The organism is Pseudomonas sp. 273, assembly GCF_029201425.1.
GTDB classification, from domain to species: Bacteria; Pseudomonadota; Gammaproteobacteria; order Pseudomonadales; family Pseudomonadaceae; genus Pseudomonas; species Pseudomonas delhiensis.
Map to the genome: position 1 here is coordinate 1,504,726 of NZ_CP116775.1, position 114,477 is coordinate 1,619,202.

Sequence of the window (114,477 nt, forward strand, 5' to 3'; positions counted from 1 at the left end):
GGTGGATTCGTCGGTCAGCCGCACCTCGCCGCTGACCACCGTGGCCTGCTCGTTGAACGGGTAGGTCATGCGGAACTTGCCGCCGGTGGTGCCGAAGTAGGCCGCGCTGACCGGGTCGGTGGGGGCGCCGGCGGTCATCTTGCCGAAGGCGCGGACCTCGCCCTCGAGGATTTCCGAGCCGAGGTCGGCCACCGTGCCCCAGGCGTCCAGTTGGTCGAGGGTGATGCCTTGCTTGATGGGGTGAGTGCCATGTGCTTGCTCCTGTGCAAGTGAAGGGAAAAGAGGCTTCAGCGCCGCCCGGTCCAGTAGCCGGACACCTGGTGCCAGGTCTTGCCGGCGCTGAGCAGCAGCGGGCGGACCTGGTCCTTGCCGTGGACGCGGATGCGCTTCACCGAGCTGATCAGGTCGTAGCGCGCCGAGCCTTCGCTCATGCCCTCGGCCAGCACCTTGCAGATGATGTGGCTGGGGGTGACGCCAAAGCCGGAGTAGCCCTGCACGAAGAAGGCGTTGGGGCGGCCGGGCAGGGCGCCGATCTGCGGGAACAGGTTGGGGCTGCAGGCCATGGGGCCGCCCCAGGCGAGGTCGATCTTCACGTTCTCGAGGTAGGGGAAGATCTTCAGCATCAGCTTGCGGTTCCAGGCCTTGAGGTCGCGCGGGATGTGCTCGATGAAGGGCGTGGCGGCGCCGAACAGCAGGCGGTTCTCGTTGGTCACGCGGTAGTAGTCGATGACCGGGCGGATGTCGCTGTAGGCGCCGCGGATCGGGCTGATGCGCTGGATGAGTTCGTCCGGCAGCGGCTCGGTCATCATCTGGAAGGCGTAGGTGTTGATGGTGCTCTTGTGCAGTTCCGGCTCCAGCTTGTTGAGGAAGCTGTCGCAGGCCCAGAGCAGCTTGCTGGCCTTCACCGAGCCCTTGGCGGTGCGCACGGTGATGCGCTCGCCGTAGGTCACGTCCAGCGCCGGGCTGTACTCGAAGATCTTCACCCCGTGGCCGGCCAGGGCCTTGGCCTCGCCGAGCAGCAGGTTGAGCGAGTGCACGTGGCCGCCGCCCATGTGCAGCAGGGCGCTGGAGTAGGCGTCGGAGCCGATGATCTGGCGCACCTCGGAGCCGTCCAGGTAGCGGATCTCGTGGCGCGAGTCGAGCGACTTGAACTCGCGCTCCCAGGCCCGCAGGGTCTTCGCCTGGCGGGCGTTGAAGCCCATGTAGCCGTAGCCGTGGCAGAAATCGGCGTCGATGTCGTACTTGCGGATGCGCTCCTTGATGATGTCGGCGCCCATGTCGCTGATCTCGAAGATCTGCCGCAGGCCGTCCTCGCCGACGTCCTTGCGGATCTTCTCCAGGTCGTGGCCGATGCCGGCCATGATCTGCCCGCCGTTGCGCCCGGTGCCGCCGAAGCCGAGGTAGCGCGCCTCCAGCACGACGATGTCGGTTATGCCCTTCTCGGCCAGCTCCAGCGCGGTGTTGATGCCGGAGAAGCCGCCGCCGATCACGACCACGTCGGCCTCCAGGTCCGCCTCCAGGGAGGGGAAGGCGAGGTCGTACTTCTTGGTCGCGGTGTAGTAGGTGGGGGTCTCGATGTTGATCATGACTGCAGCCTGGAACCGGAGGGAAAGGGGTGCGACTGGCGTCGCGCGGATGGCCTATTAGGGCCCGCGCGACGCTGTTTGTCTTGATCCAGGCTGCCCGGCTTCTTGTCCGGGGCTGACAGGCCGGCGTCAGCCCTGCAGCAGGCTGCGCACGTGCTCGACGGCGGCGCGGGCGCAGCTGCAGTCCAGTTCCTCGGCGGCGCCGGACACGCCGATGGCGCCAATCACCTCGCCGGACAGGCGCAAGGGCTCGCCGCCGCCGTACAGGGCCAGCCCCGGTTGCAGCGGCAGGCCCTGGCGCACCGCGTCCGAGCAACGCTCCAGGCGCGCCTGCCAGTCGCGGGTGGGCAGGTTGAAGGCGGCGGCGGTGCGCGCCTTGCTCAGGGCGATGTCGCGGGACGGCGCGGGCGCCGCGTCCATGTGCGCGCTGTGCACCGGCAGGCCGCTGGCGTCGACCACGACGATGCTGACCCGCGCCTGCAGCTCTTCGGCGCGGTTCAGCGCGGCCTGCAGGGCCTGCATGGCGAGGGTCAGGGTAAGGCTGGTCTGCTGGCGAAGGAAGTGGGACATCGGCGGTTCTCCAGGGAGGGGCGGTCGTGCGAATGATAGTTAATATATTAACTTATGCCCGCGCCAGGAATCGGGCCGTCGCCGGCGGCCCGCGTCGCTTCCCATGGCCGATAACGAAAGGCCCCACGGCGGACTGCCCGTCCGCCGTGGAGCCTGGTAGGACTTTCCGTACGGCCGCTCAGGCGACCTCTCGGTGGGGCGGGGCTCAATACACCGAAGGGGCGGAGGGGGCCGGTGCCTGGGCGCCGCCCTTGAACCGGCCGGCCAGCTCGCGCAGCGAGCGCATCAGCAGGCTGGTGTCCACGCCCACGGCAACGAACTTCGCGCCCAGCTCCAGGTAGCGCCGGGCCAGCTTCTCGTCGGCGCTGAGGATGCCGGCGGCCTTGCCGGCGCGCTGAATGCGGACGATGGCGTCCTCGATGGCGGCCTGCACGTCCGGGTGCCCCGGGTTGCCGCGGTGGCCCATGGCCGCGCTGAGGTCGGCCGGGCCGATGAACACGCCGTCGACGCCGTCCACCGCGGCGATGGCGTCGAGGTTGGCCAGGCCTTCGAGGTTCTCCACCTGCACCAGCAGGCACATCTGCGCGTCCGCCTCGTCGAGGTAGCCGGGGATGCTGTTCCAGCGCGAGGCGCGGGCCAGGGCGCTGCCCACGCCGCGCACGCCGAACGGCGGGTAGCGCATGGCGCGGACCAGCTCGGCGGCCTGTCCGGCGGTGTCCACCATGGGCACTAGCAGGGTCTGTGCGCCTATGTCGAGCAACTGCTTGATCAGCGCCGTGTCGCCGACCACCGGGCGGATGATCGGCTGCGCCGGGTAGGGCGCCACCGCCTGCAGCTGGCCGAGCAGGCTGCGCAGGTCGTTGGGCGCGTGCTCGCCGTCGAGCAGCAGCCAGTCGAAGCCGGCATTGGCCGCCAGCTCCGCGCAATACGGGTCGGCCAGGCCGAGCCAGAGGCCGATCTGCGCGTCGCCGGATTGCAGGCGTTGTTTGAACGTATTGAGGGGGATGTGCATGGAAAGCTCCTGGAAGGGCTGCAGGCCGCAGGCTCCAGGCTTCAGGCCAGAGCGCTCTTCGCCTGCAGCCTATGGCCTGCCGCCTGCAGCCATCACCTCATACAAACCGGCAAGAGATGCTACCGAGCTGGTCGTAGTCGACGTGGAAGGTGTCGCCGGGGGCTGCGGCCACCGGGCGGGTGAAGGAGCCGCCGAGGATCACCTGGCCGGGCTCCAGGGTGACGTCGTAGGGGGCCAGCTTGTTGGCCAGCCAGGCCACGCCCTTGGCCGGGTGGTTGAGCACCGCGGCGGAGACCCCGGATTCCTCGATCACGCCGTTGCGGTAGAGGATCGCCGGCACGCGGCGCAGGTCGATGTCGCCGGGCCGCACGGCGCGGCCGCCCATGACCACGCCGGCGTTGGCGGCGTTGTCGGAGATGGTGTCGAAGACCTTGCGGGTGGCCTTGGTCTGCGGGTCCACCTGCTGGATGCGCGCGTCGATGATCTCCAGCGCCGGGATCACCCACTCGGTGGCCTCCAGCACGTCGAACAGGGTGACGTTCGGGCCTTTCAGCGGCTTGCCGAGGATGAACGCCAGCTCCACTTCCACCCGCGGCACGATGAAGCGTTCGAAGGGGATGTCGCTGCCCTCGTCGAAGAACATGTCGTCCAGTAGCGCGCCGTAGTCCGGCTCGGTGATGTTCGACGAGACCTGCATGGCGCGCGAGGTCAGGCCGATCTTGTGGCCCTTGAGCACGCGGCCGTTGGCTATCTTCCGAGCCACCCAGGCGCGCTGGATGGCGTAGGCGTCCTCGATGGCGATGTCCGGGTAGTCGAGGGAGAACTGCCGCACCTGCTGGCGCGAACGCTCGGCGGCGTCGAGGCGGGCGGCGGCTTCCTGGATGAGGGTGGAGTCGAGCATGGCAATGTCTCTCTAGCGGGGGTTGACCACGGCGGCCGGGGTGCGCAGGACCAGGGCGGCGCCGAGGGCGATGAGGATGGCCAGCAGGTACAGGGCCAGGCTGGAGCTGTGGGTGGTGTCGCGCATCCAGCCGATGAAGTAGGGCGCGGCGAAGGCGGCGATGCTGCCGAAGGAGCTGATCAGGGCGATGCCGGCGGCCTGGGCGCGGTTGCCGAGGAAGGCCGGCGGCAACTGCCAGAACATCGGCAGGGCGGCGCTGGCGCCCATGCCGGCGAGCACCAGCCCGGCCAGCACCAGCGGCGCGCTGGTGGGCGCCAGGCCCGTCAGGGCCAGGCCGGCGGCGGCCAGCAGCAGCGGCACGGCGAGGTGCCAGCGGCGCTCGCGGCGGCGGTCGGAGGAGCGCCCCAGGGCGATCATGAACACGCAGCCGGCCAGGTACGGCAGGGCGCTGAGCAGGCCGACGCGGCCGTCGGAGCCGATGCCGGCGCCGTGGATCAGGCTGGGCATCCAGAACGCCAGGGTGTTCACCGCCAGCATCACCGCGAAGTAGATGGCCACCAGCAGCCAGACGTGGCTGTCGCGCAGGATGCCGGCGAAGGAGGTGATCTGCTTGCGCTGCTCCTCGCCCTGCATCTCCTCGCGCAGGCCGGCCTTCTGCGCCTCGCTCAGCCAGGCCACGCGCTCGAAGCTCTCCGGCAGGCAGCGCCAGACCAGCAGGCCCAGCAGCACCACCGGCAGGCCCTCGATGAGGAACATCCACTGCCAGCCGCGCAGCCCGAGGAAGTCGTGGAAGCCCTCGAGGATGCCGCCGGACAGCGGCCCGCCGACCACCCCGGCCATGGGCACGGCGATGGCGAACAGCGCGGTGACGCCGGCGCGGCGGCGCGCCGGGAACCAGCGGTTGAGGTACACCAGGATGCCGGGGAAGAAGCCGGCTTCGGCCACCCCCAGCAGCAGGCGCAGGGTGTAGAAGCCGGCGGCGTTCTGCACCAGCAGCATGGCGGTGGACAGCAGGCCCCAGGTGACCATCAGGAAGGCGATCCAGCGGCGCGGGCCGACGCGTTCCAGCATCAGGTTGCTGGGCACGCCGAACAGCGCGTAGGCGACGAAGAACAACCCGGCGCCCAGGCCGTAGACGGTGTCGCTGAAGTGCAGGTCGGCGCTCATCTGCAGCTTGGCGAAGCCGATGTTGATGCGGTCCAGGTGGGCGAATACGTAGCACACCAGCAGCAGCGGCATCAGGCGCCAGACCACGCGGGCGTGGGTGGCGTCGCTGGCGGCGGGCAGGGCGGCGGGGATAGGGTGGCGGTGCTCATGGTCTTGTCTTTGTTCTGCGAGTGGCCGGGAGGGTGGCGGACTTCAGAGCGCCTGGCCCTTGAGGAAGGCGTGGACGTTGTTCTGCTTGTAGTTGAGCTCGGCGTTCAGCTCGCTCATCTCGAAGGACAGCGCCAGCAGGCGGCGCGCCTGGAGTTCGGCGAAGTGCGCCTTGATCACCTCGAAGAGCGCGTCGGCCACCTGCCGGCGGGTTTCCAGGTCGCGCCCGGCGCCCACCTTCAGGCTCATGTGGACGAAGGCGTAGTCGTGCTGGCCGTCGGCCATGCGCCAGGTATCCAGGCGCACGGCGCGGCTGCGGATGCCGCCCAGCGGGAACACCCCGCTGTCGCCGAGGCAGGCGTGGACCTTCTCGAACAGGCCGGGCAGGTCGGCCTCGGCCTCGATGTTGTGGGTGTACTCGGCGATGAAGTGCGGCATGGCTGTGTCCTCAGAGGCGGCTGCCGGACGGGTTGCCGGCGGGGTTGGAGGCCTGGGCGGCGGGGATCGCCGAGCCGTCCTGCGGGGTCACCGGGAACACCACGTTGATCTGCCCGGTGCCGGAGGAGCCGAAGTAGGGCGTGACTACCTCGCCCCGGCCGTCGTAGTCCGACCAGCCGAGCGCGCCCAGGAGCATGGCGGTGTCGTGCATGAAGCCTTCGCCGTGGCCCTTGGCCGCGTATTCCGGGAGCATGCCGCAGAAGGTCTGCCAGTCGCCGCGCTGCCACATCCGCACCACCTCGTGGTCGAGGGTTTCCAGGAAGGGGCTCCAGACCTTGTCCGCGAATTCCGGGGCCTGGCCGTTCTGGGCGAAGCGGTGGGTCAGCGAGCCGCTGGCGAGGAAGGCCACGGTGCCGTCGTAGTGCTCTTCCACCGCCTTGCGCATGGCCCAGCCCAGGCGCGCGCTGTCGTTGAGGTAGTGCACGGTGCACAGCGCCGAGACCGAGATGACCTTGAAGTGCTGGTCCTGGTTCATGTAGCGCATCGGCACCAGGGTGCCGTACTCCGGGCCGAGGGTGGTGGCGTCGTGGGCCAGCACGTCCACGCCCATGGCGTTGCAGCCTTCGGCGAGGATGCGCCCCAGTTCCGGGTTGCCGGGGAACTCGTACTCCATGTTGGCGATGAAGTGCGGCAGCTCGTTGCTGGTGTACAGGCCCTGGAAGTGCGGCGCGCAGTTGACGTGGTAGCCGGCGTTGACCAGCCAGTGGGTGTCGAACACCACTATGGTGTCCACCCCCAGCTCGCGGCAGCGCCGGCCGATCTCGCGGTGCCCGTCGATGGCGGCCTGGCGGCTGCCCTGGCGCGGGCCGGGCAGTTCGGAGAGGTACAGCGAGGGAACGTGGGTGATCTTGGCAGCCAGAGCGAGTTTGCCCATGGTGGTTCTCCTGGTGCGGGGCGCCGCCGCTGGGGCGCCCGGATTCTTGTGATTGTTGGCTGCACGCCGGCGATGCAGGCGGCCTTGGCGGCCGCTCTCATCGGGCCGCCTTTCTACACGCCCCAGCGGGGAATGTGGTGGCTGCCCATGGAAATGCACACGTTCTTGATCTCGGCGAAGACCTCGAAGCTGTACTCGCCGCCCTCGCGGCCGGTGCCCGAGCCCTTCACGCCGCCGAACGGCTGGCGCAGGTCGCGGACGTTCTGGCTGTTGATGAATACCATGCCGGCCTCGATGCCGCGCGCCAGGCGATGGGCCTTGCCGATGTCCTGGGTCCAGATGTAGGAGGCCAGGCCGTATTCGGTGTCGTTGGCCAGGCGCAGGGCCTCGGCCTCGTCCTTGAACTTGAGCAGGCAGACCACCGGGCCGAAGATCTCTTCCTGGGCGATGCGCATGCGGTTGTCCACGTCGGCGAACACCGTGGGCTGCACGAACTGCCCGCGGGCCAGGTGCGCCGGCAGGTTGGCCGGGCGCTCCAGGCCGCCGGCGACCAGGCGCGCGCCTTCTTCCATGCCGATGCGGATGTAGCCGGTGACCTTGTCGTAGTGGGCCTGGGTGATCATCGAGCCGACCTGGGTCTTCGGGTCCTGCGGGTCGCCGACGATCAGGCGTTTGGCGCGGGCGGCGAACTCCTCGACGAAGCGGTCGTAGACCGTTTCCTGGATGAAGATACGGCTACCGGCGGTGCAGCGCTCGCCGTTCAGCGAGAAGATGGTGAACAGCGCGGCGTCCAGGGCTCGGTCCAGGTCGGCGTCGTCGAAGATCAGCACCGGCGACTTGCCGCCCAGCTCCATGGAGTATTTCTTCAGGCCGGCGGTCTGCATGATCTTGCGCCCGGTGGCGGTGCCGCCGGTGAAGGAGATGGCGCGCACGTCCGGGTGGCGCACCAGGGCGTCGCCGGCGGTGGCGCCGTAGCCCTGCACCACGTTGAGCACGCCCGGCGGGATGCCGGCCTCCAGGGCCAGGCGGCCCAGCTCGTTGGCGGTCAGCGGCGAGAGTTCGCTCATCTTCAGCACCGCGGTGTTGCCCAGGGCCAGGCAGGGAGCGGTCTTCCAGGTTGCGGTCATGAACGGCACGTTCCACGGCGAGACCAGCCCGCATACCCCCACCGGCTGGTACAGGGTGTAGTTGAGCATCTGGTCGTCCACCGGGTAGCTGTGGCCGTCCATGCGCGTGCAGACCTCGGCGAAGAACTCGAAGTTGTGCGAGGCGCGCGGGATCAGCACGTTGCGCGTCTGGTGGATCGGCAGGCCGGTGTCGAGGGTTTCCAGCTCGGCCAGGTTGGGCACGTTGGCGTCGATCAGCTCGCCCAGCTTGCGCATCAGCTTCGCGCGCTCCTTGGCCGGGGTGTTGGCCCATTTCGGGAAGGCTTCCTTGGCCGCGGCCACGGCCAGGGCGATTTCCTCGGCGCCGCCGCTGGCGACCTCGGCGATCACCTCGGTGGTGGCCGGGTTGATGGTCTGGAAGACTTCTTTGCTCTCGACCTCGCGGCCGTTGATCCAGTGCTTGATCATGCTTGTATCTCTGTCTCGATTAGGTACGGGCGCGGTTCGCGAAGAACTCGGCCTCGCTGACGATGCGGTTGACCAGGCGGCCGACGCCTTCCACTTCCACCACCACTTCATCGCCCGGCACCACGTCGGCCAGGCCTTCCGGCGTGCCGGTGGCGATCATGTCGCCCGGCTGCAGGGTCATGAAGCTGGAGAAGTATTCGATCAGGTAGGGGATGTCGAAGATCATGTCCGCGGTGGTGCCTTCCTGCTTCAGCTCGCCGTTGACCCAGGTGCGCAGCTTCAGCCGCGACGGGTCGGGCACGTCGGCGGCGTCGACTATCCAGGGGCCGACCGGGGTGGTGGCGTCGCGGTTCTTCACCCGCAGGTTGGGCCGGTAGTAGTTCTCCAGGTAGTCGCGGATGGCGTAGTCGTTGCAGACGGTGTAGCCGTCCAGGTAGGCGAGGGCGTCCTCGCGCCTGACGTTGCGCGCCGGCTTGCCGATCACCGCCACCAGCTCGCACTCGTAGTGCATGTAGGCGACGCCGTCGGGGCGCCAGGTCACCTGGTTGTGGCCGGTGTAGGTGCCCTTGGACTTGATGAACGCCAGCGGCTCGGTGGGCGCCTTGAAGGCCAGTTCGGCGGCGTGGTCGGCGTAGTTCAGGCCGAGGGCGAACATGGTCCCGCTGGCCGGCGGCAGCCATTGCACCTCGTGCTCGCCGAGCAGCCGGCCATCGGCCAGGCGCACGGCGTTGTCGGCTTCCACCGTGACCGCGTGGACTTCGCCCTGGTAGCGGATGCGTGCGTGTTTCATCTCAGGCTTCCTCCGCCACCACGTGATTGACCAGGCGGCCGAGACCTTCGATCTCCACCACCACCTCGTCGCCCGGCCGCACATCGACGCGGCCCTCGGGGGTGCCGGTGATGAGCACGTCGCCGGCGTGCAGGGTCATGAATTCGCTGATCTCGGCGATCAGCTGCGGGATGCTGCGCACCAGGTTGGCGGTACTGTTCTGCTGGCGCACTTCGCCGTTGACCAGCAGGCGGACCGGCAGGGCGTGCGGGTCGGCGATCTCGTCGCGGCCGACGACTTCGCTGCCCAGGGGGCAGAAGCCGTCGCGGCACTTGGCCTTGACCGCGGGGCGGTAGTAGCTGTCTTCCGGCAGGCTGAACTCGTTGACGATGACGTAGCCGGCGACGTAGGCCATGGCTTCGTCCACGCCCACGCGGCTGGCGTCGCGGCCGAGCACCACGCCCAGGGCCGGGCCCGGCTGCAGGCGCTCGACGCCGGCCGGGAAGACCACGGGCGCACCGTCGCCATTGCGGGTGTTCGGCGTCTTGATGAACAGCACCGGCTTGACCGGCGGCTTCTGATAAGGCGGTTGCTGGAATTCCTCCAGCCGGCTCTGCAACAGGCCCCGGTAGTTCAGCGCGACGCCGAACAGGGTGCCCGTTGCGGCTTCGCTGACAGCGCGACGCATGGCTTGGTTCTCCTGTTTCGCCCGGCCGCCTGCAGGCGGCCGGTTATCGTTAACATGTTAGCGTTATAGTTAATATGTTAACTATGGTCAAGCCTCTTCCATCGGGGCCTGATCCCGCTGCGAACATTGGAGCAGGCACGCACATGTTGGGATTGTCCGGCGCTGCCATGGCCTTGACCGACGCTGCCAGGAAGCCGGGCGGGCTTTCGCCGGGTTTGCCTGGGGAGGGGCTATGCTGGTTAAAATCTTTCCTACTTTCAGTCGAGTAGCCTCTTTCCATGTCCACGCCGCGTCCGTCCCTGACCCTCACCCTGCTACAGGCCCGCGAGGCCGCCATGGCCTTCTTCCGCCCCTCGCTCAACCAGCACGACCTGACCGAGCAGCAGTGGCGCATCGTGCGCATCCTCCGCCAGCAGGGCGAGATGGAGATCTACCAACTGGCGCAGCAGGCCTGCATCCTCAAGCCGAGCATGACCGGCGTGCTGGCGCGCATGGAGCGCGACGGCCTGGTGCGCCGCTGGAAGTCCGAGCACGACCAGCGCCGCGTGCTGGTGTGCCTGAGCGAGCAGGGCCAGCAGTGCTTCGTGGCCATGAGCGGCGATATGGAGAACAACTACCGGCGCATCCTCGAGCAGTTCGGCGAGGACAAGCTGCAGCAGCTGCTGGGGTTGCTCGACGAGCTGAAGAAGATCAAGCCCTGAGGCGCTTCGCAGGAGCGAGCAAGAACCAGGCGTCCCCCTCGCTCCTGCAGGTAGGTAACACCATGGCCCGCGCACCCATCCCCAACATCGACATCGGCCAGGTCTACGACCTGCGCTACAGCGATTCCGAGGTGCACTACGAGGAACTGGGCAAGCTGGCCGACTTCTTCGGCCGCAACATGCCGGTGCACCGCCACGACCGCTTCTTCCAGGTGCACTACGTGAAGAGCGGCTCGGTGCGCGTCTACCTCGACGAGCAGCTCTACCACCGGCAGGGCCCGCTGTTCTTCCTCACCCCGCCGACCATCCCCCACGCCTTCGTCACCGAGAACGACGCCGACGGCCACGTGCTGACGGTGCGCCAGCAACTGCTCTGGCCGCTGCTGGCGCCGGAGCAGGGCCTGGCCGCCGGACCGGACATAGGCCCGGTGTGCGTGGCCTTCGACCAGCTGGACGAGACCTCCGCCGGCGAGGTGGCGCGCCTGGACGACCTGTTCGACCTGCTGCGCGAGGAGTTCCGCGGCGAGCGCCCGGGCCGCGAACTCGCCCTGGCCGACCTGGTGCGGCTGATCTTCGTCAGCCTGCTGCGCCTCTCGGCCCGCTCGCTCAAGGCGCAGCCCATGCGCCGCGAGGACCTGCGCCTGTTCCAGCGCTTCAACCAGCTGATCGAGCAGCACTACCCCGAGCACTGGCCGCTGGCGGCCTACGCCGAGCGCATCGGCGTCACCGAGGCGCGCCTCAACGACATCTGCCGGCGCGTCGCCGGGTTGCCCTCCAAGCGCCTGGTCCACGAGCGGCTGATGCAGGAGGCGCGGCGCCTGCTGCTGTTCAGCGGCAGCTCGGTGAACGAAATCTGCTACCAGCTCGGCTTCAAGGACCCGGCCTACTTCAGCCGCTTCTTCGCCCGCAACGCCGGGATGGCGCCGGGGGAGTACCGGCAGCGTAGGGCGGGTGACAAGGAAGAGGCCTGGCGTTAGGGCTTTGGCTTTTCGTAGGATCGAGGGGGACGCCTAGTTCTTGCTCGCGAATGGGGTTTCCCGGTGGCCGTGGTGCTTTCGGTGGGCTCCGTACCCTCTCCCCAGCCCTCTCCCTGAAGGGAGAGGGGGCTTGTCCGTGCCCGCGGATAAACATGGTTTCAACCTGATATCGCCGAGGTTGCCGGCTAACACCATGACATCCAACTCTGCCCAACGGTCCCCTCTCCCTTCAGGGAGAGGGTTAGGGAGAGGGAGCGGAGTCAATCCGAAACACCACGGCCACCGGGAAACTCCATTCGCTTGGGTTTCGGATTATTGGTTAACTTGTTAACGTTATCCACACCCCATGCCCGGAGTCCCCCATGCCCATCCCCGACCGCCCCCAGCGCCTGATCCTGCCCCTGGCCGCGCTGGTCGCCTTCGCGCCCCTGTCCATCGACACCTACCTGCCCAGCCTGCCGTTGATCGCCGGCGACCTGGGGGCCGGCGCCGGCGAGGTGCAGCTGACCATCAGCCTGTTCCTCGCCGGATTGTGCCTGGGCATGCTGTTCTACGGGCCGCTGTCGGACCGTTTCGGCCGTCGCCGCCTGCTGCTGGGCGGCATCTGCCTGTACCTGCTGGCCACCCTCGGCTGCCTGTTCGCCGGCAGCGCCTCGGCGCTGATCGCCTGGCGCTTCTTCCAGGCCCTGGGCGGGGCGGCGGCCTCGGTGCTGGCGCGGGCCATAGTGCGCGACCTGTTCCCCCTGCAGCAGTCGGCGCGGGTGCTTTCGCTGATGCACCTGGTGACCATGCTCGCCACCCTGGTGGCGCCGCTGCTGGGCAGCCTGCTGGCCCAGGCCGCCGGCTGGCGTTCGGTGTTCGCCGTGCTCTTCGCCTTCGCCGCGGCGTGCCTGCTGACCGTGCTCCGGCGGATACCCGAGAGCCTGCCGGCGGAGCACCGCGGGCAGTCGGTGGCGCAGGTGTTCCGCGCCTATGGGCGCATCCTGCTGCAGCCCAGGGCGCTGGGCTACATGCTGTGCATGGGCCTGTCGTTCGGCGGCATGTTCGCCTTCATCACCGCCTCGCCCTTCGTCTACATCGAGTATTTCGGCGTTTCGCCTCAGGCCTATGCCTGGCTGTTCAGCCTGAACATCGCCGGCATCATCCTGGCCACCAGCCTCAATGCGCGGCTGGTGGGGCGGCTCGGGCCGCAGCGGATGCTCGCCTTCGGCGCTGCCCTGGCCGCGCTGTCGGGGGCGCTCCTGCTGGGCTGCGGCTTCGCTGGCTGGGGCGGGCTGCCGGCGCTGGTGCCGGGCGTGCTGCTCTACGTCAGCGTCACCGGCCTGCTCGGCGCCAACTGCGTGGCCAGCCTGCTGGCGCTGTTCCCCCGCGAGGCCGGTGCCGCCGCCGGGCTTGCGGTCACCGGGCAGTTCGCCCTGGGGGCGGCCTGCAGCGCCCTGGTCGGCGCGCTTTCCGACGGCAGCCCCTGGCCGATGTGCCTGGTGGTCGGTTGTGCCGGCCTCGGCTGCCTGCTGGCCTTCCTCCTGGCCCGCCGGCACGCCCCGCAGCCGTCGCCGGAAGCCGCCTGACCTAGGCCGGCTGTTCCTCCGCCCGCGCCGCCCGGCGCAGGCCCTGCCAGGCGCAGTAGGCCAGCAGCAGGGCGCCGGCCACCGCCATCGCCCAGGGGCCGCCGTAGCGCGCGGCCAGCAGCCCGGCGAGCAGGCCGCCGATGGCGTCGAAGCCGAAGCGCGTGGCGGTGTAGATCGACACCACGCGGCCGCGCAGTGCCTCCGGCGCGCTGCTCTGGATGACGATGTTGGTGCCGACGTTGTTCACCGTGACGCCGAAGCCCAGCACCGCCATGGCCGCCAGCGACAGCGGCAGGTTGCGGCTGAGGGCGAACGCCAGCAGGGCGCCGGCGCTGGCCAGGGCGGAAAGCAGGATGATCCGCGGCAGCCGCGCCGGGTCCTGGTGCTGCGCCAGGAACAGGCTCGACAGCAGCGAGCCGAAGCCGGCCGCGCCCCACAGCCAGCCGAGGGTGCGCGCGTCGCCGGCGAAGACGTCGCGGGCGAACACCGGCAGCAGCGCGGCGTAGCTGGAAGCGGTGAGGTTGACCAGCAGCACGCCGAGCATCAGCTGGCGCACGCTCGGCGTGCGCAGGGCGTAGTCCAGGCCCTCGCGGAACACGCTGCCCATGCTGCCGCTGGCGCGCACCCCGGGCGCCAGGCGCACCCGCAACAGGCCGCCCACCAGCGCCAGGTAGGACAGGGCGTTGAGGGCGAAGCACAGGCTCTCGCTGGTCAGCCCCAGCAGCAGCCCGGCCAGCGGCGGGCCGACGAAGCGCGAGCAGGTGAACAGCGAGGCGTTCAGCGCCAGGGCGTTGGGCAGGTCGGCGCGGTCGTCGACGAAGCGGCTGAGCAGCGACTGCCGCAGCGGCGTGTCGAAGGCGCTGAGCACCCCGAGCAGCGCCGACATGCCGACGATCAGCGCCGGGGTGATCAGCCCGCTGGCGGTCAGCCCGGCCAGCGCCGCGGCCTGCAGCGCCATCAGGCTCTGGCTGGCGAGCAGCAGGCGGCGCTTGTCGTGGCGGTCGATCCAGGCGCCGGCCAGGGGGCCGATGAACAGCTGCGGCAGCAGCGCCACGCAACTGGTGATGCCCAGCAGCGCCGCCGAGCCGGTCAGCCGGTAGACCAGCCAGGCCAGCGCCACCTGCTGGACCCAGGTGCCCAGGGTGGAGATCGCGTGGCCGGCGAAGTACAGGCGGAAGTTGCGGTGGCGCAGCGCGCGCAGGCTGTTCGGCCAGGAACGGGAAGCGGACATCGGCGGCTCGCTCGGGCGAAGGATGAAGGAGGGGAGGCGGCCATCATAGCGGAAATTTTCCGTCAGAACGTTTAGATGTTAACGAAAGCCGCGCGGCGCCTGGCCTGGCGCCGATTTCAGCGCTTCCGGGCGCCGGGAAATCCCATGAAAAGTGCAATCGAGTCCGCGGAAGTTGCATTCAAGGCGCCGCCGCACGGCTCCCATAATCGGTCCTGCCACTCTCGCCACGAGAGCCCTGCCGCCCATCGCCAGGCACCATCGCGACGGCGGTGCGCCTCCAATAACAATCAAGGGCCGCCAAGATGAAAAAGCCAAACCCCCTGCTCGAAGACCTGAAATCCGTCCTGCCCGCCATCGCCGCCAATGCCGCCAAGGCCGAACAGGCGCGCACCGCACCCGCCGAGAACATCGCCCTGCTCAAGGGCATCGGTATGCACCGTGCCTTCCAGCCGAAGTGCTACGGCGGCATGGAAATCTCCCTGCCCGAGTTCGCCGACTGCGTGGTCGCCCTGGCCGGCGCCTGCGCCAGCACCGCCTGGGCCTTCAGCCTGCTGTGCACCCACAGCCACCAGCTGGCGATGTTCTCCAAGCAGCTGCAGGACGAGGTCTGGGCCGAGAACCCCGACGCCACCGCCAGCAGCAGCATCGCCCCGTTCGGGCGCATCCAGGAGGTCGAGGGCGGCATCCTGTTCAACGGCGAGATGGGCTGGAGCAGCGGCAGCGACCACGCCGAATGGGCCATCCTCGGCTGCCGCCGGCAGAACGCCGAGGGCGAGCAGGTGTACTGCTTCGCCGTGCTGCCGCGCAGCGACTACGAGATCCGCGACGACTGGTACGCCGCCGGCATGAAGGGCAGCGGCACCAAGACCCTGGTGGTGAAGGACGCCTTCGTGCCCAACCACCGCATCCAGGCGGCCAAGGACATGATGGAGGGCCGCTCCGCCGGTTTCGGCCTGTACCCCTACAGCAAGATCTTCTACACCCCGTACCGCCCGTACTTCGCCAGCGGCTTCGCCTCCATCGGCCTGGGCATCGCCGAGCGCATGCTGGAAGCCTTCAAGGAAAAGACGCGCAACCGCGTGCGCGCCTACACCGGCGCCAGCGTCGGCACCGCCACCCCGGCGCTGATGCGCCTGGCCGAGTCCACCCACCAGGTGGCCGCCGCCCGCGCCTTCCTCGAGAAGACCTGGCAGGACCACGCCGAGCATGGCGAGCGCCATGAATACCCCAGCCGCGAGACCCTGGCCTTCTGGCGCACCAACCAGGCCTACGCGGTGAAGATGTGCATCCAGGCGGTGGACCGCCTGTTCGAGGCCGCCGGCGGCACCGCCTGGTTCGAGAGCAACGAGATGCAGCGGCTGTTCCGCGACTCGCACATGACCGGCGCCCACGCCTACACCGACTACGACGTCTGCGCGCAGATCCTCGGCCGCGAGCTGATGGGCCTGGAGCCTGATCCGAGCATGGTCTGAGCCACCACGCCCAGCCTGTTCTTCGTAGGAGCGAGGGGGACGCCTAGTTCTTGCTCGCGAACCGACCCCGCTGCGGAATCCGTTCGCGAGCAAGCTCGCTCCTACAAAAGCGCTGCCCGCAGCTGAATCTTCTCAATCCCGCCGGCCCCTGCGCCGGCGCGGAGGAACCGCCATGAACCAGAACAACGAAGCGGGCCTGGACCCGCGTGCCTTCCGCCGTGCCCTGGGCAACTTCGCCACCGGCGTCACCGTGATGACCGCCGCCGCCGACGGCGAGCGCGTCGGCATGACCGCCAACAGCTTCAACTCGGTGTCCCTCGACCCGCCCCTGGTGCTCTGGAGCATCGACAAGCGCGCCACCAGCCTGGCAGTGTTCGACAAGGCCAGCCACTACGCGGTGAACGTGCTGGCCGCCGACCAGATCGACCTGTCCAACCAGTTCGCCCGGCCCAGCGCCGACAAGTTCGCCGGCGTGGCCTGCGAGGAGGGCGCCGGCGGCGCGCCGCTGCTGCCGGACTGTGCCGCGCGTTTCCAGTGCGAGATGCAGCAGAAGCTGGACGGCGGCGACCACTGGATCCTCATCGGCCGCGTGCTGGCCTTCGACGACCTCGGCCGCGCGCCGCTGCTCTACCACCAGGGCGTGTACTCCAGCGTGTTGCCGCACCCGCGCCTGCGCGAGGCCCAGGCCGGGGTGCCGCGCACCGCCTTCCAGGGCCGCCTGAACCACAACCTCTACTACCTGATGACCCAGGCGGTGCGCTGCTACCAGGCCGACTACCAGCCGCGGCAGGTGGCCAGCGGCCTGCGCACCAGCGAGGCGCGCATGCTGATGGTGATGGAGAAGGACGCCAGCCTGGACACCACGGCGCTGCAGCAACTGGTGGCCATGCCGCTGCGGGAGATCGAGGAGGCGCGCGCCAACCTCGAACGCAAGGGCCTGCTGCAGGTGGGCGAGGGCGGTTGCGCGCTGACCGCCGCCGGCATCGACCAGGCCGAGACGCTGTGGGGCATCGCCGAGGAGCAGCAGGCCAAGGTCTTCGCGCGCTTCAGCGCCGAGCAGATCGAGGCCTTCAAGACGGTGCTGCGCGGCCTGGCCCAGCCGCTCTGAGGCTCAGAAGCGCTCGCTGGGCAGCAGGTAGCGCCACTGCCCCGGTTCCATCTTGCCCATGGACACGCCGCCCAGGCGCAGGCGGCGGATGGCCATGACGGCCAGGCCGACCTGGCGGCACATGTCGGCGATCTGCCCGGGGCGGAAGCCCTTGCCGGCGAAGCGCAGGCGCGTCTCGTTCTGCCAGCTGACCTTCAGCGCCGGCAGCGGCCGGCCCTGGTACAGCAGGCCGTGGCGCAGGCGCGCCAGGCCGGCGTCGTCGAGGCTGCCGCTGACTTCCACCAGGTATTCGTGCTCGATGGTCGCCGCATCGTCCTGCAGGCGGTGCAGCACGCCGTAGTTCTGGGTGAACACCAGCAACCCGCTGGCCGCGTCGTCCAGCGGGGTGACGCTCTGCTGGCGGGCGAAGTGCTTGCGCAGCGGTTGCTGGTCGGAACTGTCGGCCTCCCAGCGGTGGGCGCTGTCGAGCAGCGCCAGGGCCTGCTCGGCGGTGCAGCCGGCCGGCTTGTACAGCAGCAGGGTGGCCGGCGGGATGGGCGCCGGGATGGCACCGGGCAGCAGCTCGATGCGCTGCTCGGCCACGCGGAAATGCGGTTCCTCGACGCGCTCGCCATCCACCGTCACCCAGCCCCCCTCGATGTACAGCTCGGCCTCGCGGCGGGAGCAGGGCAGCAGTTCGGCGAGGCGCTTGGACAGGCGGATGGTTTCGGTCATGACGGGGAATCGGCGGCGGGAAGGGCCGCCATTGTACTCCTTGCTCAGCCCGGCAGGCGGATGACGTGGCCCTCGTCGGCAGACACCCTGCCGTGCAGCAGGTCGGCGACCACCCGCTGCGCCGCCTCCAGCCCCTCGGACTCCACCACCCGCAACAGCGGCTGCGGGCCGCGGCTGACGCGCCGGTAGAAGTCCAGCAGGCCCTCGCCGATGTACTGGCTGACCTTTTCCGGGCCCCAGTCGGCGTTGCGCTTGCGAATCTGGACGGGCGCGAAGAACAGCTGTGGCCCGGGCCCCTGCAGGGCGCTCAGGTCGGCCGGCGCGGCCACCTGGGCGGAGCCGGCCATGCAGCTGTAGCGCAGGCTGTCGGCGAAGTGCCGGTGTACGCGCTCGCGCAGCGGCAGGTCGCCGGCGAAGTCGACGTAGAGCGTCGGCCGGCTGGCGTCCAGCTGCTCCAGGTCGGCATAGGATCGCACCTGCTGGTAGCAGCCCAGCCCGGCGACGAAGTCGAGGTTGCGCGGCGAGGTCAGGCCGATGCGCTCCACCGGCGCGCCTTCCAGGCACACGGCGGTGCCGTAGGCGGTCTTGCTGGAGGCACTGGAGAACACCAGGCGCTCGGCGCCGAAGTAGTCGTTGTCGGCGAGGAAGTCGGCGAGCATGGCCGAGGTCAGGAACAGCGGCTTGAGGAGGATCTGCAGGTTCTCCTGGTCCTCGCGGTAGTAGGCGTCCCAACTGCAGCGGGTGTACTGGTTGTAGGCCGAGACCAGCGCCTGGCGATGCTCGGCGCCGTCGTAGAAGCCGCGTTCGCTGACGCGCTGCGGGCGCACCAGCAGGTGGCTGGCCAGGGGGAAGTAGCCGTAGAAGCGCTCGCCGACCGCCACGTCGGGCACCGTCGAGGCCAGCACCCGGGCGAAGCCCCAGGCCGGGATCTGCCCCCAGGCCTCCTCGCCGCTGGGGAAGAACTGCCAGTACTGCATGGAATCGCCGAAGGCAGCGTAGGTGATGTTGTTGGTGGTCAGTGCGCAGCGCTCGATCACCAGCAGCGCCTCGCCATCCTGCAGCGGCAGGGGCTGCTCGTGGTGCTCCAGGCGGCCCTGGTCCAGGGCGTTCTTGTGGTTCAGCAGGCGTGTTACCGTGACGCTTCCTTCCATTTTCCGGCTCCTTCTCGACAGGGGATTGGGCTGCCTACAGGCTAGCGAAGCGCGATGCACGACGGGTTCGGAAAACGCCACAAGCCGGCCAGCACGGCGCCGGGGCCGCGGGCCAAGCCGCTGAAGCGGCCGACCCAGGCCCGCGCGCGCTTCACCGTGGAAGCCATCTACGAGGCCTTCGTTCGGATTTGCCGGCGCGACGGCTGGGCCGGCGTCAGCACCCGCGCCGTGGCCCTGGAGGCCGGGGTGGCGGTGGGCACCCTGTACGACTACTTCCCGAGCAAGGAGGCACTGCTCTCCGGCTACGTGCGGCATTGTCTGGAGGCCCTGGCGGCGCGCATCGACAGTGAGGTGATAGCGCCGCCGCTGGACTGGCGCGAGCGCGTGCGCCGCCTGCTGGCCCTGGGCGCAGGCCTGGGCATGCCGCTGGCCGACGGCGAGCTGCTGCAGCTGGAACAGCGGATCGCCGAAGCCAAGCACCACCAGCGCGTCTTCGAGGAACTCGCCGGCAAGTGGCGCGAAGCGCTGCAGGCCTGCACCGACCTACCGCGGCCGGTCGACGCGGCCACCGCCCAGGCGTTGTTCATCGCCACCTGGGGCGGCTGGCGCTACGCCCTGCTGCTGGGCCTGGACGAGGCGCAGCGGCAGCACTGGCAGGCCGGGCTGGAACAGTTGTACCTGGCGCGCCTCGGGCCCTGAGCGTTCAGGGCGAAACGTCCCCCGGCTCCGGCGGCCGGGCGCCCTCGCGGACCCAGGTCATGAACAGCTGGAAGCCCAGGGCCAGCACCACCGGGCCGATGAACAGGCCGATGATGCCGCCGGTGAGCATGCCGCCCAGGGCGCCGAGGAGGATCACCGGCATCGGCACGGCCACGCCGCGGCCGAGCATCAGCGGCTTGAGCACGTTGTCGGAGAGCCCGGCCAGCACCGTCCAGATGGTGAAGACCACCGCGCTGACGGTGCCGTAGTCGCCGCTCCAGAACACGTAGACGATGGCCGGCAGCGAGATCACCGCGGTGGGCAGCTGGACGATGCCCAGCAGCAGCACGCCGAGGGACAGCAGCCCGGCGGCGGGGATGCCCATGACGATGAAGCCCAGGCCCAGCAGCAAGGTCTGGATGAAGGCCACGCCGACCACGCCCTGGGCCACCGCGCGGATGGTCGAGGTGCTCAGCCGCGCCAGCTCCGGGCCGCGCTCGGGGCCGGAGATGCGCACCGCGATGTCCTCGGCGGTGCGCGCGCCCAGCGGGCCGTAGGCCATGATCACGCAGGCCACCAGGAAGGCGCCGAGGAACTGCAGCAGCTCCATGCCCACGCCGGCTGCCTTGGCCAGCACCGTGCGGGCCACGCCCTGCAGGTGCGGCGCGGCCTGCTGGGCGGCGCCGAGGAAGTCCTCGGCCAGGCGCAGCCAGGCGTTGTAGATGTAGGGGCCCACCAGCGGCCAGCTCGCCACCGCCTCGGGCGGCGCCGGCACGCGCAGGCCGCCGGCCTGGAAGCGGTGCACCAGGTCGGCCACCGAGTCGGCGATGGAGAAGCCGATCAGCACCACCGGCACCAGCAGCAGGGCCAGGCCGAACAGCGCCAGCAGCGTCGCCGCCAGGGCCGGCCGCTCGCCCAGGCCGCGTTGCAGCATGCCCTGCAGCGGGTAGAGGGTGACAGCGAGGATCAGCGCCCAGAGCATCAGGTCGAGGAAGGGGTGGAAGATGCGGAAGCAGAACACCGCCAGGAACAGGATGAGCCCGGCGCGTATCAGCACGTCCAGCAGGTTGCGCGACAGTATCCGGTCCGCCGATGGCAGCATGGCATCTCTCCTTGGAAAGCCTCGTGGGGTTCCTCAGAGCATTGGCCGTGCGCGCTGGAATGCAAGTCGGGCGGGGGAAATCGATGGGGGCGAGCGGAGGGGCGGAACGCGGCGGCAGGGCTCTTGCCCGCGAACGCCGGGCCGGGAAAACGGCGGGGTTCGCGAGCAAGCTCGCTCCTGCAGGGGAGCGGGGGGATTACTTCTTGCCGAGGCTGATGTGGCGGCTGGCGGCGCCGTTGGGCTGGCCGGTGACGCCCTTGGCGACTTGCTGGATCTCGCCGCCGGACTTGAGGAAGGCGGCCACCTGGGCTTCCAGGGCCTCGCGGCTGGTCACGGCCGCAGCGGGTTTCGGGGCGGACTTCTGGCGGGAGATGGTTTTGCTGGACATGCTTGCCATTACCTGTTCATTCGCGAAATGGCCGCCCATTGTACAGGAAATGACCGTCCTTCGGGGTGAAAATCGACCGAAGGGCCATTGCAGCGCCATCGCGGGGCCCGCGGCGGGGTGTTAACCTCGGCCGATTCCCGGTCGCCGCGAGCCGCCCATGCCCCTGCTGTCATCCCGCCAGCGCAATGCCCTGCGCCTGGCCCGAGCCTTCCTCGGCCCTTACCGCTGGCGCGCCCTCGGCGCCCTGCTGGCGTTGCTGTTCACCGCGGCCATCACCCTGTCCCTGGGGCAGGGCATCCGCCTGCTGGTGGACCAGGGCTTCGTCACCCAGTCCGAGCACCTGCTCAACCGTTCCATCGGCATCTTCTTCCTGCTGGTGCTGGGCCTGGCCTTCGGCACCTTCGTGCGCTTCTACCTGGTGTCGTGGATCGGCGAGCGCTTCGTCGCCGACATCCGCCAGCGCGTGTTCGACCACCTGATCGAGCTGCACCCGGGCTTCTACGAGAGCAACCGCGCGCTGGAGATCCAGTCGCGGCTGACCGCCGACACCACGCTGCTGCAGACGGTGATCGGCTCCTCGCTGTCCATGGCCCTGCGCAACGCCCTGACCCTGGCCGGCGGGGTGATCCTGATGTTCGTCACCAACGCCAAGCTGACCAGCATAGTGGTGGCCGCGCTGCCCCTGGTGATCGTCCCCATCCTCCTGTTCGGCCGCCGCGTGCGCGAGCTGTCGCGGCAGAGCCAGGACCGCGTGGCCGACGTCGGCAGCTACGTCGGCGAGACCCTCGGGCAGATCAAGACGGTGCAGGCCTACAACCACCAGGCCCAGGACCGCGAGCGCTTCGGCCGCACCGTGGAGGCCGCCTTCGGCACCGCGCGCAAGCGCATCCTGCAGCGCTCCTGGCTGGTCAGCGTGGTCATCCTGCTGGTGCTGGGCGCGGTGGGGGTGATGCTGTGGGTCGGCGGCATGGACGTGATCGCCGGGCGCATCAGCCCCGGCGAGCTGGCGGCCTTCGTGTTCTACAGCCTGATCGTCGGCATGGCCTTCGGCACCCTCAGCGAGGTGCTGGGCGAGCTGCAGCGCGCCGCCGGGGCGGCCGAGCGCATCGCCGAGCTGCTGCGCGCGCGCAACCAGATAGTCGCGCCGCAGGAAGGGCTGCTGCGCCTGCCCGGGCGCGTCGAGGGGCGCATCGAGCTGCGCGGCCTGCGCTTCGCCTACCCGTCGCGCCCGGAGCACTGGGCCATCGACGGCATCGACCTGGACGTGCGTCCCGGCGAGACCCTGGCCCTGGTCGGCCCCTCCGGCGCCGGCAAGTCCACCCTGTTCGACCTGCTGCTGCGCTTCTTCGACCCGCAGCAGGGCGAGATCCGCATCGACGGCACGCCCATCACCCGCCTCGACCCCGCCGACCTGCGCCGTTGCTTCGCCCTGGTGTCGCAGAGCCCGGCGCTGTTCTACGGCACGGTGGAGGACAACCTGCGCTACGGCCGCCCCGACGCCAGCGACGAGGCGGTGCGCGCGGCGGCCCGCGCGGCCCATGCCGACGGCTTCATCCAGCGCCTGCCCGAGGGCTACCGCACCCACCTGGGCGAGAGCGGCGTGGGCCTTTCCGGCGGCCAGCGCCAGCGCCTGGCCATCGCCCGCGCGCTGCTGGTGGACGCGCCCATCCTGCTGCTCGACGAAGCCACCAGCGCGCTGGACGCCGAGAGCGAGCACCTGATCCAGCAGGCCCTGCCGCAACTGATGAGCGGGCGCACCACCCTGGTCATCGCCCACCGCCTGGCCACGGTGCTGGGCGCCGACCGCATCGCCGTGATCGACCAGGGCCGCCTGCTGGCCCTGGGCACCCACGCCGAGCTGGTGGCCGGCAACCCGCTTTACGCACGCCTGGCGGAATTGCAGTTCGGCCAGGTGCAGAGCGTGTAGAATGCCGGCCTTTTCCCCGGAGTCACGCACATGGCAGCCATCGGCCGCTTCAATTCCCTGCAGGTGGTCAAGCACACCGAGATCGGCCTGTTCCTCGATGGCGGCCCCCATGGCGAAATCCTCCTGCCCAAGCGCTACGTGCCCAAGGACGAGCCCACCGAGCCGGGCGAGTGGCTCAACGTCTTCATCTACCTCGACAGCGAAGACCGCATCATCGCCACCACCCTGAAGCCCAAGGTGCAGGTCGGCGGCTTCGCCAGCCTGAAGGTGGTGGAGGTCAGCCGCGTCGGCCTGTTCCTCGACTGGGGCCTGCCCAAGGACCTGCTGCTGCCGCACTCGGAAGAGAAGCGCCCGCTGCAGGTCGGCGACTACTGCGTGGTGCACTGCTACATCGACGAGCGCACCCGCCGCATCACCGCCACCGCGCGCCTGGACCGCTACCTGGACAACACCCCGGCGCACTACCAGGCGGGCCAGGAAGTGGACCTGCTGGTGGTGGAGCGCACCGACCTGGGCTTCAAGGCCATCATCGACGGCAGGCACTGGGGGCTCATCCACAAGAACGAGCTGTTCAAGTTCGTCCGCAGCGGCATGCGCGAAAAGGGCTACATCAAGGAAGTGCGCGCCGACGGCAAGATCAGCCTGAGCCTGCAGCCGGTCGGCCAGGCCGCCCGCGACGACCTCGGCGAACGCATCCTCGCCGCCCTGCGCGAGGCCGGCGGCAGCCTGGCGCTGTCGGACAAGAGCCCGCCGGACGTGATCAGCCGCGAGTTCGGCGTGAGCAAGGGCAATTTCAAGAAGGCCATCGGCGGGCTGTTCAAGCAGGGCCTGATCACCATCCTCGACGAGCGCATCGAGCTGCGCTGATTCCACCGGGCCGCAGCTCCCCCGGCAGCCTCGCGGCCGCCCGCAGCGCGATCATGCGGCGGCAGGTCCGGCCGCCGCGGTCGCTACATCATGCGTCTGAAGCGGTGCCAGGCCTGTTCCCAGGCCAGCACCCAGCGCGGCATGGGCGCGCCGAACCCGGCCACTTCCAGGCGCGGGTGGTGCCCGACGACCATGTCCAGCAGCGGCTCCTGGTCCGTTCGCACGTCGACGAAGAACACGTGCCGCCCGGCCTGCAGCGAGGGCGCGAAGCGCCGCACGTCGCCACTGGGCCGTTGCAGGCCGAAGAAGCTGCCTTCCCACAGGCTGAAGCCCAGCAGCACGGCCGCCAGGAACAGCACCGGGATCCAGCCGGCGGCGCTTTCGCTCCAGCCGCCGAAGTAGCCCAGCGCCAGCACCAGCAGCGCCAGGGCGACGCCGATGCCCAGCCCGTACTTGCCACCGCGCACCAGGTCCTTGCGCATCACGTCCGGCACTTCGTGCAGGTGGCGCTGGTCGAGTTGCGCGTCCTGCTCGCTGAGCACGTGCATCTGCTCCTCGGCGATGCCGTTGGCCTTCAGCTCGCTCTCGACGTTCTCCAGCTCGTCCAGGTCGTTGCTGATGTAGTAGTGCCTGTTCATGGAGCACCTCCAGGTCAGTCCCCCGGGTCCCCCCACGAAACGCTCCAGCGTTCGCTGCAGTTCCATGCGGAACGCAGCCCCACGGCCACGCCCCGTACCTTTGATTCTACGCCCGCGGTGAAGGGGCGGCGCCGCCGGCGACGGGCGTAGCGGGCCTTGCCAGGCGCCCGGCGAGGGGCGAGGATGCCAGTTCACGCACAACCGCCAGCCAGGGGCCCAGGGGCATGATCCGCGAGATTCTCAAGATGGGCGACGAACGCTTGCTGCGCGTCGCCCCGCCGGTGCCGCCGCAGATGATCGGCAGCGCCGAACTGCAGCGGCTGATCGACGACATGTTCGACACCATGCACCACGCCGGCGGCGTCGGCCTGGCCGCACCGCAGATAGGCGTGGACCTGCAGCTGGTGATCTTCGGCTTCGAACGCAGCGAACGCTACCCGGACGCCCCGGCGGTGCCGCCGACCATCCTGCTCAACCCGGTGATCACGCCCTTGGGCGAGGAAATGGAGGAGGGCTGGGAAGGCTGCCTGTCGGTCCCCGGCCTGCGCGGCGCGGTGAACCGCTACAAGCGCATCCGCTACCAGGGCCTTGACCCCCAGGGCCAGCCCATCGACCGCACGGTGGAAGGCTTCCATGCAAGGGTGGTGCAGCACGAATGCGACCACCTGATCGGCCGGCTGTATCCGTCGCGGATCACGGACTTCGGCAAGTTCGGCTTCACCGAGGTGCTGTTCCCGGGGTTGGACCCGAAGGCGGATGATTGAGAGGGCGCCCGGCGTGGCCGGTGAACCCCTACGGGGAGCCCGGGAGCTTCGTGGTTTCGCCTCGCGCCGAACGGTCCCCTCTCCCGCTTGCGGGGGAGGGTTAGGGAGGGGGCGGCGTAAGGGTTGGCAGAGGTGCGTGAGCGAAGTCCGTCCCCTCTCCCCAACCCTCTCCCTGAAGGGAGAGGGGGCTGTCCCGAGCAAGCGGATAACGCAGCGTCAGCCGGCAAACTCGTAGGGCGCATAACCGTTCGCGGTTATCCGCCGTTAGCCGTGCCACCGGGGTGTCCGGCCCTACGGGGAGCCCGGGAGCTTCGTAGTTTCGCCTCGCGCCGAACGGTCCCCTCTCCCGCTTGCGGGGGAGGGTTAGGGAGGGGGTGCGGCGTCAGGGTTGGCAGAGGTGCCAGGGTGTGGTGGTTCAATTTCCTCGGACACCTCGATAGGTGGAAAATCCACTGAATAGAGGAGTCATTCATGAGCCGTAAACGCAGAACATTCGATGCCAGTTTCAAGCTGCAAGTCGTCCAGATGATCAAGGACCAGGGCCTGAGCATTACGCAGGTCTGCCGAGATATGGACCTGGGAGAGACGGCAGTTCGCCGCTGGATTCAGCAATACGAAGCCGAACTGTCGGGACAGGCGGGAGTGGGTAAGCCGCTGACACCCGAGCAGCAGCGGATTCGTCAGTTGGAGGCCGAGAATCGCCAATTGAAGCAGGACAACGACCTGCTAAAAAAGGCTTCGGCCTTCTTTGCCCGCGAACTGAAGTGATTTACCGATTAATCGCTCAGCAGCAGAAGAAGGTCGGGATTACGCGGCTGTGCCGGCTGCTGGGTGTCAGTCGGTCAGGCTACTACACCGCGCAGCGCCGCCCCTTGCGCCCATCCCTGCACTGCCCGGTAGCCGCCTCCCTGAAAGCCCTGTTCATGAGCTGCGGGCGTACCTATGGGAGTCGTCGCCTCCACGCCGCCCTCAACTCCGAAGGCGTGCGCGTAGGACGCTACCGAGTCCGCCGGCTGATGCGCGAGCACCGGCTTCGGCCTGTCTGGAAGCGCAAGTTCGTGCACACGACCAACAGCAAGCATGACCTGCCGATAGCCTCCAATCTGCTGGCCCGCCAGTTCGATCCTCCGGCCGTAAACCAGGCCTGGGTGGCGGATATCACCTACATCCGTACCCGTCGAGGTTGGCTGTACCTGGCCGCGGTGATGGACCTGTATTCGCGCAAGATCGTCGGCTGGGCGATGGCACCGAACATGCCGGCGGAACTGGTCTGTTCGGCGCTACAGATGGCGATTGCTCAGCGGCAGCCAGCACCAGGCCTGGTCGTGCACTCGGATCGTGGTAGCCAGTACGCCAGCGAGGTTTATCGTGCGCTGCTCAGGCGGCATGGCCTAGTTTTGAGCATGAGCCGCAAGGGGAACTGCTGGGACAACGCCGTCATGGAACGTTTCTTCCTGAACCTGAAAATGGAGCGGGTCTGGCAACGTGACTACGCCAATCATGCCGAGGCTATGACCGACATCGCCGACTACATCGTCGGCTTCTACAACAACGTACGTCTGCACTCCAGCTTGGGCTATCTGCCACCCACCAGCTACGAGCGCAGGCCACCCAGACAACCTATCGAAGTGTCCGAAATTATTTGACCACCACAGGGCGAAGTCCGTCCCCTCTCCCCAACCCTCTCCCTGAAGGGAGAGGGGGCTGTCCCGAGCAAGCGGATAACGCAGCGTCAGCCGGCAAGTTCGTAGGGCGAATAACCGTTCGCGGTTATCCGCCGTTGGCTGTGCCACCGGGGCGTCCGGCGTGGCCGGTGAATCCAATCGCGGACGGAGTCCGCTCCTACGACCGTGCTTCCTGGAACCGTAGGAGCGGACTCTGTCCGCGATCATGGCGGATAACGCCGTAGGCGTTATGTGCCCTACGGGGAGCCCGGGAGCTTCGTGGTTTCGCCTCGCGCCGAACGGTCCCCTCTCCCGCTTGCGGGGGAGGGTTAGGGAGGGGTGCGGCGTCAGGGTTGGCAGAGGTGCCAGGGCGAAGTCCGTCCCCTCTCCCCAACCCTCTCCCTGAAGGGAGAGGGGGCTGTCCCGAGCAAGCGGATAACGCAGCGTCAGCCGGTAAACTCGTAGGGCGCATAACCGTTCGCGGTTATCCGCCGTCGGCCGTGCCACCGGGGTGTCCGGCGTGGCCGGTGAACCCTACGAACTATCGCGAACGTGGGAATGACGATTGGTGGAGAGGTGCGCAGGCCGAAGGTTCACGAGCAAAAACCAGGCATCCCCCTCGCTCCTACCAAGCGTGGGATGCAGGGAACCACGCACGAAATAAATCGCGGACAACCGCCCCCGGCGGCCGTCCGCCGCTGGACTCAGGAGGTTTGCCCGTGGCTGCCGAGCAGCGCATTGCCGGCTTTCTTCTGTTTCTTCGCCATGCGTTTCTCGTGGGCCGTCTTCAGGGGCTTTTTCTTGCCTTCCTTGTGGGCGTTCAGACCTTTGCTCATGACCGTCACCTCGTGGACTGGGAAGCTTTGGCATCCCTGCGGTCGTCGTTCCGCCGGCCCGTGGAGGAGGCCGGTGCTCCTACAGCATAGACCTGCCGGGCGTTTCAGGCGTCGCCGCTCAGGCGCTCCAGTTCGCGGCGGACCATGGCCGCGTACTGTGGCGGGCCCAGGCGGTAGAGCTCGCCGGCCACCCAGGCCAGCCAGCGCCCGCCCAGGGCCTGGCGCTCGGCCAGCAGCCGGCGGGCCTCGGCTTCGGCCCGGGTTGCGTTTTCGCGGTGGTAGTCGGCGCGGCTCATCCCTGGCACTGGAGTGTCTGCGGGTCGATCTCGATGCTCGCCAGCGGCTTGCCATCGCTGCCGTCGTAGTCGTGGGCGACGCGGATGCCGTGCTCGCGGATGCGCTGCAGCAGCGCCGGCTGCTGGCAGGTGGCGCGCTCCAGGCGGGCGCGTTGCTCGCTCTTGAACTTGTCCAGGGCGCTGGCCTGCATGCCCTCGGCCTTCATGCTGGAGAGGCCGTAGCGGTAGTGCAGCACCTTGCTGTCGGTGTCCAGGCGCACGTTCTCCAGGCGCGTCACCTGGTCCACCTGCACCGGCAGCTGCTTGCTCTGCTGCTCGAAGAAGGCGGCCGACTCCTTGAGGAAGGTGGCTTCGTCCTCGGCCCGGGCCTGGGGTTGCAGGCTGGCGAAGGCCGCGGCGGCGAGCAGCAGGGTGGCGCCGAGGCGGCGGGCGGGGCGGAGCATCGGGATGGGCATGCGGGGTTCCTCCGGCTGTGGTTGCGCTGAAGTGTATAGGCCATTTCCTACACCTGCCCGCCCGGGGGAAACTTCCCCTGGCCGCGCCGAGTGGCTAGGCTTGGCCGAAACGACCGAACTTGAGCCGTGCCGGCGGGTCAACCGTCGATACGGGGCCGCGCCGCGGCCGGATGTGGAGGAAGGAAACCTGGCATGCAATTCATGGATCTTCGGGGCCTGAGCCTGGGCCCCTGGCAACTGCTGAAACTGACCGTCAAGGAATTCCTCGACGACGAGATGCCCACCTACGCGGCGGCGCTGGCCTACCAGGGGCTGTTCTCGCTGTTCCCGTTCCTGCTGTTCCTCATCGCCCTGCTGGGCTTCCTGCACCTGCCGGAATTCTTCGACTGGCTGCGCGAGCAGGCCGCCTACGTGCTGCCGGGCCAGGCCCTGGAGCAGGTCAACCCGATCATCGACCAGCTGCAGCAGCGCCAGGGCGGGCTGCTCTCGGTGGGGATCGTGGTCGCGCTCTGGTCGTCCTCGGCGGCGGTGCGCTCGTTGATGAATGCGCTCAACGCCGCCTACGACGTGCGCGAGATGCGCCCGGTGTGGAAGCGCGTGCCGCTGTCGCTGTTCTACACCCTGGGCCTGGCGGTGATGCTGATGCTGGTGGCCGCGCTGATGATCCTCGGGCCGCAGGTGATGGGCTGGATCGCCGAGCGGATCGGCCTGCAGGAATACGTGGTGGTGCTCTGGTCGCTGCTGCGCTGGCCGGTGGTGATCCTGCTGATGATGATGGCGGTGGCGGTGATCTACTACGCCACCCCCAACGTGAAGCAGAAGTTCCGCTTCATCACCCCCGGCTCGGTGCTGGCGGTGGTGGCCTGGGTGGCGGCGTCCCTGGCCTTCGGCTTCTACGTGAAGAACTTCGCCGACTACAACGCCATGTACGGCAGCGTCGGCGCCATCATCGTGCTGCTGCTGTACTTCTACATCTCCGCCGCGGTGCTGCTGCTGGGCGCCGAGCTCAACGCGGTGATCGAACACCACCTGCCCCACGGCAAGAACCCCGGCGAGCGCACCTTCGAACAGGCCGAGGCGCGCAGCCCCGAGGAGGGCTGAGGCTCACTGCGCCGGCTGCTGGCTCAGCAACTGCTCGACGATCTGCCCGGCGCGCTCGAAGTTCGGGTAGCCGCTCTTGGCCACGTCCAGCTCGGCGTAGGCCTTGCGGTATTCCTCGGCCTTCAGCGCGTCGGCATCCTGGCCGAGCATGGGCTGGCTGTAGACGCGGTAGAGCAGGGCGATGGCATAGGGCTGGCCGGCCTTGGCGGCGCGCTCCAGCAGGGGCAGGGCCTGGTCCGCCGGGGCCTGCTGGCGGATCTTCAGCAGCGCCTCGTAGAAGGCCACCTCGCCGCGCTGGTCGGCAGCGCGGGCATGCGCCAGCAGGTCGTTGGCGCGGGCGTAGTTGCCCGGGTCGGCCGAGGCGATCAGCAGCTTCGCCTCGAGCATGTCGTTGCGGTACAGCTGGTGCTGCTCCTCGGCGTCATGGCTGGCGCAGCCGGCCAGGTACAGCGGCAGGCCGATGACGGCCAGGCAGGAGAATGGGTGGCGCATGCCCATGAAGGTCCCTCGATGGCGAACGGGCGCGGAGTCGACGATTTTGCCGTTTCCGTGTGGGCAAGCATAGACGGGCGATGCGGCGTTCTGTAGCCGGGGGATCGGCGCCGGGTGCCAGCGAAGCTGCAACTGCCCGGGCATGGCGCCGAAGTGTTCCTCGTAGGATGGGTTGAGCCTGGGCGAAACCCATGCGGCCATGGCGATGGGTATCGCTTCGCTCCACCCATCCTACGATGGTGTTTCGCGAGCAACTGTCCCCTCCGCACCATTCCCATGTAGGAGCGCGCCCTGCGCGCGAAATCGCGGGCAGGGCCCGCTCCTACAGGTTGCCGTGAGGCATGGCATTTCTCCCGTAGGAGCGAGCTTGCTCGCGAACCTTGGGCCTGTGCTCCGATCTCCACCCCTCGTCATTGAAAAGACGTCGGGTTTGGGTGTAGCGCGCCGCTCCGAGTGCGTTGATGTTTCTTGTTTCGCCCCCTCGGGCGAGTCACTTTTGTCAAACGGTGGAAGGCCACCCCCGCAAAAAGGAACCAAAAAGGCTTGCCCCGCATACGGGCCCGATGGAGCCGGGCTACCCTCGCGAACTCCCCCGCCACGGAGGCCCGCCCCGACAGCACGTCCCTGTGCTGATCGGGGCTCTAGCGACATCCATGTCGCATGACCTCCTGAGCGCCGGTTTCGCTCGGCCTTCTGAAGGGGCGTTCCGGTGCGCTCGGTTGTTTCTCTGGAAACCCAAAATCAAGAGCGGCACTGCTCTTCGTAGGATCGAGGGGACGCCTAGTTCTTGCTCGCGAACCCTGGGTTTCCGCGTTCGCGATAGTTCGTAGGGCGCATAACGCCTACAGCGTTATCCGCCATGATCGCGGACAAAGTCCGCTCCTACGGTTCCAGGAAGCACGGACGTAGGACTCCGTCCGCGATGGGCCGGCCGCGCCTGAGCACGATCGCGGATGGAATCCGCTCCTACAGGTTTTGCGCTCGCGTTTGGGCCCAGTCCTTGGTGAGCAGCCCATACAGTGCCGAGTCAGACACTTCCCCGGCGACTATCCAGCGTTGCCGCAGCAACCCCTCGCGCTGGAAGCCCAGGCGTTCCAGGGTGGCGGCGGAGGCCTGGTTGCGCGGGTCGATGTCCGCCTCCAGGCGATTCAGGCGCATGTCGCCGAAGGCATGGTCGAGCAGGGTGCGCAGGGCTTCGTTCATGTAGCCCTGTCCCTGGGCGTGGCGGGCCAGGCAATAGCCCAGCTCGGCGCGGCGCGAGTCGCCGGAGAAGGTATGTAGCGTACAGGTGCCGAGGAATGCGGCGTTTTCGCGGCGGGTCAGGGCCAGTGTCAGGCAACTGCCGTCGGCATAGCCCGCCAGGTCGCGCTGCAGGCTGTCCACGGCCTGTTGCGGCGAGGTCCAGGGTGGGGTGTTCCAGTACCTCATCACCTGCGGGTCGGACATCATCGAGAACAGCGCGTCGGCGTCATCCAGATGCATGGGGCGCAGGATCAGGCGTTGGCTCTGCAACTCTCGCGGGAAATTCATCGGCTCCCTCCGGGGACGTAGGTGAGCCGGGAAGCCTAGCAATCGCAGGGTGCTCCGCCGTGTTGGATATACGTACGGATGTTTCGGGGTAGTTGGGCAAGGGAAACACCATGCGGTCATGTAGGACCTTATCCGCGATAACCGGGCATATCGGCGTGATTCGCGGATGAGATCTGCTCCTACAGGTTTCCGTGACGCATGGCATTTCCCCCGCAGGAGGGACTCCGTCCGCGATCCGCGCTCAGATGCCGAAGGCGCTTCCGCCCTCGTCGCCGTCGAAGCCCCGTTCCAGCTTGATCTTCAGGCTCAGGTCGGTGCGCGAGTCGGCGAATTTCAGGGCGTCGGCGATGCTGATGCGGCCGGCTTCGAGCAGTTGGTACAGGCTCTGGTCGAAGCTCTGCATGCCTTGCTCCAGGGCGCGTTCGATGGCGCCGCGCAGTTCCGGCAGCTCGTCGCGCTGGATCAGCCCGCGGATGTGCGGGGTGCCCAGCACCAGTTCCACCGCCACCACGCGGCGCTGGGTGGTGCCCGGCACCAGGCGCTGGCCGACCAGCGCCAGGAGGTTCTGCGACAGGTCGGCCAGCACCTGCGGGCGGGCCTCGTCGGGGAAGAAGCGGGCGATGCGCTCGATGGCGTGGCGGGCGCTGGTGCCGTGCAGGGTGGCCACGCACAGGTGGCCGGTCTCGGCGTAGTGCAGGGCGTGCTGCATGGTGGCGGCGTCGCGGATCTCGCCGAGCATGATCACGTCCGGCGCCTCGCGCAGCACGTTGCGCAGGGCATCCTCGAAGCTGTGGGTGTCCAGGCCGACCTCGCGCTGGTCGATGATCGAGCGCTGGTGGCTGTGCAGAAACTCGATGGGGTCCTCGATGCAGACGATGTGCCCCGAGCGGTGGCGGTTGCGGAAGTCGAGCATCGAGGCCAGGGTGGTGGACTTGCCGGAACCGGCCGCGCCCACCACCAGGATCAGCCCGCGGTCCTGTACCGCCAGCTTCTCCAGGATCGTCGGCAGGCCGAGGCTGGCGGCGTCGGGGATGACCTGCCTGATCAGCCGCACCACCATGGCCACCTCGCCGCGCTGCAAGTAGACGTTGACGCGGAAGCGCCCGCTGCCGGGCACGGCCACCGCCAGGTTCATCTCCAGGTCGCGCTCGAACTCGGCGATCTGCTGCGGCGACATCAACTGGTAGGCCAGCAGCTTGACCTCGCCGGCGCGCAGGCGGCGCTCGCCGATCGGGCGGCTGACGCCCTCGACCTTGATGTGCGGCGCCGCGCCGACGCTGAAGAACATGTCGGAACCGGCGTGCTGCGCCAGCAGGTGCAACTGGCTGAAGACGTCGGGCAGGGCGCTGTCGCTGGCATCGCTCATGGGGAATCCTCGCAAGGGCGGGCGCCCGGGGTGGCCCGGGCGCATGTTCTCAGCCTAGCCGGCCTGGCGGACGGTGGCCTGTGGTGGCGCGCAGCCTAGCCGGAGGGCGGCGGGCGCATGTTGATCTGCGTCGTTGCGCCGCCCGAAGCATGCCAGAGGGAAGGCTGGCGAGGGCAGGGGAAGGCGGTATGCGATGTTGGGCATTTGCCCACAACCAAAACGGCGTTTTCCCCGCGTCTATCAGAGCCGGCCGGCTGATCTTGGTGGCAATCCCTTAATGCTTTCCCTTGAGTGCCCGATGGCGGCCGGATACGACGCCGAACTCCCCCATCCAGGTGGCCGGTATCCCCCGTTTTTGAGCGGCGCCCGCTTCCGGGTGCTTCACATACTTTCAAGGCTGGGCGCCCGCGGCACGGGCCGCCCGGCCCCTGCAGGCGCATGACAGGACTCGCCCCGGCCGGCTGGCCGGGCCCACGGCAGGATACGGCCCCCCTGTAGACCTCCCCGGGCCCGCGAGCGCAGCCCTTCCCGCCGACCACCAGCCTCTGCCCACTACCAGCCCGCGCCGGCTGCCGGGCGCCCCTGGAGAACGTATGGGAGCAGCAACCATGAATACGTTGGCCGATGGCCGCTTCGCCCCGATCGTCGACATCAGCGATTCGCTCACCCGCCAACGCCTGCTCGACGCCCTGCTCGGCGCCGCGCCCAGCGATGCACGCCTGGTGCTGGTCTGCGCACCGGCGGGCTTCGGCAAGACCACCCTGCTGGCCCAGGCCGAGCGCCTGCTGGCCGGGCGCGGCGAGCGCACCTTCTGGGTGAACTGCAGCGACAGCGACTACCAGCCGGAGCTCTTTCTCGACAGCCTGCTGCAGGGCCTGCGCGAGGGCATCGCGGAGCCGGCGGGGGACAACGGCCTGGGCGCGCTGCTCGGGCTGCTGGAGGCCTGCCCGCTGAACTGCAACCTGTTCCTCGACCAGGTCGAGCTGGCCCTGAGCCCCGAGGTCGAGCGCCTGCTGGAGCAACTGGCCCGGCGCCTGCCGTCCGGCTGCCGGCTGTTGCTGGGCAGCCGCCGGCAACCGCTGCTGCCGATCACGCAGCTGCAGCTGGCCGGCCTGCTGCGGGTGGTGGAGGCCGACAGCCTGCGCTTCACCGGGGAAGAGTCGCAGCAACTGCTCGGCGCCCTGCTGGGCGAGGCGCGCGCCCGCTACTGGGCGGACTACACCGAGGGCTGGCCCTTCGCCCTGCAGCTGCTGCGCCTGCGCTGCCAGGGCAGCCCGGCCGGCGAAGGGCCGCCGGAAACCGACCAGTACGCCTCGCTGGGCGGCATCTTCGACTACCTGGCCGAGGAGGTGCTCGCCAGCTGGCCGAGCGAGCTGGGCGAGTTCCTCCTGGACTGCAGCGTGCTCGACAGCGTGGACGTGCCGAGCGCCAACTTCCTGCGCGGGCGCGACGACGCCGAGCGCTGGCTGCGCGAGGCGGCGCGCCTGGTGCCCATCGTGGTGCCCGAGCAGCCGCTGCGGGTGCGCCTGCACCCGCTGCTGCGCGAATTCCTCCTCGGCCGCCTGGAAAGCCGCGAGCCGGAGCGCTTCGCCTGGCTGCAGGGGCGCGCCGCGGAATTCCACGCCCGGCGCCAGCAGGTGTTCCGCGCCGTCGAGCACGCCGCCCAGGGCGGCCTCTACTTCCAGGCGGTGTCCATCATCCTCGGCGCCGGCGCGGTGCGCCTGCTGGTCTGCGAGGGGGCGGTGCGCACCCGGGCGCTGCTCGAACTGCTGCCCCTGACCCTGGTGCGCCGGGAGCCGCGCCTGCGCCTGATGCTCATCTGCCTGCACATGCTCAGCGGCGAGACGCTGCAGGACAGCCTCGACCTGTCGCGGCTGGAGGCGGCGTTCGGCGGCGAGGTGGCCTCGCCGGAAGACGCCGAGACGCGCACCGACCTGCTCTACGTGCGGGCGATGATGGTCATCGGCAACGTGCAGCGGGCCGGCGACGGCGCCGTCCGCGAAGTGGTGCGGCGGGCCATGGTCGACGCCCGCGCGCGCTTCTTCGAGGACCCGCGCTACCTGTGCCTGGTGCTGCCGAGCGAGATCATGCTGCTGCTGCGCTACGGGAACGTCGACGAGGCGCGCCTGCGCCTGGAGGAGTTCATCGCCATCAACCGCAGCGAGGGCTTTCGCGAGAACCAGCCCTGGTCGCTGGTCTACCGCGCCCTGAGCGACAGCGCCCAGGCGCGCTACGACGACGTGCTGCAGACGGTGACCGGCCTGCTGGCCAAGGACGGGCCGCTGGCCGCGCCCCAGGCGAGCCTGCTGTTCCACATGGTCCACGCGCTGCTCGGCCACGTCCACTACGTGCGCGGCGACCTGGAGCAGGCGCGGCAGGCGTTCTCCCATTGCGCCTCGCGCCTGGGCGCCTCCCTGGCCGAGGTCTGGGAGCGGGGCCTGATAGGCGCGGCGCGGGCGGCCTTCTTCCTCGGCGACAGCGCCCAGGCCCTGGCCAGCCTGGAGGCGGCGCGTTCCGGGCACACCCTCGAATACCCGCTGCGCCGCGCGGTGGGCGCGACCCTGGTGGAGCTACGCCTGCGCCAGCGCGAGGTGGAGGCGGGCCTGGCGCTGGCGATGGAGATCAACCTGGCGCGGCTCTGGCAGGAGGTACTGGACGGGCGGCCGCTGTTCTGGGCTGAACTGGTCGCCATCGCCCAGGCCCACTACTGGCTGCTGGCCGCCCAGGGCCAGATGGCCGGCGCGCTGGAGGCGGCGGAAGCCTTCGAGCGCCTGGCCCGCGAGCGGCAGAACCGCTTCGGCGTCGGCCAGGCGCTGGTGCTCAAGGCCCACGCGCTGCTGGCCGGCGAGCTGCCCGGCACGCCCATGGCGGTGCTCGACGAAGCGCTGGAGCTGTTCGGCGAGGGGCTGGCGGTGCAGAGCTTCATCGAGGCCGGCGCCGAGGTGGTCACCCACCTGCGCGAGATGTCGCGGCGCCAGGGGCGTGCCGAGGTACCGCTGATCACGCGCTGCATCGAGCTGTGGGAAAGGCACTTCCGCGCGCGCCTGGATGCCCAGGCCCTGTTCACCCGGCGCGAGCTGGATGCGCTGATGGGCCTGGCCGGCGGCCGCACCACCAAGGTCATCGCCCGCGAACTGGGGATTTCCCCGGAGACGGTCAAGCAGCACCTGAAGTCGGTCTACGCCAAGCTGGGCGTGCACCGGCGCCGGGAAGCGCTGGCCGTGGCGCGGCGCCGGGCCATCCTGCCCTGAGCCGGGGCGCCGCCCCGGCCAACCGGAGCGGCAAGTGGCACGCCGCCTCGACGCCCTTGCGGCGCAGCGGCCGCCTGCCTGCGGGTTCCGCCCGCCCATTCCCGCCCGCGCCCCGCTGACGGCCGTCGCCGGCCTCCCCGATTTATCCACCCCTTCCCTCATCCCGGGCCGGCCCGCGCCGGCGCGCCTTCGCATACTGCGAGCGGCAGGCAGCGGCGCCACCGCGCCGCGAAGCCTGCCCATGACAACGACAATACGCGGCCCGCGAGGCCGCCAGCTCCGCCATGCCGCGGGCCGCCACGGTTCCGCCGGCAGGGCGCAGGAGGCGTGCAATGAACCTTCGAAGAACGACCGCAGTACTCCTCGGCCAGGCGGCGCTGCCGCTGGCCTGCGCATACGCCGCCGAAGGGGCCAGCTACGGCGGGCCGGTGGGTGGTACCGACCTGGGGGCGGCGCTGCTGCCGGCCACTTCCGGGCTGTATGGCGGCCTGGTGCTCGGCTACGCCAGCGGCGACCGCTTCCATGGCGACGACGGCGGCCGCGACCCGGCGCTGGAGGGCAGCATGACGGCCCAGGTGGCCGCGCTGGGCCTGCTCTACGTCTACCCCGGGCAGTTCCTCGGCGGCACCCTGGCCTCCAGCCTGCAGGGCAGCGTCAACGGCGGGCGCATGGAGATCAACGGCGAGGCCGAGCACTACCAGGGCTTCGGCGACCTCTACGCGGACCTGCTGATGTGGAGCCGCTACCTGGGCGACGCCGCCCCGGGCCAGCGGCCCACCGGGGCGACGCTCAAGCTGGCGTACTCGATGGTGTTCCCCAGCGGCCGCTACAACACCTCGGACCTCTACACCTCCGGGCGCAACGTCTACTTCTTCGTGCCCAACGCCGCGCTCACCTACCTGGGCGGGCCGAACGCCCTGGGCGAGGGCCTGGAGCTGAGCCTGCACGCCTTCGTCAACGTCGCTTCCCGGAACCGGGCCACCGACTACAGCAGCGGCACCGTGGCCAACCTCAACTTCGCCGTCGGCCAGCGCATCGGCCGCTGGCAACTGGGCCTGGCCGGCTACCACGCGCGCCAGCTCGACGACGACCGCCAGCACGGCGCCCGCGTCGAGCCGGACGGCCGGCGCTACCGCGCCACCGCGCTGGGGCCGGTATTGGCCTACGACCTGCCGCGCGGCGCCGGCTCGCTGAAGTTCAAGGCGCTGGCGCCGGTGAGCACACGCAATTCGCTGGCGGCCAATACCGCCTATGTCGTCTGGTCTCGTTCGCTCTGAGGAGAGAGCCCATGGTCCGCAAGAATACCCCCTGCTGCGCATCGGCATCGACGTCGGCGGCACCAACACCGACGCCGTGCTGATGTGCGGCCGCGAAGTGCTCTGCGCCTTGAAGCGCCCCACCACCGAGGCGGTCGGCGACGGCGTGGCGGCGGCGGTCGCCGAACTGCTGCGCGAGGCGGCGGTGGAGCCGGCGGCGGTGGCCGCGGTGATGCTGGGGACCACCCAACTGCTCAATGCCTTCCTCGAACGCCGGCAGCTGGCGCGGGTCGCGGTGGTGCGCCTGGCCCTGCCCCGTGGCGACGGCGTGCCGCCGCTGCTGGGCTGGCCGCCGGAGCTGTGCGAGGCCATCGACGGGCAGGCCCACCTGGCCGACGGCGGCGCGCTGTTCAACGGCCAAACCTACAGCGAGCTGGACGTTCGCCAGCTCGGGCGCATCGCCGCAATGATCCGCCAGCGCGGCGCCGAGGCGCTGGTGCTGTCCTCGACCTTCGCCCCGCTGCGCCCGGACATCGAGCAGGACGCGGCGGCGGTGCTGCGCAAGGCCCTGGGCGACGACCTGCACCTGACGCTGTCCGCGGACGTCGGCGGCATCGGCCTGCTGGAGCGGGAGAACGCGGCCATCGTCAACGCCAGCCTGCAGCCGCTGGCGCGGCGGGTGGTCGGCGACCTGCAGCGGGCCTTCCGCCGCCTGCAGCTGGATGCGCCGCTGTTCATCAGCCAGAACGACGGCACACTGATCACCCCGCAAGCGGCCACGCGCTTCCCCATCCTCACCTGCGCCGCGGGGCCGACCAACAGCCTGCGCGGCGCGGCTTTCCTCAGCGGCCTCGAGAACGCCCTGGTGCTGGACATCGGCGGCACCACCAGCGACATCGGCGCCCTGGTCGACGGCTTCCCGCGGCAGACTGCCGGCCCCCTGGAGCTGGGCGGGGTGCGCTGCAACCTGCGCATGCCCGACACCCTGTCCGTCGCCCTCGGCGGCGGCACCCGGGTGCACCTGACCGATGGCCGGCCGACGCTCGGCCCCGAATCCCTGGGCTTGCACCTGCCCCAGCGGGCCCTGGTGTTCGGTGGCGACACGCTGTGCGCGACCGATATCGCCGTGGCTGCCCACGGCCTGCAGGGCATCGGCGACCCGCGGCGCCTCGCCGGCCTCGCACCGGCCCTGGTGGAGCAGGCCATGGCCGCCATCCGCGGGACACTGGAGCAGGCCCTGGAACGCATGCGCACCAGCAGCGTGCCGCTGCCGGTGGTGCTGGTGGGCGGCGGCAGCATCCTCCTGCCGATGCAGCTGCAGGGCGCTCCCCAGGTGCTGCGCCCGGCCCGGGCGGACGTGGCCAACGCCATAGGCGCGGCCATCGCCCAGGTCAGCGGGCGCGTCGACCGCCTGTTCCAGATGCACCCGGGCAACCGCGAAAGCGTGCTGCGGCAGGCCCGCCAGGAGGCCATCGACGCCGCCGTGCAGGCCGGCGCCGAGCCCACCAGCGTCGACGTGGTGGAACTGAACGAACTGCCCATGACCCACCTGCGCGCCGGCGCTACCCGCGTGCAGGTCCGCGCCGTCGGCGACCTGGCCCTGGCCGCCGCCCACTGAAACCCCGAAGAGGTCCAGACCATGCCTTGCTTCGATATCCTTTCCAGCCAGGACCTGGCGCGCGGCGCCGTGCTGCTGGGCACCGGCGGCGGGGGCGACCCCCATGTCGGCGAGCTGTTCCTGCGCCGCCAGCTGCAACGGGGCCTGCAGCCGCGCCTGCTGCCGCTGGCCGAACTCGCCGACGAGGCCTTCGTGGTCAGCGTCGCCGGGATAGGCGCGCCCACCGTGCTGGTCGAGCACCTGCTCAGCGAGACCGCGCTGAAACACCTGCTGCGCCAGGCCGAGGCGCTCTACGGGCGGCCCATAGACGCGCTGGTCTGCGCCGAGGTCGGTGGCGCCAACGCCATGCTGCCGCTGGCCGCCGCGGCCCTGAGCGGCCTGCCGCTGGTGGACGCCGACGGCATCGGCCGGGCCTTCCCGCACATCGACATGACCACCTTCGGCATCCACGGCTGCAGCGCCTCGCCGGCGCTGTTCAGCGACGACCTGGGCAACCTGGCGCACCTGAGCGCCGCCGACAACCCGAGCCTGGAACGCATGGCCCGGGCCCTGGCCGGGAGCCTGGGCGGCAGCCTGTACGGCGTGCTCTACCCGCTGGACGGGGCCCGGGTGAAGCGCTTCGCGGTGCCGGGCAGCGTGACCCAGGCCCTGCGCATCGGCCGCCATATCCGCGAGGCGCGCGCCGGCAGCGCCGACCCGGTGGCCGAGCTGGTGCGCTTCCTCGACGGCCTGGAGCCGGGGCGCCGCGCCCGCGAGCTGTTCGACGGCAAGGTCGCCGACGTGCGCCACGAGACCCGCGACGGCTTCCACTGGGGCCAGGCGCTGCTGGAACCGGCCAGCGGCAGCGGCGAACCGGTGGCCATCGACATCCAGAACGAGTTCCTCCGCGCCCGCCAGGGCGAGCGTATGCTGGCGGTGGTGCCCGACCTGCTGTGCCTGCTGGACAGCGAGAGCGCCGAGCCGCTGACCGCCGAGAACCTGCGCTACGGCATGCGCGTGCGCCTGCTGGCCTACGCCGCGCCGCCGTGCCTGCTCAGCGAGGCGGCGCTGGCGGTGGTGGGCCCGGAACGCTTCGGCCTGGAGGCGCCGTGGCGCTCCTTCCTGGCCGACACGCAGGGGAGGGCGCAAGCATGAACGAGCTATCCCCCGCGCGGCCCGATGGCGACCACGCCACCCGCGCCCTGCCGCCCGGCGAAGGCCTGGGTGCCTGGCGCATCGGGCTGATCCTGATGGGCGCGCTGATCGCCCTGCCGTGCTTCGTCACCGGCGCCGAACTGGCCCACGCCCTGGGCCGCCAGCAGGCGCTGCTGGCCTGCCTGGGCGGCGGCGCGGTGCTCCTGCTGCTGGCGCTGCCCGCGGCCTATGCCGGGGCGCGCTCGCGGTTGAGCACCTACATGCTGATCCTCGATGCCTTTGGTTCCGTTGGCGGGCGTTGCGTCAACCTGGTGCTGTCGCTGGCGCTGCTGGGTTGGTTCGGGGTGGTCGCCGGCCTGTTCGGCCAGGCCATGGCGGCGGTCGCGCCGGCCTTCCTGGCAGGCGTGCCGGCGCTGGGCTGGAGCCTGGCCGGCTGCCTGCTGATGCTGGTCACCAACCTGGTCGGCTTCCGCGCCCTGGACGGGCTGTCGCAGCTGGCCACGCCGCTGAAGCTGGGCTTGCTGCTGTGGGCCTGCTGGGTGGCGCTAGAGGGCCACGGCGTGCCGCCCGCGGGTGGCGGCGCCGGGGACTATTCGGTGCTGCAGGGCATGTCGCTGGTGGTGGGCGGCGTGGTCATCGGCTGCATCCTGCTGCCGGACATCTGCCGCCACGCGCTATCGCCCGGCCGCGCGCTGCTGGCCGTGTTCTGCGCCTTCGGCCTGGGCTTCCCGCTGGTGCTGGCGCTGGCCGGGCTGCCCAGCCTGGCCACCGGGGAACGGCAACTGGTGGCGATCATGCTCGCCCTCGGCCTGGGCCTGCCGGCGATGCTGATCATCCTGCTCTCGGCCTGGTCGACCAACGCCTACAACCTCTACGCGGCGACCCTGGTGTGCGCCAGCGTGGCACCCCATGTGCAGCGCCGGCGCCTGGCGCTGTTCACCGGGGTACTCGGCGCGGTGCTGGGGCTGGCCGGCCTGGGCGATGCCCTGCAGCACTACCTGGCGCTGCTGGCCGTGGCCCTGCCGCCGGTGGGCGGGGTCTACCTGTGCAACTACTACCTGAACCTGCGGGGCGCCGTGCGCAAGCCGCGCCGCTGGCGGCTGGAAGCCTTCGGCGCCTGGGCCTGCGGGGTGCTGGCGGCGGCATTGCAGGCGGTCTGGCCGTTCACCCTGACCTGGGTGCCGGCGCTGGATTCGCTGCTGGTGGCGGCTGCCTGCTATCTGCTGCTGCGGGGTGTCGCTGCGCGTCGCGAGGGGCAGGAAGGGCGGGGGACGCTGCGCCCCGACGGGGCGGGGTAGGCGAGGCGCCGGGCGCGGCTGTAAGGGCGCGCGCCCGGCGTGGGGGATCAGTCTTCGCGGCTGGTGACTTCCACCAGGTGGTAGCCGAACTGGGTCTTCACCGGGCCCTGCACCTGGTTCAGCGGCGCGCTGAACACCACCTGGTCGAATTCGCGGACCATCTGGCCCGGGCGGAACGAGCCCAGGTCGCCGCCGCTGCGGCCGGACGGGCAGGTGGAGTGCTCGCGGGCCAGGGCGGCGAAGTCGGCGCCACCCTCGATGGCGGCCTTGAGTTCATTGCACTTGTCTTCGCTGGAAACCAGGATGTGACGGGCGGAAGCGCGGGCCATGATGTTGCTCCTCAAAGGCAGGGAAAGGGACGCAGAGACTAGCGCATTTGCCGGCGGGGGGCGGAGGGTTTCCGTCGGAGCGCCCTCACCCCAACCCTCTCCCGCAAGCGGGAGAGGGGGCCGTTCGTGCCACCGGGGCGTCCGGCGTGGCCGGTGAATCCAATCGCGGACGAAGTCCGCTCCTACGCCCGTGCTTCCCTGGAGCTGTAGGAGCGGACTCTGTCCGCGATTTGGCGGATAACGCCGTAGGCGTTATGCGCCCTACGCCAGACGTAGGGCGAATAACCGTTCGCGGTTATCCGCCGTTTGCCGTGCGACCGGGGCGTCCGGCGTGGCGGGGACCAATCGCGGACGGAGTCCGCTCCTACAACGGTGCTTCCTGGAACCGTAGGAGCGGACTCTGTCCGCGATCATGGCGGATAACGCCGTACGGGGAGCCCGGGAGCTTCGCGGTTTCGCATCACGCCGAACGGTCCCCTCTCCCGCTTGCGGGGGAGGGTTAGGGAGGGGGCCGAGTCAGGGTTCGCGAGCAAGCTCGCTCCTACGAAGAGCAGTGCCGCTCTTGATTTTGGATTTCCAGAGAAACAACCGAGCGCACCGGAACGCCCCTTCAGAAGGCCGAGCGAAACCGGCGCTCAGGAGGTCATGCGACATGGATGTCGCGAGAGCCCCGATGGGCTACAGGGACGTACCCTCGGGGCGGGCCTCCGTGGCGGGGGAGTTCGTGAGGGTAGCCCGGCTTTATCGGGCCCGTATGCGGGGCAAGCCTTTTTGGTTACTTTTGTGGCGATTGACAAAAGTGACTCGCCCGAGGGGGCGAAACAAGAAACATCAACGCACTCGGAGCGGCGCGCTACACCCAAGCCCGACGTCTTTTCAATGACGAGGGATGGAGATCGGAGCACAGGCCCAAGGTTCGCGAGCAAGAACTAGGCGTCCCCCTCGCTCCTACGAAAAGCGGGGCCCCATCATGTAGGAGCGGGCCCTGCCCGCGATTTCGCGCGCAGGGTGCGCTCCTACAGGGGAACGGCGCGGATGGGGCAGACCCTGCCTCAACGCCGGCCGAACACCTCGTCCAGGTGCCTGTGGTAGCGCGCCACGTCCGCCTCGATGTTCGGCTCCTTCATCACGTTCACGCAGAGGAAGGTCGGCAGCGGGCTCATGCCGAGGAACTGGTTGGCCTTGTGGAAGGGGAAGTAGACCGCATCCACGCCCTTGCCCTCGAAGAAGTCGCCGGGGTCGTCGAAGGCCTGCTGCGGGGCGTTCCAGGTCAGCGAGAGCATGTAGCGCTTGCCGTGGATCAGGCCGCCGCTGCCGTACTTCTGCGAGGCGTCGGAGCGGGTGCGGCCGTCGTTGGCGTAGAGGCTGCCGTGGCCGGCGGTGAAGACTTCGTCGAGGTACTTCTTCAGGGTCCAGGGCGCGCCCATCCACCAGCCGGGCATCTGGTAGATGACCGCGTCGGCCCAGAGGAACTTCTGCACCTCTTCCTGAATGTCGTAGCCGCCGTCGATGAAGGTTTCCTTCACGTCGAAGCCGGCGTGGTCGAGGTGGGCCAGGGCCGCCTCGTGCAGGGTGGCGTTGTACTGGCCGTTGGAGTGGGCGAACTGCTTGCCGCCGTTGAGCAGGAGGATGTTTTTCATGGCAGGGGCTCCGAAAGCTGTGGATGGCCGGCAGGATAGCCGGGGCCCGGGGCCGGAAAAACCGGCCCCGCGGCAATTGATTTGTGCTTTCAGCTCACGAATCGGGGCCCGGCGTTGCTCCAGGTCATGCAATCGCCGGCGGCCCGGCCACCGGCGATGCCGGGGGCGTCAGACGGAGCGGGGCACCAGCTTGCGGCAGCTTTCCTTGCGGCTGGGGTACTGCTCGCACTTGCGCAACACGAACTGCACCTGGTCGTCGGCCTTGAGCTGACGGTTGGCCAGCAGCTTCTCGGTGATGAACAGTTCTTCCGAGCCCAGGTTGCGCTCGGCCTTGTCGATCATCGTCAGCGCCGCCTGCGGGTCGTTGCGCTTGAGGTGGTAGCTGATCATCAGGTCGTAGATCGACGGCCCGGCCAGCGACCAGTCCTGGATCGACTCCAGGTCGGCCAGCGCCGCGCGGCCGTCGCCGCGGTCCAGGTGGACGTTGAAGGCGGCGCGGCGCACCCCGGGCTGGTTGCCCACCGGCGAGGCCAGGGCGCGGGCGATGAAGGCCTGGGCCTGGGCCGGCTGCTTCTGCTCCAGCGCCGCGGTGGCGGCGTAGGCGTCCTTGTAGCCCTGCAGCGAGGCGCGCACCGTCGCCGAGTCGCGCACCTGCGGCCAGCTGCGCCGGTCGACCCGCGCGCGGGCCTGCTGGCGGTACTCGCGGTGCAGGTACTTGCGCAGTTCCTCGTCGCGGTCGGTGGGCGACATGTGCGAGCGGGTGAAGTATTGCCCGGTGGCCGAGATGGCCGTGCCCAGGCCCTGGTCGAGCAGGGTGTCGAGCTCGCGGCTGAAGCGGTTCAGGTCGAACTGCTGCAACGATTCCTGCATGGCGCCCTGGCGCGCCTTGAGGAAGCCGCCGAGCAGCGGTTCCTGCTTGCCCTGGAAATCGCCCAGGCGCTGCAGGCTGACGCTGGCGGCGCGCGGCGCGTAGCCGGCGCGGATCATCAGGTCGGTGCCCAGCAGGTCGGCCTGGTCTTCCTGGGTGCGGCCCCAGGCGGTGCTCCAGACGTTGTCCGAGAAGCTGTTGGCCAGGGCGGTGTAGAGCAGCGTATTGCCGATGGTCTTCCGGGTGCCCAGCGGGTCCTTGCTGACCAGCCTGAGCCGGCCGGTGCTGCGGTCCACGCCGGTGTCCGCGGCCACCGCGGCGACCACCACGGTGGTGGCGACGTTGAGCATCAGCTCCTTCTGCTGCTGGAACGCGGCCAGGCGGTCGTGGTGGCGCAGCAGCACGTGGCTCATCTCGTGGCCGAGCATGGCGGCGATCTCGTCCTCGCTCTCGACGTTGTCGAGCATGCCCAGGGGCACGAAGAGGGTGCCGAAGGGGTCGGCCGAGGGGCCGAAGGCATAGCTGTCGGTGATGCGCACCTGCAGTTTCGGCGCCTCGCCCGGCCAGCCCTTGGCCAGGCGCTCGACGATGCCCTGCAGGTAGGCCTGCAGCTCGGGGATCTGCACCAGGTTCTGCTGGCGGATCTCGCTGGCCGGCAGGGTGCGGCCGTCGAAGCTCAGGCGCTGCTGGCTGGAGCGTTGCGGGTCGAGCCGGTAGTACTCGCGGACCTCGGCCTGGTCCAGGTAGTGGCCCTGCACCCGCGACTGGGTGGAGGGGCCGATCAGGTTCAGCGCCGCCTTGTGGGCGCCGTCGAGGGTCTGGCAGCCGGCCAGCAGGGCGAGCAGCGGCAGGGCCAGCAGCGGGGTCTTCATGCGCGCCGCCCTCACTTCTTGCACCCGGCGCCGAAGCCGATGGTGGAATTGTTCTGCTGGTCCTCGGCCTGGCTGCGGGTGAGTTTCCCGCAGGGCAGGTCGACCACGTGCAGCGGCGGGTCGACGCGCACCGCCATGCTGTCCAGCCAGACCTTCTGCCCGCTCACCTCGACCTCCACCAGGTCCAGTTCCCTGTCGTACTGCAGCACCGGCAGCGCCTGCTGCGGCAGGCTGGCGCTGGGCACCGCGCGCTGCAGCTTGCCCTGGTCGTCGAGCAGTTCCACCGTGTCGTCGAGGTAGCCCACCACCTGGCTGGCGGCGAACAGGCTCTGGCTGAACAGGGCGCAAAGCAGGAATAGGGAGGTCTTGCTCATCTCTGGACTCCTTGAGTCGGGCGGTTTCCGAAGCCTCATCAGGCGTTGCGCCCGAGGCGTTCCTGGATCTTCTCGGCGAACAACGAAAGCGACAGCAGGAGGATGCCGAGCACGTTCACCGGGGTCATGTTCAGCCGGTACAGCGCATAGCTCAGCGCCGCCAGCAGCAGGGTCATGAGCGCAAGGCCGGCCAGCGGCGAGCGCAACCAGGGGTTGTGCGGCCAGCGCCCGGCGGGCCGCGCCTGGAGGAACTTGAGCAGGGCGATCAGGCCGAGCAGGGCGAGCTGCGCCAGGTCCAGCGGGTTCACCGAGCCCAGGCTGAAGTCGGCCAGCGCCGGTGGGTCGCGGTAGTAATGCGGGCCCCAGGCGATCAGGTTGTCCAGGGCCATGGCGTGCAGGTATACGCCGGGGATCTTGCCGTGCAGCGGCGACAGGGTGAGGTCGCCGGTGCCGGCGATGCTGGCGCCGACCAGCACCAGCTTGCCGCGCAGCAACTCGCGCAGCAGGGCGCGGTCCTCGTCGGCGGTGGCTTCCAGGTCGCTGGCGGTCAGCGTCAGGCTGTACGGGCAGGTGGCCTGGGCCGAGTTGCCGAGCTTCCAGAACATCGCCTGGAGCATCTGCCGGAACACCCCGGGGGCGCTGCAGTGGCCGATGGCCGAGATGTGTTCCTGCAGCGGCGAGAGCTTCAGGCCCCACTGCAGGGCCATGGCCGGCAGTTGCGCGGCAGCCTCGGCGTCGGCCGGCAGCGCCGGGCAGGCGTGGCGCCGGCAGTATTCGCGGTACAGGCCCAGGGCCGGGCTTTCCAGGGGCCCCAGCGGGGTCTGCAGGGCCAGCGGGTACTGGTCGCCGAAGCCGCTCCAGGACACCAGCGCCGGGCGGCTGACCGCGGCGAAGCGCGGCAGCGCGTTGACCGCGCCGTCCACGCCGCCCGGCAACCCGGTGTTGGCCAGCAGCAGGGCGATGTCCTGGCGCTGGTAGCGCTCGAACACGTTGGCCAGCAACCGGCTCTCCATCAGCGGCTGCTGGCCGGGCACCGCGCGGGAGTGGTCATGGCTGTACAGCAGGTCGACGAACACCGCGCCGGGCTGGTAGGCGAGCAGGCGCTTGAACAGCTTGCTCTGCTCGCTGTAGGGCAGCGGCCAGTAGGCCTGGTGGCGTTGCAGGTAGGCGTCGTCGACCAGCAGCACCACCACCTGGCGCTGCCCGCTGTCCGGGTAGCGCTCGGCGAACAGGCGGTTCAGCCAGCGCGCCGAGGCGGCGTTGGAGGAGCTGGCCAGGCCGAAGGGGTCGCACAGGGCGATGAAGGCGACCGCCAGGCCGAAGAGGATCGGGCGGGCATAACGCGAGACGAAGGACGTGACCGACTGCAACCTGGCTTCCCTGCACATGGCGATTCATTGGCGTCATTTTGCCATCATTGTTTCGTGATGTGAAAGTGCCATCTATTCGCCGGGCGCCCGGGGTGCGCCAGGGGGCAGCGAAAACCCGCGGGATCGCGCATCATGTCCGCCAGTCCACCAAGGGGAGCCTTACATGCGCGTGTTGCCGTCCGTTCTGCGATGCCTCCTGCCGTCCCTGGCGCTGCTGGCCGGCGCCGGCCATGCCGTGGCGGCCGAGCCGCTGCTCGAAGCCATCAACGTCTACCGCAGCCAGCCGCAGGCCTGCGCCGGCCGGGCCAGCGAGGCGCTGCCGCCGCTGGGGCAGGACTCGCGCCTGGTCCTGGCGCCGGGCATTTCCGACTGGCAGTCGGCGCTGAAAGCCACCGGCTACCCGATGAGCAGCGCGCGCATGCTCAGCCTCAGCGGGCCGAAGGACGCCCAGGCGGCCATGGCGGCGTTGCAGGAGAGTTTCTGCCAGGTGCTGCTGGACCCGCAGTTCATCGAGGTCGGCGTCAGCCGCCAGGGCAACGACTGGCGCGTGGTGCTGGCGCGGCCGCTGCTGCAGGGCAAGCTGGGCGACTGGCAGGCCGAGGGGCAGAAGCTGCTGCAGGCGGTCAATGCCGCGCGCGGGCAGGCGCGCCAGTGTGGCGGGCAGGGCTTCGCCAAGGCCGCGCCGCTGAGCTGGAACGCGGTGCTGGGCAGCGTGGCCGAGGAGCACAGCCGCGCCATGGCCAATGGCAACTACTTCTCCCACCTGGACCGCGACGGCCGCACCCCGGGCGACCGCGCCGAGCTGGGCGGCTACAGCGCCGGTTCCGTGGGCGAGAACATCGCCGCCGGGCAGGGCACCGCGAATGCCGTGGTGCAGGCCTGGCTGGCCAGCCCCGGCCACTGCGCCAACCTGATGAGCCCGCAGTACCGCGAGCTGGGCGCCGCCTACGCGGTGGACCCGAAGAGCGACGCCGGCATCTACTGGACGGCGATGTTCGGCGCGCCCTGAGCGCGCCTCAGGCGAGGCTGCGCTGCAACTGCTCGATGGTGTCGCCGAGGCTGCCCAGGTACTGGCGGCGCACCTGCTCGACGCTGCCCTGGTCCTGTGGCCAGTGCAGCGCGACGCTGCCTAGCAGGCGTTCGCCGGCGCGCACCGGCAGGGCGATGGCGCGGATCAGGAAGGGCAGGCGCACCGAGTATTCCCAGTGGCCTTCGGTGCGTTCGCCGAAGCCGCGGTGGTGCGCGCGCTCGTGCAACTGCAGTAGTTCCTCGCCTTGCAGCGCGTGGCGTTCGGCCAGGTTGCGCACGTACTGCTCGTCCAGCGCCGCGAGGCAGGCCTGGCCCATGGCCGAGTGGAACAGGCTGGCCTTGAGCCCGACGATCATGCGGTTGCTCGGGTAGCGCTTGCGCAGGCGCTCGGGCACCGAGCTTTCCATCACCCGCAGGTCGGCGCCGTCGAAGAACGACAGGTCGGCCACCAGCCCGGTGCGTTCGCTCAGCGCCTTGAGCAGCGGCGCGGCTTCCTCCACCAGGCGCCGGCTGCGGCGCTCGTCGGCGTCGCCGAACAACCGCCGCGAGCTCAGCCGGTAGCGCCGGTCGCACAGGCCGCGGTAGAGCCAGCCCTGCTCCTGCAGGGTGTGCAGCAGGCGCGAGACGGTGGCCTTGGGCAGGGTAGTGAGGTAGTGCAGTTCCTCCAGCCCCAGGGAGCCGTGTTCGCCGAGCAGCTCGACGATCGCCAGGGCGCGCTCCACCGAGCGCACCGTGCTGCCTTCCTCTTTCCCTTGCATCGCCGTTCCCCATGTACCCAGTGCCGTCGGCAATGGGGAGGCAGGATGCGTGCCATGCCCGAGCGGGCCGCGCGCCTCAGCGTTCATCGAGCAGCGCCGGCGGCCGCCGGGCGACCCAGCGCGTCTGCCGTTCGTGGGCGTGGGCCAGTTGCAGCACGGCCAGGTCCGCCTGCGCCGGGCCGAGGATCTGCACGCCCATGGGCAGCCCGGCGGGGTTGAAGCCCACCGGCACGTTCATCGCCGGCAGCCCGGCGAGGGTGGCGCCGATCACCACTTCCATCCAGCGGTGGTAGGTGTCCATCGGGCGGCCGGCGATGGCATCCGGCCATGCCAGTTGTGCATCGAAAGGGAACACCTGGGCACTGGGCAGGAGCAGGTAGTCGTAACGCTCGAACAGCTTCTGCAGGGCGCGGTACCAGTCGCTGCGGTCCAGCGAGGCCTGGTAGACGTCGGCGGCGCCCAGGCCCAGGCCCGACTCCACTTCCCAGATCGCCTCCGGCTTGAGCTGGCGGCGCAGCGCCGGGTCGGCGTAGGCCGGGGCCAGGCTGCCGGCCACCAGCCACTGGCGGTGCACCAGCCAGCAGTGCCACAGGCGCGCCATGTCGTAGTCCGGGCGGCAGGGCTCGACCTCGGCGCCCAGGGCGCGGAAGTCCGCCAGGCCCGCCTCGCACAGTTGCAGCAGCCCCGGCTCGGTGGCCAGGTAGCCGTCGAAGTCGCCCAGCCAGCCGATGCGCGCGCCGCGGAAGTCGCGCTCCAGCGGGCCGTCGAGGTCGTCGCCGCCGCGCAGCGACAGGGGCGCGCCCGGGGCATGGCCGGCCTGGGTGCGCAGCAGCGCCGCCACGTCGGCCACGCTGCGGCCCATGGGGCCTTCCGTGGCCAGCTGCTGGACGAACAGGTCGTTGGACGGGCCGAAGGGCACGCGGCCCTGGGACGGGCGCAGGCCGTAGACGTTGTTGAAGGCGGCCGGGTTGCGCAGCGAGCCCATCATGTCGCTGCCGTCGGCCACCGGCAGCATGCGCAGGGCCAGCGCCACCGCGGCACCGCCGCTGCTGCCGCCGGCGCTCAGGCGTGGCTCGTAGGCATTGCCGGTGATGCCGTGCACGGCATTGTAGGTGTGCGAGCCCAGGCCGAACTCGGGCACGTTGCTCCGCCCGACGAAGATGGCCCCGGCCCGGCGCGCGCGTTCCACCACGTAGGCGTCGTGGGCGGTGACCTGGCGGGCGAACAGCGGCGAGCCCATGCTGGTGACCAGCCCGGCGCAGGCCGCCAGGTCCTTCGGCGCCTGGGGCATGCCGTGCAGCCAGCCGCGCCAGTGGCCGCGGGCGAGCAGGCGGTCGTGCTCGTCGGCCTCGCGCAGCAGTTCCTCCGCGGGGCGCAGGGACACCAGCGCGTTGACCCGCGGGTTGTAGCGGTCGATCTGCGCCAGGTAGGCCTGCATCACCTCGCGGCAGCTGACCTGGCGGCTGCGGATGGCTTCCGACAGCGGCAGCGCGTCGAGGGCGACGATGTCCTCGTCGAGCGGGGTGGCGTGGGGCGCGGTCATCACGGTCATTCAGAGGCTCCGGGCAGTGGGGGAAAGGGTAGCGCGGGCGCGGCGGCGGGCCAGCGCCTCGGGGGCGCCCTCGCGCAGGAAGGCCAGGGCGAACAGGCCGATCAGCGAGGCCGCCAGCACGTACCAGGCCGGCGCCACCGGGGTGCCGCCGACCTGGGTCAGCCAGGCGACGATGAACGGGGCGAAGCCGCCGAACAGCATCACCGCCACGTTGTAGGCCAGGGCCAGGCCGGTGGAGCGCACGCGGGTGGGGAACTGCTCGGCCACCGCGGTGGGCGCCGGGCCGTAGCTGATGCCGATCAGGCTGCACAGCACCAGCTGCATCACCAGCAGGTTGCCGATGCTCGGCGCGCCGGCCACCCAGGCGAACAGCGGGTAGACCAGCAGGGTGAAGCCGAGCACCCCGGCGAACAGCACCGGGCGCCGGCCGTAGCGGTCGGAGAGGGCGCCGGCGACGGGGATGATCAGGGTCATCAGCGCCACCGCCAGCATCTGCACCATGAACACCTGGTCCAGCGGCAGGCCGAGCTGGGTGTGGGCGAAGGTCGGCATGTTCACCAGCACCACGTAGAAGGCCACGGTGCCGTTGATGGTCGAACCCATGGTCACCAGCACCGCGCGGCGGTGCTCGCGCAGCACCTGGCGCAGGCCCACGGGTTTTTCCTGGCTGCTGGCGCGCACGAAGTCCTCGGTCTCCTCCATGTGCCGGCGCATCCACAGGCCCACCGGGCCGATCAGCAGGCCGAGCAGGAAGGGCACGCGCCAGCCCCAGGCGTCCAGCGCCTCGGGCGACAGGTTGTGGGTGACCAGGGCGCCCATGCCGGCGCCGGCGAACACCGCCAGGCACTGGCCGAACAGCTGCCAGGCGCCGTACAGGCCGCGGCGGTTGGCCGGCGCGGATTCCACCAGGAAGGCCGTGGCGCTGGCGTACTCGCCGCCGGTGGCGAAGCCCTGCAGCATGCGCGCGATGACGATCAGCGCCGGCGCGCCCACGCCGATGGCGGCGTAGTCGGGGGCGAAGGCGATCAGGGCGATGGCCACCGTCATCAGCGCGATGATCAGCTGCATGGCCGCCTTGCGCCCCTTGCGGTCGGCGTACATGCCCAGCAGCACGCCGCCCACCGGGCGCATGAAGAAGCCCACGCCGAAGGTGGCCAGGGCCATCAGCAGCGAGGCGTAGGCGCTCTCGGCGGGGAAGAACAGCCGGGCGATCAGGCTGGAGAGGAAGCCATAGACGATGAAGTCGTACCACTCGAGGGCGTTGCCGATCACGGCGGCCGCCACCTGGTGGTTGCGCGACACGGCGCGGGAAGAGGTCTGCATCACGGGTGCTCCTGGCGCGCCCGGGGCGGGCGCGCGGCTGGGTGAGGGAGGTGGCAGGGGGAAGGGCGCTCAGGGGCGCAGCCAGCGCTCGGCCAGCGCCGCCCAGTAGGCGGCGCCGCGCACCAGGATGGCGTCGTTGAAGTCGTAGGCCGGGTTGTGCACCATCGCCCCGGCGCCGTTGCCGATGAACAGGTAGCTGCCGGGGCAGCGCTGGAGCATCCAGCCGAAATCCTCGCTGCCCATCACCGTGGGCGCCTCGCGCACCTCGTCGGCGCCCACCAGCTCGAGGCCGACCTCGCGGGCGAAGGCGGTTTCCGCTGCCGTGTTGACCAGCACCGGGTAGGCCGGGCGGTGCTCGACCTGCACCGTGCAGCCATAGCTCTGCGCCTGGCTGTGGATGATCGCCTTGACCCGCTCCAGCACCTGTTCGCGCACCTTGGCGTCGAGGGCGCGCAGGCTCAGGCGCAGCAGCGCCTGCTGGGGGATGACGTTGGCCGCCTCGCCGGCCTGCAGCGCGCCGACGGTGACCACCGCCGCCTGTTGCGGGTCGACGTTGCGCCCCACCACCGTCTGCAGCGCCATCACCACGCTGGACGCCGCCACCAGCGGGTCGACGCTCAGGTGCGGCATCGAGCCGTGGCCGCCGACGCCGTCGATGCGAACTTCCAGCAGGTCCTGCGAGGCCATCATCGGCCCGCTGCGGAAGCACAGGTGGCCGGCTTCCAGCCCCGGCATGTTGTGCATGCCGAACAGCGCGTCGCAGGGGAAGCGCTGCAGCAGGTCGTCCTCCAGCATCGCCAGGGCGCCGCCCTGGCCTTCCTCGGCGGGCTGGAAGATCAGTGTCAGGCTGCCCTGGAAGTTGCGCGTGGCGGCCAGGTAGCGCGCCGCGCCTAGCAGCATCACGGTGTGCCCGTCGTGGCCGCAGGCGTGCATGCGCCCGTGGTGGCAACTGCTGTAGGGCAGGCCGGTGGCTTCCTCGATGGGCAGCGCGTCCATGTCCGCGCGCAGGCCCAGGCGCCGCGGCGAGTCGCCGTTGCGCAGCACGCCGACCACGCCGGTGCGGCCGACGCCGCGGTGCACCTCGTAGCCCCACTGGCCGAGCAGGTCGGCCACCAGGTCGGCGGTGCGGCGTTCTTCGAAGCCCAGTTCGGGGTGGGCGTGGATGTCCTGGCGCAGGGCCTTGAGTTCGTCGGCGCTGTCGTTCAGCCAGGCGAGGATGTGAGCGTGGAGGGACATGTGGGGCTCTCCCGGGGTAGCCGGACTGGAGTCCGGTCTTGTTGGCGGTTACCGGCGGCGGGGCCGCCGGCTCGGATGGCTACCAGCAAAGCGCGGGCGCCGTGACGGGGCAATGCGCGGTGGTTCCACCCTGTGGAACCGCGCGCGCTCAGAAGTGGTAGTAGATGCCGATGGCCAGGCTGGACGGGTCGTCGCCGGCCTGCTCGACGGGGATGCCGGCGTAGCTCACGGCGGCCTGGCGCTGGTTGTCGATCAGCGCCACACGGCCGTACAGCGCCAGGTTCGGGCGCAGGAAGTGGTCGTAGCCGAGCATCACCCCGGTGGCGTCCTGCTCGCCGCTGTCGACGTTGCGCCGGGTGGCCACCAGCCGCGCCAGGTCGCGCTCGCCCACCGGCAGCATGAAGCCGAGGGTCCAGGCGGTCATGCTCGGCGTGCCGGGGTAGTCCACGTCCTGGCGCTGCCAGGTGAGGTTGGAGGAGAAGGGGCCGAAGTCGTAGAACGCCGAGGCGCTCTTGAAGGCGTTGTGCGTCTGCCGGCTGCGCCCGCCGTCGTCCCACGGGTCGCTCAGGTAGTCATTGTAGGAGCCGAGCAGGATCAGCCGGCTGTCGCGGTACTGCAGGCTCACGCCCTTGCCGCGCACGGTCTTCCCGGCGCTGGCGGCGTCGTCGAAGCCGAAGGTCATGGCCGTGCCGACGCTGAAGCCGTGGTAGCTCGGGGTGGTGTAGGCGAGGGTGTGCTTGGGCCGCACGTCCAGGTAGTACGCGCCCTTGCCGCGCGGCGGCAGGGTGAGGAAGGTGTAGGGCGAGCCGTACACGGCGAGGAAGGGGTCGGCGTAGGTCGGGGTGCTCATGTTGTAGGTCTTGCCGAATTCCAGCTTGCCGTAGTGGCGGGTGCGCAGCGCCACCAGCGCCAGGCGCAGCGCGCCGACCTGCTTCCAGTGCTGGTCCAGGGCCTGGCCGTTGAGGTTGAAGCCTTCCTCGACGTCGGCCTCCAGCACCGTGTCCTCGTCCAGCGCCTTGCGCAGGTACAGGCCCAGCTTGTTGGTCCAGGCCCCGCCGCCCTCCAGGCGCCAGCCGGAGTGGTGGCCGGAGTCGTGGTAGTCGGCGAAGGCGTCGAGGGTCCCGTAGACCCTGGCCTTGTCGTCGAAGCCCTTGTCCACGTTGTAGTAACCGAAGCCCGAGGCGATGCGGGCGATGCCGGGGAAGCCGTCGGCCTGGGCGGCCAGGGGCGCGGCCAGCAGGGCGACGAGGGGGAACAGCGACTGCTTGCTGAGTGGGGTGTGCACGGCGCGGATTCCTGATTCTGGTTGTTGTTCGCGGGGTCCGCCTGTCCCCTTGGCGGGACTGTCGGCGCGTTTTCAGCAGAATCCGGAGAGGGCCCGGCGGGCAATGCACAGCGGTTCCATGGCGCGGAACCATTGGCAGGCTGGGTCAAACGTTACGCTCAGGTTAACGATCATGCGCCGGGCTTGATTGATGCCCCCGCCGCCGGGTCCCTAAGGTGCGTCCACGACAGCAGCGTTCGTGGAGGTACCGATGATCCAGACATCCCCCCGCCCCAGTGGTCGCGGCGCCGCGCCGAGAAGGCGCGCCGCCTCGAACGGGTGCGCCACCTGGCCGACGGCGCGGTGCTGCCGCGCGAGCACCTGGTGCGGGCCCTGGAGGCGCTGATCGCCCCGGGCGACCGCGTGGTGCTGGAGGGCAACAACCAGAAGCAGGCCGACTTCCTCTCGCGCAGCCTGGCCCGGGTGGACCCGGGCAAGGTCCACGACCTGCACATGATCATGCCCAGCGTCGGCCGCCCCGAGCACCTGGACCTGTTCGAGCTGGGCATCGCGCGCAAGCTCGACTTCTCCTTCTCCGGCCCGCAGAGCCTGCGCATCGGCCAGCTGCTGGAGGACGGGCTGCTGGAGATCGGCGCCATCCACACCTACATCGAGCTGTACTCGCGCCTGGTGGTGGACCTGATCCCCAACGTCGCCCTGGTCGCCGGCTTCGTCGCCGACCGCGAGGGCAACCTCTACACCGGCCCCAGCACCGAGGACACCCCGGCGCTGGTGGAGCCCACCGCCTTCAGCGACGGCATCGTCATCGCCCAGGTCAACCGCATCGTCGACGACCCCCGCGACCTGCCGCGGGTGGACATCCCGGCGAGCTGGATCGACTTCGTGGTCGAGGCCGACCGGCCGTTCTACATCGAGCCGCTGTTCACCCGCGACCCGCGCCACATCAAGCCGGTGCACGTGCTGATGGCGATGATGGCGATCCGCGGCATCTACGAGCGGCACAACGTGCAGTCGCTGAACCACGGCATCGGCTTCAACACCGCGGCCATCGAGCTGATCCTGCCCACCTACGGCGAGTCCCTGGGGCTGAAGGGCAGGATCTGCCGGCACTGGACGCTCAACCCGCACCCGACGCTGATCCCGGCCATCGAGAGCGGCTGGGTGGAAAGCGTGCACTGCTTCGGCACCGAGCTGGGCATGGAGCGCTACATCGCCCAGCGCCCGGACGTGTTCTTCACCGGCCGCGACGGCTCGCTGCGCTCCAACCGCATGTTCTGCCAGCTGGCCGGGCAGTACGCGGTGGACCTGTTCATCGGCGCCACCCTGCAGGTGGACGGCGACGGCCATTCCTCCACCGTCACCCGCGGCCGCCTGGCCGGCTTCGGCGGCGCCCCGAACATGGGCCACGACCCGCGCGGCCGGCGGCATTCCACCCCGGCCTGGCTGGACATGCGGCCGGAGCCCGAGGCCCTGCTGGCGCGCGGCAAGAAGCTGGTGGTGCAGATGGTCGAGACCTTCCAGGACGGCGGCAAACCCACCTTCGTCGAGCAGCTCGACGCGGTGGAGGTGGCGCGCAAGGCCAACATGCCGCTGGCGCCGGTGATGATCTACGGCGACGACGTCACCCACGTGCTCACCGAGGAAGGCATCGCCTACCTGTACAAGGCGCGCTCGCTGGAGGAACGCCGGGCGATGATCGCCGCGGTGGCCGGCATCAGCCCCATCGGCCTGCGCCATGACCCGAAGGAGACCCAGCGCATGCGCCGCGAAGGGCTGATCGCGCTGCCCGAGGACCTGGGCATCCGCCGCGCCGACGCCAGCCGCGAACTGCTCGCGGCCAAGAGCATCGGCGAACTGGTCGACTGGTCCGGTGGCCTGTACGAGCCGCCGGCGCGCTTCAGGAGCTGGTGATGGCCCAAGCCTACGAACTCGAACCCCGCGTCGGCCTGGGCGAATGCCTGGCCGACCTGGCGGTGGACGCGCTGATCGACGAGGCCGAGCTGTCGCCCAAGCCGGCGCTGGTGGACCGCCGCGGCAGTGGTGCGCATAGCGATCTGCACCTGGGCCTGATGCAGGCCTCGGCGCTGAGCCTGTGGCCGTGCTTCCAGGCCATGGCCGAAGCGGCGCGGGCCCATGGCGAAGTCGGCCTGCCGCTGCGCGAAAGCCTGGGCCGCCTGGGCCGCGAAGGCGAGGCGGAGATGCTGCGCACCACGGCCGGGGTGAACACCCACCGCGGCGCCATCTGGGCCCTGGGCCTGCTGAGCGCCGCCGCCGCCCTCGACACCTCGCAGCCGCAGGCCGAGGCGGTGGCTGCCCGCGCCGGGCGCATCGCCCTGCTGGCCGACCGCGCGCAGCCGCAGTTGAACAGCCACGGCGACAAGGTGCGCCAGCGCTATGGCGTTGGCGGCGCCCGCGAGGAAGCGCAACTGGGCTTCCCCCGCGTGGTGCTGCACGGCCTGCCGCAACTGCGGCGCAGCCGCGCGGCCGGCGCCGGCGAGCAGAACGCCCGGCTCGACGCGCTGCTGGCGATCATGGCGGTGCTGGACGACACCTGCGTGCTGCACCGCGCCGGCCAGCCCGGCCTGCGCGCCATGCAGGGCGGCGCGCGGGTGGTGCTCGACGCCGGCGGCAGCGCCACCCTGGCCGGGCGCCGCGCGCTGCGCGAGCTGGACCGCGCGCTGCTGGCGCTCAACGCATCCCCTGGCGGCGCCGCCGACCTGCTGGCCGCCTGTCTCTTTCTGGATCGCCTGCCCGCCGCGCTCGGCGGGTGGGCCGGGAGCCTCTGACCATGGAAACCCTGTCCTTCGAATACCCCGCCACTTCGTCGGTGCGCGGCCGCGCCCTGGTGGGCTGCGTCGGTTCCGGCGACCTGGAGGTGCTGCTGCAACCGGCGCCGAACGCCACCCTGAGCATCGAGGTGGTGACCTCGGTGAACGGCAGCGCGCCACGCTGGCAGCAGCTCTTCGAACGGCTGTTCGCCGCCGTGCCGGCGCCGGCCGCGCAACTCTGCATCCACGACTTCGGCGCCACCCCCGGGGTGGTGCGCCTGCGCCTGGAACAGGCGCTGGAGGAAGCTGGCCATGAATAACGTCGCCCAGCTGCTGGCCCTGCGCAGCTTCACCGAACTTTCCGCCCGCCAGCGCGCCCGCGAGCTGCTGGATGCCGGCAGCTTCCGCGAACTCATCGACCCCTTCGCCCGGGTGCAGTCACCCTGGCTGGAAGGGCAGGGCATAGTGCCCCAGGCCGACGACGGCGTGGTCATCGCCCGCGGCACCCTGGACGGCCAGCCGGCCGTGGTCGCCGCCATCGAAGGCGCCTTCCAGGGTGGCAGCATGGGCGAGGTCGGCGGGGCGAAGATCGCCGGCGCCCTGGAACTGGCCGCCGAGGACAACCGCAACGGCATCCTCACCCGCGCCCTGCTGTTGCTGGAAACCGGCGGCGTGCGCCTGCAGGAGGCCAACCTGGGGCTGGCGGCCATCGCCGAGATCCAGGCGGCCATCGTCGACCTGCAGCAGTACCAGCCGGTGGTGGCGCTGGTCGCCGGGCCCGTCGGCTGCTTCGGCGGCATGTCCATCGCCGCCGGGCTGTGCAGCTACGTGCTGGTCACCCGCGAAGCGCGCCTGGGGCTGAACGGCCCGCAGGTGATCGAGCAGGAAGCCGGCATCGAGGAATACGACTCCCGCGACCGGCCGTTCATCTGGAGCCTCACCGGCGGCGAGCAACGCACCGCCTCCGGGCTGGCCGATGCCTGCCTGGCCGATGACGTGGGCACTCTCTACCAGGCGGTGCGCGACTACTTCGCCAAGGGCCTGCCGGCGCACCCGCGCAGCCGCCGCACGGCGGACTTCCTGACGCGCCTGGAAAGCCTCGATACGAGCGAGCAGATCGACGCCGCCGGCGTGCGCCGCCTCTACGCCGGCCTGAACCAAGGAGACGCGCAATGAGCCAAGCACCTTCTTCCCGTGGCCTGGCCTGGTTCCAGGCCCTGGCCGGCGAACAGCCCGCGCGCCCGCAGGACGGCGCCTCGCTGCGGGTGGCCGATGCCGAGCTGGACGGCCAGCCGCTGCGCTACCTGGCGGTGGTGCCGGATGCGAACGATGCCTTCCCCCGCGCCCGCAACGGCGAGGTCGGCCTGCTGGAAGGCTGGCGCCTGGCGGCGGCGGTGGAGGAGGCCATCGAGGCCGACCGCGATGCGCCGCTCAAGCGCGCGCTGGTGGCGATAGTCGACGTGCCCAGCCAGGCCTATGGCCGCCGCGAGGAGGCCCTGGGCATCCACCAGGCCCTGGCGGCGGCGGTGGACGCCTATGCCCGCGCGCGCCTCGCCGGCCACCCGGTGCTCGGCCTGCTGGTGGGCAAGGCCATGTCCGGCGCCTTCCTCGCCCACGGCTACCAGGCCAACCGCCTGATCGCCCTGCGCGACGCCGGGGTGATGGTCCACGCCATGGGCAAGGCCGCCGCCGCGCGCATCACCCTGCGCAGCGTCGAGGAGCTGGAGCGCCTGGCCGCCACGGTGCCGCCGATGGCCTACGACATCGACAGCTACGCCTCCCTGGGCCTGCTGTGGGACAGCCTCGAAGTGCCGTCCATTGACGCGCCCGGTGAAGCGGACGTGGTCCAGGTGCAAGCCAGCCTGCGCCGCGCCCTGGACGACATAGCCGGCGCCCCGAGGGACCTTCGCGGCCGCCTCGGCGCGGCCAACCGCGCGGCCTCCAGCCGCGTGCGCGAACTGCTGCGCGAGCAGTGGTGAGAACTCGGGAGCGGGCCATGGCCATCGTCGAAAGCTCACAGCGGGGCCCACGCCGGGACGGGCCCGCTCCCGACCTTTTTCGTGCCCACGACCTGCTCTGGGGCATGGGTGCAGAGCACTTGCCGGAAGATGCGCCGGCCTGGGTGGGCGAAGTGCTGGCAGCCGGCTGGCCTGTTGTCGTGCGCCGCGCGCCGGCGCGCCCGGGCTGGCTGGCGGTGGGCCTGCGCGGCCACAGCCGCGAGCAGCGCTGGGCCGGCTGGCTGCCGCTGGAAGCGGTGATGCGTTGCACCACGCCCGAGGCGCTGCGCCAGGCCGAGCCGCAACGCGAACTGCCCGCCTGGCAGGCCCTGTGCCAGGTGCGCGCAGGGCTGGACGCCACCGGCCTGGCCTGGGGTATCACCGGCGGCGCCGGCTTCGAACTGGCCACCGGCGTGCCGGTGCTGCACGGCGCCAGCGACCTCGACCTGCTGCTGCGCACCCCGCAGCCGTTTTCCCGCGACGCGGCCCGCGCGCTGCTCGCCGAACTGAACCAAGCTGCCTGCCGCATCGACCTGCAACTGCAGACCCCCACCGGTGGCCTGGCCCTGGCCGAATGGGCCGGGGAGGGCTCCCGGGTGATGATCAAGGGCGACCACGCGCCGGTCCTGCTGGCCGATCCCTGGGCGCGCGCCGAGGTGGCCGCATGAGCAGCCTCTTCGCCTTCCCCGGCCAGGGCGCGCAGTACCCCGGCATGCTCTCGGCGCTGCCCGGCGGGCCGGAAGTCCGCGCCTGCCTGGAGGAGGCGGCGGACGTGCTCGGCCAGCCCATGGCCAGCCTGGAAAACGCCGAGGCCCTGGCCTCGACCCGCGCCGTGCAGTTGTGCCTGCTGATCGCCGGCGTCGCCGCGGCACGCCTGCTCGCCGCGCGTGGGCACCGGCCAGCGCTGGTGGCGGGACTGTCCATCGGCGCCTATCCGGCCGCCGTGGTCGCCGGTGCCCTGGACTACGCCGACGCCCTGCGCCTGGTCGCCCTGCGCGGTGAACTGATGCAGCAGGCCTGGCCCAGCGGCTACGGCATGAGCGCCATCCTCGGCCTGGAGCAGCCACAACTGGAGCCGTTGCTGGCCCAGGTGCACAGCGCCGAACGCCCGGTCTACCTGGCCAATATCAACGCCGAACGGCAACTGGTGGTGGCTGGCAGCGACGAGGCCCTGCAAGCCATCGCCGAACTGGCCCGGGCCCATGGCGCCAGCGCGGCGAAGCGCCTGGCGGTCAGCGTGCCCTCGCACAGCGAACTGCTGGCCGAACCCGCCGCGCGTCTGGCCGAGGCCTTCGCCGGCGTGCGCCTGGACCGCCCGCGGCTGCGCTACCTGAGCAGCAGCACGGCGCGCCTGGTCATGGACCCGGCGGCGCTTGCCGCGGACCTGGCCGGCAACATGGCGCGCCGCGTGGAGTGGCGCGCCACCTTGCGCAGCGCCTACGAGCGCGGCGCCCGCCTGCACCTGGAGCTGCCGCCCGGGCGCATACTCACCGGCCTGGCCAGGCCCTGCTTCGGCGCCGCCGCCATCGCCTTCGACGGCGCCCGCGCGGACACCCTGGACGCGCTGCTGCGCGAGGAGGAACGCCGCGACCCCTGAACCGGTCCCATTACCCCCAACCCCAACGACCAACCGAGGACAACAACAATGATCATCTACGGTGTCGCTCTACTGTCTGCATGCACGCTCGCGGGCGTGATCCTGGGAGACCTGCTGGGCGTGCTGCTCGGCGTGCAATCCAACGTCGGCGGCGTCGGCATCGCCATGCTGCTGCTGATCTTCGCCCGCCTGGCGATGCACAAGCGCGGCGGGTTGAGCAAGGAATGCGAGTTCGGCGTGGGCTTCTGGGGCGCCATGTACATTCCCGTGGTGGTGGCCATGGCGGCCCAGCAGAACGTGGTCACCGCCCTGCACGGCGGCCCGGTGGCGCTGCTGGCGGCGATCGGCTCGGTGCTGGTGTGCGGCGCGACCATCGCGCTGATCAGCCGCACCCACCGCGGCGAGCCGCTACCGCGCGAGGACCGCGCCGAAGACCTGGGCGCCGCCCCGGTGGGAGGGCGCTGAGATGTGGCAGATCGTCGAGAACGCGCTCATCCATAACGGCCTGGTCACCGCCTTCGCGGTGGTGGGCGTGATCATGTGGGTGTCGGTGCTGATTTCCCGCCACCTGACCTTCGGCCGCGTCCACGGCTCGGCCATCGCCATCCTCATCGGCCTGGTGCTGGCCTGGGTCGGCGGCACCCTCAGCGGTGGGCAGAAGGGCCTGGCCGACCTCTCGCTGTTCTCCGGCATCGGCCTGATGGGCGGGGCCATGCTGCGCGACTTCGCCATCGTCGCCACGGCCTTCGAGGTGCAGGCCACCGAGGCGCGCAAGGCCGGGCTGATCGGCGCGGTGTCGCTGCTGCTGGGGACCATCCTGCCGTTCATCGTCGGGGTGATCGTGGCCTGGTCGTTCGGCTATCGCGACGCGGTGAGCATGACCACCATAGGTGCGGGGGCTGTCACCTACATCGTCGGCCCGGTCACCGGCGCGGCGCTGGGCGCCAGCTCCGACGTGATGGCGCTGTCCATCGCCACCGGGCTGATCAAGGCGATCCTGGTGATGGTCTTCACCCCGGTCTCGGCGCGCCTGCTGGGCCTGGACAACCCGCGCTCGGCGATGGTCTTCGGCGGCCTGGCCGGCACTGTCAGCGGCGTCACCGCCGGGCTCGCCGCCACCGACCGGCGCCTGGTGCCCTACGGCGCGCTGACCGCCACCTTCCACACCGGCCTGGGCTGCCTGCTCGGCCCGTCGCTGCTGTACTTCTGCGTGCGCGGCCTGGTGGGCTGAGGCAGGGGCCGGCTGCAAGCGGGCGGGGCGCCTCAGGCCCCCGCCCGCGCCGCTTCCTGCTCGTGGCGCATGCCGTACATGCGGCATTCGGCGAGCAGCGCCAGCAGGTTCGGGTCGCGCTCCTTGGCGCGCAGGAAGACCACGCCGATGCGCTGCTGCAGGCGGTAGCGCGCCTGCAGCGGAATGAGCTTCACGCGGTTCTCGTACACCGCCTCGATGCGCTTGGGCAGCAGCGCGTAGCCGACCCCGGAACTGACCATGCTGAGCAGGGTGAAGATGTCGTTCACCTGCATGGCGATGTGCGGCTCGAAGCCGGCCTGGCGGAACACCCGCACGCCGTCCTGGTGGGTGGCGAAGCCCTGGGCCAGGGTGACGAAGGGCGCCTCCTTCAGGCTCGCCAGGTCGATCTCGGCCAGCTCGGCGTAGGGCGAATCCACCGGCACGGCGAGGAAGATGTCGTCGGAGAACAGCGGCAGCTGCTCGCAGTCCGGGTCGGCCACGCTTTCGTTGAGCGACACCAGGATGGCGTCCAGCTCCATGTTCTTCAGCTGGTAGAAGAGGTCGACGTTGGAGCCGAGGATGAGGTCGATGTTCAGCTCGCTGCGCCGCAGCTTCAGGCCCATGATCAGCTGCGGCACGGTCTTCACCGTCAGCGAGTAGAGCGCGCCGAGCTTGAAGCGCTCGGCGGAGAAGCCGGCGGCCTCGCGGGTCAGGCGCACCGTCTCGTTCACATCCTGCACCAGCTTCTGCGCGCGCTCCTCCAGCACGAAGGCGCTCTCCAGCGGCGTGAGGGTGCGCCCCTCGTGCTTGAACAGCGGGCAGCGCAGGGCGCTTTCCAGGGAATGGATGGCGCGGTGCACGCTGACGTTGCTGGTGCCCAGCTCGGCGGCGGCGCGGGCCAGGTTGCCGGTGCGCATGAAGGCCAGGAACACCTCCAGCTTCTTCAGCGTCAGCTCTTCGTCGATGCGCGGTATGGGCGCGCTGGCCGTGTCAGCGCGGGCCATGGGCGCCTCGGGCGGGGTGAGGAAGGGGCATGCGGGTTCTCGCTCGGTCGGTGGCCCGGCCAAGGTAGCGGAGCCGGGCGCGGGCTTCCAGCCGCTATCGGGGCAATGTAGCGGACAGCGCTGTCTCGCTGGGCGGGACGCCGTTGCCGGGCTGCAGGCCGCCAATCGGCTGGCCTGCAGGAGGGTACCGAGCATGGCCAGGTCGGCTTTCAGGCTCCTGTATTGCCCTGATAAGAGTGAGGATATTGAGGAAAATATTTCGCTTATGGGCTGGATTATTACGGGATATGAAAAATAATATTGCCAGCCCCGTGGCTGGCCACAGGCCTTCGCGGGCAGTAACGTGCGCGTCGCCTTTACCGGGGCGTTTTTTTCGTCCGTCAAAGATAGCGCTGTCTCAAGGCTGCGCGACAATGGGGAACGGCCGTGCCAGAGCGGTGCGCCGGCCCCTGTTCTACAGTTTTCGTTTGGCCATGCGGCTCGCACCCTGGGGAGGCGGGCCGGGTGGCGCTTTTCCGCTTCAAGGCTGCCAGGAGGAATAGCCACCATGATCACCGCTCGCAATCTTGCCCCGGGGCTGGGGCTGCTCGCCCTGCTGGCCAGTGGCGCGCAGGGCGACGAGGCCTTTTCCGCCGATTCGAAATGGGGCCTGGGGGACTGGGGCGGTACCCGCAGCGAGCTGCTGGAGAAGGGCTACGACTTCAAGCTGGACTACGTCGGCGAGGCCGCGGGCAACCTGCACGGCGGCTACAACGACGACAAGACCGCGCGCTACACCGACCAGTGGGCGCTGGGCAGCCACCTGGACCTGCAGAAGATCCTCGGCTGGCACGGCGCCGAGTTCCAGCTGACCATCACCGAGCGCAGCGGCAACAACCTGTCCAACGACCGCATCAGTGACCCGCGCGCCGGCCAGCTCAGCTCGGTGCAGGAAGTCTGGGGCCGCGGCCAGACCTGGCGGCTGACGCAGATGTGGTACAAGCAGACCTTCCTCGACGACGCCCTGGACATCAAGTTCGGCCGCTTCGGCGAGGGCGAGGACTTCAACAGCTTCCCCTGCGACTTCCAGAACCTGGCGTTCTGCGGCTCGCAGGTGGGCAACTGGGTGGGCGGCATCTGGTACAACTGGCCGGTGAGCCAGTGGGCGCTGCGGGTGAAGTACAACCTCAGCCCCGAGTTCTTCGTGCAGGTCGGCGCCTACGAGCAGAACCCCTCGAACCTGGAGACCGGCAACGGCTTCAAGCTCAGCGGCAGCGGCACCCAGGGCGCCATCCTGCCGGTGGAGCTGGTGTGGTCGCCGAAGGTGGGCGGGCTGCCGGGCGAATACCGCCTGGGCTACTACTACAGCACCGCCAAGGCCGACGACGTCTACGAGGACGTCAATGGCCAGCCCCAGGCGCTGACCGGAGATGCCTTCAAATCCCACGGCAGCAAGCACGGCTGGTGGGTGGTGGCGCAGCAGCAGGTGACCGCCCACGACGGCGACGCCGCGCGCGGCCTGAGCCTGTTCGCCAACTTCACCGTGCATGACCAGGCGACCAACAGCATCGACAACTACCAGCAGGCCGGCATGGTCTACAAAGGCCTGTTCGACGCGCGGCCCAAGGACGACATCGGCCTGGCGGTGGCGCGTATCCACATCAATGACGATGTGACCAGACACCAGAAGCAGATCAACGCGGTGTCCGGTATCGACGACTATGACAACCCGCTGTTCCAGCCGGTGCAGCACAGCGAGTACGACGCCGAGCTGTACTACGGCGTGCACGTCACCAACTGGCTGACCGTGCGGCCGAACCTGCAGTACATCAAGCATCCCGGCGGCGTCTACGAGGTGGACAATGCCCTGGTCGCCGGGCTGAAGATCCAGTCCAGCTTCTGAACCGCCACGCCATCAGCACAAGGCCCCGGCCCGTTCCCGGGGCAAGGAGCAGGAACCCCAGCATGCCCCCGCGTTTTCTCCCGCTCGCCCTGCTGCAGCCGTCGCTGCTGCTCTGGGGGCTGAGCGCCAGCCACGCCGCCGGCGCCGAGGACAGCGCCGTCCCCGCCGACGAGGTGTTCGCCCCCATGGTCGTCACCGGCACCTACGCGCCGGTGTCCAGCTTCGACCTGCCGTTCTCCATCGACACCGTGCAGCAGCCGCGGATCGGCGACGGCCAGCTCGGCGTGAACCTCTCCGAGGTGCTGCCGCGGGTACCCGGCCTGGTGGTGCAGAACCGCCAGAACTATGCCCAGGACCTGCAGATTTCCTCGCGCGGCTACGGCGCCCGCTCGGCCTTCGGCATCCGCGGGTTGAAGCTGCTCAGCGACGGCATCCCGGCCAGCACCCCCGACGGCCAGGGCCAGGCGGCGACGCTGAACCTCGACGTGGCCGAGCGCATCGAGGTGCTGCGCGGCCCGGCCTCGACCATTTACGGCAGCAACGCCGGCGGGGTGATCCAGATGTTCAGCCGCGACGGCTCCGGCCCGCCGCGGGTGGGCGCCGAAACCACCTTCGGCAGCGACGGCTTCAACAAGAACCACCTCTACGCCGAGGGCGGCAACGACAAGGCCGGCTTCCTCCTCGACGCCTCGCGCATGGACACCGACGGCTACCGCGACCACAGCGCCGCGCGCCGCGACCAGACCTTCGCCAAGCTCAACTTCAGGCCCGACGACGACAGCCGCCTGGCGCTGATCTACAGCAGCCTGGAGCAGAACGGCACCCAGGACCCGCTGGGCCAGACCTGGGATGCCTACAAGCATGACCCGCGCTCGGTGGCCGCGGCCGCCGAGACCTACGACACGCGCAAGAGCATCGACCACCAGCAGCTGGGCATGAACTACGAGCGCTACTTCGGCGACGCCACCCTGCAGTTCAACCTCTACGCCGGCCAGCGCAGCGTCGTCCAGTACCTGTCGATCCCCAGGGGCGTGGTCTCCAACACCCAGCGCGGCGGCGGCGTGGTGGACTTCGACCGCGAATTCCATGGCGGCACCCTGCGCTGGATCCAGCCGGTGGCCGGCGTGCCCGGCGAGCTGACCGTCACCACCGGGGTGGACTACGACCGCAGCCGCGACGACCGCCGCGGCTACCAGAACTACAGCGGCGACCAGTTGGGCGTGAAGGGCGAGCTGCGCCGCGACGAGGACGACACCGCCACCAGCCTCGACCCCTACGTGCAGGCGCGCTGGGAGCTGGGCGACTGGACCTTCGACGCCGGCCTGCGCCACAGCACCATGAAGATGGACGTGGACGACCGCTACCTGGCCAACGGCGATTCCAGCGGCTCGAAGAAGTACCAGAAGAACACCCCGTCGCTGTCGGTGATGTACGCCTTCACCCCCCAGCTGCACGGCTACGTCAGCGCCGGCAAGGGCTTCGAGACCCCGACCCAGGCCGAGATGGCCTATGCCCCGGGCCTGGTGGAAAGCTTCAACTTCGGCCTCGACCCGGCCACCAGCACCCAGTACGAGCTGGGCCTGAAGGCCAAGGTCGGCGGCAACACTCGGATCAACGCAGCGGTCTTCGAAATCCGCACCGACGACGAAATCGTCGTCGCCAGCTCCACCGGCGGCCGCACCAGCTACCAGAACGCCGGCAAGACCCTGCGCCGCGGTTTCGAACTGGGCGTGCAGAGCCAGCTCAACGAACGGTGGGACGCGACCCTCGCCTACACCCGCCTGGAGGCCACCTACGACCAGGACTTCGTCGAGGGCGGCAGCACCATCGAGAAGGGCAACCACCTGCCCGGCGTGCCCGGCAGCAGCCTCTACGGCGAGCTGGTGTGGAAGCCGCGCCAGGACATCAGCATGGGCTTCGAAGGGCAGTACCGCAGCAAGGTCTATGTTGAAGACAGCAACGAGGACAAGCCGGCGCCCAGCTACGCGGTGTTCAACTGGCGCACCCGCTTCGAACAGCGCTACGGCCCCTGGACGTTCCACCAGCTGCTGCGCCTGGACAACCTGCTGGACCGCCAGTACGTCGGCTCGGTCATCGTCGGCGACAGCAACGGCCGCTACTACGAGGCCGCCCCGGGGCGCTCCTGGTACGCCGGCGCCGGCCTCGAATACCAGTTCTGAACCCAAGCAGTACCCGCTCACTGAAAGACCGAAGGAGAACACGCATGAGCACTGACGGTGCGTTTGGCAGGCCACGCCTGCTGCCGAGCCTGCTCGGACTATTGCTGCTGCTGATGGGCCTGGCCCTGCTGGCCGGCGGCGTCAAGCTGGTGAGCCTGGGCGGCTCGCTCTACTACCTGGTGGCCGGCGTGGTGCTGGTCGTGACCGGCGTGTTGCTGCTGCTCGGCCGCGCCGCCGCCATCGGCCTGTACGCGCTGTTCCTGCTGGGCAGCACCCTGTGGTCCTGGTACGAAGTGGGCCTGGACTGGTGGCAACTGGTGCCGCGCCTGGCGCTGTGGTTCGTGCTCGGCATCGTCCTGCTGCTGCCCTGGCTGCGCCGCCCGCTGCTGGCCGCAGGCCCCGCGCCCAAGGCCACCGCGCTGCTGGGCCTGGCCGTGGTGCTGGCCGGCGCCAGCGCCATCGCCTCGCAGTTCACCAACCCGGGCCGCATCGAAGGGCGCATCGACCGCGCCAGCGCCGGCGTGCCCAACGCCGCCCCGGCCCAGCCCGAGGGCGACTGGCAGGCCTACGGGCGCACCGCCTTCGGCGACCGTTACTCGCCGCTCACGCAGGTCAACCCGGACAACGTCCACCAACTGAAGCTGGCCTGGACCTTCCGCACCGGCGACCTGCCCGGCCCGAACGACCCGGGCGAGACCACCGCGGAAAACACCCCGCTGAAGGTCAACGGCAAGCTCTACGTGTGCACCCCGCACAGCCAGGTGATCGCCCTGGACCCGGACACCGGCAAGGAACTCTGGCGCTTCGATCCCAAGCTGAGCACGCAGAACGCGGCCAACTTCAAGGGTTGGGCGCACATGACCTGCCGCGGCGTGGCCTACCACGATGAAGCCGCCTACGCCGCCAAGGCCGCCGACGGCACTACCGTCGCCAGCCCGGCGCCGGCCGCCGGCAGTTGCCCGAAACGCCTGTTCGTGCCCACCGCCGACACCCGCCTGATCGCCCTCGACGCCGACACCGGCAAGGTCTGCGAAGGCTTCGGCAACAAGGGCGAGATCGACCTGCGCGCCAACATCGGCAGCTTCACCGCCGGCGGCTACTACTCCACCTCGCCGCCGGCGGTGACCCGCGACCTGGTGATCATCGGCGGCCACGTCACCGACAACGTCTCCACCGACGAGCCCTCCGGGGTGATCCGCGCCTACGATGTGCGCGACGGCCACCTGGTGTGGAACTGGGACAGCGGCAACCCCGAGGCCACCGCGCCCATCGCCGCCGACAAGACCTACACCCGCAACTCGCCGAACATGTGGTCGGTGGCCAGCGTCGACGAGAAGCTCGGCCTGGTCTACCTGCCCATGGGCAACCAGATGCCCGACCAGTGGGGCGGCAACCGCACCCCCGAGGCCGAGAAGTTCAGCGCCGGCGTCACCGCCCTGGACATCGACACCGGCAAGGTCCGCTGGACCCACCAGTTCACCCACCACGACCTGTGGGACATGGACGTGGGCGGCCAGCCGACCCTGGTCGACCTGAAGACCGCCGACGGCATCAGGCCGGCGCTGCTGGCCTCGACCAAGCAGGGCAGTATCTACGTGCTCGACCGCCGCACCGGCGAGGCCATAGTGCCGATCAACGAAACCCCGGTGCCCCAGGGCGCGGTGGAAGGCGACCACACCGCGCCAACGCAGCCGATGTCCGAACTGAACTTCATGCCCACCACCCTGCAGGAGAAGGACATGTGGGGCGTGACGCCGTTCGACCAGATGCTCTGCCGCCTGGACTTCAAGTCGCTGCGCTACGAGGGCATCTACACCCCGCCGTCGCTGCAGGGCTCGCTGGTGTTCCCGGGCAACTTCGGGGTGTTCGACTGGGGCGGCGTATCGGTCGACCCGGTGCGCCAGATCATGTTCGTCAACCCCGACTACATGGCCTTCAAGTCCACGCTGGTGCCGAGCGAGGAAGTCGCCGGGGGCCCTGCGCGCAAGAGCGAGACCGAGGGCGTGCAGCCCAACGCCGGCGCGCCCTACGGCGTGATCATGGCGCCCTTCCTGTCGCCCGTCGGCCTACCGTGCCAGGCCCCGGCCTGGGGCTACGTGGCGGCGGTCGACCTGACCACCCACAAGGTGATCTGGAAACACAAGAACGGCACCGTGCGCGACAGCTCGCCGGTCCCGCTGCCGCTGACCATGGGCGTGCCCAGCCTCGGCGGCCCGATCACCACCGCCAGCGGCCTGGGCTTCCTCAGCGGCACCCTGGACCAGTACCTGCGCGCCTACGACCTGCGCGACGGCAAGGTCCTCTGGGAAGGCCGCCTGCCAGCCGGCGCCCAGACCACCCCGATGACCTACACCGGCAAGGACGGCAAGCAGTACGTGCTGGTCATGGCGGGTGGGCATGGTTCCCTCGGCACCCGCCAGGGCGACTACGTGATGGCCTTCGCGCTGCCGGATTGAGGGTGGCGACGCTGGAATGAAAGAACGCCCGCGGAGTGATCCGCGGGCGTTTTCGTTTGGCTGGCGCGGCTTTGCAGGCGGCTTCGTGCGCGGCACCGAGCGGCATGGGGCCAAGGTCAAACGGCGGATAACGCAGAGCGTTATTCGCCCTACGACAAGCCCGCCATGGGTGTAGGGCGGATAACCGTTCGCGGTTATCCGCCGCTTCACCTTTCTTGTCGGCAACTTCGTGGTTGGGCTTGGGGGGCTTCGTGCTTGGCACCGAGCGGCATGGGGCCGAGGTCAAACGGCGGATAACGCGGAGCGTTATTCGCCCTACGCCAGGCCCGCCATGGGTGTAGGGCGGATAACCGTTCGCGGTTATCCGCCGTCGGCCTCAATGCCGTTCCGCTGCCTGCACTTCCAGTGAAAGGTCCCCGGCCCAGTCCGTGGGGTAGATGCCTTCGGCAACGGCTCGGTGGAAGGTCGAGAATGGCCAGTCCTTCACCGCCGTGACCAGCCCGTGTTTCAACAGATTGACATGGATGTAGTCGAAGTGCCGCCGGTAGTCGGCATGGTCGCGGATCAGGTGTTCCCAATAGCGTGCCTGCCAGATTCCCCGCTGGCCGCGCAGGCGCTGCGCGGCGGAAAGCCATTCTCCCGGGGTGATGTGACGGGCGAAGCCGGATTTGATGACCTTCCAGCGGGTGGCGTAGTCGGTGTCGCCCGGCGGAAGTGTCCACAGGCAATGCATGTGTTCGGGGAGTACGACCCATGCGTCGATACGGAACGGATGCCGGCGCCGGGCCTTGGCGACGACCTGGCGGAGCAGGGTTATCTCCCGCACCAGCAGGTCCGAATGGCGGTCGCGCAGTGTAACGGTGAAGAAGTAGGTGCCGCCGGGAATCCAGGCGCGTCGGTAGTTCGGCATCGGCGGTCCTCCCTGTGCTCTGCCATGGGGCAGGGTAACTGGGCGGACGGCGGATAACGCGGAGCGTTATTCGCCCTACAAGAAACTCGGACCTGGCGTAGGGCGAATAACCGTTCGCGGTTATCCGCCGCTTCACCTTTCTTGTCGGCAACTTCGTGGTTGAGCCTGGCGCGGCTCCGTGCCCGGCAGCGAGCGGCATGGGACCGAGGTCAAACGGCGGATAACGCGGAGCGTTATTCGCCCTACGCCAAGCCCACCGTGGGCGTAGGGCGAATAACCGTTCGCGGTTATCCGCCGTTTCACCTTTCTTGTCGGCAACTTCGTGGTTGAGCCTGGCGCGGCTCCGTGCCCGGCAGCGAGCGGCATGGGACCGAGGTCAAACGGCGGATAACGCGGAGCGTTATTCGCCCTACGCCAAGCCCACCGTGGGCGTAGGGCGAATAACCGTTCGCGGTTATCCGCCGCTTCACCTTTCTTGTCGGCAACTTCGTGGTTGGGCTTGGGGCGGCTTCGTGCTTGGCACCGAGCGGCATGGGGCCGAGGTTAAACGGCGGATAACGCGGAGCGTTATTCGCCCTACGGCAAGCCCATCGTGGGGGTGTTACCACTGCGCCTGCGTCGCCAGGGCGATCAGTTCGCGCAGCCCGCCGATGCCCAGCTTGCGGTACAGGCGCTTGACGTAGGTGGCGGCGCTGGAGGGGCGTACGCCCAGTTGCGTGGCGATGGCGTCGGTGTCGGCGCCGGTCAGCATCAGGCGCAGCAGTGTCTGTTCGCGCAGGGTCAGGCCTGGCTGGCGGGCGGCTACGCGTTCGGTCAGCAGCAGCGGCAGTTCGTTGGCCTGCAGCCAGGCCTGGTAGTGCAGGCGTACGGCCTGGATCAGCAGCGGCGCCAGGGTTTGCAGGTAGTCCATCTCGCGGGCGGAGAAGTGCCCGTGCTCGCGGCCGCGGTAGAAGTTCAGCGACAGCCAGCGTTCGTTCTCGCAGTGCGTCAGCAGGGCCACGCGCTCGCTGATGCGCGGCTGCTCGTAGCACACGCGGCGGTATTCGGGGTGGGCGATGTCGTCGATGCCCTGGCGCTGCACCAGGATGCGCTCGGCCGGGCCGCCGTGGGCCATGGCCTGCTGGTTGCCGTCCTGGCTGTAGAAGCGTTCGGCGTAGTTGTGGGAGATGCGCGGCAGCGCCACGTCGCGGGCGCGGTCGGCGAAGGAGAACACCTGCGGGTTGCGCCGCGGCGCGTAGGCGAAGATGGTGCACTGCGCCAGGGGCACGCCGGGGCCGATCAGCTGCAGCAGGTCGGCGGCCAGGGTGCGGCTGCGGTTGCCGCCGACGCGGGCGAACAGGCTGGCGGCGTGGCCGAGGTTCAGGCTGTGCTCGACGCTGCCGGCGCGCAGGGGCCAGTACTGCATCGCGACGTCCCTCCGGGATTCTGGTGGTTGCGGGCGCCGGCCACTGTAGCACCCCGGCCGCCGTCGTGGCGGACCGGGGATCGGCCGGGCTCAGAGGTCCAGCAGGGCGGCCTCGGTCAGTTCGGCGAAGCGCGCGGGGTCGGCCAGGGCCTCGGCGGCGAGCAGCGCCAGCTTGACCAGGAACAGCTCGCGCTGCCCCTCGGGCGCGCGGTCCAGGGTGTCGGCCAGTTGCTCGTAGACGGTTTCCAGCCCGGCGATGGTCAGTGTCTTCATGGCGGCTTCCTCAGGCGTTGCCCAGTGCGGTGTGGATGGCCCGGCCCAGCGCGGCGCCGCTCAATTGCCGCCAGCGCGCGCAGACGTGCTGGTCGGGGCGCGCCAGGTAGGCGCAGCCCGGTTGCGCGCCGTATTTGTCGCGCAGGTGGCCATCGGCGTCGGCGAGGCTGAGATCGGCGCCGTCCACCGCGTCGGCCGTGCCTATGGCCAGGATGCGCAGCGGGATGCCGCGCTCGCGCAGGGCCGCGGCCTGGGCCCGGAGGTCCCAGGGCAGTTCGCCGGCCTCGGTGAAGTACAGCAGGTGGAAGGCGGCGCCCAGGTGGTCGAACAGGTAGTCGTCCTCGCCCAGGCGGATGTTCGGCAGCGGCGCGCCCTGGCGCGGGCCGGCGGGGAACTGCGCATCGTCGTCGTCGCGGCAGTTCAGCGGCGAGTCGGCGTAGTCGTGGGGCCGCGAGGTGCGCCAGTGGTACAGCGGGCGGACGAAGGCCTGGCTCAGCGACAGCGACAGCACGGCGTCGCGCACCAGGCGCTGGCCGGGCGTGGGCGGGGTCATGAAGCGGGTGCTCTTGCCGGCCTCGGCGATGATCTCCCGCGCCGCGCCGACGCGTTCGTGGCTGTAGGAGGGCAGCAGCGCCGGGCCGGCCAGGCCCTTGAGCGCCAGGGCCAGTTTCCAGGCCAGGTCGTTGCAGTCCTGGAAACCGGTGTTGGCCCCGCGCACGCCGAAGATCGGCAGCAGGTGCGCGGCGTCGCCGGTGAAGATCACCCGCTGCTGGATGTAGTCCGGCAGGGTCAGCGCGCGGGCGGAGTACACCGAGCACCAGTCCAGCTCCCACTGCGGCTCCCGCACGCCCACCAGGGCCAGTTGCGCGTCGATGCGTGCGCGCAGCGACTCGGGCGCCAGGGCCTGCTCCGGCGTCTCGCCGGCCGGCAGCTGGTAGTCGATGCGCCAGATGTCGCCGGGCTCGCGGTGCATCAGCACGGTGTTGCCGGGGTTCCACGGCGGGTCGAAGAAGGCCAGGCGCTCGGTGGGCAGGTCGAGGCGGATGCGGATGTCGGCGATCACGAAGCGGCCCTCGTAGGCCGCGCCTTCGAGCTTCAGCCCGAGCAGCGCGCGCAGGGCCGAGCGCGCCCCGTCGGCGGCGATCACCCACTGGCCTTCCAGGGCGTAGGGGCCGGCGGGCGTGTCCACTTCCAGGCGCGCATGGTCCGCGGCCTGGGCGAGAGCGGTCACCTTGTTGCCCCAGCGCAGCTCGATCAGCGGGTTGGCCTGGGCGGCCTCCAGCAGGTACTGCTCCAGGCAGGGCTGCTGCAGGTTGGTCATGGGGGCGAAGCGGTCGTCCGCGTCCTGCGGCGCTTCCATGCGGAACACCAGCTGGTTGCGGTAGAAGGAGTTGCCGAAGCGCCAGCCCAGCCCGGCCGCGGTCACCCGGTCGGCCACGCCCACCTGCTGGAGGATTTCCATCGAGCGGCGGGTGAAGACGATGGCGCGGCTGCCCTCGCTGACCTGCTGCTCGGCCTCGAGCAGCACCGAGGGGATGCCGTAGCGGGCCAGGTCCAGCGCGGTGGCCAGGCCGATGGGCCCGGCGCCGACGATGACCACGGCATGCCGCTCGGCCTGCGCGGCGCCCACTGCGGCGGTGAAGGCGGGGTGGACCTGGTAGTCGAAATACAGCGAGCGCCGGGGCTCGGCGGAAGGGCAGTGCATCGCGGTGCGTCTCCGGGATTATTGTGCTTGTGGGCGGATTCGCCGACGACTCTAATCCCCGCGCGCGGCCGGGATGTCCCCGCAAGGGGACAACTTGCGCCGCGCCCCGCGGGCCTCTTCCTGAACGGGCGTTGTGGAATTCTCGCGGAACCTGTCTACGCTCAGTTCTTGCACCGAAACGGTGCCACGATAACGAAAGCAGCAACATCAACCGTGATTGGCCTGGGTGCAATGTCGTGGGTTGTGGACCGGTAGCCGCCGGTTATCGGGAATTGCGGCAGGCCTGCAGAGCAAGCGCCATTCGAGGTGCTCGCCAGGGACTGCGTGCGCATGGTTACGACCGCTCCCGCCCGGGACCAGTACCGGGCACTCGGCTTGTCGACGCTGGCGTTCACCCTTTGCTTCGCCGTGTGGACGCTGTTCTCCATCCTCGGTCTGCAGATCAAGGACGAGTACGGGTTGTCCGACACCCAGCTCGGCCTGCTGATGGCCACGCCGGTGCTGACCGGCTCGGTCTCGCGGATCTTCCTCGGCCTGTGGACCGACCGCTACGGCGGGCGCTGGGTGTTCGGCCTGCTGATGCTGACCTCGGCGCTGTGCGTCTACCTGCTGACCTTCGCCGGCAACTTCTACACGCTGCTGCTGGCGGCGCTGGGCGTGGGCCTGGCCGGCGGCGGCTTCATCGTCGGCACGGCCTACACCTCCGCCTGGTTCGAGCCGGGGCGCCAGGGCACCGCGCTGGGCATCTTCGGCGCCGGCAACGTCGGCGCCGGCATCACCAACTTCGCCGCGCCCTTCCTGCTGCTGGCCCTGGGCTGGCGCGGCGCCGCCCTGGTGTACGCCGCGGTGCTGGCGGCCATGGGCGTGGCCTTCCTGCTGCTGGCCAAGTCCGACCCGCAGAGCGAGTCGCGCAGGAACCAGCCGGTCCCGCTGGCCGAGCAATTGGCGCCGCTGGCGGAACTGCGCGTATGGCGCTTCTCGCTGTACTACTTCTTCGTCTTCGGCGCCTTCGTCGCCCTGGCCCTGTGGCTGCCGCACTACCTGATGCAGGTGTTCGGCCTGGGCCTGGCCAGCGCCGGGGTGATAGCCGCGCTGTACACGGTGCCGGCGTCGCTGTTCCGCATCCTTGGCGGCTGGCTGTCCGACCGCTACGGCGCGCGCCGGGTGATGTACTGGACCCTCGGCATGTCGGCGCTGTGCACCTTCCTGCTCAGCTACCCGCCGACCCGCTACACGGTCACCGGGGTGCGCGGCGACATCGAGTTCGCCCTGCACATGAGTCTGGCCGGCTTCATCCTGCTGATCGTGGTGCTGGGCTTCTTCATGTCCCTGGGCAAGGCCGCGGTGTTCAAGCACATCCCCAGCTACTACCCGCAGCACGTGGGCGTGGTGGGTGGCCTGGTGGGCATGATCGGCGGCCTCGGCGGCTTCTTCCTGCCGCTGACCTTCGGCATGCTCAACGACGTGCTGGGCGTGTGGCAGAGCTGCTTCATGCTGCTGTTCCTGATCGCCGCCGGCGCCCTGGCGTGGATGCACTACGCCATCCGCATGGCCGAGCGCGTGGAGTGGGCAGAGCGGCGCGAGACCCGCGACCTGCCGGAACTGTCCACCCCCAGCAGCTTCGTGCTGCTGGACTGGCACCCGGAGGACGCCGCGTTCTGGGAGGCCAGGGGCAAGCGCATCGCCACGCGCAACCTGTGGATCTCCATCCCCAACCTGCTGCTGGCCTTCGCCATCTGGATGGTCTGGTCGGTGGTGGTGGCCAAGCTGCCGCTGGCCGGCTTCGGCTACACGGCCAACCAGCTGTTCTGGCTGGCGGCGCTGCCCGGGCTGTCGGGCGCCACCCTGCGCATCTTCTACAGCTTCATGGTGCCGATCTTCGGCGGCCGGCGCTGGACCGCGCTGTCCACCGCCTCGCTGCTGGTGCCGGCGCTGTGGATCGGCTTCGCCGTGCAGAACCCGAACACGCCCTACCTGATCATGCTGATCCTCGCCCTGCTGTGCGGCTTGGGCGGCGGCAACTTCTCCTCGAGCATGGCCAACATCTCGTTCTTCTTCCCCAAACAGGCCAAGGGCGCGGCCATGGGCCTGAACGCCGGGCTGGGCAACCTGGGCGTGAGCGTCATGCAGTTCCTGGTGCCGCTGGCGATCACCCTGGCGGTGTTCGGCGGCCTGGGCGGCGAGCCGCAGGTGACCGCCGCCGGCACCCCGCTGTGGCTGCAGAACGCCGGCTTCATCTGGGTGCCGTTCATCATCGCCGCGACCCTCGCCGCCTGGTTCGGGATGAACGACATCGCCAGCGCCAAGTCCTCGTTCAGCGACCAGCTGGCGATCTTCAAGCGCAAGCACACCTGGCTGATGAGCGTGCTCTACACCGGTACCTTCGGCAGCTTCATCGGCTTCTCGGCCGGCTTCCCGTTGTTGGCCGGGCACCTGTTCCCGCAGGTCGACGTGCTGCGCTTCGCCTTCCTCGGCCCGCTGATCGGCGCCTTGAGCCGCGCCTTCTCCGGCGGCCTGGCCGACCGCTTCGGCGGCGGGCGCATCAGCCTCTGGGTGTTCGTCGCCATGGCCGCGTGCGTCGGCGGCGTGCTGTTCTTCATCGGCATCAAGGACCAGCCGGGGGCCTTCTGGGGCTTCCTGGCCATGTTCCTGCTGCTGTTCTTCTTCTCCGGGGTCGGCAACGCCAGCACCACGCAAATGATCCCGGCGATCTTCCGCATCCAGACGCCGCGCCTGTTCCCCGGGCTGCCCGCCGAGCAGCAGGCGCTGCAGAGCGAGAAGGAGTCCGCCGCCGCGGTGGGCTTCATCTCGGCGGTGGCGGCCTACGGCGGCTTCTTCATCCCGAAGTCGTTCGGCAGTTCGTTCGACCTGACCGGTGGGCCGGAGTGGGCGCTCTACGGCTTCATCGTCTTCTACGCCCTGTGCATCGTGGTGACCTGGTTCTACTACACCCGCCGTAACGCCGAGGTGAGCTGCTAGCCGCCCGGCCCGCGCCGAGGAGGAGAGAAATGAGTTACTTCATCGACCGCCTGCGCTACCTGGTCAAACGCCCGCCGGCATTCGCCGGCGGCCACGGCGAGACCCGCGACGAGAGCCGCGCCTGGGAGGACGGCTACCGGCAGCGCTGGCAGTTCGACAAGATCGCCCGCTCCACCCACGGGGTGAACTGCACCGGCTCGTGCAGCTGGAAGATCTACGTGAAGAACGGCCTGGTCACCTGGGAAACCCAGCAGACCGACTACCCGCGCACCCGCCCGGACCTGCCCAACCACGAGCCGCGCGGCTGCCCGCGCGGGGCCAGCTACTCCTGGTACCTGTACAGCGCCAACCGGCTGAAGTACCCGCTGGTGCGCAAGGCGCTGATCCAGCTGTGGCGCGAGGCGCTGGCCAGCCACGCCGACCCGGTGCTGGCCTGGGCGAGCATCGTCGAGGACCCGCAGAAGGCCAGGCAGTACAAGTCCATCCGCGGCCGCGGCGGCTTCGTGCGCAGCGACTGGGACGAGTTGCAGACGCTGGTCGCCGCGGCCAACGTCTACACGGTGAAGACCTATGGCCCGGACCGCGTCGCCGGCTTCTCGCCGATCCCGGCCATGTCCATGGTCAGCTACGCCTCGGGCACCCGCTACCTGTCGCTGATCGGCGGGGTATGCCTGAGCTTCTATGACTGGTACTGCGACCTGCCTCCCGCCTCGCCGCAGGTGTGGGGCGAGCAGACCGACGTGCCCGAGTCCGCCGACTGGTACAACTCCGGCTACCTCATCGCCTGGGGCAGCAACGTGCCGCAGACGCGCACCCCCGACGCGCACTTCTTCACCGAGGTGCGCTACAAGGGCACCAAGACCGTGGCCATCACCCCGGACTACGCGGAAATCTCCAAGCTCTGCGACGAGTGGATGAGCGCCAAGCAGGGCACCGACGCGGCCCTGGCCATCGCCATGGGCCAGGTGATCTTCAGGGAATTCCACCTGGAGAACCCGCGGAGCTATTTCACCGACTACGCGCGCCGCTACACCGACCTGCCGATCCTGGTGGAGCTGGAGCCGCGCGCCGAAGGCGGCCTGGTCCCCGGCAAGCAGCTGCGCGCCAGCGACTTCGCCGACAACCTGGCCCAGGCCAACAACCCCGAGTGGAAGACCCTGGCCTGGGACGAGGCCGGCGAGCGCCTGGTGGTGCCGCGCGGCTCCATCGGCTTCCGCTGGGGCGAGTCCGGCCACTGGAATCTGGAGCCGGTGGACGCCGAGGGCCGCGAGGTACGCCTGGCGCTGTCGCTGCTGGGCCGCCACGATGAAGTGGCGCGGGTGGCCTTCCCGTACTTCGGCGGCATCGAGCGCAAGCACTTCCCCAACGTGCCCGTGCGCGAGGTGCTCTACCACCACGTGCCAGCCAAGCGCCTGCAGCTGGCCGACGGCCGCGAGGTGCTGGCGGCCAGCGTGTTCGACCTGATGGCCGCCAACTACGGCATCGACCGCGGCCTGCAGCCCACCGTGGGCGGCGCCGGCGAGGACGACGGCGCCAGCGACTACGGCCAGCTCAAGCCCTACACCCCGGCCTGGCAGGAGGCGATCACCGGGGTGCCGGCGGCGCAGATGATCCGCATCGCCCGCGAGTTCGCCGAGAACGCCGACAAGACCCACGGCCGCTCCATGATCATCGTCGGCGCCGGGATGAACCACTGGTACCACATGGACATGAACTACCGCGGGCTGATCAACATGCTGATCCTCTGCGGCTGCATCGGCCAGAGCGGCGGCGGCTGGTCGCACTACGTCGGCCAGGAGAAGCTGCGCCCGCAGACCGGCTGGACGCCCCTGGCCTTCGCCCTGGACTGGCACCGCCCGCCGCGGCACATGAACGGCACCTCGTTCTTCTACAACCACTCCAGCCAGTGGCGCTACGAGAAGCTGGAGGTGAAGGAACTGCTCTCGCCCCTGGCCCGGCCGCAGGACTTCAGCGGCAGCCTGGTGGACTTCAACGTGCGCGCCGAGCGCATGGGCTGGCTGCCCTCGGCGCCGCAGCTGGGCACCAACCCGCTGCGCCTGGCCGCCGCGGCCCAGGCCGCCGGCAAGAGCACCGCCGACTACGTGGTGGAACAGCTCAGGAGCGGCCAGCTGCGCTTCGCCAGCGAGGACCCGGACAACCCGCAGAACCACCCGCGCAACCTGTTCGTCTGGCGCTCCAACCTGCTGGGCAGCTCGGGCAAGGGCCACGAGTACATGCTCAAGTACCTGCTGGGCACCAGGAACGGCGTGCTCGGCAAGGACCTGGGCGAGGCTGGAAAGCAGAAGCCCGAGGAAGTGCTGTGGAAGGACGAGCCCATCGAGGGCAAGCTCGACCTGCTGGTGACCCTGGACTTCCGCATGTCCACCACCTGCCTGTACTCCGACGTGGTGCTGCCGACGGCGACCTGGTACGAGAAGGACGACCTCAACACCTCGGACATGCACCCCTTCATCCACCCGCTCACCGCCGCCACCGACCCGGCCTGGGAAGCGCGCAGCGACTGGCAGATCTACGACGGCATCGCCCGCGCCTTCTCGCGCCTGTGCGTCGGCCATCTGGGCGAGGAAACCGACCTGGTGACCCTGCCGCTGCAGCACGACAGCCCCGGCGAACTGGCCCAGGCGCAGGTGCGCGACTGGAAGAAGGGCGAGTGCGAGCCCATCCCCGGCAAGACCATGCCCTCGCTGATCGAGGTCAAGCGCAACTACCCGGAAACTTACGAGCGCTTCAGCTCCGTCGGCCCGCTGCTGGACACCCTGGGCAACGGCGGCAAGGGCATCGCCTGGCAGACCCAGGAAGAGGTCGAGCTGCTCGGCAAGCTCAACTACCGCAAGCTCGACGGCTCCGCCCAGGGCCGGCCGTGCCTGGCCTCGGCGGTGGATGCGGCGGAGATGATCCTCACCCTGGCCCCGGAAACCAACGGCCAGGTGGCGGTCAAGGCCTGGGCCGCGCTGTCGAAGATCACCGGGCGCGACCACACCCACCTGGCGCGGCCCAAGCAGGAAGAGAAGATCCGCTTCCGCGACCTGGTGGCGCAGCCGCGCAAGATCATCTCCAGCCCCACCTGGTCGGGCCTGGAGGACGAGCACGTGAGCTACAACGCCTGCTACACCAACGTCCACGAGCTGATCCCCTGGCGCACCCTGACCGGCCGCCAGCAGTTCTACCAGGACCACCCCTGGATGCGCGCCTTCGGCGAGAGCCTGATGGTCTACCGCCCGCCCATCGACACCAAGGCCGCGGCCAGCGTCGCCGAGCCGCGCAGCAACGGCAACCCGGAAATCGCCCTGAACTGGCTGACGCCGCACCAGAAGTGGGGCATCCACTCCACCTACAGCGACAACCTGCTGATGCAGACGCTGTCGCGCGGCGGGCCCATCGTCTGGATCAGCGAGGACGACGCGCGCGCCATCGGCGTGGTCGACAACGACTGGATCGAGCTCTACAACGCCAACGGCGCCATCGCCGCGCGGGCGGTGGTCAGCCAGCGGGTGCGCCCGGGCATGGCGATGATGTACCACGCCCAGGAGCGCATCCTCAACGTGCCCGGCTCCGAGCTCACCGGCACCCGCGGCGGCATCCACAACTCGGTGACGCGGGTGTGCCCCAAGCCGACCCACATGATCGGCGGCTACGCCCAGCTGTCCTACGGCTTCAACTACTACGGCACCGTTGGCTCCAACCGCGACGAGTTCGTCATCGTGCGCAAGATGAAACGCATCGACTGGCTCGACGGCGAAGGCAACGACTACCAGCAGGAGGCGGTGAAATGAAGATCCGTTCCCAGGTCGGCATGGTCCTGAACCTCGACAAGTGCATCGGCTGCCACACCTGCTCGGTCACCTGCAAGAACGTCTGGACCAGCCGCGAAGGCATCGAGTACGCCTGGTACAACAACGTCGAGACCAAGCCCGGCATCGGCTACCCCAAGGAATGGGAGAACCAGAAGAAGTGGAACGGCGGCTGGGTGCGCAACGCCGACGGCTCCATCAACCCGCGCATCGGCGGCAAGTGGCGGGTGCTGGCGAACATCTTCGCCAACCCCGACCTGCCGCAGATCGACGACTACTACGAACCCTTCACCTTCGACTACCAGCACCTGCACAGCGCCGCCCAGGGCGAGCACCAGCCGGTGGCGCGGCCGCGCTCGCTGATCAGCGGGCTGCGCATGGACAAGGTGGAGTGGGGGCCGAACTGGGAAGAACTGCTGGGCACCGAGTTCGCCAAGCGGCGCAAGGACATCAACTTCGAGCAGGTCCAGGCCGACATCTACGGGCAGTTCGAAAACACCTTCATGATGTACCTGCCGCGCCTGTGCGAGCACTGCCTGAACCCGGCGTGCGTGGCCTCGTGCCCCAGCGGGGCGATCTACAAGCGCGAGGAGGACGGCATCGTCCTGATCGACCAGGACAAGTGCCGCGGCTGGCGCATGTGCATCAGTGGCTGCCCGTACAAGAAGATCTACTACAACTGGAAGAGCGGCAAATCCGAGAAGTGCATCTTCTGCTACCCGCGCATCGAGACCGGCCAGCCGACCGTCTGCTCGGAGACCTGCGTGGGGCGCATCCGCTACCTCGGCGTGCTGCTCTACGACGCCGATCGCATCGAGGAAGTGGCCGCCTCGGCCGATGACCGCGACCTCTACCACCGCCAGTGCGAGATCTTCCTCGACCCCCACGACCCGCAGGTGATCGAGCAGGCGCGCAAGGACGGCGTGCCCGACAGCGTCATCGCCGCCGCCCAGGCCTCGCCGGTGTACAAGCTGGCCATCGACTGGCAGCTGGCCCTGCCGCTGCACCCGGAGTACCGCACCCTGCCCATGGTCTGGTACGTGCCGCCGCTGTCGCCCATCCAGTCCGCCGCCGAGGCCGGCCACGTGGAATTCGACGGCGTGCTGCCGAAGATCGAATCGCTGCGCATCCCCGTGCGCTACCTGGCCAACATGCTCACCGCGGGGGAGGAGGCGCCGGTGGTGCTGGCCCTCAAGCGGCTGATGGCCATGCGCGTGTACATGCGCGCCAAGCACGTGGACGGTACCCTCAACAGCGAAGTGTTGCAGCAGGTCGGCCTGAGCCAGCGCCAGGTGGAGGAGATGTACCGCTACCTGGCCATCGCCAACTACGAGGACCGCTTCGTCATCCCCACCGGGCACCGCGAGGCCCTGCCCGACGCCTATGCCGAGCGCAGCGGCTGCGGCTTCACCTTCGGCAACGGCTGCCACGGCGGCAACAGCGAGGTCAGCCTGTTCGGCGGCAGCAAGCAGACCACCACCCTGGTCAAGCCGGTGCAGACCTTCGACCCGGTGGAGGACAGCCGCCATGGATGAGCGCCAGCCCGAGGGCCTGCTGAGCCTGCGCGTGCTGGCCCGGCTGCTCGACTACCCCTGCGCCGAACTGCAGGCGGCGGCTGGCGAACTGGCCGCCATCCTCGGCGCCGAGACGCGCCTGCCCACCGCGCTGCGCGAGCGCCTGCGGAAGTGGTGCCGGCGCCTGGCGCAAAGCGAACTGCTCGACTTGCAGGAGGCCTACGTCGAACTCTTCGACCGCAGCCGCTCGGTCTCGCTGCTGCTGTTCGAGCACGTCCACGGCGAATCCCGCGGCCGCGGCCAGGCCATGGTCGACCTGCTGGCCGAGTACCAGGCCGCCGGCTTCCAGCTCGACGCCCGCGAGCTGCCCGACCACCTGCCGCTGTTCCTCGAATACCTCTCCACCCGCAGCCACGCGGAGATCGGCCAGTGGCTGGGCGACATCCAGCACATACTCGCGCTGCTCGCCGCGCGCCTGGAAGAGCGCGGCGCCGACCACGCCCTGGTGCCCCACGCGCTGCTGGCGCTGATCGGCCGCAGCGAACTGATCCAGCAGCAGCGCCCGGCGGTGGAAGGGGAGGCGCCGGACGACACCCCGCAAGCCCTGGACGCGGTCTGGGAAGAGGAAATCGTCCGCTTCAACGCCGACTCCGACCAGGACTGCAGCCTGCAGTCCGCCGAGGGCCGGCGCCTGGCCGAGCGCAAGTACGAAGCGGTCCCGCAGGTCATCCAGGTCCTGCCGACCACCCCGCCGCCCCTGGCGGACGGCCAATGAACGGAGGCTCACCATGTTCGAAGACTACGTTCTGCACCTGCTCTACGGTTACTACCCCTACCTGGCCGGCACCGTGTTCCTGCTCGGCAGCCTGCTGCGCTATGACTACGGCCAGTACACCTGGAAGACCGGCTCCAGCCAGCTGCTCTCCAGCCGCCACATGCGCCTGGCCAGCAACCTGTTCCACATCGGCATCCTGGCGATCTTCTTCGGCCACCTGGTCGGCCTGCTGACCCCGCACTGGGTCTACGAGCCGTTTCTTTCCGCCGGCCACAAGCAGCTCATGGCCATCGTCTTCGGCGGCATTGCCGGGGTGCTCTGCGTGATCGGCGGCGCCATGCTGCTGTGGCGGCGGCTGTTCAACCCGCGGGTACGGGCCTCGTCCAGCTTCATGGACAACCTGATCATCGCGCTGTTGCTGCTGCAGGCCTGCCTGGGGCTGATCACCATCTTCTTCTCGCTGCACCACCTGGACGGCGAGATGATGCTGGCCCTGGCCGGCTGGGCGCAGTCCATCGTGTTCTTCCGCGGCGACGCGGCCAGCTTCCTGATCGGCACGCCGCTGATCTTCAAGATCCACATCTTCCTCGGCCTGACCATCATCCTGCTGTTCCCCTTCACCCGCCTGGTGCACGTCTGGAGCATCCCCCTGGGCTACTTCGGGCGTAACTACCAGATCGTCCGCCGGCGCGGCTGAGGAGCGAAGCCATGGCCCAAATGATCGCCGTCGAGAACCTGCCGGACGAACCCGTCGCGGTGATCCGCGTCGGCAGCGCCCGGCTCAGCGAAGCCGACATCGCCCGGGAAACCCCCTTCCACCCGGCCGCCTCCCTGGCCGAGGCGCAACTGCAGGCGGCCCGCGCCCTGGTGGTGCGCGAACTGCTCGGGCAAAGGGCCGCCAGCCTCGGCCTGCTGCCTGCGGGCGAACTGGCGGAGGAGGGCGCCGACCAGGCCGTGGCGGCGCTGCTGGAGCGCGAACTGCAAGTCCCCGAGCCCGACGAGGAGGCCTGCCGGCGCTACTTCGAAGCCCACCGCGAACGCTTCGCCGAGCCGGCCCGGGTCAAGGTCCGCCACATCCTCCTGCCCGCTGCCCCGGACGACGCCAGCGCCCGCGACGCCCACTACCACCTGGGCGAAAAACTCCTGCGCGAACTGCACCGCGACCCGCAACGCTTCACCGAACTGGCCCAGCGCCACTCGGCCTGCCCGTCGAAGGAAGAAGGCGGCGACCTCGGCTGGCTAAGCGCCGGGCAAACCGTGGCCGAACTCGACCAGGCCCTGCAGCGCCTGCCCCCGGGCCTGCACGACCGCCCCCTGGCCTCGCGCTACGGCTGGCACCTGGTGAGCATCGACGACCGCCGTGAAAGCAAGCCGCTGCCCTACGCCCAGGTCAGCGCCCACGTGCGCCACAGCCTGCGCGAGGAAGCCACCCGCCAGGCCCTGCGCCAGTACCTGCTGGCCCTGGAAAAGGAAATAGGCGTCAAGGGCATCACCCTCGACGACAGCCCCGAGCACGGGGCCCGGTCGTGACGTAGGGCGTATAACCGTTCGCGGTTATACGCCGCTACACCTTCCTTGCCGGCGACTCCGTGGTCGAGCCTGGCGCGGCTCCGACGGCGGCTCCGTGCCCGGCACCGAGCGGAATGCGACCGAGGTCAAACGGCGGATAACGCCGGAGGCGTTATTCGCCCTACGCCAGGCCACCCGTAGGGCGTACAACCGTTCGCGGTTGTACGCCGTTGGCCATGCTACCGGGGCACCTGGCTCCACCCTGTAGGAGCGCGCCCTGCGCGCGAATCGCGGGCAGGGCCCGCTCCTACAGTCTGCAATGAGGCACGGAGCTTCCCCGTAGGAGCGGACTCCGTCCGCGATCGGCGGATAACGCCAGGCCTGCCGGTGACGTAGGGCGAATAACCGTTCGCGGTTATCCGCCGCTACACCTTCCTTGTCGGCAACTCCGTGGTTGAGTCTGGCGTGGTTCCGACAGCGGCTCCGTGCCCGGTACCGAGCGGAATGCGGCCAAGGTCGAACGGCGGATAACGCGGAGCGTTATTCGCCCTACGCCAGGTCTACCCGTTGGCCATGCTACTGGGGCGCCTGGCTCCACCCTGTAGGAGCGCGCCCTGCGCGCGAGTCGCGGGCAGGGCCCGCTCCTACAGTCTGCAACGAGGCACGGCGTTTCCCGTAGGAGCGAACTCCTGGGAACCCAACACCCGCCGCACCCCGGCCGGTCGGCTCACCAGAGCCTGATGGTGTAGTCGATGTTTATCCGTGTCTCGTTGTCGCTTCGGAACGTGGCGTTCGCATTCTGCTGGTTCCGGTAGAAGGTCTCTCGCAACCGGAACGCCAGGCCTTTCGCGGGGCCGGACTGGATGACGTAGGCCAGTTCGAAGTCCTTCGAGGACTCGGTGAGGCTGCCGCCGCCCAGCGCGGGCAGGTCGATGCTGTCGCCGTGCAGGTAGCGCGCCATGCCGGTCAGGCCCGGTATGCCCGAGGCGGCGAAGTCGTAGTCGTACCTCAGGGTCCAGGTGCGCTCCCTGGGGTTCACGAAGTCCGCGCTCAGGGTGCCGTCGCTCAGCACGATGGGCTCGCCGCCGGCGAGATAGGGAAAGGCGGTATCGCCGAACTGGCGCATGTAGCCGACGCCCAGGCTGTGGCCGCCCCACAGGTAGCTGAACATGCCGCCCACGTTCAGGTTGTCGACCTTCCCGGCCTTCGCCTGGCCATCATCGCGGCTGTCGAATACGCGGATATCCGACTTGAGCCTGCCTTCGCCCAACGGCAGCCAATGGAGCGCGCCCAGGAAGTCCTGGGTATAGATGTCCCGCAGTTCCGCATGGAACAGGCGCAAGGTCAGGTTGTCCGTCCAGCGATAGTCGCCGCCATAGAAGTCGAAACGCTCGGAGGTCGCCCCGGGCTGGAAACGGCCATTGGGCGAGGCCAGTGCGAGCGGCTGATAATCGGTGGAGTCCCGCTGGTTGACCCGGTCCATTCGCCCCGCATGAAGCGTCAGCCCGTCCAGCTCGTCGGAGATCATGTAGACCCCGCGGAACGACTGCGGCAGAAGCCGGGCAGGGCTTGCGTAGATCACCGGCAGCGAGGGGAACTGCGTTCCTGCCGACACTTTGGTTTTGGAGACCTTGCCTTTCAGGGCCAGGCCGAGTTCGGAGTATTCATCCCGGACTTCTCGGCTCAGCGGGTCGTAGGAAAGCAACTGGGTGCCCGTGCGGTCCGGCGACGAGTCGAGCTTGAGCCCCAGCATCCCTGTCGCATCGAGGCCGAAGCCGACAGTCCCCTCGGTGAAGCCTGAATGGGCCCTGACGATGAACCCCTGGGCCCATTCCCGGGCGGCGGGGTACGGGGTTTCGTCCTTGTAGTCCCGGTCCAGGTAGAAGTTGCGGGCAGTGAGGGTGACGCTGCTGTCCTCGATGAGGTCCGCGAACGCGCTTTGCGAGAGCAAGGCCGCGAACCCCGCCAGGCCGGACAGCCTGAAGTCGAAAGATTGAGTGCTCATGGGGTACTACCTTCTTGTTCTTGTTATGGGTGTAACCAGGGGCCTGGCCCGGGTGGCCAGGCGATGACGGGCCCCCGGCTGTTGCGGCCGCCTCTGCGGCCATCAGGAAGCCTGGCGAAGCCGCTCGATGATCCTGCGCGCGCGGTTGGCGCCCACGTCCACGTGGATGTCCACCAGCGGCCGGGGGCCGAACGCGAGCATGTTCCTGTACTGGGCCTCGATCACGACCTTGTCCTCGTCGAAGGTCATGACGGTCTGTTCGACGACCTTCGCCTTGGTCTCTTCGGGATTGCTCCGTGGGTTGGTGGCGATGGTCCAGAAGTAGTGGCTGGTGCTTTCCGTCTCGGGCGTTACGCCGTGGAAACCGCGCATGTGGAAGCCGCCGCGGCGAGGTTCGTCGAGCGATTCGCTGCCGGCGTCGACCGCGCCGGTCCAGATGCGCAGGTGGGTGACGCGGAACTCGATTTCCTGCCAGCGATCGACCTTGCCCCGGAACGGGTAGGCGGCGGTGTAGGTCGGCGGCGGCACCGAGTCCTGCATGTGGCGAACCACCCGCACGCTGTTGTCGTCGCTCTCGACGCGCATCCGGGCGTTCATGTGGATGCTGGCGTTGCCGCCGATGGTCCGCAGGTGCACATAGCCCAGGTGGCTCAGGTCGAGAAGGTTGTCGTGGATGAGCTGATAGGGGGCCTGGTAGTGGTAGACGCCCCCGTCGTAGAGGTACTCGCCGCTGCTATGGACCTCGTAGGCCGGGGGCTCGCAGGTCGGCTCCCGGTGCTCCGCGCTGCCGAACCAGATCCAGATGATCCGGTCGCGCTCACGGACGTGGTAGGCCGGCACCTTGGCCTTGGTGGGAATCCTTTCCTGCCCGGGCACCTCCAGGCACTGCCCCGCGCCGTTGAACAGCAGGCCATGGTAGCCACAGCGCACCCCTTGCGCTTCGAGCGTGCCGTGGGACAGCGGGAGCGCCCGGTGACAGCAGCGATCCTCCAGGGCCGCCGGCCGGCCGTCCGCGGTGCGGAAGAGTACGACGGGCTGGCCGAGCAGGGTCCTGCCTATCGGCTTGTCTTTCAGCTCCCAGGCGAAGCCTGCGACGTACCACTGGTCCAGCGGGAACTTCGGCGGCGCGGCGGGCGCCGCAACCTCGTAGGCGAGTGACTGGGCTTGCGATGTGCTCATGGCGGTCTCCAGCTATCGGGGGTGGGCTTGTTGAAGGTCACAGGTCCAGCACGAGGCGTGGGCTGCGGGAACGGGAACAGCAAGGGGTGAAGCTGTCGTTTCGGGCGTGCTCCGCGGCGTCCAGGTACTGGTCGCGGTGGTCCGGCTCACCGGCCAGCACGCGGGTGATGCAGGTGCCGCAGATGCCCTGTTCGCAGGCGCTTTCGATTGCGACGTCATGCGCCAGCAGCACCTCCAGGGCGGTCTTCTGCGCGGGCACCTGGAGCACGCGGCCGGAGCGGGACAGCTCGATCTCGAAGGCCTGATCGCCTTCGAGAACCTGCGGCGGAGCCGCGAAGTCCTCGCGGTGGAGTTGCCGATCGCTCCAGCCGGAGGCCTTGGCGGTGGCTTGGATGTGCGACATGAAGCCTGCCGGCCCGCACACATAGAGCTGGTCGCCCGGCGCGGGGGATGCGAGGACCCACGCTGCATCCAGCCGCTGCTCGACCGGGCCGCTGTCGACATGAACCCGCAGGTGCTTCGCGAAGGGGGCTTCGTTCAGAAGCCCAAGGAATGCCAGGCGCTCGATGGAGCGGCCGCAATAGTGGAGCTCGAAGCGCTTGCCCGCCGCGAGAAGGCTGTGGGCCATGGCGAGCATCGGCGTGATGCCGATGCCGCCGGCGAACAGCAGGTAGCGATCGCCGCCGAGGTCCAGGTCGAACAGATTGCGCGGTACGCCGATGGTCAGGCGCGAGCCTTCCTGCACGTCCGCATGCATGCCTCGGGAGCCGCCCGCGAGGCCGGTTCGTCGAGCACCGCGATGAGGTATCGGCCGCGTTCATGGGGCGAATTGCACAGCGAATACTGGCGGACGATCCCCGGCGCGACATGCACGTCGATGTGCGACCCGGCGGTGAATGGCGGCAGTTCCGCGCCGTTGGCGGCGGCCAGTTCGAAGCTGCAGACACCTTCGGCTTCGGCGATTTTTCGAGCGACACGAACTTCGAGCATGAGCGTACCCCCACCGCGGCTGTGCAGTGTTCGAAAGCGAATGGACGTGGGGCCGGCGTTACCGGCAGGGCGCGTCAGGCGTGAGCGTCGGGAGGGAAGTACGGGCGCGGGTAAGACATGGCACGGCACCTCTGGATTATTATTGTCGTGCCGCGTGCGCTTGGATGCGGACGCGGAATCTATGGGTGATTCCCATCCTAAGTATTTTAGTTGCGATGTCAACCAATTCAATCAACGCGCAGGAACCGCTCGACATGCCCCGCTCGCCCCTCAACCTGGACCGCTACGTTCCCGCACTGCTGACCTCGCTGACCAACAAGATGGCCAGCGGGGCCTCGGCCTGCTACCGCAAGCATTTCGGGATAGGGATAGTGGAGTGGCGGGTGCTGGCCATGCTCGCGGTGGAAGACCACATCAGCGCCAACCGCGTGGTGCAGGTGATAGGCCTCGACAAGAGCGCCGTCAGCCGAGCGCTGCAGGTGCTCGAGCGCGATGGCTACGTGGCGACGAAAGTCGATGCGAAGGACGCGCGCCGGTACACGGTCTCGCTGACCCCATCGGGGCGTGAACTCCACGACCGGGTGCTGGTGACCGCGCTGGAGAGGGAGAGACTGCTGCTGGCGGCCCTGGGCGAGGAGGAGGTGGAGATGCTCATCGACTTCCTGCACCGGATGAGCGCCCAGCTGGACGCGGTGAACGCCGTGGAGCCGGAGTCCTGATGTAGGGCGGATAACCGTTCGCGGTTATCCGCCGTTACACCTTCCTTGTCGGCAACGCCGTGGTTTAGCCTGGCGCGCCTCCGACGGTGGCTCCGTGCCCGGCACCGAGCGGACCGCGGCCAAGGTCAAACGGCGGATAACGCCGTAGGCGTTATTCGCCCTACGCCGGGCCCACCCGTAGGGCGTACAACCGTTCGCGGTTGTACGCCGCTGGCCACGCTACCGAGGTATGCGGCATGGCCGGTGAATCCAATCGCGGACAAAGTCCGCTCCGACCGTGCTTCCCTGCGCCCTACGGTGCTGGGCCGCATCCTTAGCGCCAAACTCCGCTTTTGGTCGACAGGAAAATTGTGCCGCGTTATCGGTTCCGATAACTTTGCTTGCCTGGCTTTATCGGCGGGCAGATATCGACCTGGCCAGGAGCTGCCTGCGCGATTGACCGAGGGAAAGAAAATGATCGAGGTCCAAGCGTTCAACAGCGTCTTCGACGCCATCGCAGACACCACCGCCGAGGCGGAAAAGCTGCGCCTGCGCGCGACCCTCCTGCAGGCGATCCAGAAGGAGGCAGCCAGTTGGGATGGCACCGACCGCAGCCGCGCCCAGCGTCTGGGTATCACTGCGCCGCGCTATACCCTGCTCAAGCGCGGCCAGTTGGGTGAGTTCAGCCTGGATGCTCTGGTTGTGCTCGCCGTTCACGCCGGACTGTCCATCGGCCTGACCATAGAACATCAGGCGGCGTGATCGCTCCCGGAGGGCAGGTTGCGTAGGGCGAATAACCGTTCGCGGTTATCCGCCGCTTCACCTTCCTCGTCGGCAACGCCGTGGTTGAGCTTGGCGTGGCTTCGAGGGCGGCTCCGTGCTCGGCAGCGAGCGGGGTTGGGCCGAGGTCAAACGGCGGATAACGCGTAGCGTTATTCGCCCTACGCCAGGCCCACCCGTAGGGCGTACAACCGTTCGCGGTTGTACGCCGTTGCCGCTCTTGCCGCCAGCGCCGTGGCCGAACTCGAAGCGCCGGCCCCATAGCCAACCACACACGATGCCTTGAGGCTGGACTTTTTCAGAGTTTGGCGCGCTAGTCTTCTACTCCAATCAACTGCGCAATACTGTCAGGAAGATCGATTTTCATTCCTGTCCATTCTTCCAGGATCTTTACCTGCTGAAAGGAGAGGTCATATCCATAAATCTCATCTTCAGGTGTTTGCCAACCCATCAATTGCGCCAAATCTTTTTCCCGGTGAGATGGAATATCGACGCTCTTCAAAAGGCTATCTGTATTGATGTCGAATATGTCAATGATGTGCCTCACTTTTCCACCTTCCTGCCTGGGTTTGCTGGTTTGGTTCTCTCGCCGCTGATGGGGTTGAACTCTCCTAGATGATTTCCTTGCTTGGAGTACACTTCAACTGTTCCATGCTGATAGTCCCATTCATAAATGGTGCCTGAGAGATCTTTCCAGCGTTGTCTCTTCTTTCCGCCACCTTTTACATAGGTCTTCATTGGTGCTCGTTTTGCCTCGGGAAACGCTGGCAATGATATTGGCGCGGGGTAGTAACCAGGTTGGGTGAAAACCAAGTACAGCGGCGGAACTTCCGAGTCCGCTGGGAAAACGATGATGGTGTCCTGCCAGGTAATGTCTTCCAGGCCCTGGCCGGGGTAGGTGGTGATCTGCGAATCGCGGCCCTCCGGAATCGGGTGGACCAGCAGGTTGTCGAGGTTGACCGGGATTCCCGGTGTGGCGGTCGGGGCGGTGGCCAGTGGGCCGTCGTTCGGTGTCCAGGTAATGCTGATACCGCCCAGGTCGGCGACCATGGCGGACTTACCGGCGTCCCAGCGTGCATGGGTGATGGGGACGCTGTCCGCGCTGCCTCCGGGGCGAGTGTGCAGGCCATAGACCTGTACCGCGCCGCTGCTGTCGCTACGAAACTGGAAACGCACCCGGGTGGCCGCCTGGTCCTGTGCGGCCAATTGCTCGGGGTATAGAGCGTTCCGTCACCCAGGTCCCGTGGCCAGAGTGCCAGCAATACCGTTCCTGCCAGGCTGGCGGCGACCGTTGCACTGCCGGTGGCGGCTGCTCCGCTGGCACCTGCGGCGCCCGTCCCGGCGGCCGAGCCGCCGCTGATGGCCCAACCGCCCAGGCCCTGGGCCAGCGTCCCGCCCGCACGGGCCAGCAGGGTGGCGCCGGTATCCAGGGTTTGCGTCGCGACCAGGACTGCCGGGCTGCCGAAATTGTTTGCGGGTTCTACTCGTACACCGACATCGGTAGAGCCGCGAGGGACGCTCACGCAGGATTTGGCGAAGACGCAGGTCTCGCTGGCGCGGCGGTTCTGGTCGAGCTTTGCCGGAGCGGTGGATCTGGCGGGTGAGGCGGTGGGTGCGGGGGATGCCATCTGTTGAGGGGGCGTGCCTACCTGCATCAGCCCCAGTGGAGCGATGATGCGGTTGCTGCCTGGTGGGCAGCCACAGAGCACGCGGCAACCATCGACTGCTGTCGCCCTGCCGTGCCAGCTCAGGCGCGGGTCACCTTCGATGACGGTGCCGATTTTCCGCAGCGGGGGCAGGGTGTGGTGCTATCCCCGGACCGGATGACGCCCAGGCCATAGACGGTCGCTTCCGGGCAACTGGTGATGCAGGTTGCGCCGGTGGTCGTCTTGTCGCCGTGTATGGCCTGGCCCTTTCCATGAACCTCCGGACGATAGCTCATGCCTCCCGTTCCGTCAGGAAGTCGGTGGGCAGAGAGACGCCCTGGCGACGGATCATCAACAGGCTCTCCTGTCGCGTGGAAATGATTTCGTCGCCGTTGCTCAGATGGCTGCCGACCAATGCGACGTCTCTGTTTTCCTTGCCCGAACCGGTCAGAATTTCCGCGTGGCTGCCATCCGGATAGACAACTTTGTCGCCGACCCTGGCGACGCGCAGTGGGTGCTCTTCTCCGACATCGACTGTCCATTCGTTGTGGGATGCCTGAACCATGCCGCCCTGGCGGGTCAGACTGCCTTCGGTCGCTGCACGGTAAATACCGATAACGGGGTGTTGCTGCTCCCATGCTTGGCGCTGGCGAACCCATTCCGCGGTTTGTGCATCGAAGGTGGCCAGGTCGGCTTCCGAAAAGTAGGGGGTATTTATCTTCTGGAGCAGTTCGGCGGTGGCTTCGTTGGTGTACTGCGTCGTGACTTCGGTCGCTTGGGGCATGGATGCGCTCTCCAATGATGAATGAAGGCGCATACGTTTCTTTTAACCCTAATATATAGGGTTTCTGCGCCGGCCCCGAAACTATCAGGGGTCGGATATTGCCGTATTGGGCTCAGAGCGAGTTCGGAAATGTCCGATGACGAACTTGGCAGAAGCCTGAAAAAGCTCGCCGGTAACTCCGTGGTTGAGTCTGGCGTGGTTCCGGCGACAGCTCCGTGCCCGGCACCGCGCGGAATGCGACCAAGGTCAAACGGCGGATAACGCCGTAGGCGTTATTTGCCCTACGCCAGGCCCACCCGTAGGGCGTACAACCGTTCGCGGTTGGACGCCGTTGCCGCTCTTGCCGCCAACGCCGTGGCTGAACCCGAAGCGCCGATTCCGTAGGATGGGTGGAGCGCAGCGATACCCATGCCGCCGCGCCTCCGTGCTTGAGCCTGGCGCGGCTCTGACGGCAGCTCCGTGCTCGGCATCGAGCGGAATGCGGCCAAGGTCAAACGGCGGATAACGCGGAGCGTTATTCGCCCTATGTGAGGGCCGGGGTTATCCAGGGTTGCGAACGATGGCTTTGACGAAGCGGGAGGGGATCTGGACCTGGCGGGCACTTTCTTCGTTGCCCACGGACAGCGTCAGCACTTCTCCTAATGACCAGATGATCTTGGTGTTTCTGAAAGTGCAGTTTTCGTCGAGCGGCAGTGCTGCAGGGGCTTTCTTGCCGCAGTAATCTGCATCCAGCACGATTTCGCTGGCGGTGTATTGGCCCAGTCCCAATCCGGACATGACTCGCTCGGGCATCGAACTGAGTGCGCCATTGTAGAGGGCGAATCCCAACGCCAGGGGGACCGAGAAGCACAGGCTGGTTCGAACGCCCCCGATAGCCGCGGGCGAGACAAATCCCACCATGGTGTTCACCAACAGGCAGATCAGGGCAACGACCGGCAACTGGAGAGCTTTAGGAACCCACCCCAACGTCGACGCCGAGGACATGACGCCCATTGCCAGTACATTCGAGATCGACAGGGCCAAGTAGCTGACCCAGAAGTATTGCAGGAACGCCCACTTCGGCAGCTCGAATCTGATCTGCAAGGCAATGCCGAACCCCAGAGCTACGAGGGCAGGGGCAATCAAATGCCAGGCCATCAGTGACGAGCCTACGCTGAGCAGTAATGCGGAAGAGAGCAGCGAATGGATAGCAAAGGGCAATACGAAACACAGCAGCCACATCACCCAGGCGTTTCGATCCCGTTGCTTGTCGCTGAGCTCCTTGTTTCTCAGATGGGCCTTGTACCGCTTGTCATTGATGTACAGATACACCAGCGCGAGGCCGGGTAGCGCGACACCCGCGGTCATCAGGATAACGAATCCAAAACCTATCACTGCCGCCGAAAGCAACAATGAAGAAAACTGGAACAGGTCGAAGCTGGGGTAGAAATGATTTCGGAAGAAATAACCGAGGAAGATGGCGAATCCCACAAAGGGTGGTAACCACTTGATCAGGTGCTCGGCGTAGCGCCTGACGTACTGTTCAGTGGCATGGATGTAACGATCGAAAGCATCGACATCCTCTGTCACTTTTACTTGCGTATCCATGCTAGGCATCCGCTGCATTGAGAATGCCGCTCATGGTAAGTGGCCACTATTCATCCCGCCACCTCATCCGCACATCCGTTGCACCCGCCTTTGTAGGAGCGAGCTTGCTCGCGAATAACCTCAGGCACACGGCCCGTTCGCGAGCAAGCTCGCTCCTACGAAAAGATGCCGCCCCGTAGGATGGGTGGAGCGAAGCGATACCCATACTGCCTCGCCATCGATGGGTATCGCTGCGCTCAACGCCATCCTACGAACAGGCCCGGCGTTTATCGGGTGGACGGGGTATCCACCTGCGGCCATTGCCGGTAGGGCACCCACAGCATGCCTTGCCAGTGCAGCACCGTCAGGGCCTGGGTGGGGCCGTGGAGGGTTTCGCGGCGGGGTTGGCGGGTGTCGTGGCGGTAGCTGTCGCGCAGGGTGGGCACCACTTCCTGGGTGATCCATTGGCGGATGCAGCGGTTTTCCGGGTGGAAGTAGTGGATCAGCGTGGCATACACGGCGGATTCGCTGAGCAGCAGTTCGTCCTCGTAGTCGCCGTTGCCGCCGCGCAGCCAGGCGCGGCGGTGCTGGTCGTCGTCCAGGTTGCGCAGTACGCGCTCTTCCAGCGACGGCATGCCCATCAGCCGGCCGAGGTCGCGGGCGCAGAACCAGCATTGGTCTTCCAGCAGCAGGGCGCGCAGCTGGCGCTTGTGGCGGGTGAACAGGGTGGGGATCAGGACCTCTTCAGACATGGCGCACCTCCGGGGTGGAGGGGGAAGAGGGCAGGTACGGTGGAGCGCCTTCGTGAAGGCAAAGAGGGATAGGCATATCCATTTCCTCAATGGAATACACCGCTACTTTCGGGAGCAGTTTTGCCGCTATGTGAAGCGTTTCTTAGGCGCTGGGGGCATTTATATTATTTTTATTGAAAGTCAATATTTTGGTGTGATGTTATTGTTTTTTAATCTAAGTTTTTAATTATAATTTCCGCTATTTCATTGAAGTGCTCGGGTTTTTCTTTTGAAATTGTCATGCAGAAAATCGAGAGCGCCTCTGTTGTTGAAAGACTTAGGTCCTTGCCAATGCTGTAGAATTCATTGTGTTTTCCTGATTCTATTCCACTTTCAATGACGTCTAAAATGTTGTCCTCAGGAGTTTTTGTTAATAGGGAAAGCTCCGTTAGTAATGTCTTGGATGTTTCTAGTATCCATGCTTCTGGCCAAGTGGTACCTGGCAAATATGAGACTCGCGCTTTTAGCCAGGTAATGAAGTCATTGTCTTCTTTTTCAAGAATGGATTTTGCTTTTTTAAAGTTGTCTCCCTCTTTGTTTCTTTGGTCTCCGTCAAATATTGCAATTGTGTTTTTCTTGTTTTTCCGTTTATATGTGGCTGCAAGTTGTATGCTTAGGGCGGATGCCGATCCAATGGATTCTATATTCACCCGAGATCTAAGGTTTGTTGGAATGGCAAGCGCAATTAGAGTCTTCGCCACATCGTCTTCGACGAGGATGTCAAGTTCTCGGGAATTTTCGGCGCTAAGCTTTGAAAAAGCATGCTCAGCAGATACCCCAGTAGTTGCAATGGTCTTGTTGTTTACTTTTTCGAGGAAAATTCTTGCTTCATCTGGTAGGCATTCGAATATTTCACTGGAGTGTGTTGTACATATTATTTGCGCTTTGCGCTCTAAACAGACCTCTTTCAATTTCTTAATGAGGCGTTTCTGTGCCTCAATGTGAAGACCTAATTCGATTTCATCAATGACGAATAGTGATCCTTCTGGGCATGAAAAAATCGTTGTAAATATCTCAAATAGCGCGCTTTCACCGGCCCCCATATTGAATCCAGATATGGTTATTCCGGCGAATTTTGCTATTGGCAGTCTATATTTTGAGTGGCTGCTGACTTTGAATTCATCATATTTCTTGCCAAGAATAAAGCCAACAATAGATGCGACCTTCTCCTCCCAGCCCGCAGGAGCTCCTTCTTTGAATTGTCTGCAGTAACTTCTGGATTGGCTTTTTTCGCTATGAGGAATAATTCGCTCTATACCAACGAAAATTGTATTCCTGATTACGCGGCCAGCATATTCATTCCATTTTCCGTTTTGAGCTTTGTGTCGTATTTGATAGGCAACTCCCTTTCCGTCGGGATAGTCTGGTGAGATTCTTAGTTTGTTGTATGCGAAATGGTATCGAATACTAATTCCCTGTGGCGGAACTTCTTCTTTGTGTTGAATAAAGAAATCTGCAAAAGTGTAATAGGTTTGTTTTCGGTTGGGGGCTTTGTATCCCTCTGACAGGTTGTGGTATGCGCAGCAGGCTAGAGCTAGAATTGTTGATTTTCCCGTTCCATTTTTCCCAGCAATTGCTGTAATAGGAAAGTCGAAAGATAAATCAACTTCGGTGAGGCCCCTGAATCTTCCCTTTTCAAGAAAAATCCGCCGAAGGTGATTTCTGTCAAAGTCGTTAGTGAACCAGTTTTTTAATTTTTTATCGATGGTGCTAAGACTATATTTCATAGCTGTCCTTAAAGAAAAACCCCGCGCAAGGCGGGGTTTCTCGTCTTTCTAGTCGCTGCCCCAAAAATCCTTCTCGGGAGTATAGCGTTTCTAATGGTCTTGACTTGCTGCTTTGCTACTACCGTACCTTTTCAGATGGATTTATCCCAGGTGCCGAATATTATCAATAGGTTACCAACCGGCTGGATTTGCTCCGTTTCACCAATTCCTGGAATATGTGCTTTCTTTTGCACTAAGTACTGGACTGATAGGGAGTCGGAATTGGCCACGAGGGTGAATGACGGTTGTGGCGGATCATTGGGGCACGCTGCGTGCTGGTAGGGGAAGAGCGTGTGACGGAGAGGAGAAACTAAGAGGGAAGTGGATTAATACTCAGGGGATGCTCTATAGATAGCGTCAAGCTCTGCTCTTAAAATTGTATTTTGACCTTTGAGAAAGTCCTTGTGGGAGGGAGGAAGAGGATGAATTCTATTTTTCGCTATTTGCTGCTGAATTCTTTTTGGACTTAGTCGGTACTCAGTTCTCGCCGTCTTTTCAGTAGTGTAGGTTTTGAAGTGATTTTTCACCTTCTCGGCGTCTAGAGAACTCATCAGTGATGTAGTTGTTAGCTTGATTTCTTTAATGAAGCTTGCAGAAACAAATCGGGCATGGATCATGATTGTTGAGCAGCCTGAGAGCTTCTCAACCTCCAAAAACGTGAGAAGCCGACTTCTCCAGCGTAGGGCCTGATACAGGCTTTTGCGGGTACATAGATCCCTGCCAGGAAGTCCTGTGCTCCGAATGGCCGGAGCAGTCTCCAAAATGCCCATCTTGATGAGGGTCGGGATATCCTTGACGCCCAATCGTAGTTTGCTGGCTGCTTCGCTAAATAATATTCCTGAGCAGGAGGAGGTCTGGAGTCTGGGGGCTGTAGGAGGCCTAGGAGTGGTAAGAAATGAGAGAAGCTCTGCGGAGATTTTGTCCTTTCGATAGGCGACGAGTGATGAGCCGAAAGCCCTGTTACGTACCTCCTGGATACCCGCCGAAGTCAATAGTTTCTGTACAGTCTTGGGTTTGATTCCTAGATTCTTGGAGATTTCACGGTTGAGTACATAGGTCTGGTGGAACCTTTCGACCTCACTGCAAGGGAATAGCACCCCAACTTTCCTCTGAAACCGCTCTCCCTTAAGTAAGCCAAAGTAGTGAAGACGCTTTATCGTCTGCTTACTCGTGGTCAATGCGTATGCTGCTTCCGTTGCATTCATAAGCCTATTGGCGTTGCACGGATAGGGCTGATGATCGAAGTCATCCCAACTGATTTTGGGACACTCCATCAGTAAGCGGCAGAGATCCTGTACTTGGAATAGTTTGATAGTGGTTCCGGTAGGCCTGCTCTGATTTGGGATCTTGCTCTTCTGGGATCTTTCAATCTTGAAGGTAAATCTGAGCTCTGCTGGATTGAATAATAGTTGGCTACACTCACAGGCGTGAGCTCGGGATGAGGGTTTCTGCTGCGATGCGGCAAAAAAGTACTCGATGGCATAAGTGCGCAATTGGGTGTTGTCTGTCAGTAGCCATGGTGCCAGAATTGCCCGCCGATGTAGGCAAGGGTAAAGAGATTGTTGCTTTCTGATATGGCTGAAGAAGTAGTCTTTATCACCGGTGGCGACGTTTTGGCAATCGGCTAGCAAGTCATGGCTGCGTATTGGGCTTTCTAGATAGCGTGTGCATTTTATCGCTGTGCAGAGGTTTTTCATATAAATATGGTCAGCCTCTTGGAGTGCCTGCGCAACTAGCATCGTGGAGTAACTATTGGCGGGTTGAGTCGTGAGTTGGCGTAAGTCTTGGCCGCAGGCGCAAATCCAGCCTTTTAGGTTGCGCCAGCTAATAGGGACGTTACAGCTAGGGCACGTCAGATAGTAATATTGGCTGTGTTTGGGGCAGATATCACAGAACTCATAAGCATGCATGTGGTGTAAGTAGCCCTCTCTCAGGCAGTCTGGACATATGGCCAGATCTTGGCGCAGCATGTGAGTCGGTAACCGTATCCCGTTAATCGTGAATACGTCGGTGCGATAGCGCATGGACTTGGTGTTAAATATAGATTTAAGTAGTTCTCGATCTTCGTTTCTCAGTGTGGGTTGCCCCAATATCAATCTATATAGATTCGATCCTACCCATTGATTAGCGGGGATCCCACTATTCCCCAGGCCAAAAGACTTAAGGAATTGGTCCACGCAGAGATAACCATTTCTTTGAGCCATTCTCAGGATGGTGCTTGCAAAGCTTTCCTCATCCAGTGGAAGGGCGACATAAGGGATTCTCATCATTATAGCTTACCAAAAAGAATTCCCTGCAGCTCTGCTAGCGAAAGTTCAAAGGGGTTCTTCTTCGTCAGGCGTCGCGCATAATGAATTCGTGTCGCGGCATAAGCCAGGTCTTCACGGATAAACTTTCGGTCGTTTCTTTCCAGTGCCTGTTTCAAGGCGGAGTGTAGCAATAGCCTGAGGATGCGCAGGTTTCCAGCAGTGAAAATAAAAAGTGCCAACAGAAGTTTTTCGTCGCAAAGAACCAACACTTCATCAAACGGCATGGCATTGCTGATTTCTCGGGCAAAGGCCGCCACGAGTGTGGCGTAAACGTCCTGTTCCTCTGGTGTGCCCAGCGAGAAGTTGTACAGGTAAGCCCTGAACGGAAATCTGCCCGCCAGTTGCTCATCTTCATCCACGATCTCCTCACTTTTTCGAGTGCCGGAGAGAATGACAGTGCCTTTGAACGTATTGATCAATACCTTAACCCAGTCGCATACTCCGTTGCGTGTGGGCTCGGCTCCTCGTGATATTAGATGTTGCCACTCATCCAAAATGATGATTTTCGTGCAGCAAGTAGCTAGCAAGGTAAACAATCGACTCTCCAGGTTACTGAGAGATTGATTGTTCTTGTGTGAGCCCAGCTCCTTAAGAATACGATCGACGAGGCCTTTGATCGTTGCATGAGGTGGGACTACACAGCTGATAACCGGCCGCAGGATCGTGACGCCGTCCTTGCTGCGGGTAACTCGGGAGTCACCGACCCGGGCGGTGAGGATTTGACAAATTCGCGTTTTGCCGGTGCCGGCATCGCCGAGCAATAGCACCGAACTTGGCTCGTGGCGGTCACGGGTCATTTCGATTGCCTCATTGATGGTGTCCATCGCATTCTTGAAATACGGGTGGACCACGGTAAATGAGGAAAATCTGGTAAGAATGTCTGTTGTGTCAGGACTCTTCATGCTGAATATCCTCGACGTTAAATGTTTCGAACTTCTCGGTCTCGATGATGCTCAAGGAAACTGAAATTGGGCGGAAATTGGCCTCCTCAGAGTGTACGTAAGGGCGTTCCAGCGATTTGTTTTTCCCGGAGGGACAACTCTTTTTGCCTCGTTGCTTGGCAGAGCGTTGAGCAGCCTTCCTTTTGATCTCTTGGATGTCCTCGAAGAGTTCCTTGCGCACTTTCAATGCCAAGCTCTCATTGAAGTTTGTCCGGCTCTCATTGATCTCTCGCATGACGTTGAGGTGTTCGCTTAAGGTCAATTCATGCTGATATGCTGGTCGGGTTGCAAATGCCGGAATCATCTCTTTAGGCGAATTGCGATGAGCAACCCAGACCTCAGAGAGGTCACATGGGTCGTAATAGACGATAGCGGTTTGTTTTTTTCCCAAGCGTGCGGCAGTTTCTGCAATTCCAGGCCCGGTCCATAAGAGATTGAACATTCTCACACGGCCATTGGACAGTCTGCGATAACAGATGCTACGTGTCAGTTGCTTGAGGTCGGATGAACTGTAGCGTTCTGGCGGTGGTGATTTCTGAAGGAGTTCCAGGCGCTTTTGGTGAGGCGACATGTACAGTTCATCGTGGTAACTGTTATGGTAAATCTTCAGCCACTTGATAAATGCGGTGCGAAGTTCCTGGAGTGTGAGGCAGGCATGCTCTTTTGACTTGTAATCACCCAGCTTGGCGGGCGACTCCTTGGTCGTACCGGGCAGCATATGCACCAACCCCTGATCAACGGTTCGGAAGAAGCGCTCAATAAAGGCTTTCGCGTCCGGTTGTCCTGGAGGGACGTAGCGCAGCGAGATGCCCAGGGTATTGGCAATGTTCTGAAGCCAGTCGTTGGCGTTTTCTGAACCATTATCCAGATCAGCGTTACGCATCTTTCCCCCGCTGTCAGGATCATCCTCGTCTCCTTGAATGGCATTAATGAGAGCTAAAACCACGTGTTCTGCGCAGACGGCGCCAAGCGACATGTGCCAGCCCGTGCATTCTCGCGTGCTAGGGTTGAGTCCTGCGACCAGGACTGGCCGTCCCAAGGGTTGGCCGGTTTCGTCGACAACCACCACATCCATGGTTTTTGTATCAAATTGCACTGTGGCGTACAGGTCGTCCTCCACATAGAGAGCTCGGCCGTGTTTAAAGGTCCTTTGTGCCGCCTTGTTTCCTTCGCGCATACGTACGGCGAGGTAGCGGTCGGTGCTCACCACTTGCCGCCAGAACGTGGCATAGGAGGGCGGTTTTAGTAGCGGCATGTCCGCCTTCGCACGCTTAACGTTTTCCGCCTGAATATGTCCTTTCAGCAAACGGTAGGTGTATTGAATGGTCGGGCGTTCGCGAGTCAAATAGACCGTGTTGATGTAATGTTTCATCATTTCGATTACGGCTAGTTTGATCGCGCGTGACCGATGTGTGGGATAGTTGGGTAGCAATGCCAACGGATTACGATTGTTGCGCAGATAGCGCATGGTCCAGCAGTACACTGTGACGGGGGAGGGTTTGCGCTGATCGCCGAGAGAGGCGGCGGTCACGTCAATCAGTTTGCGCAGACGGCTTCTCGTGCAGCCCGTAAGTTCTTTCTGTTCCAGATAGGCTTCTACATAGGCACGGCGATAGTCATATTTCTGCCGGTCGGCTGCCGAGCGGAGCAACCGAGAAGCGTCGCTGAGCTCGCCAGGGGCGGCCACCTTTTTAGTGATGCTGCCCTGATGTTCCAACACGGCAAACTCCGCGCGTGAGAGGTAGCGTCGCTGGAATCCAGTAAGTGAGCACAGAGAGATCTGGTCATCCAAGACGCAGGTGACGACATAGGTGTCGTGTTCCAGATCGTACTGGGCACCGACCATTGGGGGGCTTGAATGGCTCATGATAATACCTCCAGCGTCGTGCTTGTTGTTAATAAACGGTCCAGATCAACGCCGAAGACCTCGTTGAAAATGGCCAAGTATTTGGCCGAACAGCTGATGGCTGGTAGTTCTCGTAGCAAGGCGTCGAGTGTCAGATGTCTCGGCAAAAGAGGTATTTGGCTAATGAGGTAGGCGTATTCTTCGGGGCGGGTATTGAACGAGCGTGAGTACAGCAGTTTTAGATTTCTCAATAGATGGTGTGGGCGGATATCACTGGTGTCTAAAAGTTGAAGTTCGCTACCGCGCTCGTTGAGTAATTTTTTTGCAGCCGTTAATTTTCGAAGATATTTTGAGGGTAATCGATTTCGATCTGGTTTTACCTCTACATAAAATAGCTCTTCACTACTGTTTACGCAGAAGTCCGGTGTGTAGATAAAAGTTTCGCCGTCATCGAGAAGCGTCAAGGTTTCAGGTTGGCTCCGATAGTCCAAGACTTGCTTATCGAACTCAAGTAGGAGGCAGTAATCTGCTTCCAGCACGCTTTCGCAGATTACTTGACAGTTATTCTTACGGGACGGGAAAAAAACAACATTTTTTCCATAGTGACAGCGAGTCACGTTTCGTGCTGTTTCATTAGCTGCAGCCATGATGAGTCCCCTGGGCTGGATGGGCCTAACCAGGTGCCGTACTCAGTACGCGACGAGAGCAATTCGCATCCTCGCCATGTGTCGACACTCAAGGTCGAGAGTCCTCCTCTTTACGGCCCGGTGTAATACGGAATTTCGAATTTTTTCTTGAGGCTAAATGCGTCTAAACCGGGGCTTAGATAGGGGTGTTGCTTTAGCATTTGCTAGGCGTATGGTGAGGGGGTGTTCTGCTTGGTACGGTATGGGTCGATGGAGCTAGGCAGGCAGCCAACGCGGCATGTCACGCGTTTGCGTTCGCTCTTCATGGGGCACTCGTTGCCTCAGGTGTTTGGTTGTGCGCATAAACCCTATGCCCTAATGACCGCAGGGAATATGTGGGCTGATCGTCAAGTACTGAACGGACTGATGGACAATCCTTATCAAGACTGGCGGGTCTGTTTTCGGGGCGGAAAAATCCGAGATGAAGTGCGTATTCGCTTGTGCGCGGAGTTTCCGATGTTGTCCGAGGTCTATAATAATCCACTCTGGGATGTTCTAAGGGTGCTGGCCACTCAACAACCTACCGATAGCCTTGTGGAACACTTTAAACTGAACGGTCATGATATTGCCGGCTTCTCCAATCCAGACATGGAACGCCTTTGCGGCGTGCCGAGCTGGCAGCGCTTTGGATTGCTATTGGCGATGCTTTTCTCATTCTCTTTGAAGTGGCAGCTGCACAGTCTATGGTTGCAGAAGAATTTTTCGAATTACTTTGAGATAGCTTGTTTGCGCGAACCACTTTGCTTCGTTTCGACGGAACTGTATGAAGTGCTGAGTTCTCTGCTCGCTAAGCGTCAGGATATCGTCATAAATAATTGGCCAGAAACCGCCGAAGCACTTCATCAATCCATCAAATTCAGGAATTATTTGTTTTGCCTGATGCGTGAAATGCAGTGGGCAAAAGACGCGGATGATCGAGGCTATGAACTACTCTGGAAGCTAATGGATCGTCATTGGGCTTGCGAACTCAAGGTGCTGCTGATTGACAGTACGCAGGGGAGTAGAAGGCCCTGTTCCACTGCGTTGCTGCAAAGTGCGAGACGGGCACTAGACTACCAGCGGCGAACTCAACTGCAGTTTGTCGCGTAGGGTGCACACCAAGGCGTCACTCTTACCGGGTCTCTTGTCTGGCGAGGGTACTGGCCTGAGCAATTCGTTCAGGAAGCGTGTGTTGCAGTACCGTCTGCAACTGTTCGATTTGACGGCGCTGGTCACGCAACTGGTGTTGTTGCACGCGTAGCGCTGTTAGGTGCGGACGGAGGCGCTTTTTCAGCGATGATGCTTCTTCCTCTGCATCCAACCGCGCGCGTTGCAGATGTGCCTGTTCGGTGTTCCATGCCGCTTGGCTCTGTTCGATTTGCGCGTGCAGTTCGCGCAGTTCCCGCTCCTTCTCAAACTCCCGCTGAGTCAGCATTTGAGCTTCGGCGATGAGTCGTTCATTGGCGCGATTGAGGGCGACGACATCGTTTTGCTGGCTCATCAACTGGTCTCGCACGATGCGAAGCTCCTTCTTTAACTGTTGGAGTTGCGCTTCATGGCGGCTCAGTTCTTGGGTTCTTAGCTCCTGTTGGTGTTGCCGATAATGTTCGAGGGAGTCGCGCGCATGTCGAAGCTTCTCTTCTAGCGATCGCAGCTGTGCCGCACGCTCCTCCAGCAACAGTTGAGCATTGGTGTCGGCTTGCAGTAGGCGGCGAATCTCGACTTCCCCGTGTTGCTGTTGATTCAGCAACAGGTGTTCACGCTCACGTTGCTCTTGCGCCAGTTGCTTCAGCTGGCTGACTTGCTCCTGCAACTGCTGGATCCGCTCGACCTGAAGTTGTCGTTGATGGCGAAACTCCTCCTTCTCTCTCGCCAGGGCTTCGCGTTGCGTGATGATCGCGTCCTCGGCCGCGGCCTGCAGACGTTCCGCCACGGGTAGCAAGAGATGCTCGAGCTCCCGAATCAACGAGGGCGTTGGATCAGGTCTAGGCTGATTAATGAGTTCCTTCAGATAGCGTTGAATGGTGCTTTTGGATCCGGTGTTACCTAGCTCGATACGGACGTTGTCGATGGTAGGGCGCAAGCCTCGCGCAAGCAGCGCATCGCGAGCCTGTTTGACCAAGGCTTTGTTGACTCCGGCATTGGCCATGGCGACCTCCGACAATTTCGTAGCGTGTCATGGAGTATGGAATTACAGGTGTACTGCCGCCGAATTTTGGCATCAACAGCTGACGAACTGACGTTAGAGAATTGGGATTTCTCTAACGTGAGGCGTGAAAAGCACCGTTATAGGCGGTTATTCGGTACGCGGGAGGTGGCTCATGGCGACTGACCGGGTGACGCACTATATCCAGGCCGGCACGCGTGACAGTACGCTGCGCCGCTATCGCCAGGCCCTGGAGCATTTCGAGGTGGTCTGGGGTGGTTTCCTGCCGGCGACTGCCGAGTCTGTTGCGGCCTACCTGGCGGACTACGCCGGTGAGTTGTCGAGCAGCACGCTGCGCGGGCGTTTGGCGGCGTTGGCGAAATGGCATACGCGCAATGGCTTTGTCGATCCCACCAAATCGTTGCGGGTGCGCGAGGTGTTTCGTGGTATCCGAGCCGAACATCCGCAGGTGGAGCGGCAGGCAGAACCGTTGCAACTGCAGGCGTTGAACCAATGTGTGGAATGGTTGGAGCAGTGCGAGCAGTCGGAGGATGCCGCTGAACGACTGCGCGCTCACCGTGATCGCGCGCTGATCCTATTGGGCTTCTGGCGGGCCTTTCGCAGCGACGAGCTGTGCCGACTGCAGGTGGAACACATCCACGTGCAGCCGTCGCGAAAGCTCGTGGTCTTCGTCCCGCGCAGCAAGGGGGATCGCGAGAACCGCGGGCAACACTTCAGCGTACCGGCCTTGCAGCGTTTGTGCCCGGTGCAGGCCTATGAGACCTGGCTGGCCGTTTCTGGCCTGCAGCAGGGGCCGGTGTTTCGGGCGCTGGATCGCTGGGGGCATCTGGCCGAGGAGGCGCTGCACCCGAACAGCGTGTCACGCATCTTGCGCCAGGCGCTGCTGCACAGTGGTTTGGCGGCTGAGCGTTATAGCAGCCACTCGCTGCGTCGTGGTTTTGCGACCTGGGCCAGCGACAATCGCTGGAGTCAGAAGGCCCTGATGGAGTATGTCGGCTGGCGTGATGGGCGTTCGGCCTTGCGCTATATCGAGCCGGAGATGCCCTTCGGCGAATTGCTGCGCCAGCCCTCCCGGTCGTGACGCGCCAGGGGGAAGGTGGCTGAAGAAAAAATCGACCAGAACCCCCGAAGTGAAGATTTTCTGCGGGGAGTGAGGAAAACTTTCAGGCGGGCGGCGGCCGTGAAGATTTCCTTGCGGCAAGAGGACTGCCGACAAGCATTGCGCGAGGAGTCGTACTACTCAGGTTGGCCATTTGCGCGCATGCTGCATTCAAAGGGGCGGACAACGAGGGGTGTTATGGACGCCGTGGATTTACCGAGGATGTCGGTACCAGCGCTGATGGAGTACCTGCGCGCTGCGGATGGAGTAAGCGTTTCGCTGGAGCGCTACCTTCAGGTGTTCGCCATGCACCCGGAAACCTTGGCGGCTCGGGCGGGCGTGACGTGCAGGGAGCTCTCGCATACGCCGGAGTCGGCGCCAGTGCAGGCGTTTATCCGGGATGCGCTGCGGGTGGTACTGATGTTAGCGGAGAGTGGTTCCTCGCTCGACCGCGTGATTTTCTGTTTCCGTAACGAGCCGCTGCCGGCCTTCGATTATCGAACGGCAGAAGAGTTGGTCAGTGCGGGCAAGACCGACCACGTACTCCAGTTCATCGAGTCTTGGCTAGCAGGGGCTCAAGGATGAGTCGCAAGGCTTCCCTTGGCCCCTCTGCCTATGTCTATGTGGCGTGTTATCGAACACTCCTCAGGGCAGTGGATCGCCGTTATGACGTTCGTGGCTATCTACTGCATGACATGGTGCTGCTATGCCTCGCGAATCATGGCCGGCTGCCACCGGCAAGACGATGCTGTTACCGGGAGTTTGTCCAAGATGAGGCCCTTGATTATCTGGAGCGCATGGCAACTTGGCTACTCTATGGGGCCATGGGACTGCTGGGGCCGAACCGAATAGTGAGCGTTAGTTCTACAGGCGCTGATTAACGTCTACCAGTCTTGGGGGGCGTGGTCTGTTGAATCTCCTGGAGGAAGCGGTTGCGCCGTCTTGAAGGCTGCAACCGTCTCGTTGTTCGATGACTCGGGCATGGGAGCGCGCCATACTTGCATGTGGCGAGGAGAGTGCGCTTAGTCTTTCCCGAGGTGAGGTTATGACCGCTGTTGGGCGAAGACGACCAACTGCCATTGAATCTTACCGGCCCCTGGTGCGTGTTGGTGATGGTTTTGTGGCGGCAGTGTGTGCCCCTTGGCAATTGCGATTTCATCTCCGCAGGCGGTGCATCGGTAAATTCCCGGATTGGTTGCCGTTGCGCCGGGCGCGTGTGTTTCATCAAAGGCGGGATGATTGTTCTGCTGCAAGATTTGCGAATATTTATATTGGGCCATAGTTGTCTGTTCTCGCTGTTTTTAGTTCTCTTCGCAGCGTATAAAGTGCTCGCTGTTCTTGATGTACATTTCTATTCGTTGGTTTTCCCAATGATATTTTTCTGTTTTCTTGTATGAAATGGATGGTTTCCAGATACCGAAAAAGATGTACTCCTCCCCTGGGTTGAAATGTGTGGCGAGATCGGGAGTGGTGACAACGATCTGGGGTTGAGGTTTCTTGATGACGTTCTGGGCGTTTGGGCTGACAAATGGGGGGACGAGCTTGAGTGTATGATATTTCCGTTGGGTCGAAGGCTGCTCGATTCTGTCAATGTGGCCGTTAATAGCTAGGGGAATGGTGTATTGGTCTTTGGGGTAGTACTTGAGAAAAGTATGGAGATTCTCATGGTCAAAGAAAAATCTTGACCACGGGACTTTCATTCCTTTGTGATCTAGGGTGATGAGTTCCTTTAGTTCTTCATTGTTTGCGCAAAGATTGCGAAGCTCAAGTATCTGTTTGAGTGTTTTTAAATAGGTGCTGAGCTTCCCATGGCTGGAGTAGCTCTTCTCTGGGGTGTCTGGGCGCGGTGGTCTAGCTTTTCGTTCGAAAGCCGCCTTTGTAGACTCCCAATATGCATTTTGCAGAATGTGGAGACGCAATTCGTAGCGTGCGTTTTCGATCGCGCCAAATAAGTCGGAATCAGATTCTCTTGCAACAACCGAAAGCGCACCTTTCAAGTTGTATTTACAGTTCTGGTGATGCTCTGAGCTCTTCTTCAGGCGATAGCAAGGGAGAACCTCTATCGTCTGGTCAGCGCATTTTCGAAGGTGTCGTTTGACAAAGCTTATTTCTGCATTGCACACATGGGAGTCGCAGTAGGGTTGGGGGCTTGTGCTGAGCGCTTCATACTGTAGCGCAGTGATGCCGCCCAACCCTTGGATGAGTGCTCGAGGTATCTTGCTCCCCACAGGATCTCCTTGCTATGACTGTATCTCTACTGAATACACTCCTGTGTTTTGCGGAGGAATGCAAGCCTCCGCTACCCTGCTAGGGATTAGACATTCGTTGTGTTTGTTTCCGAAGAGAGCTAACTGTGAGGGTAACTTTTGCATCACTGCTACGAATCGTAGCAGCAATACTCGATTCGACTACCGTAGAGGTCATCCCATATGCTGGTGTGGCTGTGCGGTCGTACTGCTTGTGAAGTTGGCGCTTGTTGTGGCGTGTCTTTTTGTAGAGACGTTGGTTGGCAGCGCACTGGACAGAGAAGAGAAATACTTGGCGATGATCTCCCTTTGGTGCGTAGATTACTTCTACGGTATAGTCTGAACGCTGAGTTAATCCCTTGGGTAGGGATAGTTAAATGTCAAAGCTTGTCGAGTTCCGAGCCGCAGAGAAGGCGCTGGCTGAACAGCTGGCACACTTGGAGTCACTGAAAAACGATGCCGCGCTCAAGGCAGAAATCGAGTTCGAAACGAAAATCAAGGAACTGATGGCGGCCTATGGAAAATCGCTACGAGATATAGTTTCGATTCTCGATCCGGAGACGGTACGTGAAGCCGGTGTGCGTGGCGCTCGCATATCTCAATCGACGCGACGTGCGCGTGCTGTCAAGGTGTATAGGAATCCGCATACTAGTGAGATGGTAGAAACCAAAGGTGGTAACCACAAGGTATTGAAAGCCTGGAAAGCGGAGTATGGCAACGATGTCGTTGAGTCCTGGTTACAAAGCTGATCCGCTGGCTCGCTACGCTTTTGCAGCGTGAGGGGCTGCGACAGGAAGTTGAGGAGGCAGTATAGAAACGACCACTCCTGTCGCAGTATTGACTCCGGAGCTGTACTTCATCTTCCGCTGCATCCTAATGACTTGCTTGTTACTCTTTTGTATTGGCATGGCAATCTGGTTTTCGCTGATCCCCTTGAGTCGCGCCACCAAACACAGTCAAACCGCGAAGCCAGCCTCAATGGTTTCAAGCATATGTATGGTGGTGGTCAGAGTAGGCTGATCGTTATGCCAGTATGCCAGCTAAGAAGAGGTGAGCAGCTCCGCTGAAAAAAGATGTGAACACTTGCTCCTATGTCGGGGGCAGTCCATTGCTGGCACCCTGTTAGGAGTCGTCAAATCGCCTGAGGTGGCAACTGCTGCAGACAGTTGCTTCGAGCTTAGCCCTCGCCGTGCATTTAGCCCCACCAAAGTCACCGCCAACCATCACTCCCGCAGCTGTCATCCGTGCTTTTCGGGAGCATCGCTCTGTGGCTCGAGTGAAGCTGTTCGGGGTGCAGTAGTATCTGTGCGTGCCCGTTGGCCATGGTGTTTCCTACCACCTGCCATGCGCTGATCGGGGGGAGGAGCCTTGGCTGGCACATCGCTACCAGCGAGCAGAAGGTTTCGAAGCGGCCGGCGAGAGTCCAGAAGATACCTATATGGGCAGCGTTACGCATGATGTCATCGATTGTTTATTACGATACACTTGAACAGTATTTTGTATTTCGTTCATGATTTGGGGCTCCTAATGCTGTCTGCCAGCAATGACCCATAGCGAGAAATGACAGCTTCCAGTCTTTTCGATCAGATGGATTTGTTAGATAGGGTGGCAAACTGATGGTGCATTATTCAAATAAAAACTTCGTGCCTGGCCAGAATATAGGTTTCATGTTGGTCAAGGCGCGGAACATTGTCTCGTGTGAGGCGGATGCTGCCCTGAAGGAACTGGGGGTTACTGGGCAGCAAATGGGCGTGCTGTTAACTCTACGCCGAGGTGAGGCGATTACCTCGGTGGCGCTATCCAAACTCTTCTGTATCGACACTGGTTCGGTCTCACGCATGCTTGACCGGCTTGAGAGCAAAGGACTCGTTCGTCGCATCCGGAGTACCGAGGACCGTCGAGTGATCGTCCTGCGCCTGACTCCGGAGGGGGAGCGAATAGCTGACAGGGGACTGAGTTCATAGTCCCTTTGCTGAATTCTCGGCTATCGAGGTTCAGTGAGGAAGAGTTCTCCGAATTTTTCCGCTTTCTTCAGATGTTTCTATCTGACTGATCATTAGAGAAATAGGCTGTGTGCTTACGATGCAGATGTGAATGCGAATTCGTGGGCTTCTTTCAAGCGAGGTGGTTTGCCAGGATGAAGCTGAATCGGCCAATTTTCTTTGCTTAGCCCCTATGTAGACTGCACGTGGTACATCCGTCTTGGGGGCTAGGTTCACCATGCGCCGGCAGTACTCATTTTTGAAATTTCTGATATGTAATACCCACTACTGCAAGTTGTGTCAGAAATTCGACCAACGCGTCGAGCCGGCGGCTTGGTAGGCGCCATTCCGGATAATCGTCAAGGATAGTCATTACACTACGAACGACCAACGTCAGTTTTCCCTCATCCCTAACATACTTGCTCGATATTTGCTTGATGATTCCCCGCATATGCTCAATCTGAGCCAGTCGAATTACCATTATCGCGTTCTTTTGCTCGTTGGTGAGCTGGCGGAGTTCTAGGCGAGATAATACCTGCCTGCCGTGATTAGCAAGACTGAAGTGCACATGTGAATGGATATATTGCCGTAGGCGCTGCAAGCCGCTGGCATTACTCGGATCTTCTGCCCGGAGTGTGTCCAGCAGATCTGACTCATGCTCTTCGATTAGCTCGAACAGCAATGCCTGCTTGCTGTCCATGTGGTTGTATAGCGATCCGGCCTGCATGCCGAGAGCATTGGCGAGCTGGCGCAGGCTGACGCTCTGGAAGCCTTGCTCGACGAACAGCTGGAGTGCCACCCGACGAAGTCTTTCGTGAGCGCAAGGCTGTTTGACCAATTGCGGCTTTGTGTATTCCTCGTGCCGATATAGCATCGATTCGGCGGCTGGGCAGTCGGACTCGGCAGTCGATATGGTTTGTTTCACGATTAATCTCGATGCAGCGTCAAGGCAAGCCCCTGGCCTCCGCCGATGCACAGCGTGACAAGGCCCTTCCTGGCATCGCGGCGGATCATTTCGTACAGGAGGGGAACCAGTACCTGGCAGCCGGAAGGGTCGATCGGGTGGTCAAGAGCGATGGCACCACCATTGACTTTGTCGATGTCCCAACCCTGCTCCCCGCCAACTGACAGAGCCTGCGCGGCGAAGGTTTCGTTGGCTTCTATCAGGTCGAGATCGGCCAGTGCCCAGCCGGCCTTTTCCAGGTATTTGCGGCTGGCTGGGACCGGCCAACACCCATGATTCCCATCGCGGCAGCGGATCGTCTGGGCCGCCATGGCGACTGTCTCAGACCCGACCCGCACAGCTTGCTCATGGGCGGGCACGACATAAGGCAGCCCGGCAGTGATTGCCGCCCGGCGTGCCGGATTCTGTCCGCAGCCCTCGATAAGCACCTGGCAGAGAATCACTTCATCTACGTAGGTTGTAGCCAAGCCTGTTTTGTCTAGCAGGGTGCGGATTACGGCGCTGCCTAATTCGACGGCACTGAAGTCGGCCAGGCTGTCCTGGAAGACACCGATGGCGGTACGGTCGGCGGCGACGACGTCTTGCATGCTACCTCTCCGAATAAAACTGTCTTCGGCCCGAGCTCTCGTCGTGGTCACAACTGGGTGACCTGGATGTGTGCACTCATGCCAGTTGTCTGAGTGGCGTCGTGGAACTGTGCTTCACCACGCAACCGGGCTAGCAATCGTGTCTTGCGCTCTTCGGCGTGGGCTAGATAGCGCTCCTTGACCTGGCCATAGCCGCGTACGGCATCCGGCAATCGAGCTAGCTCCACCGCAGCGGCAAAGTTGTCGGTAGTGAAGCGGGCCAGCACTTCGTCGAGGATCGCCTCGTAGCTTTCCAGCCATGCGCGCTCGACCTTGCGCTCATGGGTGCGAGCGAAGGGGTCGAGCCAGGTGTTACGCAGGCGCCGGAAACGGGCGAGCAGGCGGAAGCCCTTGAGCATCCATGGACCGAAGCTGCGCTTGGCCGGTTCTACACCCGGTGCAGTCTTGTTGAGCAGTGGTGGGGCCAGATGGAAGTTCAGGTGGTAATTGCCCTCGAAGGTTGCCTCGATCTTACGAATGAACTCGTCGTTGGCGAAAAGACGGGCTACTTCATACTCGTCCTTGATCGCCAGTGCCTTGAAGTAATAGCGCGCCACTGCCTCGGTGAGGGCGCCGGGCTGGCCATTGAGGGTGCTTTCCGCGACGCTGAAGCGTTCGACGCGCTTACGATAGCGCTCGGCGTAGGCAGCGTCCTGATAGTCGGTCAGGAACTTGGTGCGCCGGGCAACGATCTCGTCCAGGTTCTGCGACAACTGCCGGTCGCGGCTCTCGACCCTGCCCGCTGCGAGCAACTGGCGTACTCGTTGCGAGTCAACTGCGTAGCGGCGGCCCCAGACGAAGGCAGTGCGATTGAACTCAACCGCCGTGCCGTTAAGTTCGATGGCCTCCAGCAGGGCCGTCTCGCCTATCGGCAACCAACCTTTCTGGTAGGCATAGCCGAGCATGAGGGTATTAGTGGCGATGGAGTCGCCCATCAGAGCGGTAGCGATCGCGCTGGCATCGACAAATTCCGCCCGCTCCGCGCCGACTGCTTCGTTGATTTGTGCGGCCATTTCGTGACTGCGGAAGCGAGGGTCGGGGTTTTCCAGCAGGTCACCGGTTTCCGCCTGGCGGGCGAAGGTGCGGACGAAGGCGCTGGTGATGCTTTCTTCGCTGTTGATCAGGGCTTGACTGACGCCCTGGCGCAGCTTGGCCAGGGTCTCTGTGTTGGCACTCACCACCAGGTCGCAGCCCAGCAACAGGCTGGCCTCGCCCTCTGCGATGCGGGGGCGAACAGTTGTTCCTGGCGAGCGGCGATGCGGATGTGTGACCAAACCGCGCCACCTTTCTGCGCCATCCCGGCCATGTCCAGGTTCAGCACGCCCTTGCCCTCAAGGAAAGCTGCCATACCCAGGAGGGCGCCGATGGTGACCACTCCGGTGCCACCGACGCCGGTGACTAGGATGCTGTAGGGCTGCCCGAGGTCGGGCAGCAACGGCTCGGGAAGCTCCCAGACATCCCCGGCGCTCTGCACCAGCGCTTTGGGCTTGCGCAGCCGGCCGCCTTCGACGGTGACAAAGCTTGGGCAGAATCCAGAGAGGCAGGTGAAGTCCTTGTTGCAGGACGACTGGTCAATCTCTCGCTTGCTACCGAACTCGGTCTCCACTGCGACTACCGACATGCAGTTGGACTTATTACTGCAATCGCCGCAGCCTTCGCAAACCGCCTCGTTGATCACTACCCGTCGCGCTGGATCGGGAAATTTGCCGCGCTTGCGACGGCGGCGTTTCTCGGCAGCACAGGTTTGGTCATAGATGATCGCGGATACACCGGGAAATTCACGCAGCTGCTTCTGCACTTCTTCCATCAGGTCGCGATGCCGGACCGGTACCCCGGCTGCCAGGTCGTGTACCTCCTGGTATCTGTCCGGATCGTCGCTGACTACCACGATACGCTGAACGCCTTCGGCGGCGAGTTGTCGGGAGATCTGCGCCACGCTCAGGCTGCCGTCCACCGGTTGCCCTCCGGTCATCGCCACAGCATCGTTGTAGAGGATCTTGTAGGTGATCGGCACCTTGGCCGCCACGGCCGCGCGGATGGCTAGCAGGCCAGAGTGGAAATAGGTGCCATCGCCGAGATTGGCGAACACGTGGCGGGTTTCTGTGAATGGCGCCTGGCCGACCCAGGCCACGCCTTCGCCGCCCATCTGGCTGAAGGTCTCGGTGCGCGGATAGATCCAGGCCGCCATGTAGTGGCAGCCGATGCCTGCCAGAGCTCGGCTGCCCTCCGGTACTTTGGTTGAGGAGTTGTGAGGACATCCGGAGCAGTAGTGCGGTACCCGCTCCATCAGGTTGCTGAATTGCTGCTTGCAACCGAACTGGGCGTCTAGCACCGCCAGGTGCATCTGTAACGGACCGTGCGGGTGCATGCGCAAGATGCGCTTGGCCAGGGCTCGGGCGATCTGCGCCGGCGTCAAGTCGTTGATTGCCGGCAGCAGCCAATCGGTGTGCGGCAGGCTCCACTCGCCCTTGTCGTCGAACTTGCCGACGATGCGCGGGCGCACATCCTCGCGCCAGTTGTACAGCTCCTCCTTGAGCTGGTACTCGATCATGTGGCGCTTTTCCTCGACCACCACGATCTCTTCCAGCCCTTCGGCGAACTGGCGCACTCCCTCGGCCTCTAGCGGCCAGACCATGCCGACCTTGTAGACTCGCAGGCCTATCCGCTCGGCCTGCTCCTGGTCGATTCCGAGAATCTCCAGCGCCTGGCACACATCCAGATAGGACTTGCCGGAGGTGATGATGCCGATGCGTGCCCGACTCGAGTCCAGAGTCACTCGGTTGAGGCCGTTGGCCCGGGCATAGGCGGCGGCTGCGTAGAGTTTGTGCTCCAGCAATCGCTGTTCCTGGGCCAGCGGTGGGTCCGGCCAGCGGATGTTGAGTCCGCCTTCGGGCAGAGCGAAATCGGGAGTGACCGGCTGCACGCGATTGATGTCAAGGTCGACGATGGCCGCGCTTTCTACGGTATCGGCTACCGCCTTGAGCGCTACCCAGCACCCGGAGTAACGCGACATGGCGAATCCGTGCAGACCATAGTCAAGGTACTCCTGCACGCCGGATGGTGCCAGCACCGGCATCATCACGGCCTTGAATATGTGTTCGGTCTGGTGCGGAAGCGAGGAGGAGCGAGCACCGTGGTCATCGCCGGCAATGGCCAGCACGCCGCCGAAGCGTGAGGTACCGGCGGCATTGGCGTGACGGAATACATCGCCGCAGCGGTCCACGCCGGGGCCCTTGCCGTACCAGATACCAAACACGCCGTCGTGCTTGGCGCCGGGGAACAGGTTGACCTGCTGGGTACCCCACAACGAGGTGGCCGCGAGGTCTTCATTGACCCCCGGCTGGAACAACACCTGGTGCTGCTTGAGGTGGTCGCGGGCTTTCCACAGCGCCTGGTCGAAGCCG

The 114,477-nt window shown here is 66.3% G+C and carries 96 protein-coding genes and 2 pseudogenes (2 of these 98 cut by a window edge); 42 read left to right on the plus strand and 56 right to left on the minus strand.

Annotated features, from left to right (window positions below):
• The 11 genes from PKO50_RS07330 to PKO50_RS07380 form a co-directional block, all read right to left on the minus strand.
• Positions 1-237 carry the 5' portion of a cupin domain-containing protein gene (locus PKO50_RS07330; RefSeq protein WP_275630436.1) on the minus strand. 114 nt of this gene lie to the left of the window's left edge, so only the first 237 of its 351 coding nucleotides appear in the window; it begins with the start codon at positions 235-237; its stop codon lies off the left edge, out of view.
• A 50-nt stretch (positions 238-287) separates the two neighbouring features.
• On the minus strand, positions 288-1,586 hold the full coding sequence (locus PKO50_RS07335) for an FAD-binding oxidoreductase (RefSeq protein ID WP_275629251.1): 1,299 nt from the start codon (positions 1,584-1,586) through the stop codon (positions 288-290).
• Between the two features lie 129 nt (positions 1,587-1,715).
• Positions 1,716-2,156 carry a heme-binding protein gene (locus PKO50_RS07340; RefSeq protein ID WP_109934322.1) on the minus strand — a complete coding sequence of 147 codons (441 nt, stop codon included), beginning with the start codon at positions 2,154-2,156 and terminating at the stop codon, positions 1,716-1,718.
• 205 nt (positions 2,157-2,361) lie between these two features.
• A complete protein-coding gene (gene hpaI / locus PKO50_RS07345) occupies positions 2,362-3,168 on the minus strand; it encodes a 4-hydroxy-2-oxoheptanedioate aldolase (RefSeq protein WP_109934321.1) in 807 nt (268 codons plus the stop codon).
• A gap of 97 nt (positions 3,169-3,265) precedes the next feature.
• Positions 3,266-4,069 carry a 2-oxo-hept-4-ene-1,7-dioate hydratase gene (gene hpaH / locus PKO50_RS07350; protein ID WP_109934320.1) on the minus strand — a complete coding sequence of 268 codons (804 nt, stop codon included), beginning with the start codon at positions 4,067-4,069 and terminating at the stop codon, positions 3,266-3,268.
• A 12-nt stretch (positions 4,070-4,081) separates the two neighbouring features.
• On the minus strand, positions 4,082-5,368 hold the full coding sequence (locus PKO50_RS07355; protein WP_275630437.1) for an MFS transporter: 1,287 nt from the start codon (positions 5,366-5,368) through the stop codon (positions 4,082-4,084).
• A 60-nt stretch (positions 5,369-5,428) separates the two neighbouring features.
• Complete coding sequence (locus PKO50_RS07360; protein WP_089393999.1) at positions 5,429-5,821, minus strand: 5-carboxymethyl-2-hydroxymuconate Delta-isomerase; 393 nt, start codon at positions 5,819-5,821, stop codon at positions 5,429-5,431.
• Between the two features lie 10 nt (positions 5,822-5,831).
• Positions 5,832-6,755 carry a 3,4-dihydroxyphenylacetate 2,3-dioxygenase gene (hpaD, locus tag PKO50_RS07365; protein WP_109937257.1) on the minus strand — a complete coding sequence of 308 codons (924 nt, stop codon included), beginning with the start codon at positions 6,753-6,755 and terminating at the stop codon, positions 5,832-5,834.
• 113 nt (positions 6,756-6,868) lie between these two features.
• The gene (gene hpaE / locus PKO50_RS07370) at positions 6,869-8,329 is read right to left on the minus strand and encodes a 5-carboxymethyl-2-hydroxymuconate semialdehyde dehydrogenase (RefSeq protein WP_109937258.1); all 1,461 of its coding nucleotides are present in this window, start codon (positions 8,327-8,329) and stop codon (positions 6,869-6,871) included.
• A 19-nt stretch (positions 8,330-8,348) separates the two neighbouring features.
• Complete coding sequence (locus PKO50_RS07375) at positions 8,349-9,119, minus strand: fumarylacetoacetate hydrolase family protein (RefSeq protein ID WP_089394002.1); 771 nt, start codon at positions 9,117-9,119, stop codon at positions 8,349-8,351.
• 1 nt (position 9,120) lies between these two features.
• On the minus strand, positions 9,121-9,786 hold the full coding sequence (locus PKO50_RS07380; RefSeq protein WP_109937259.1) for a fumarylacetoacetate hydrolase family protein: 666 nt from the start codon (positions 9,784-9,786) through the stop codon (positions 9,121-9,123).
• Between the two features lie 278 nt (positions 9,787-10,064).
• On the opposite strand from PKO50_RS07380, the gene hpaR reads away from it, so the two are divergent.
• The 3 genes from hpaR to PKO50_RS07395 all read left to right on the plus strand — a co-directional run bounded on the left by hpaR (position 10,065) and on the right by PKO50_RS07395 (position 13,032).
• On the plus strand, positions 10,065-10,487 hold the full coding sequence (gene hpaR / locus PKO50_RS07385; protein ID WP_089394004.1) for a homoprotocatechuate degradation operon regulator HpaR: 423 nt from the start codon (positions 10,065-10,067) through the stop codon (positions 10,485-10,487).
• 62 nt (positions 10,488-10,549) lie between these two features.
• Positions 10,550-11,464, plus strand: coding sequence for a 4-hydroxyphenylacetate catabolism regulatory protein HpaA (gene hpaA, locus PKO50_RS07390; protein ID WP_109937260.1), 915 nt, complete (start codon positions 10,550-10,552; stop codon positions 11,462-11,464).
• 362 nt (positions 11,465-11,826) lie between these two features.
• Positions 11,827-13,032 carry a Bcr/CflA family multidrug efflux MFS transporter gene (locus PKO50_RS07395; RefSeq protein ID WP_275629252.1) on the plus strand — a complete coding sequence of 402 codons (1,206 nt, stop codon included), beginning with the start codon at positions 11,827-11,829 and terminating at the stop codon, positions 13,030-13,032.
• 1 nt (position 13,033) lies between these two features.
• Here the strand turns inward: PKO50_RS07395 and PKO50_RS07400 are convergent, their stop codons facing one another.
• A complete protein-coding gene (locus PKO50_RS07400; RefSeq protein ID WP_275629253.1) occupies positions 13,034-14,263 on the minus strand; it encodes an MFS transporter in 1,230 nt (409 codons plus the stop codon).
• A gap of 302 nt (positions 14,264-14,565) precedes the next feature.
• Here PKO50_RS07400 and PKO50_RS07405 point away from each other — a divergent pair, with 302 nt between their 5' ends.
• Positions 14,566-15,735: a p-hydroxyphenylacetate 3-hydroxylase oxygenase component gene (locus PKO50_RS07405; protein WP_109934845.1), complete on the plus strand. Its 1,170-nt coding sequence runs from the start codon at positions 14,566-14,568 to the stop codon at positions 15,733-15,735.
• Between the two features lie 172 nt (positions 15,736-15,907).
• Entirely contained in the window at positions 15,908-16,843 is a 936-nt protein-coding gene (locus tag PKO50_RS07410) for a p-hydroxyphenylacetate 3-hydroxylase reductase component (RefSeq protein ID WP_109934846.1), read from the plus strand.
• Between the two features lie 3 nt (positions 16,844-16,846).
• Here the strand turns inward: PKO50_RS07410 and PKO50_RS07415 are convergent, their stop codons facing one another.
• Both PKO50_RS07415 and PKO50_RS07420 read right to left on the minus strand, forming a co-directional pair.
• The gene (locus PKO50_RS07415; RefSeq protein ID WP_275629254.1) at positions 16,847-17,557 is read right to left on the minus strand and encodes an rRNA pseudouridine synthase; all 711 of its coding nucleotides are present in this window, start codon (positions 17,555-17,557) and stop codon (positions 16,847-16,849) included.
• Positions 17,558-17,601: 44 nt separating this feature from the next.
• Positions 17,602-18,708 carry a DUF2855 family protein gene (locus PKO50_RS07420; protein WP_275629255.1) on the minus strand — a complete coding sequence of 369 codons (1,107 nt, stop codon included), beginning with the start codon at positions 18,706-18,708 and terminating at the stop codon, positions 17,602-17,604.
• Between the two features lie 54 nt (positions 18,709-18,762).
• Here PKO50_RS07420 and PKO50_RS07425 point away from each other — a divergent pair, with 54 nt between their 5' ends.
• Positions 18,763-19,407 (plus strand): TetR/AcrR family transcriptional regulator, encoded by a 645-nt coding sequence (locus PKO50_RS07425; protein ID WP_109934849.1) that lies wholly within the window; start codon positions 18,763-18,765, stop codon positions 19,405-19,407.
• A 4-nt stretch (positions 19,408-19,411) separates the two neighbouring features.
• Here PKO50_RS07425 and PKO50_RS07430 read toward each other — a convergent pair whose 3' ends face one another.
• Both PKO50_RS07430 and PKO50_RS07435 read right to left on the minus strand, forming a co-directional pair.
• The gene (locus PKO50_RS07430; RefSeq protein ID WP_109934850.1) at positions 19,412-20,509 is read right to left on the minus strand and encodes an AI-2E family transporter; all 1,098 of its coding nucleotides are present in this window, start codon (positions 20,507-20,509) and stop codon (positions 19,412-19,414) included.
• A gap of 196 nt (positions 20,510-20,705) precedes the next feature.
• On the minus strand, positions 20,706-20,906 hold the full coding sequence (locus PKO50_RS07435) for a hypothetical protein (RefSeq protein ID WP_333474522.1): 201 nt from the start codon (positions 20,904-20,906) through the stop codon (positions 20,706-20,708).
• 148 nt (positions 20,907-21,054) lie between these two features.
• On the opposite strand from PKO50_RS07435, the gene PKO50_RS07440 reads away from it, so the two are divergent.
• Positions 21,055-22,824: an ABC transporter transmembrane domain-containing protein gene (locus PKO50_RS07440; RefSeq protein ID WP_275629256.1), complete on the plus strand. Its 1,770-nt coding sequence runs from the start codon at positions 21,055-21,057 to the stop codon at positions 22,822-22,824.
• Between the two features lie 30 nt (positions 22,825-22,854).
• Entirely contained in the window at positions 22,855-23,691 is an 837-nt protein-coding gene (locus tag PKO50_RS07445) for a S1-like domain-containing RNA-binding protein (protein WP_089394013.1), read from the plus strand.
• Between the two features lie 83 nt (positions 23,692-23,774).
• Here the strand turns inward: PKO50_RS07445 and PKO50_RS07450 are convergent, their stop codons facing one another.
• Entirely contained in the window at positions 23,775-24,329 is a 555-nt protein-coding gene (locus tag PKO50_RS07450; protein ID WP_109936361.1) for a hypothetical protein, read from the minus strand.
• Positions 24,330-24,553: 224 nt separating this feature from the next.
• Between PKO50_RS07450 and def the strand changes: the two genes are divergently transcribed.
• Positions 24,554-25,093, plus strand: coding sequence for a peptide deformylase (gene def / locus PKO50_RS07455; protein WP_089394015.1), 540 nt, complete (start codon positions 24,554-24,556; stop codon positions 25,091-25,093).
• Positions 25,094-25,564: 471 nt separating this feature from the next.
• A protein-coding gene (locus PKO50_RS07460) for an IS3 family transposase (protein WP_275627392.1) occupies positions 25,565-26,739 on the plus strand; the annotation gives its coding sequence in 2 pieces (ribosomal slippage) (positions 25,565-25,829 and positions 25,829-26,739; 1,176 coding nt in all).
• A 722-nt stretch (positions 26,740-27,461) separates the two neighbouring features.
• On the opposite strand, the gene PKO50_RS07465 is transcribed toward PKO50_RS07460, so the two are convergent.
• From PKO50_RS07465 to PKO50_RS07475, 3 genes are all read right to left on the minus strand, one after another.
• Complete coding sequence (locus tag PKO50_RS07465) at positions 27,462-27,593, minus strand: hypothetical protein (RefSeq protein ID WP_256595914.1); 132 nt, start codon at positions 27,591-27,593, stop codon at positions 27,462-27,464.
• Between the two features lie 104 nt (positions 27,594-27,697).
• Positions 27,698-27,889 (minus strand): hypothetical protein, encoded by a 192-nt coding sequence (locus tag PKO50_RS07470; RefSeq protein ID WP_089394016.1) that lies wholly within the window; start codon positions 27,887-27,889, stop codon positions 27,698-27,700.
• Positions 27,886-28,344, minus strand: a complete 459-nt coding sequence (locus tag PKO50_RS07475) for a hypothetical protein (RefSeq protein WP_089394017.1) — start codon at positions 28,342-28,344, stop codon at positions 27,886-27,888. The genes PKO50_RS07470 and PKO50_RS07475 overlap by 4 nt, the downstream gene beginning before the upstream one ends.
• A gap of 192 nt (positions 28,345-28,536) precedes the next feature.
• Between PKO50_RS07475 and PKO50_RS07480 the strand changes: the two genes are divergently transcribed.
• Positions 28,537-29,445 carry a YihY/virulence factor BrkB family protein gene (locus PKO50_RS07480; RefSeq protein WP_109935209.1) on the plus strand — a complete coding sequence of 303 codons (909 nt, stop codon included), beginning with the start codon at positions 28,537-28,539 and terminating at the stop codon, positions 29,443-29,445.
• Positions 29,446-29,448: 3 nt separating this feature from the next.
• Here PKO50_RS07480 and PKO50_RS07485 read toward each other — a convergent pair whose 3' ends face one another.
• The 3 genes from PKO50_RS07485 to PKO50_RS07495 form a co-directional block, all read right to left on the minus strand.
• Positions 29,449-29,937 (minus strand): hypothetical protein, encoded by a 489-nt coding sequence (locus PKO50_RS07485; protein WP_256595915.1) that lies wholly within the window; start codon positions 29,935-29,937, stop codon positions 29,449-29,451.
• 966 nt (positions 29,938-30,903) lie between these two features.
• Positions 30,904-31,467, minus strand: a complete 564-nt coding sequence (locus tag PKO50_RS07490) for a GNAT family N-acetyltransferase (protein ID WP_109932314.1) — start codon at positions 31,465-31,467, stop codon at positions 30,904-30,906.
• A 241-nt stretch (positions 31,468-31,708) separates the two neighbouring features.
• Positions 31,709-32,833, minus strand: coding sequence for a PilT/PilU family type 4a pilus ATPase (locus PKO50_RS07495; protein WP_275629257.1), 1,125 nt, complete (start codon positions 32,831-32,833; stop codon positions 31,709-31,711).
• Between the two features lie 608 nt (positions 32,834-33,441).
• Here PKO50_RS07495 and PKO50_RS07500 point away from each other — a divergent pair.
• From PKO50_RS07500 to PKO50_RS07520, 5 genes are all read left to right on the plus strand, one after another.
• Positions 33,442-36,084 carry a LuxR C-terminal-related transcriptional regulator gene (locus PKO50_RS07500; protein ID WP_275629258.1) on the plus strand — a complete coding sequence of 881 codons (2,643 nt, stop codon included), beginning with the start codon at positions 33,442-33,444 and terminating at the stop codon, positions 36,082-36,084.
• Between the two features lie 332 nt (positions 36,085-36,416).
• Positions 36,417-37,361: a transporter gene (locus tag PKO50_RS07505; protein WP_275629259.1), complete on the plus strand. Its 945-nt coding sequence runs from the start codon at positions 36,417-36,419 to the stop codon at positions 37,359-37,361.
• On the plus strand, positions 37,336-38,958 hold the full coding sequence (locus PKO50_RS07510; RefSeq protein ID WP_275629260.1) for a hydantoinase/oxoprolinase family protein: 1,623 nt from the start codon (positions 37,336-37,338) through the stop codon (positions 38,956-38,958). Before PKO50_RS07505 ends, PKO50_RS07510 begins: the two co-directional genes overlap by 26 nt.
• A gap of 21 nt (positions 38,959-38,979) precedes the next feature.
• Positions 38,980-40,092 (plus strand): DUF917 domain-containing protein, encoded by a 1,113-nt coding sequence (locus PKO50_RS07515; RefSeq protein ID WP_275629261.1) that lies wholly within the window; start codon positions 38,980-38,982, stop codon positions 40,090-40,092.
• Entirely contained in the window at positions 40,089-41,390 is a 1,302-nt protein-coding gene (locus tag PKO50_RS07520; RefSeq protein WP_275629262.1) for a hypothetical protein, read from the plus strand. Before PKO50_RS07515 ends, PKO50_RS07520 begins: the two co-directional genes overlap by 4 nt.
• Before the next feature lie 47 nt (positions 41,391-41,437).
• Here the strand turns inward: PKO50_RS07520 and PKO50_RS07525 are convergent, their stop codons facing one another.
• The 5 genes from PKO50_RS07525 to PKO50_RS07545 all read right to left on the minus strand — a co-directional run bounded on the left by PKO50_RS07525 (position 41,438) and on the right by PKO50_RS07545 (position 46,843).
• Positions 41,438-41,719 (minus strand): peptidylprolyl isomerase, encoded by a 282-nt coding sequence (locus PKO50_RS07525; RefSeq protein WP_089394026.1) that lies wholly within the window; start codon positions 41,717-41,719, stop codon positions 41,438-41,440.
• 1,052 nt (positions 41,720-42,771) lie between these two features.
• Positions 42,772-43,359: an NAD(P)H-dependent oxidoreductase gene (locus tag PKO50_RS07530; RefSeq protein ID WP_275629263.1), complete on the minus strand. Its 588-nt coding sequence runs from the start codon at positions 43,357-43,359 to the stop codon at positions 42,772-42,774.
• Between the two features lie 168 nt (positions 43,360-43,527).
• Positions 43,528-45,099: a M48 family metallopeptidase gene (locus PKO50_RS07535; protein ID WP_275629264.1), complete on the minus strand. Its 1,572-nt coding sequence runs from the start codon at positions 45,097-45,099 to the stop codon at positions 43,528-43,530.
• A gap of 11 nt (positions 45,100-45,110) precedes the next feature.
• Positions 45,111-45,473: a hypothetical protein gene (locus PKO50_RS07540; protein WP_109934780.1), complete on the minus strand. Its 363-nt coding sequence runs from the start codon at positions 45,471-45,473 to the stop codon at positions 45,111-45,113.
• Between the two features lie 38 nt (positions 45,474-45,511).
• Positions 45,512-46,843 carry a CHASE2 domain-containing protein gene (locus tag PKO50_RS07545; RefSeq protein ID WP_275629265.1) on the minus strand — a complete coding sequence of 444 codons (1,332 nt, stop codon included), beginning with the start codon at positions 46,841-46,843 and terminating at the stop codon, positions 45,512-45,514.
• A 163-nt stretch (positions 46,844-47,006) separates the two neighbouring features.
• On the opposite strand from PKO50_RS07545, the gene PKO50_RS07550 reads away from it, so the two are divergent.
• On the plus strand, positions 47,007-47,852 hold the full coding sequence (locus PKO50_RS07550; RefSeq protein ID WP_275629266.1) for a CAP domain-containing protein: 846 nt from the start codon (positions 47,007-47,009) through the stop codon (positions 47,850-47,852).
• A 7-nt stretch (positions 47,853-47,859) separates the two neighbouring features.
• Here PKO50_RS07550 and PKO50_RS07555 read toward each other — a convergent pair whose 3' ends face one another.
• From PKO50_RS07555 to PKO50_RS07575, 5 genes are all read right to left on the minus strand, one after another.
• Complete coding sequence (locus tag PKO50_RS07555) at positions 47,860-48,630, minus strand: helix-turn-helix domain-containing protein (protein ID WP_275629267.1); 771 nt, start codon at positions 48,628-48,630, stop codon at positions 47,860-47,862.
• A gap of 76 nt (positions 48,631-48,706) precedes the next feature.
• Complete coding sequence (locus PKO50_RS07560; protein ID WP_275630438.1) at positions 48,707-50,173, minus strand: amidase; 1,467 nt, start codon at positions 50,171-50,173, stop codon at positions 48,707-48,709.
• 9 nt (positions 50,174-50,182) lie between these two features.
• Positions 50,183-51,505: a citrate-proton symporter gene (locus PKO50_RS07565; protein ID WP_089394901.1), complete on the minus strand. Its 1,323-nt coding sequence runs from the start codon at positions 51,503-51,505 to the stop codon at positions 50,183-50,185.
• 69 nt (positions 51,506-51,574) lie between these two features.
• Positions 51,575-52,741, minus strand: coding sequence for a M20 aminoacylase family protein (locus tag PKO50_RS07570; RefSeq protein ID WP_275629268.1), 1,167 nt, complete (start codon positions 52,739-52,741; stop codon positions 51,575-51,577).
• A 148-nt stretch (positions 52,742-52,889) separates the two neighbouring features.
• The gene (locus PKO50_RS07575) at positions 52,890-53,999 is read right to left on the minus strand and encodes a porin (protein WP_275630439.1); all 1,110 of its coding nucleotides are present in this window, start codon (positions 53,997-53,999) and stop codon (positions 52,890-52,892) included.
• A 288-nt stretch (positions 54,000-54,287) separates the two neighbouring features.
• Between PKO50_RS07575 and mdcA the strand changes: the two genes are divergently transcribed.
• From mdcA to madM, 9 genes are read left to right on the plus strand one after another with little or no spacing between them, the layout of a single operon-like run.
• Positions 54,288-55,937 carry a malonate decarboxylase subunit alpha gene (mdcA, locus tag PKO50_RS07580; RefSeq protein WP_275630440.1) on the plus strand — a complete coding sequence of 550 codons (1,650 nt, stop codon included), beginning with the start codon at positions 54,288-54,290 and terminating at the stop codon, positions 55,935-55,937.
• A complete protein-coding gene (locus PKO50_RS07585) occupies positions 55,937-56,812 on the plus strand; it encodes a triphosphoribosyl-dephospho-CoA synthase (protein ID WP_275629269.1) in 876 nt (291 codons plus the stop codon). Before mdcA ends, PKO50_RS07585 begins: the two co-directional genes overlap by 1 nt.
• A 2-nt stretch (positions 56,813-56,814) precedes the next feature.
• Complete coding sequence (locus tag PKO50_RS07590; RefSeq protein ID WP_089394896.1) at positions 56,815-57,114, plus strand: malonate decarboxylase subunit delta; 300 nt, start codon at positions 56,815-56,817, stop codon at positions 57,112-57,114.
• Positions 57,107-57,970, plus strand: a complete 864-nt coding sequence (locus tag PKO50_RS07595) for a biotin-independent malonate decarboxylase subunit beta (RefSeq protein ID WP_275629270.1) — start codon at positions 57,107-57,109, stop codon at positions 57,968-57,970. The genes PKO50_RS07590 and PKO50_RS07595 overlap by 8 nt, the downstream gene beginning before the upstream one ends.
• Positions 57,967-58,773 (plus strand): biotin-independent malonate decarboxylase subunit gamma, encoded by an 807-nt coding sequence (gene mdcE / locus PKO50_RS07600; protein ID WP_275629271.1) that lies wholly within the window; start codon positions 57,967-57,969, stop codon positions 58,771-58,773. The genes PKO50_RS07595 and mdcE overlap by 4 nt, the downstream gene beginning before the upstream one ends.
• A gap of 17 nt (positions 58,774-58,790) precedes the next feature.
• The gene (locus PKO50_RS07605) at positions 58,791-59,459 is read left to right on the plus strand and encodes a malonate decarboxylase holo-ACP synthase (protein WP_275629272.1); all 669 of its coding nucleotides are present in this window, start codon (positions 58,791-58,793) and stop codon (positions 59,457-59,459) included.
• Positions 59,456-60,388: a malonate decarboxylase subunit epsilon gene (gene mdcH, locus PKO50_RS07610; protein WP_275629273.1), complete on the plus strand. Its 933-nt coding sequence runs from the start codon at positions 59,456-59,458 to the stop codon at positions 60,386-60,388. Before PKO50_RS07605 ends, mdcH begins: the two co-directional genes overlap by 4 nt.
• Positions 60,389-60,436: 48 nt before the next feature.
• A complete protein-coding gene (gene madL / locus PKO50_RS07615; RefSeq protein WP_043314736.1) occupies positions 60,437-60,853 on the plus strand; it encodes a malonate transporter subunit MadL in 417 nt (138 codons plus the stop codon).
• Position 60,854: 1 nt separating this feature from the next.
• Positions 60,855-61,619, plus strand: a complete 765-nt coding sequence (gene madM / locus PKO50_RS07620; protein WP_043314735.1) for a malonate transporter subunit MadM — start codon at positions 60,855-60,857, stop codon at positions 61,617-61,619.
• A 32-nt stretch (positions 61,620-61,651) separates the two neighbouring features.
• Here the strand turns inward: madM and PKO50_RS07625 are convergent, their stop codons facing one another.
• On the minus strand, positions 61,652-62,623 hold the full coding sequence (locus tag PKO50_RS07625; protein WP_089394890.1) for a LysR substrate-binding domain-containing protein: 972 nt from the start codon (positions 62,621-62,623) through the stop codon (positions 61,652-61,654).
• Between the two features lie 547 nt (positions 62,624-63,170).
• Between PKO50_RS07625 and PKO50_RS07630 the strand changes: the two genes are divergently transcribed.
• The 3 genes from PKO50_RS07630 (at position 63,171) to PKO50_RS07640 (ending at position 69,141) form a co-directional block, all read left to right on the plus strand.
• Entirely contained in the window at positions 63,171-64,505 is a 1,335-nt protein-coding gene (locus tag PKO50_RS07630; RefSeq protein ID WP_275629274.1) for a carbohydrate porin, read from the plus strand.
• 62 nt (positions 64,506-64,567) lie between these two features.
• Positions 64,568-66,685, plus strand: a complete 2,118-nt coding sequence (locus PKO50_RS07635) for a TonB-dependent receptor (RefSeq protein WP_275629275.1) — start codon at positions 64,568-64,570, stop codon at positions 66,683-66,685.
• Positions 66,686-66,729: 44 nt separating this feature from the next.
• Positions 66,730-69,141 (plus strand): glucose/quinate/shikimate family membrane-bound PQQ-dependent dehydrogenase, encoded by a 2,412-nt coding sequence (locus tag PKO50_RS07640; RefSeq protein WP_275629276.1) that lies wholly within the window; start codon positions 66,730-66,732, stop codon positions 69,139-69,141.
• Between the two features lie 376 nt (positions 69,142-69,517).
• Here PKO50_RS07640 and PKO50_RS07645 read toward each other — a convergent pair whose 3' ends face one another.
• The 4 genes from PKO50_RS07645 to PKO50_RS07660 all read right to left on the minus strand — a co-directional run bounded on the left by PKO50_RS07645 (position 69,518) and on the right by PKO50_RS07660 (position 73,434).
• Positions 69,518-70,051: a transposase gene (locus PKO50_RS07645; RefSeq protein WP_275629277.1), complete on the minus strand. Its 534-nt coding sequence runs from the start codon at positions 70,049-70,051 to the stop codon at positions 69,518-69,520.
• Between the two features lie 601 nt (positions 70,052-70,652).
• On the minus strand, positions 70,653-71,456 hold the full coding sequence (locus PKO50_RS07650; protein WP_275629278.1) for a helix-turn-helix transcriptional regulator: 804 nt from the start codon (positions 71,454-71,456) through the stop codon (positions 70,653-70,655).
• A gap of 90 nt (positions 71,457-71,546) precedes the next feature.
• Positions 71,547-71,729, minus strand: coding sequence for a DUF2783 domain-containing protein (locus PKO50_RS07655; RefSeq protein WP_275629279.1), 183 nt, complete (start codon positions 71,727-71,729; stop codon positions 71,547-71,549).
• A gap of 10 nt (positions 71,730-71,739) precedes the next feature.
• Entirely contained in the window at positions 71,740-73,434 is a 1,695-nt protein-coding gene (locus PKO50_RS07660) for an FAD-dependent monooxygenase (protein ID WP_275629280.1), read from the minus strand.
• Between the two features lie 330 nt (positions 73,435-73,764).
• Here PKO50_RS07660 and PKO50_RS07665 point away from each other — a divergent pair, with 330 nt between their 5' ends.
• The 6 genes from PKO50_RS07665 to PKO50_RS07690 are packed head-to-tail and all read left to right on the plus strand — an operon-like array spanning position 73,765 to position 84,044.
• A complete protein-coding gene (locus PKO50_RS07665) occupies positions 73,765-76,413 on the plus strand; it encodes an MFS transporter (protein WP_275629281.1) in 2,649 nt (882 codons plus the stop codon).
• Positions 76,414-76,442: 29 nt separating this feature from the next.
• Positions 76,443-80,207, plus strand: a complete 3,765-nt coding sequence (locus PKO50_RS07670) for a nitrate reductase subunit alpha (protein ID WP_275629282.1) — start codon at positions 76,443-76,445, stop codon at positions 80,205-80,207.
• The gene (narH, locus tag PKO50_RS07675) at positions 80,204-81,760 is read left to right on the plus strand and encodes a nitrate reductase subunit beta (RefSeq protein ID WP_009621752.1); all 1,557 of its coding nucleotides are present in this window, start codon (positions 80,204-80,206) and stop codon (positions 81,758-81,760) included. Before PKO50_RS07670 ends, narH begins: the two co-directional genes overlap by 4 nt.
• A complete protein-coding gene (narJ, locus tag PKO50_RS07680; protein ID WP_275629283.1) occupies positions 81,753-82,514 on the plus strand; it encodes a nitrate reductase molybdenum cofactor assembly chaperone in 762 nt (253 codons plus the stop codon). The genes narH and narJ overlap by 8 nt, the downstream gene beginning before the upstream one ends.
• Positions 82,515-82,527: 13 nt before the next feature.
• Entirely contained in the window at positions 82,528-83,211 is a 684-nt protein-coding gene (narI, locus tag PKO50_RS07685; protein ID WP_089394604.1) for a respiratory nitrate reductase subunit gamma, read from the plus strand.
• Positions 83,212-83,222: 11 nt separating this feature from the next.
• Positions 83,223-84,044, plus strand: a complete 822-nt coding sequence (locus PKO50_RS07690; protein ID WP_275629284.1) for a peptidylprolyl isomerase — start codon at positions 83,223-83,225, stop codon at positions 84,042-84,044.
• A 706-nt stretch (positions 84,045-84,750) separates the two neighbouring features.
• On the opposite strand, the gene PKO50_RS07695 is transcribed toward PKO50_RS07690, so the two are convergent.
• The 3 genes and pseudogenes from PKO50_RS07695 to PKO50_RS07705 all read right to left on the minus strand — a co-directional run bounded on the left by PKO50_RS07695 (position 84,751) and on the right by PKO50_RS07705 (position 88,197).
• On the minus strand, positions 84,751-86,028 hold the full coding sequence (locus PKO50_RS07695) for an OprD family porin (protein ID WP_275629285.1): 1,278 nt from the start codon (positions 86,026-86,028) through the stop codon (positions 84,751-84,753).
• A gap of 102 nt (positions 86,029-86,130) precedes the next feature.
• Entirely contained in the window at positions 86,131-87,207 is a 1,077-nt protein-coding gene (locus PKO50_RS07700; RefSeq protein WP_275629286.1) for an aromatic ring-hydroxylating dioxygenase subunit alpha, read from the minus strand.
• Positions 87,208-87,244: 37 nt separating this feature from the next.
• Positions 87,245-88,197, minus strand: a pseudogene (locus PKO50_RS07705) (PDR/VanB family oxidoreductase).
• Between the two features lie 254 nt (positions 88,198-88,451).
• On the opposite strand from PKO50_RS07705, the gene PKO50_RS07710 reads away from it, so the two are divergent.
• Both PKO50_RS07710 and PKO50_RS07715 read left to right on the plus strand, forming a co-directional pair.
• Entirely contained in the window at positions 88,452-88,916 is a 465-nt protein-coding gene (locus PKO50_RS07710) for a MarR family winged helix-turn-helix transcriptional regulator (protein WP_089394609.1), read from the plus strand.
• 453 nt (positions 88,917-89,369) lie between these two features.
• The gene (locus PKO50_RS07715) at positions 89,370-89,657 is read left to right on the plus strand and encodes an XRE family transcriptional regulator (protein WP_089394610.1); all 288 of its coding nucleotides are present in this window, start codon (positions 89,370-89,372) and stop codon (positions 89,655-89,657) included.
• A 331-nt stretch (positions 89,658-89,988) separates the two neighbouring features.
• Here the strand turns inward: PKO50_RS07715 and PKO50_RS07720 are convergent, their stop codons facing one another.
• From PKO50_RS07720 to PKO50_RS07765, 10 genes are all read right to left on the minus strand, one after another.
• Complete coding sequence (locus PKO50_RS07720) at positions 89,989-90,222, minus strand: hypothetical protein (protein ID WP_275629287.1); 234 nt, start codon at positions 90,220-90,222, stop codon at positions 89,989-89,991.
• Positions 90,219-90,851: a colicin E3/pyocin S6 family cytotoxin gene (locus tag PKO50_RS07725; protein WP_275629288.1), complete on the minus strand. Its 633-nt coding sequence runs from the start codon at positions 90,849-90,851 to the stop codon at positions 90,219-90,221. The genes PKO50_RS07720 and PKO50_RS07725 overlap by 4 nt, the downstream gene beginning before the upstream one ends.
• 762 nt (positions 90,852-91,613) lie before the next feature.
• Entirely contained in the window at positions 91,614-92,105 is a 492-nt protein-coding gene (locus tag PKO50_RS07730; RefSeq protein WP_275629289.1) for a PAAR domain-containing protein, read from the minus strand.
• 540 nt (positions 92,106-92,645) lie between these two features.
• The gene (locus PKO50_RS07735; protein ID WP_275629290.1) at positions 92,646-93,692 is read right to left on the minus strand and encodes a hypothetical protein; all 1,047 of its coding nucleotides are present in this window, start codon (positions 93,690-93,692) and stop codon (positions 92,646-92,648) included.
• A 266-nt stretch (positions 93,693-93,958) separates the two neighbouring features.
• A complete protein-coding gene (locus PKO50_RS07740) occupies positions 93,959-94,423 on the minus strand; it encodes a BRO family protein (protein ID WP_275629291.1) in 465 nt (154 codons plus the stop codon).
• A 209-nt stretch (positions 94,424-94,632) separates the two neighbouring features.
• Complete coding sequence (locus PKO50_RS07745; protein WP_275629292.1) at positions 94,633-96,189, minus strand: AAA family ATPase; 1,557 nt, start codon at positions 96,187-96,189, stop codon at positions 94,633-94,635.
• 365 nt (positions 96,190-96,554) lie between these two features.
• Positions 96,555-98,198 (minus strand): hypothetical protein, encoded by a 1,644-nt coding sequence (locus tag PKO50_RS07750; protein ID WP_333545911.1) that lies wholly within the window; start codon positions 98,196-98,198, stop codon positions 96,555-96,557.
• Between the two features lie 299 nt (positions 98,199-98,497).
• The gene (locus PKO50_RS07755; RefSeq protein WP_116424777.1) at positions 98,498-99,439 is read right to left on the minus strand and encodes a TniB family NTP-binding protein; all 942 of its coding nucleotides are present in this window, start codon (positions 99,437-99,439) and stop codon (positions 98,498-98,500) included.
• Positions 99,426-101,345 carry a DDE-type integrase/transposase/recombinase gene (locus PKO50_RS07760; RefSeq protein ID WP_082816381.1) on the minus strand — a complete coding sequence of 640 codons (1,920 nt, stop codon included), beginning with the start codon at positions 101,343-101,345 and terminating at the stop codon, positions 99,426-99,428. Before PKO50_RS07760 ends, PKO50_RS07755 begins: the two co-directional genes overlap by 14 nt.
• The gene (locus tag PKO50_RS07765; RefSeq protein WP_082816380.1) at positions 101,342-101,971 is read right to left on the minus strand and encodes a TnsA endonuclease N-terminal domain-containing protein; all 630 of its coding nucleotides are present in this window, start codon (positions 101,969-101,971) and stop codon (positions 101,342-101,344) included. The genes PKO50_RS07760 and PKO50_RS07765 overlap by 4 nt, the downstream gene beginning before the upstream one ends.
• 405 nt (positions 101,972-102,376) lie before the next feature.
• Here PKO50_RS07765 and PKO50_RS07770 point away from each other — a divergent pair, with 405 nt between their 5' ends.
• Positions 102,377-103,099 carry a hypothetical protein gene (locus PKO50_RS07770; protein WP_141679808.1) on the plus strand — a complete coding sequence of 241 codons (723 nt, stop codon included), beginning with the start codon at positions 102,377-102,379 and terminating at the stop codon, positions 103,097-103,099.
• 22 nt (positions 103,100-103,121) lie between these two features.
• Here the strand turns inward: PKO50_RS07770 and PKO50_RS07775 are convergent, their stop codons facing one another.
• A complete protein-coding gene (locus PKO50_RS07775; RefSeq protein ID WP_061562293.1) occupies positions 103,122-104,138 on the minus strand; it encodes a DNA-binding protein in 1,017 nt (338 codons plus the stop codon).
• A gap of 172 nt (positions 104,139-104,310) precedes the next feature.
• Between PKO50_RS07775 and PKO50_RS07780 the strand changes: the two genes are divergently transcribed.
• Positions 104,311-105,237, plus strand: a complete 927-nt coding sequence (locus PKO50_RS07780; protein WP_058490489.1) for a site-specific integrase — start codon at positions 104,311-104,313, stop codon at positions 105,235-105,237.
• A 15-nt stretch (positions 105,238-105,252) separates the two neighbouring features.
• The gene (locus PKO50_RS07785) at positions 105,253-105,840 is read left to right on the plus strand and encodes a hypothetical protein (protein WP_141679809.1); all 588 of its coding nucleotides are present in this window, start codon (positions 105,253-105,255) and stop codon (positions 105,838-105,840) included.
• Positions 105,841-106,556: 716 nt separating this feature from the next.
• Here the strand turns inward: PKO50_RS07785 and PKO50_RS07790 are convergent.
• Positions 106,557-107,483, minus strand: a complete 927-nt coding sequence (locus PKO50_RS07790) for a hypothetical protein (protein ID WP_064987638.1) — start codon at positions 107,481-107,483, stop codon at positions 106,557-106,559.
• 395 nt (positions 107,484-107,878) lie between these two features.
• Between PKO50_RS07790 and PKO50_RS07795 the strand changes: the two genes are divergently transcribed.
• Both PKO50_RS07795 and PKO50_RS07800 read left to right on the plus strand, forming a co-directional pair.
• Positions 107,879-108,250: a histone-like nucleoid-structuring protein, MvaT/MvaU family gene (locus PKO50_RS07795; protein ID WP_082816379.1), complete on the plus strand. Its 372-nt coding sequence runs from the start codon at positions 107,879-107,881 to the stop codon at positions 108,248-108,250.
• Between the two features lie 918 nt (positions 108,251-109,168).
• Entirely contained in the window at positions 109,169-109,465 is a 297-nt protein-coding gene (locus tag PKO50_RS07800; RefSeq protein WP_275630441.1) for a MarR family transcriptional regulator, read from the plus strand.
• A 271-nt stretch (positions 109,466-109,736) separates the two neighbouring features.
• On the opposite strand, the gene PKO50_RS07805 is transcribed toward PKO50_RS07800, so the two are convergent.
• The 3 genes and pseudogenes from PKO50_RS07805 to PKO50_RS07815 all read right to left on the minus strand — a co-directional run.
• Entirely contained in the window at positions 109,737-110,408 is a 672-nt protein-coding gene (locus tag PKO50_RS07805; protein WP_082816378.1) for a TetR/AcrR family transcriptional regulator, read from the minus strand.
• A gap of 2 nt (positions 110,409-110,410) precedes the next feature.
• Positions 110,411-111,034, minus strand: a complete 624-nt coding sequence (locus PKO50_RS07810) for a hypothetical protein (RefSeq protein ID WP_058490479.1) — start codon at positions 111,032-111,034, stop codon at positions 110,411-110,413.
• A gap of 47 nt (positions 111,035-111,081) precedes the next feature.
• Positions 111,082-114,477 (minus strand): annotated as a pseudogene (locus PKO50_RS07815) (indolepyruvate ferredoxin oxidoreductase family protein) (it continues 170 nt past the right edge of the window).

Coding starts and splice junctions, on each gene's coding strand:
- PKO50_RS07335 (WP_275629251.1), bottom strand. CDS start 1,586: ATGATCAACATCGAGACCCCCACCTACTACACCGCGACCAAGAAGTAC.
- PKO50_RS07340 (WP_109934322.1), bottom strand. CDS start 2,156: ATGTCCCACTTCCTTCGCCAGCAGACCAGCCTTACCCTGACCCTCGCC.
- hpaI (WP_109934321.1), bottom strand. CDS start 3,168: ATGCACATCCCCCTCAATACGTTCAAACAACGCCTGCAATCCGGCGAC.
- hpaH (WP_109934320.1), bottom strand. CDS start 4,069: ATGCTCGACTCCACCCTCATCCAGGAAGCCGCCGCCCGCCTCGACGCC.
- PKO50_RS07360 (WP_089393999.1), bottom strand. CDS start 5,821: ATGCCGCACTTCATCGCCGAGTACACCCACAACATCGAGGCCGAGGCC.
- hpaD (WP_109937257.1), bottom strand. CDS start 6,755: ATGGGCAAACTCGCTCTGGCTGCCAAGATCACCCACGTTCCCTCGCTG.
- hpaE (WP_109937258.1), bottom strand. CDS start 8,329: ATGATCAAGCACTGGATCAACGGCCGCGAGGTCGAGAGCAAAGAAGTC.
- PKO50_RS07375 (WP_089394002.1), bottom strand. CDS start 9,119: ATGAAACACGCACGCATCCGCTACCAGGGCGAAGTCCACGCGGTCACG.
- PKO50_RS07380 (WP_109937259.1), bottom strand. CDS start 9,786: ATGCGTCGCGCTGTCAGCGAAGCCGCAACGGGCACCCTGTTCGGCGTC.
- hpaR (WP_089394004.1), top strand. CDS start 10,065: ATGTCCACGCCGCGTCCGTCCCTGACCCTCACCCTGCTACAGGCCCGC.
- hpaA (WP_109937260.1), top strand. CDS start 10,550: ATGGCCCGCGCACCCATCCCCAACATCGACATCGGCCAGGTCTACGAC.
- PKO50_RS07395 (WP_275629252.1), top strand. CDS start 11,827: ATGCCCATCCCCGACCGCCCCCAGCGCCTGATCCTGCCCCTGGCCGCG.
- PKO50_RS07400 (WP_275629253.1), bottom strand. CDS start 14,263: ATGTCCGCTTCCCGTTCCTGGCCGAACAGCCTGCGCGCGCTGCGCCAC.
- PKO50_RS07405 (WP_109934845.1), top strand. CDS start 14,566: ATGAAAAAGCCAAACCCCCTGCTCGAAGACCTGAAATCCGTCCTGCCC.
- PKO50_RS07410 (WP_109934846.1), top strand. CDS start 15,908: ATGAACCAGAACAACGAAGCGGGCCTGGACCCGCGTGCCTTCCGCCGT.
- PKO50_RS07415 (WP_275629254.1), bottom strand. CDS start 17,557: ATGACCGAAACCATCCGCCTGTCCAAGCGCCTCGCCGAACTGCTGCCC.
- PKO50_RS07420 (WP_275629255.1), bottom strand. CDS start 18,708: ATGGAAGGAAGCGTCACGGTAACACGCCTGCTGAACCACAAGAACGCC.
- PKO50_RS07425 (WP_109934849.1), top strand. CDS start 18,763: ATGCACGACGGGTTCGGAAAACGCCACAAGCCGGCCAGCACGGCGCCG.
- PKO50_RS07430 (WP_109934850.1), bottom strand. CDS start 20,509: ATGCTGCCATCGGCGGACCGGATACTGTCGCGCAACCTGCTGGACGTG.
- PKO50_RS07435 (WP_333474522.1), bottom strand. CDS start 20,906: ATGGCAAGCATGTCCAGCAAAACCATCTCCCGCCAGAAGTCCGCCCCG.
- PKO50_RS07440 (WP_275629256.1), top strand. CDS start 21,055: ATGCCCCTGCTGTCATCCCGCCAGCGCAATGCCCTGCGCCTGGCCCGA.
- PKO50_RS07445 (WP_089394013.1), top strand. CDS start 22,855: ATGGCAGCCATCGGCCGCTTCAATTCCCTGCAGGTGGTCAAGCACACC.
- PKO50_RS07450 (WP_109936361.1), bottom strand. CDS start 24,329: ATGAACAGGCACTACTACATCAGCAACGACCTGGACGAGCTGGAGAAC.
- def (WP_089394015.1), top strand. CDS start 24,554: ATGATCCGCGAGATTCTCAAGATGGGCGACGAACGCTTGCTGCGCGTC.
- PKO50_RS07465 (WP_256595914.1), bottom strand. CDS start 27,593: ATGAGCAAAGGTCTGAACGCCCACAAGGAAGGCAAGAAAAAGCCCCTG.
- PKO50_RS07470 (WP_089394016.1), bottom strand. CDS start 27,889: ATGAGCCGCGCCGACTACCACCGCGAAAACGCAACCCGGGCCGAAGCC.
- PKO50_RS07475 (WP_089394017.1), bottom strand. CDS start 28,344: ATGCCCATCCCGATGCTCCGCCCCGCCCGCCGCCTCGGCGCCACCCTG.
- PKO50_RS07480 (WP_109935209.1), top strand. CDS start 28,537: ATGCAATTCATGGATCTTCGGGGCCTGAGCCTGGGCCCCTGGCAACTG.
- PKO50_RS07485 (WP_256595915.1), bottom strand. CDS start 29,937: ATGCGCCACCCATTCTCCTGCCTGGCCGTCATCGGCCTGCCGCTGTAC.
- PKO50_RS07490 (WP_109932314.1), bottom strand. CDS start 31,467: ATGAATTTCCCGCGAGAGTTGCAGAGCCAACGCCTGATCCTGCGCCCC.
- PKO50_RS07495 (WP_275629257.1), bottom strand. CDS start 32,833: ATGAGCGATGCCAGCGACAGCGCCCTGCCCGACGTCTTCAGCCAGTTG.
- PKO50_RS07500 (WP_275629258.1), top strand. CDS start 33,442: ATGAATACGTTGGCCGATGGCCGCTTCGCCCCGATCGTCGACATCAGC.
- PKO50_RS07505 (WP_275629259.1), top strand. CDS start 36,417: ATGAACCTTCGAAGAACGACCGCAGTACTCCTCGGCCAGGCGGCGCTG.
- PKO50_RS07510 (WP_275629260.1), top strand. CDS start 37,336: ATGTCGTCTGGTCTCGTTCGCTCTGAGGAGAGAGCCCATGGTCCGCAA.
- PKO50_RS07515 (WP_275629261.1), top strand. CDS start 38,980: ATGCCTTGCTTCGATATCCTTTCCAGCCAGGACCTGGCGCGCGGCGCC.
- PKO50_RS07520 (WP_275629262.1), top strand. CDS start 40,089: ATGAACGAGCTATCCCCCGCGCGGCCCGATGGCGACCACGCCACCCGC.
- PKO50_RS07525 (WP_089394026.1), bottom strand. CDS start 41,719: ATGGCCCGCGCTTCCGCCCGTCACATCCTGGTTTCCAGCGAAGACAAG.
- PKO50_RS07530 (WP_275629263.1), bottom strand. CDS start 43,359: ATGAAAAACATCCTCCTGCTCAACGGCGGCAAGCAGTTCGCCCACTCC.
- PKO50_RS07535 (WP_275629264.1), bottom strand. CDS start 45,099: ATGAAGACCCCGCTGCTGGCCCTGCCGCTGCTCGCCCTGCTGGCCGGC.
- PKO50_RS07540 (WP_109934780.1), bottom strand. CDS start 45,473: ATGAGCAAGACCTCCCTATTCCTGCTTTGCGCCCTGTTCAGCCAGAGC.
- PKO50_RS07550 (WP_275629266.1), top strand. CDS start 47,007: ATGCGCGTGTTGCCGTCCGTTCTGCGATGCCTCCTGCCGTCCCTGGCG.
- PKO50_RS07555 (WP_275629267.1), bottom strand. CDS start 48,630: ATGCAAGGGAAAGAGGAAGGCAGCACGGTGCGCTCGGTGGAGCGCGCC.
- PKO50_RS07560 (WP_275630438.1), bottom strand. CDS start 50,173: ATGACCGCGCCCCACGCCACCCCGCTCGACGAGGACATCGTCGCCCTC.
- PKO50_RS07565 (WP_089394901.1), bottom strand. CDS start 51,505: ATGCAGACCTCTTCCCGCGCCGTGTCGCGCAACCACCAGGTGGCGGCC.
- PKO50_RS07570 (WP_275629268.1), bottom strand. CDS start 52,741: ATGTCCCTCCACGCTCACATCCTCGCCTGGCTGAACGACAGCGCCGAC.
- PKO50_RS07585 (WP_275629269.1), top strand. CDS start 55,937: ATGGCCCAAGCCTACGAACTCGAACCCCGCGTCGGCCTGGGCGAATGC.
- PKO50_RS07590 (WP_089394896.1), top strand. CDS start 56,815: ATGGAAACCCTGTCCTTCGAATACCCCGCCACTTCGTCGGTGCGCGGC.
- PKO50_RS07595 (WP_275629270.1), top strand. CDS start 57,107: ATGAATAACGTCGCCCAGCTGCTGGCCCTGCGCAGCTTCACCGAACTT.
- mdcE (WP_275629271.1), top strand. CDS start 57,967: ATGAGCCAAGCACCTTCTTCCCGTGGCCTGGCCTGGTTCCAGGCCCTG.
- PKO50_RS07605 (WP_275629272.1), top strand. CDS start 58,791: ATGGCCATCGTCGAAAGCTCACAGCGGGGCCCACGCCGGGACGGGCCC.
- mdcH (WP_275629273.1), top strand. CDS start 59,456: ATGAGCAGCCTCTTCGCCTTCCCCGGCCAGGGCGCGCAGTACCCCGGC.
- madL (WP_043314736.1), top strand. CDS start 60,437: ATGATCATCTACGGTGTCGCTCTACTGTCTGCATGCACGCTCGCGGGC.
- madM (WP_043314735.1), top strand. CDS start 60,855: ATGTGGCAGATCGTCGAGAACGCGCTCATCCATAACGGCCTGGTCACC.
- PKO50_RS07625 (WP_089394890.1), bottom strand. CDS start 62,623: ATGGCCCGCGCTGACACGGCCAGCGCGCCCATACCGCGCATCGACGAA.
- PKO50_RS07630 (WP_275629274.1), top strand. CDS start 63,171: ATGATCACCGCTCGCAATCTTGCCCCGGGGCTGGGGCTGCTCGCCCTG.
- PKO50_RS07635 (WP_275629275.1), top strand. CDS start 64,568: ATGCCCCCGCGTTTTCTCCCGCTCGCCCTGCTGCAGCCGTCGCTGCTG.
- PKO50_RS07640 (WP_275629276.1), top strand. CDS start 66,730: ATGAGCACTGACGGTGCGTTTGGCAGGCCACGCCTGCTGCCGAGCCTG.
- PKO50_RS07645 (WP_275629277.1), bottom strand. CDS start 70,051: ATGCCGAACTACCGACGCGCCTGGATTCCCGGCGGCACCTACTTCTTC.
- PKO50_RS07650 (WP_275629278.1), bottom strand. CDS start 71,456: ATGCAGTACTGGCCCCTGCGCGCCGGCAGCGTCGAGCACAGCCTGAAC.
- PKO50_RS07655 (WP_275629279.1), bottom strand. CDS start 71,729: ATGAAGACACTGACCATCGCCGGGCTGGAAACCGTCTACGAGCAACTG.
- PKO50_RS07660 (WP_275629280.1), bottom strand. CDS start 73,434: ATGCACTGCCCTTCCGCCGAGCCCCGGCGCTCGCTGTATTTCGACTAC.
- PKO50_RS07665 (WP_275629281.1), top strand. CDS start 73,765: ATGGTTACGACCGCTCCCGCCCGGGACCAGTACCGGGCACTCGGCTTG.
- PKO50_RS07670 (WP_275629282.1), top strand. CDS start 76,443: ATGAGTTACTTCATCGACCGCCTGCGCTACCTGGTCAAACGCCCGCCG.
- narH (WP_009621752.1), top strand. CDS start 80,204: ATGAAGATCCGTTCCCAGGTCGGCATGGTCCTGAACCTCGACAAGTGC.
- narJ (WP_275629283.1), top strand. CDS start 81,753: ATGGATGAGCGCCAGCCCGAGGGCCTGCTGAGCCTGCGCGTGCTGGCC.
- narI (WP_089394604.1), top strand. CDS start 82,528: ATGTTCGAAGACTACGTTCTGCACCTGCTCTACGGTTACTACCCCTAC.
- PKO50_RS07690 (WP_275629284.1), top strand. CDS start 83,223: ATGGCCCAAATGATCGCCGTCGAGAACCTGCCGGACGAACCCGTCGCG.
- PKO50_RS07695 (WP_275629285.1), bottom strand. CDS start 86,028: ATGAGCACTCAATCTTTCGACTTCAGGCTGTCCGGCCTGGCGGGGTTC.
- PKO50_RS07700 (WP_275629286.1), bottom strand. CDS start 87,207: ATGAGCACATCGCAAGCCCAGTCACTCGCCTACGAGGTTGCGGCGCCC.
- PKO50_RS07710 (WP_089394609.1), top strand. CDS start 88,452: ATGCCCCGCTCGCCCCTCAACCTGGACCGCTACGTTCCCGCACTGCTG.
- PKO50_RS07715 (WP_089394610.1), top strand. CDS start 89,370: ATGATCGAGGTCCAAGCGTTCAACAGCGTCTTCGACGCCATCGCAGAC.
- PKO50_RS07730 (WP_275629289.1), bottom strand. CDS start 92,105: ATGCCCCAAGCGACCGAAGTCACGACGCAGTACACCAACGAAGCCACC.
- PKO50_RS07735 (WP_275629290.1), bottom strand. CDS start 93,692: ATGGATACGCAAGTAAAAGTGACAGAGGATGTCGATGCTTTCGATCGT.
- PKO50_RS07740 (WP_275629291.1), bottom strand. CDS start 94,423: ATGTCTGAAGAGGTCCTGATCCCCACCCTGTTCACCCGCCACAAGCGC.
- PKO50_RS07745 (WP_275629292.1), bottom strand. CDS start 96,189: ATGAAATATAGTCTTAGCACCATCGATAAAAAATTAAAAAACTGGTTC.
- PKO50_RS07750 (WP_333545911.1), bottom strand. CDS start 98,198: ATGCTGCGCCAAGATCTGGCCATATGTCCAGACTGCCTGAGAGAGGGC.
- PKO50_RS07755 (WP_116424777.1), bottom strand. CDS start 99,439: ATGAAGAGTCCTGACACAACAGACATTCTTACCAGATTTTCCTCATTT.
- PKO50_RS07760 (WP_082816381.1), bottom strand. CDS start 101,345: ATGAGCCATTCAAGCCCCCCAATGGTCGGTGCCCAGTACGATCTGGAA.
- PKO50_RS07765 (WP_082816380.1), bottom strand. CDS start 101,971: ATGGCTGCAGCTAATGAAACAGCACGAAACGTGACTCGCTGTCACTAT.
- PKO50_RS07770 (WP_141679808.1), top strand. CDS start 102,377: ATGGACAATCCTTATCAAGACTGGCGGGTCTGTTTTCGGGGCGGAAAA.
- PKO50_RS07775 (WP_061562293.1), bottom strand. CDS start 104,138: ATGGCCAATGCCGGAGTCAACAAAGCCTTGGTCAAACAGGCTCGCGAT.
- PKO50_RS07780 (WP_058490489.1), top strand. CDS start 104,311: ATGGCGACTGACCGGGTGACGCACTATATCCAGGCCGGCACGCGTGAC.
- PKO50_RS07795 (WP_082816379.1), top strand. CDS start 107,879: ATGTCAAAGCTTGTCGAGTTCCGAGCCGCAGAGAAGGCGCTGGCTGAA.
- PKO50_RS07800 (WP_275630441.1), top strand. CDS start 109,169: ATGTTGGTCAAGGCGCGGAACATTGTCTCGTGTGAGGCGGATGCTGCC.
- PKO50_RS07810 (WP_058490479.1), bottom strand. CDS start 111,034: ATGCAAGACGTCGTCGCCGCCGACCGTACCGCCATCGGTGTCTTCCAG.